Consider the following 93,851-nt stretch of genomic DNA (forward strand, 5'->3'; position numbering starts at 1 on the left):
AGCCCAAGGAGTGATTGGTCAGCCAGTTGCTCCTCTCATTGTAGCTTAGGCACGAGATGGAGGGAAAGCCGGACTGGCTGTCCGGCTTTCCTGTCCAAATTTATTGTAATAGGAGTGATACAGTGGGAAATAGAGTTTATGCCGGGGATGTCGGTATCGACCATGTTGGCCGGATGGTAGTCCCTGTTCGGGCAAGAAAGGCCCTGGGGATCCAGACGCAGGATACCCTTTTGGCATACGTTGATGCCCGAGCAAACGAAATTGTGCTAAAGGTGTCAAAGCGCCATTGCATGGCTTGCGGAGGAACAGAAGAATTGAGATCCTATAAAGACGTCATACTGTGTGCTCACTGTCTGATGGAGATGAAGAACGATGGATGATTTGAAGAACAGAATCATCCAGGCACTGCAACGACCCGCTCAGCAGAAAGAGGATGCCTTCCTTGTCTGCTCTGCAACAGAGCTGATGGAACAGCTGGGGTTTGAAAAGTGGCCGCTGCTCATCACAATGAAACATCTGCGGAACATTACCAGCGAGCCAGACCCTCAGCACCCATCACGGCATGGGGTCCCGGTGGAAGTCATTGCTGCCCTGCCAGAAGATTTGAACGATCCGACCCTCGCGTTTGCAGGCCACCATGGAGCCTATGCTTTTTTGGTCGATAAGTATGTGCAGAACGATCCGGTGGCTGTTATTGTGGATCCCCACGGAAAGGCAGTAATCAGTTCTCGAATTCAGCAAGCAAATTTTATCCTGTCAATCTATCCTCTGGAGCAGCTCGTCGATTGGATCGAACGGTTGCGGCCAGAGGATATTGTTTATGCCAATCGAACCCGCGCCAGAGCAATGCTGGCGGCCAGAGGGATACCATTCTCCCACCTGGCGGCCAAGCTCGTCGGCTCGGGCTATTATTTTGGCAGAATTGGCAGAAAATCGAAGGAGGGGAAGACGTATATGAGAAGTATCAGCGTTGGAGACCTGATTTACTCTGCGGTGAAAATCGACGATGTGGGCCGTCGCTTTCTGGTAATCGAAGTAGACGATGCACAGAATATCAAGGCAATACCCATTGATGTGGGCGATACGCCCTCCGCAGCAAGTGTGTTACTGCGGAAAATCAAAAACCTTAAAAGTTTGACTGCGGATCTCAGCACGGAAGTAACAATGTCCGCTGCATGGCCATGGATCAGACAGCCTGTTCATCTGTCCGATAGTGAACTGCGAGAGCTCGTACAAACAAAAGAGGAATATGGCAAAGATCATCCGCCCAAGGTGATACATGCCGACCAGCCGGTGGAGCCAATGCCGGATTTTGACCAGGGTATCGTGGACATGTATGAGAAGTTCCGGGAGGATCCTGAGATGCTGCAAGAGTATCTTGATTTTTCCTCCCGATTCTATACGTTTTCCCAGCGTAACAGGATGCTGATCTATCTGCAAAATAGATATGCAACCTTTGTGGCAAGCAAAGCTGGTTGGCAGGAGAAGGGCTATAAGATTTTGCCGGAACAACAGCGGCGAGGATTGCAGATCTTTCGTCCCATCGAAAAAGAGTATATCAACCGTGAGGGGAAATTTGTGCCGTTGTCTGCTGCAACTGCACAGGAACAGTATCAAATCGCCGCCAATGAGCTGGAAGTGGTGCGGCGAACGACATTCGTGCCGTATCCCGTCTACGACATAGCCCAAACGAACTGCCCGGTTGAAGACTACCCCAAGGTATACGATAAGGGAACCGCATCTGTGGACCACGATCTTCTGTATAAGGCGGTGGAACGTGTAGCGGTCCTGGAAGGAATAAGCGTGACAAAGGAACCGCTCATCTCCATATCTCTTGATGGGTATTATGATAAAGTCGAAAATTCCATCCACATAAACAACCTGGCAAAAGACACGGTCGCCGCATCGACAATATTACATGAGTATTCGCATGCGCTGCTGCACTGTACCTCTGCACCCGAACTGCCCAAAGAGGTAAAAGAATTTGAAGCCCAGGGAATGGCCGTGATGCTGCTAAAGCATTACGGCTTTTCTGTTTCTCAGCAGGACCAGAAATACCTGGTAGATTATCTCAGCCGGGCGACCATGTGTAAGGACTTCGACCTGGGAAAAAGCCTGACCAGGATGGGGCAGCAGTTTCGCCATGCGGTAGAGCGTATTGATGAACAGCGAGCTTATGCAACAGAACAGCAGAGGACTGTTCGGCCTGAACCAGCAAGAATGGAGCAGATCCAATCAAATTTTCTGAAAGATCTGTAAAGGGGGTGGGGATGCAGCCTCGGCTGTTCAAAAATCTGAAAGGTAGTGATGATGATTGAGAAGACGAAAAAACCTGCTTTTTCTCTTTGTTGTCGCAGTCGGAATAGCTGCGGTGATTGCAGTGCCGCCTCAGTATCGCGTTGCAGCATTGGGAGCAGCTTTGCTGGTTGCTGGCGTCGCATTTTTGATTTGGTCTTGGATCTATCAAAAACCAATCGACGTAAAGGATGTTGCGGCCGGCCATGGGCAGCACGGTAAGAGCCGGTGGATGAACGATACAGAAAAAAACAGTATTTTTCTTTCTGTACCGTCAGGACGAGAAACAGAACCAGGTTTTGTGATCGATTTCTCTGCCGGGCATTGGCGTGTGGATACAAGCGAGCATAACGTAATGCTTGTAGCGCCACCGGGCAGCGGCAAAACGACCCGCATAATAATACCGACGGTTCGTTACAATCTGGCTGTCAATAAGAATACAGGCGGCCACGGGGCCAGCATGGTGATACTGGACTGCAAAGGGGAACTGTACCGCCGGAACGCAGCGCAGCTGCAAGCAGCGGGTTATCGGACGCCGGCTCTCGATTTGCGCAACATAAGCAAATCAAGCCGGTACAACTTCATCGCCAATGTGAATGCCGCTATCGACGAGTACCGGGCAGCAACCGATAAGCTGTCAAAGGCCCGAGCGTATGGCCGTGCTGAGCGATATGCAAAGGTGGCGGCAAGCCTGCTGATTGACAGCGACAGCGCAGAAGTAAAATCGGAAAGCAGCGATTATTTTAACGAGACTGCCCGTGGCCTGATTACTGGCGTCATACTGCTGGTCAGTGAATATGCTCCTGCGCCGCAGCGCCATATCATCAGCGTTTTCAATCTCATTTTGGAAATGAATGGACAGATACAAGGCTCCGGCGGATTTGGCCAGCCGCAAAAAACCAAGATGGAGGCGCTGCTGGAGAAAATCAACGATCCACGGATCCGATATTACACTGGTCCGGCGACAAGCGCCGATATGCGCACGTCCATGAACGTGTTTTCTTCCGCGCTTGGCAAGCTGGTCAAATTCATCGATGCCGAGTTGGAACAGGTCCTGATTGCCCACGACAGCGATTTTGACGCCAAGACGTTCATCTCACAGCCTTCCGCTCTTTTTCTCATCAGCCCGGATGAGAATACGACCAGGCACTTCATCAGCAGCCTGATCGTGCGGAACCTGATGAACGATTTGATCGAAATCGCGGAAACAGAATATGGCGGTGTTTTGCCGCGAAAGGTGCTGCTGCTTCTGGACGAGTTTGGCCAACAGCCACCCATCCCGGATTATGACGCCCTCAGCGCCGCCATGCGAAGCCGCGGCGGCCGGCTTATGATCGCGCTCCAGGACTTTGCCCAGCTGCAAAAGCATTACAGCAAGACAAAAAGCGAGATCATCCGAGGGACGAATCAAACGATCATTACTTCTTTTGTTGCGCCTGCGGCGCTCTCCACTGCCGAGACCATCAGCAAGATCCTGGGCAATGAAACGATCCTGACAGGCTCCAGCAGCATCCAGCAGGGCAAGACGAGCAGCACGAAGTCGCTTGTCGGCCGGCCACTGATGTCGCCCAGCGATTTGATCGCCATGCCGGTGGGCGAATTTATTGTGATCCGGGGCACGGCCTACCCGTTGAAGGTGACGCCGCCTGGTTACTGGACGTATCTGGAAGACGCGCCGGAGCCGCAGCGGCCCGACCTGGAATATCGTGAGGTGCAGGTGGCGGACGCCGACCTGCTTTCCGCCCGTGCAGGTGCGCTGTCGTATGATTTGACACCAGGCATGTTTGACATCGAAGAAAACGAGGACCCGCTGCCGGCTTGACCGGCAGCGGGTCTAACTTTAGGACTTAGGAGAATGAATATGTTTTTGAAATTGCCGAATGCGCTGCTGGAAATGCAGCTGCCGCCCAATGCACTAAAAGTGCTGTGTGTGCTTATGAGCGCGGCCGACCATGAGAACAAAACCACAATGCGCACCTGTGTGATCGCTCGGAAGTGTGATGTGGCAGCCGGCACAGTCTGCGCTGCAATCAAACATTTGGAATCGATGGGGTTGGTGCGCCGTGAACACGTCTACAAAGAGGACGGTACATACGCCGCAAACAAGTATACGATCGCTCTGCCCGTGGGCGGGCGTTGGTTCGCCCTCAACCTGTCGGAGCAGGTCCTGCAACTGCCGGCGAGCAGTTTTAGCGTCTATGCGGCGATGCTGCGCTTTCGCGGGCGGAACCGCAAAGCGTTTCCTTCGCTTTTTCAATTGTCGTCTTTGCTGGGTCTGTGCAAAAACACACTGCTGCGGGCGATCCGCTGCCTGCAAGCCTCTGGTTTGCTGAAAAAAATGGCCAAATGGGCGGGCAAGCACAATTTGTATTTGATCCAGGACACAAAAGAAGAGCGCCTGGTTGAGCAAAAACCAGACGCCCGCACAAAACAGTTAGATAGCCCATCTAACACTTTTAGCTTAACATCCGTTTTGCATCGTGTCAAGAGGGCAGTGGTTCATTTTTTGAATAACATACCCATACCCACCCACTACGCTACAAAAAGAAGATAAACATAAGGCTAAAAGAGAGGTAGGGGATAGCTATACCTTTTTGTCGGCCCGTTTTTTGTTTGTACGGGTAAGGACAACTGTGATATACTAAAAGCACGGATAATGTGTATCGCATGGGCAACTCTCACTTTTGGCCGTGTCTGAAAAGCGTGCAATAAAGCCAAAATTAAGGTGCGACCGACGGTCGCACCTCAACAGGAAAGGAGGCGAATGTCCATGGAACAAACGATGCGGGCAACACTGATGAGCCGTGACGTGGAGATTGCAAGGATCGAGGGGCGGCAGCTGTATCCACTTCGGGAGGAGCTGATGCCACTGTATCTGCGTCGGACGGGGAATCTGGAGGAATGGCTGGCTCACAGAGCGATTGATCGTCACAGAACGCACTCGCGGCTGCTGAAAAAAGTGTTGAGGCTCTCGGAGAAAGACGACGCCTCAACGGCACTGGCCATGCAGGCGGCCACGATCACGGATACCTACTGGGTACGGCCGGCGGGCAGCGATTTAACTTGGGATAAAGTGCGGTTTCGGGAAAATTATTTTGACACTCTCGCGCTGCAAGGAGATCTCTCTGCATTTAGCCGCCCGCCCAGCCGCACCCCGGAACTGACCAACATTGGCAGCTTTGAAAAATGCTGGCGCTTGGAAGACGGCTGCTGGTGGATGTATAAGCAATGCAATGAGAACGAGATGTTTTCAGAGCTGTTTGTTTATGAACTGTGCAAGGCGCTTGGTTTTCCCACTGCCCGCTACGAAAAAGCGGGGCCTTTCATTCGCACACTTGACTTCACTGCCGGCAAGGCGAATTTCGAGCCGGCTTTCTCTCTTGTTGGAGAAGAGGAAGATTACGGACTGAATTACCGTATCTTCAAGGAAATATCTCCTGTAATGGCTGACGATTATCTGCAACTGCTGATGATGGACGCATTTTGCCTCAATGCCGACCGCCACACGGAGAACTACGGTGTGCTGCGGGACGTCGACACCGGGGAAATACTATTACTTGCGCCGAATTTCGACAACAACATATCTCTGCTTTACGATGGCTATAAACCGCAGCAAAGAATGCCGGATCTGCTTGGCAGGGAACTGAACGACCTGGAGCGTACAGAACATGCCCTCAGTGAATATGCAGCGCACCGCCCGTTGCCGATGATAACGCCGGAACTGATCGAAGAGTGCTGCCGCCGAACAGAGATGAAGGTCGATGTGCCGTATGTGCAGCAGTTTGTGATGGCGGGCTACCGGCAGACGCTCATTCCGCAGATGTTGCAAGAGCAGGCACACAGCCTGGAACCATGACAGGGTACGACCGACGGTCGTACCTGAAAAACCGCATAACAAAGCCAAAAGCGAGGTACGACCGACGACAGAAACGCCTGCAAAACAGAAGGCTGCAACTTTGTTAAAACCAACAATGGTAATTTGCATCCTGGCGTGCTATACTAAATAAACCGACAGGAGGAATGCACAATGCTGACCAACGAAGATCTACAGGCGATTTCCGGGCTGATCACTTCCGCTGTCACTGCCAGCGAAGGGCGTATGATGGCCCGGATGGATAAAATTGACGCCCGACTGGACAATATGGATGCCCGGCTGGACAATATGGATACCCGGCTGGACAATATGGACGCCCGGCTGGACAATATGGACGCCCGGCTGGGGCGCGTTGAACACGAGCTGGTCGAGGTGAAGGACCGGCTCTGTGCTGTTGAGGAAAACACCGAAGTCACCCGCGGCGCGGTGAACGCGCTTGTGGAATGGGCAGAGCAGGTGGCGGTGATCACCAAAGCGCCGTTCCCCGTGCAGCACCAGCCAGTGGTGGAACCGTGATAGGTACGACCGGCGGTCGCACCCCAAAAACCGCATAACCAGGCCAAAAAGCAGGTACGACCGTCGGTCGTACCTGCTTTTTTTGATTTAGGCCAGCCGAACAAGCTGGATCAGGCTGATTGCCGCGGCAAACAATGCCAGCAACTTGTCGATGTCCATAAATCTCACCCCTTTCTCGTTGCGAAGAAGTGAGATCTATGGTCGTTACTTTTCGGGGCAGCGCAACCGAAAACCGCTATTGCAAAATGTGGCAATCCATGGTATAATAAATTAAGACAAAAGAAAACCCCCACAGGTCGTTTCACGGTTACCCGCCGGAAACGACCATGCGCCACTCGTTGGTTAGGGCCCAGCGACTGACTTGTGAGAGCTTTTCTAAATCCATTATACAGGATTTAGAGAAAAAGTCAACACAAGAACGCCGCCGGACATCCTCAATGGGTGACGGGAGCGTTCTTTTTTGTTGCGCACTTTGAAAAAAAGTGGATGCAAGCTGAATTTCATTTGAGATACGGGTAATTCGGAGACTATAATGACTATCTGCTTGACGTGCAGAGGGTCAGGGATTCGAGTTCCTTACCGCCCACCAAACCCCTAAGACGCATCGCGTTTTCGGGGTTTTTGTTGTTTTCCTTGTGGAAAAGCCGCAAAAGTGATATAATAAAGGTGTTCCAAGAAAGACCCTCCGCGCCTCCGGGCGCGGGGCAACCGTTGAGCCGTGGATGACATCGTGCGTGTGTCGTCCCCGGCCTTTTTTGCGCGGATGCGCGAAAAACAGGAGGGAGCAGCATGAAAAAACGCAAACTGATCGCATTGGGGCTGGCGGCGGCGCTGGCCCTGGCCCTGACCGCCTGCGGCGCGAAGCTGACGGGCGTCGGCCTGCCGCAGGAGGAGCTGAAACTGACGGTGGGCGGCACCGCGGCGCTGGAGCCCGTCTTCGCCTGGGACGGCGAAGCGCCCGCCGAGGACCCGGCGGTGACCTACACCAGCGCCGACGAGGCGGTGGCCACCGTGGATGAGACCGGCACCGTGACCGGCGTGGCGGCGGGCGAGACCACCGTCACTGCGGCGGTGGGCGAGCTGAGCGCCACCCAGACGGTGGTGGTGAACATCGCCACCGAGACCCTGACGGTGGAGGAGATGAGCCTCCATCTGGCCGACGGCGCGGCCCAGGCCGTGGTGACCGTGGAGCCCGCGGAGCTGGCGGACCAGTTCACCTTCAAGACCGGCGATGAGGCCATCGCCGCCGTGGACGAAAGCGGCACCGTGACCCCGGTGAAGGAAGGCCACACCAGCCTGCTGGTGCTTGCGCCGGACGGCACCCGGGCCAAGGCGATGATCACCGTGTGGAGCGGCCCCAAGGAGCTGACCCTCACGGCGGGCAAGACCGAAGTGACCGTGGGCGGCACCACCACCGTCACCGCCGCCGATGAGACCGGCGCGGCGGTGGACGCCGCCACCCTGACCTGGTCCTCCAGCGACGAGGGCGTGGCCACCGTGGACGAGGCCGGCACCGTGACCGTGGTGAGCGCCGGCGAGGCGACCATCACCGCCGAGACCGCCTATGAGGTGGCGGGCAGCGTCACCCTCACCGGCAAGGAGGCCGCCAAGTCCTCGGGCAGCGGCTCCTCCGGTTCTTCCGCTTCGGCAGGCGGCAGCGGCTCCGGCAGCGTCGCCGCCCCCACCGAGGACGCCCCCGAGGGCTGGGGCACCCACGGCTGGTTCTATGTGGATGTGGACACCACCGCCTTTGATATGCAGAACCAGCTGCGGTCGGCGGCGGGCGCGGCGGCCCTTGCCTGGGACGACAGCCTCGCCTCCATCGCCCAGAGCCGCTGTGAGGACATCGCGGTGGACTTCAGCCACAACGGCGCCCAGACCACCGGCGAGAACATCGCCGTGGGCTACGCCGACGCGGCCTCGGTCATCGCCGCGTGGCAGGGCAGCACCGGCCACTACCAGAACATGATCAACACCGTCTACACCCGGGGCGCCATCGCCCACATGTACGACGGCGACGGCTGCCACTACTGGGTGGCAGTGTTCGAGTGAGCGCTGACAAAAAAGTGAACACACCGGCCCGGCGGCCTTCCGCGTGTTTTTGCGCGGGGCCGCCGGGCCTTCTTTTTGCCGCCTGCGTTTGCCCTCGGCGCGGTTTTGTGGTATACTATATCGGATATTGTGGAGAAGTGTGGCCGCAGGGCCAAAGAGGGAAGTGTCTATGCGCGTTTTGGGCATCGACCCCGGCTACGCCATCGTGGGCTGGGGGGTCGTGGAATACATCGGAAACCGGTTCACGCCGGTGGACTTCGGGGCGGTGACCACCCTGGCGGGTATGCCTTTCGAGCAGCGCCTTGCGGCGGTGTACGACGGCGTTTCGCGCATCATGCGGGACTATGCCCCCGAGGCGCTGAGCATCGAGCAGCTGTTCTATCAGCACAACCAGACCACCGTCATCGGCGTGGCCGAGGCCCGCGGGGTCATCCTGCTGGCCGCCGCCCAGTGCGGGGTGCCGGTGTTCGAATACACCCCCATGCAGGTCAAGCAGGCGGTCACCGGCTACGGTAAGGCGGTGAAAAAGCAGGTGCAGGAGATGACCCGGGTGCTGCTGCGCCTGGACAAGGTGCCGAAACCCGACGACACCGCCGACGCGCTGGCCATGGCCATCGCCCACTGCCATTGCAGCCGCAGCCGGCTGCAGAACATGCCCTTGCGCTGACAAAGGAGGCCTTTCGCCGTGATCTATTGCCTGAACGGAAAAATTCTGAAAAAGAGCCTGGACCAGGTGGTCATCAGCTGCGCCGGGGTGGGCTATCAGGTGCAGGTGCCCTCCAGCGTGGCGGGCGCGCTGCCCGCCGTGGGCCAGGAGGCCACCCTCTACACCTGCATGAACGTCACCGAGAGCGACGTGTCCCTCTTCGGTTTTGCCGACGAGGAGCAGCAGGCCTGCTTCAAGATGCTCACCGCCGTGAGCGGCGTGGGCCCCAAGGTGGGGCTGGCGATTTTGAGCGTGCTCAGCCCCCAGCGCATCGCGCTGGCCGCCTCGGCGGGGGACCACAAGGCCTTCACCGCCGCCAGCGGCGTGGGCCCGAAGCTTGCCCAGCGCATCACCCTGGAACTGAAGGACAAGGTGGGCAAGGGCCTGGCAGAGGGGCTTTCCCTCTCCGACCTGGGCCCGGCGGCCCCCGCCGCGGGCAGCAATCTGGCCCAGGCGGCCGCGGCCCTCACCAGCCTGGGCTACACCTCCGGCGAGGCGGCGGCAGCGCTGACCAAGCTGGACGACACCCTGCCGGTGGAAGAACTCATCAAGCTGGCGCTGCGCGGCATGGCAAGGAGGTAAACCGTGGAAGATTTTGACCGCAACGACCGTCTGGTCAGCCCCGAAGTGAACCGGGGCGAGACGGAGGAGATGAACCTCCGCCCCCGCACGCTGGAAGAGTATGTGGGCCAGGAGAAGGTCAAGGAGAACCTGCGCATCTATCTGGAAGCGGCCAAGCGCCGGGGCGAGCCCATGGACCACATCCTGCTCTACGGCCCTCCGGGCCTGGGCAAGACCACCCTGGCGGGCATCGTGGCCCAGGAGATGGGGGTGCAGATCCGCATCACCAGCGGCCCGGCCATCGAAAAGCCCGGCGACCTGGCCGCCCTGCTCACCAACCTCCAGGAGGGCGACGTGCTCTTCATCGACGAGATCCACCGCCTCTCCCGCCAGGTGGAGGAGGTGCTCTATCCCGCCCTGGAGGACTACGCCCTGGACATCATGATCGGCAAGGGCCCCAGCGCCCAGTCCATCCGCATCAACCTGCCCCGGTTCACCCTCATCGGCGCCACCACCCGGGCCGGCCAGCTCACCGGCCCGCTGCGCGACCGCTTCGGCGTGCTGCTGAAACTGGAGCTTTACAGCCCCGACGAGCTGGCCCGCATCATCCGGCGCAGCGCCGGCATCCTGGGCCAGCCCTGCACCGAGGAGGGGGCTCTCGAACTGGCAAAGTGCAGCCGGGGCACCCCCCGCGTGGCCAACCGCCTGCTCAAGCGGGTGCGGGACTTCGCGGTGGTGCTGGGGGACGGCACGGTGGACGGCGACGCCGCCCGGCTGGCCTTAAAGCGCATGGACATCGACGCGCTGGGCCTGGACGAGCTGGACCGCAGCCTGTTGCGGGCCATCATCGAGCTGTACGGCGGCGGGCCGGTGGGTCTGGACACCCTGGCCGCCGCCCTGGGCGAAGAGGCAGTGACGCTGGAGGACGTGTGCGAGCCCTATCTGATGCAGATGGGCTTCCTCACCCGCACCCCCCGGGGCCGGTGCGTCACCCGGCTGGCCTATGAGCATCTGGGCATGCGCGCCCCGAACCTTGCGGAGGAGAGCGGCCAGCAGAGCATGTTCTGACCGCGCCGCCGCGCAAACCAACAAGAAATATTCACAATTACAGGGTACAATATAGAATCCATGACCCCAGGGCCATGGCAGAGAAAAAGGAGAAGTGCCTATGCGAGCCGCCAGTTCCTGGCAGGATTATGAACTCATCGACGCCACCGGCGGCAGCCGGCTGGAGCGGTGGGGCGACGCGCTGCTGGTCCGCCCGGACCCGCAGGTGGTGTGGAGAAATGAGCGCACCAGCCCCCTGTGGGCCAAGGCGGACGCGGTGTATCACCGCAGCGACAAGGGCGGCGGCCAGTGGGAATACCGCCGCCGTCTGCCCGAAAAATGGCAGATCGGCTGGCAGGGCCTGCGGCTGGTGGTCAGCCCCACCGGCTTCAAACACACCGGCGTGTTCCCCGAGCAGGCGGTGAACTGGGCCTTTTATCAGAAGGCCATCGCCGCCGCCGGCCGGCCCATCCGGGTGCTGAACCTCTTCGGCTACACCGGCGGGGCCACCCTGGCCTGCGCCGCCGCGGGGGCCAGCGTCTGCCACGTGGACGCCTCCAAGGGCATCGTGGCCTGGGCGCGGGAGAACGCCGCCGAAAGCCGCCTGGCGGACAAGCCCATCCGCTGGATCGTGGACGACTGCACCAAGTTCGTGGCCCGGGAGGCCCGCCGGGGCAGCCGCTACGACGCCATCATCATGGACCCGCCCAGCTACGGCCGCGGCCCGGGGGGCGAGGTGTGGAAGCTGGAAAACTGCATCTATGACCTCATCGAGCAGTGCACCCAGGTGCTCAGCGACGAGCCCCTGTTCGTGGCGGTGAACAGCTACACCACCGGTCTGTCGCCGGCGGTGATGGAGTACATCCTGAAGACCCTTCTGTGCCCGGAAAAGGGCGGCACGACCAGCTGTGACGAGATCGGCCTGCCGGTGTCCAGCACCGGCGGCGTGGTGCCCTGCGGCGCCACCGCCTTCTGGCTGGCAGACGGCGTGCAGGCGGGGGAGAAAAAGAGCTCGATGAACGCGCCCATCGTTCTCAAACCCTTGGCGCAGGAAGCGCAGACGGGGGAGGAATGAACATGGAACACATGATAAACGCCGAGGGCATCCGCTTTCGCTATACGCCGGAAAGCCCCTGGGCCGTGGACGGCGCCTCTGTGTCGGTGGACAAGGGCGAGTTCGTGGCGGTGCTGGGGGCCAATGGCTGCGGCAAAAGCACCCTGGCCAAGCACTTCAACGCCATCCTGCTGCCCGAGGCCGGCACCGTGCTGGTGGAGGGCATGAACACCGCCGACGAGGAACATCTCTATGACATCCGCCAGAAGGTGGGCATGGTGTTCCAGAACCCGGACAACCAGATCGTCGCCACCGTGGTGGAAGAGGACGTGGCCTTCGCCCTGGAAAACCTGGGCGTGCCCCCCGCCGAGATACGCGCGCGCATCGACGACGCAATGAAGATGGCGGGCATCTACAAGCACCGGGAAAAAGCGCCCCACAAGCTGTCGGGCGGCCAGAAGCAGCGGGTGGCCATCGCCGGCGTCATCGCCATGCGGCCGGACTGCCTTGTGCTGGATGAATCCACCGCCATGCTGGACCCCCGGGGCCGGGAAAAGGTGATGGAGACCATCCGCCACCTCAACCGGGACTACGGCATCACCGTGGTGTCCATCACCCACTACATGGACGAGGCCGCCCAGGCCGACCGGGTGGTGGTGATGAGCGAGGGCAAGGTGGTCATGGAGGGCACCCCCCGCCAGGTGTTCAGCCAGGTGGACGAGCTGCACCGGCTGCGGCTGGACGTGCCCCAGGTCACCGAGCTGTGCTGCCGGTTGGCAGAGGCCGGGGTGGACATCCCCACCGACATCATCAACGAGGAAGAATGCGCCGCCGCGCTCTATGAGCTTTTGAAGTAAGCGCGGCGGTTTCGGGGCAAAGGCCCCGCAAGAGGGAGGGAAAGGCGGCCTATGGCAGCCATCATCGAAACAAAGGGCTTGACCCACATCTACAACGCCGGCATGCCCGACGCCACCGTGGCGCTGGACAAGGTGGACTTTGCCGTGGAAGAGGGCGACTTCGTGGGCATCATCGGCTCCACGGGGTCGGGCAAAAGCACCCTCATCACCCACTTCAACGGCATCCTGAAGCCCACCGAGGGCCAGGTGCTGGTGGACGGGCAGGACATCTGGGCAAAACCGGCGGACATCCGCAAGTTCCGCTTCATGGTGGGGCTGGTGTTCCAGTACCCCGAGTACCAGCTGTTCGAGGAGACGGTGTATAAGGACATCGCCTTCGGCCCCAAAAACATGGGCCTGGACGAGGCCGAGATCGACCGGCGGGTGAAGAGCGCCGCCCGGTTCGTGGGCCTGAAGGACGAATATCTCCAGCGCAGCCCCTTCGAGCTTTCCGGCGGGCAGAAGCGTCGGGTGGCCATCGCCGGCGTGATGGCCATGGAGCCGAAGATCCTGGTGCTGGACGAGCCCGCCGCGGGCCTGGACCCGGAGGGCCGGGAGATGATCCTCTCCCAGGTCAAGCGCTTCCACAAGGAGACCGGCACCACCGTCATTCTGGTGAGCCACTCCATGGAGGACATCGCCAAATACGCCGACAAGGTGCTGGTGATGGACCAGCGCCGCATCGCCATGTACGACACGGTAGAGCACGTCTTTGCCCGTGCGGACGAACTGCTGGAGCTGGGCCTCTCGGTGCCCCAGGTGACCAAGGTGTTCCTGCGGCTGCGGGCCATGGGGCTGGACCTGCCCCAGGACGTGTACACCGTGCCCTATGCGGTCAAGACCATCCAGGCGGCCCTGGCGAAGAAGAACGGGGGAGGTGAGGCGACGTGCTGAAAGACATCACCATCGGCCAGCACTTCCCCGGCAACTCCCCGGTGCACCGGTGCGACCCCCGGCTGAAAATCCTGCTGGTCATCGCCTACATCGTCATCCTGTTCACGGTGACCAACTTCCTGGGCCTTGCGCTGAGCATCCTGCTGCTGGCGGGGCTGTATCTCATGGCCCGCATTCCCCTGAAACTCATCCTCAAGAGCCTCAAGCCCATCATGCCCATCGTGGTGTTCACGGCGGTGCTGAACCTCTTCTTCATGGGCGGCGAAGGGGAACCGCTGGTCTCCTTCTGGGTCTTCCGCATTTATAAGGAAGGCGTGGCCTACGCCATCTTCATGGCGGTGCGCATCGTGGCCCTCATCGCGGGCACCAGCCTTCTGACCTACACCACCAGCCCCATCGTCCTCACCGACGCCATCGAGCGGCTGCTGCGTCCCTTCGCGAAGCTTCACATGCCGGTGCACGAGCTGGCCATGATGATGACCATCGCCCTGCGCTTCATCCCCACCCTCATCGAGGAGACGGATAAGATCATGAACGCCCAGAAGGCCCGGGGCGCCATGCTGGACAGCGGCTCCCTCTCCGACCGGGTAAAGGCCATGGTCCCCATCCTCATCCCGCTGTTCATTTCGGCTTTCCGACGGGCGGACGAACTGGCCATGGCCATGGAGTGCCGCTGCTACCGGGGCGGCGAGGGCCGCACCCGGCTGAAAGTCCTCCGCTTCGGCGCGCTGGACTGGGAGGCGCTGGTGCTCTGCACCCTGGCCTTCGCGGCGCTTTGGGCCACCCGCTTTCTGATGCCGGGGGTCTTGTGAGATGAACATCCTGCTGGACCTGAGCTATGACGGCACGAACTTCTGCGGCTTTCAGGTGCAGAAGAACGGCGTTTCCGTCTGCGAGACCGTGCAGAACGCCCTGGAGGCCCTCTTTGGGGCCCGGCCCGACGTGAAGGGCTGCGGCCGCACCGACGCGGGGGTGCACGCCTTGCACTACGCGCTGAACTTCTGGGCCGAAACCTCCATCCCGGTGGAAAAGCTGCCCCTGGCCCTCAACCGCCACCTGCCCGACACGGTGCGGGTGAACGCCGCGCGCGAGGTGCCCCAGGAGTTTCACGCCCGCTATTCCGCCCACACCAAGACCTACGTTTACCGCATCTGGAACAGCCCGGTGGAAAGCCCCTTCGAGGCGGCCTACCACCACCGCATCAGCGCCCCGCTAAACGCGGAGGCCATGGACAAGGCGGCGGCGAAGTTCGTGGGCAAACACGATTTTCTCAGCCTCTGCTCGGCGGGCAGCTCGGTGGCGGCCAAGGGCGACACCGTGCGCACCATCTCCGCCTGCAAGGTGGAGCGGCAGGGGCCCCTTGTCACCGTCACCGTCACCGCTGACGGCTACCTTTACAATATGGTGCGCATCCTGGCCGGCACCCTGGTGGAGGCCGGCCGGGGCGCCCTTGACCCCGACGCCGTGCCCGCCATCCTGGCCGGGCGCGACCGCAGCCTTGCCGGGCCCACCCTGCCGGCAAAGGGGCTGTTTTTGAAACAGGTGGACTATCCCCCCGAGGCCCTGGGCCTCTGATTTTTCCCTGAAAGGAGGCGCCGCCGTGAGCGAAGGACACAGTGGGTCCAACGTGACCCGTTTGCAGGAGGTGCGCCGGCGGCGGGCGCTGCGGCGGCTGCGCAGGCTTGTGCTTGTGCTGGCGGCGGCGGGGCTGGTGGCCCTCTACTTCACCGGGGCTTACAGTCAGCTGGCCCTGGCCGCCCGGGAGACCTTCGACTCGGTGCGCATCGCCCTGTCGCCCGGGGCGGGCTGGCCGGTCAAGACCGGCATCCCCGAGATACTGCAGGCCGAGCCCCTCTCCGGCGGCTTTGTGCTGCTGGGGCAGCAGGACGTGGGCGTCTGGTCCGGCGGCGGCACCGAGCTGCGCACCATCCAGCACGGCTACGCCCGCCCGGTCATCAGCGCGGGCAACACCCGCTTTTGCCTCTACGGCCGCTCCGGCTACGAGCTGCGGGTGGAGGGCCGCACCGACACCCTCTACAAGCGCACCTTTGAGCAGCCCATCCTGCTGGCCGAAATGAGCACCGGCGGCAGCGTGGCGGTGGTGACCCAGTCCGACCGCTTTGCCGCCGAGCTCACCGTGTGGGACTCCTCCATGGAGTTCCGCTACGGCTGGAACCCCACCGACACCGAGGGCACCCCGGTGCGGGTGGCCTTTGCGCGGGACAACAAGCGCCTTGCCGTTGCCTGCCTTGTGGCCCAGGGGGGCAGCTTGCAGACAAACCTCTATTTCCTGGACATCCGCAGCGACGAGGTCACCGCCTCGGCCACCGCCACCGGCCAGCCGCTGCAGCTGCACTGGCTGTCCAACGACCGGATGCTGGCCATCTATGACCGCACGGCCATCGTCTACGACGCGGCCACCGGCGAGCAGACGGCGGTGTACAGCTTTGAGGGCGAGAGCCTGGGCGCGGCCTCGGTGTCCGGCCAGAACTGTGCTTTGCTGTTCAGCCCCGACGCCAGCGATTCCCCCGCCCGGCTGGTGATCCTGGACCCGGAGATGCAGGTGCTGGGCGAGGCCAGTGTGCCCGCCCCCGCCGAGGGAGTGGTGTGCACCCGCACCGCCGCATACGTTTTAAGACAGGAGAGCGTTGCCGCCTACAGTCTGGCCGGAGAGGCCCTGTGGGAAGCGCCCACCGAAACGCGGCCCCTGGCCGTGCTGGACGCAAAGCAGCTGGTGGTGGTCACCGGCGGGCAGGCCGACCTGCTCACCCAGCCGGACGACGGGCAGACCGCCTGAGCGCCCCGGCAAAAAATCCAAACGCAAAAAGGAGTGATCGGATGAACGCGGCCATCGTGTTCGACCTTGTGATGCTGGCCCTGCTGCTGGTGGTGGCCTTCGCCTATGCCCGCCGCGGCTTTGCCGCCGGTCTGGTGCAGTTCGTGGGCAATCTGGCCAGCCTCATCGGGGCGCTGGTGCTCAGCCATCAGGCCTCGCCCCTGCTGTTCGAAAGGTTTTTCCAGAACGGCTTTGTGACCAGCATCCAGAACACCCTCACCGCCGAGGGCACGGTGAACATCCAGTCCACCATCGAAAAGTACGCGGGCTTTCTGCCCGAGAGCATCAAGGAGAGCCTCACCGCCTCCGCCGCCGGCCTGCTGGACAGCGGCGCGCCGGACATGGCGGTCAAGCTGGTGGACGAGGTCATCGCCCCGCTGCTCACCCCCATCATCGCCATCGTGCTGTTCTTTGTGGCCTTTGCCCTGTGCAGGCTGCTGGTGGGGCTGCTGGTGGCGGTGCTCACCAACGTGAACCGCATCCCGGTGATGGGCTCGGTGAACCGCTTCTTCGGCTTTTTGATGGGCCTGCTGGCCGGCGTGGTGGACCTGTATCTGGTGCTGTGCGCCGTGTGGGCGGTCATCGTCATCACCGGCGGCTCCATCGAATTTCTCAACGACCAGGCGCTGGCCGGCAGCATCACCTACAGCCTGTTCGGACGCTTCAATCCGTTTTATTAAGGGGCCGCGGGCCCCGTGACTCGGGGCCTTGGAAAAAGGCAGAGAGGGAGAGAGACCTATGCTTTGTGTCAAATGCAAAAAACGCACCGCCGTGGTGTTCATCCAGCGCATGGAGAACGGCCAGCCCAAGCAGGAGGGCTACTGCCTGACCTGCGCCCGGGCGCTGGGCATCAAGCCGGTGGACGATTTGATGAAACAGTTCGGCATGCGCGACGAGGACCTGGAGGCCATGGAGGAGCGCATGAACAGCTTCATGGAGGAAGCGGGGGAGAACGGCATGTCCGGCATGTTCCCCTTTGCCCCCATGGGCGAGGAAGAGGGCGACGGCAAGGAAAACAACTCGGACGAGGAGTTCACCCCCGGCGGCTCCGCCACTTTCCCCTTCGGCTTCGGCGCCAAGGGCGACAAGAAAAAGGAGAAGGAAAAGGGCCCCGGCAAGCTGAAATTCCTGGATAAATACTGCGAGAACCTCACCGCCCGGGCCGCCGCCGGCAAGCTGGACGAGATCGTGGGCCGCGACCAGGAAATTTACCGCACCATCCAGATTTTGGCCCGCCGCCAGAAGAACAACCCCTGCCTCATCGGCGAGGCCGGCGTGGGCAAGACCGCCATCGCCGAGGGCATCGCCCAGCGCATCGCCCGGGGCCAGGTGCCCGCCTGCCTCAAGGGCAAAAAGCTTTACCGGCTGGACCTCACCGCCCTGGTGGCCGGCACCCAGTTCCGCGGCCAGTTCGAGCAGCGGGTGAAGGGCCTCATCGACGAGGTCAAGCGCCTGGGCAACGTCATTTTGTTCATCGACGAGATCCACAGCATCACCGGCGCGGGCGACAGCGAGGGCGCCATGAACGCGGGCAACATCCTGAAGCCCGCTTTGTCCCGCGGCGAGATCCAGGTCATCGGCGCCACCACCTTCACCGAGTACCGCAAGTTCATCGAGAAGGACCAGGCCCTGGAGCGCCGCTTCCAGCCCGTGAAGGTGGGCGAGCCCAGCATCGCCGACGCCATCAATGTGCTGAACGGCATCAAGAAGTATTACGAGGCCCACCACGGCGTGGAGGTCACCTCCCAGATCGTGTCCGCGGCGGTGAACCTCTCCGAGCGGTACATCTCCGACCGCTTTTTGCCGGACAAGGCCATCGACCTTTTGGACGAGGCCTGCGCCTGCTGCAACCTGCGCCACCCCGAGATCAGCGAGCTGGCCGAGACCCAGAAGTCCCTGGCCGCGCTGGAAGCGGAGGAGCTGGCCCAGGAGCAGGCGGAGAACGGCCCGGACTACGAGCGCCTTGCCCAGATCAAGACCGAGATGGCCCAGCTGCGGGAAAAGCTGCCCGAGCTTCAGCTGAAGGCGGGCGGCATCAAGGTGGAGATGCAGGACGTGGCCAAGGTGGTGGAGCTGTGGACCGGCATCCCCGCCATGAAGGTGGAGCAGAGCGAGTTCGCAAAGCTTTTGAACCTGGAAAGCGAGCTGAAAAAGCGCATCATCGGCCAGGACGAGGCCGTGGAGGCGGTGGCCCGCGCCATGAAGCGCGCCCGGGCCGACCTTTCCGGCAAGCGGCGGCCCGCCAGCTTCATCTTTGTGGGCCCCACCGGCGTGGGCAAGACCGAGCTGGTGCGCCAGCTGGCGAACCAGCTGTTCGACACCCCCGACCCGCTCATCCGCATCGACATGAGCGAGTATATGGAAAAGCACACCGTCAGCCGGCTCATCGGCGCCCCTCCGGGCTATGTGGGCCATGACGAGGCGGGCCAGCTCACCGAGCAGGTGCGCCGCCGGCCCTACAGCGTGGTGCTGTTCGACGAGATCGAAAAGGCCCACCCGGACGTGATGAACATCCTCCTTCAGATCCTGGACGAGGGCCGCATCACCGACAGCCAGGGCCGCACGGTGAACTTTGAGAACACCGTCATCTGCATGACCAGCAACGCCGGCAGCACCGAAAAGACCGGCGAGACCGGCTTTGCCAAAACGGCCGAGCAGATCAGCGCCAACAAGGCCATGAAGGCCCTGGGCGAATTTTTGCGGCCGGAGTTTTTGGGCCGCGTGGACGAGGTCATCGCCTTCAAGCCCCTCGGGGAAGAGAGCCTGGAGCGCATCGCCGCCCTGGTGCTGGACGAGTATGTCCAGTCCCTTGCGGAAAAGGGCGTCACCTTCACCTACACCCCCGCGGCCTGCAGGGTGCTGGTGAAAGAGGCGGGCTCCAAGTTCGGCGCGCGGGACCTGCGGCGCACCATCCGCAAGCGGGTGGAGGACCCCCTGGCCGAGCGGTTCGTGGCGGGCACTCTCTCCGGAGCCGTCACGCTGGACGCGAAAGAGGACCGGCTGGAACTGGTCTGAAAGCGGCGTAACGGAGTTGTCTCCGAATTGTAACCAAAAGTTTACGAAAAACTGACATTGGCGGCGCAAAGTTGAAATATTTTCAGGGGGTCGGTCCGTTTGAGGGGTGAAAGCCTCTCGCGGCGGGCCGCCGCAGAGGAGCGTGAGGGAATGGTGGAGCAGCCGGTGTGCGAAAGCACCGAGATGGAACGGCTGGTGGATGTGTACGGCACCGGCATGCTGCGCATGTGCTGCATGTATCTGGGCGATGTGCACCTGGCCCAGGACGCCGTGCAGGATGCTTTCATCAAGATCTACCGCGCCTGGCGGCCCATCGAAAACCCATCGGCGGAAAAGGCCTGGGTCATGCGCATCACGGTGAACGTCTGCAAGGATTATCTGCGCAGCGCCTGGAAGTGCAAGGTCAATCTGGTGGAGCAGTATCCCGAGCTGCCCGGCACGGAGACCCCCAAGGACGGGCAGGGCCGCCTGTTCCAGGAGATCATGGCCCTGAAACCCAAATACAAAGAGGTCATTCTGCTGCACTATTACCAGCAGCTGAAGGTCAACGAGATCGCCGCGGTGCTGGGCGCGCCCCAGTCCACGGTGAGCATCCGGCTGCGCCGCGCCCGCGAGGCATTGAAAAAAAGATTGGAGGGAGGGCCAAATGAAGATCTGTGACGAAACGGTCCGGGCCGCTGTCGACAGCGGCCTGAGCAGCGTCCAGATGGACGCTGCTCAAAAGCAGGCTATCCTGGCCCAGTGCCGGCCCACCGTGGCCGTGGCGCCGCCGGCAAGGCGCCTGCGCCCGATGAAGCGCGTGCTGGCACTGGCGGCGGCCTTTGCCCTCGTTCTGTGCCTGGGCGGCGGCGTGCTGGCCGCGGCCCCCGAACTGCAGCAGAAACTGGCCGTTCTGGGCGAGGAGACGCTGCAGATGCTTCAGCCCATCAATCAGGTCAGCGAGGACGCGGGCATCCGCATGGAAGTGCTGGCCGCCATGAGCGACGGCCAGGTGGCAGCGGTCTACATCGGCCTGCAGGACACCACCGGCCAGGGACGCATCGGCCCGGACGCCGAGCTTTACACCCCGCAGGTCACCGGCACCATGTTCACCAACGTGGAAACGGTGGACTATGACGAGGCCACCGGCACCGCCATCCTGCGGCTCACCGCCAACGCCAGCCAGCAGCTGGCGGGCAAAAAGATCACCGTGGGCGCCACCAGCATCACCTCCGGGCTGTCCTTCAACGACCCGGTGGACCTGGGCTACACCATGGAGGAAGTCCGCAGCCTCACCGGCCACATCCCGGTGCAGTACAACCAGCAGATCGACTCCTGGGGCGCCACCGGCCCGGCCATGGAGTGCTACACCAAGCTGCTGGACGAGGGCAAGATCCCCGTGCTCGCCGGCTGGGAGCAGCCGCTGGCCCTGCCCGGCGTGGACTGGGCCAACGTGAACGCCGCCGGCGTGGTGGACGGCCAGCTGCACATCCAGGTGAACAACCTGGGCGGCATGGGCCGGGTGAACCGCCTGTCCTTCTCGCTGTGGAACGCCGGGGGCGAGCGGGTGCCCTGCACCGAGCTGGAACTGGACCTGGGCGAAGAACACAAGATGGGCACCTTCCAGAGCTACAACGATCTGGTGGAGTATGTGCTCATCCCGCCGGAGGGCGCCGACCAGAGCGAGCTGACCGTCCGGATGGAGACCATGACTTACGACTGGCTCATCGACGGCGATTGGGCCACCACCTTCCGGCTGGAGGAAGCCAGCGAATCGCTGGTCATCCCCTGCGGCAAGGACATGAACCCCTGGACGCTTGACGAAGTGCAGGTGTCGCCCATTTCCGTCACCGCCTTCGGCACCGGCGAGATGACCGCCGACAGCGAAGCCGCCGACCTGCGGGTCATCCTGACCGACGGCACCGAGGTGTCCAGCAGCAGCGCCAGCGTCAGCACCGGCGACGACACCGTCGTCTGCCGCAGCATCTTCGATCAGGTCATCGACCTGGAAAAGGTGGCAAAGGTCACCCTCAACGGCGAGGAGCTGCCGCTGCCCTGACAAAATCGAAAATCCCCCTGCCCGCATGGTCGGGGGTCATAAGAAAGCAAAATTAGTTTTCGCAGGAACGGCATGGCTTCGGTCATGCCGTTTCCTGTTTTATCAGCTCGTCCACGGGAATAAAGCCCACAAGGTCATAGGAGATACGGATGTTCTGTCGCCGTTTGCCGCTGCTCTTGTCCGGCGCTTCGATGTAGATCGCCTTTACAAGCTCCCGCAGAGCGTAAGGGGTCAATTCCTGTAAATCCGTGTACTTGTGTACCCGCTGGATGAACTGATCCAAGTTTTCAATCTGTCGTTCCTGTACTTCAATGTCCTGCTGTAAGGTCTGGATTACCACCTTGAGCTGTGCCTGCTCGTCCTCATAAGACTGGCTCATCATGGAAAACCGCTCATCCGTAATCTTCCCGGCTACATTGTCCTCATAGATGCGGATGAACAGCCGGTCAAGCTCGCCCATACGCCGCTGCGCCTGTTCCAGACGCTTGATGCTGGCGCAGATTTTTTCCTCGCTGGACAGCCGAAGCCGGTGTTCCATTGCGGCCCGGAAATGCTTCTCATACCGGGTCACATAGAAGATGACCGTTTTCATGTGCATCCAGACCAAATCTTCCAGCACAACCGCCCGGATGAAGTGCGCCGAACAGCTTCCCGTGTTGCTGCGGTAGTTGGCGCAGACAAAGTGATCCTGCCGCTTCTCAAAGTAGTTGGTGGTGCAGTACCGCATCTTTGCGCCGCAGTCGGCACAGTAGACCATGCCGGAAAACAGGCTGCTCTTGCCGGTTTTCGTCCGGCGGTGGCGCTGCTGGCGGATTTCCTGAACCTTATCAAAGATTTCCTGCTCAATGATCGCCGGATGGGTGTTGTAGAATACCGCCTGTTTTTCAAGGGGCGTGTCCCGCTGCTTCTTATCCCAGATGGAGTTGGTGTAGGTCTTGAAGTTGACCGTACAGCCGGTATATTCCCGGCGCTCTAAAATGTGGACAACGGTGTTGGTGTTCCAGTGATAGGGATCGGAAGTCTCCGGGCTGGGGGTCTTGATGCCCACCCTGCGCTTGTAGGCGGTGGGGTTGAGAACCTTTTCCTCCTGCAAGAGCTTGGCGATCTGCATCGGCCCGCGCCCTTCCATGCAAAGGTGGAAAATACGCTTGACCACCTGAGCTGCCGCCTCATCCACAATCCACTTTGTCTTGTCGTTCGGGTCTTTGAGATACCCAAACGGGACATTGGTGGTCAGCGGTACGCCGCGCTCGCCTTTTGCTTTCTGTACCGCCCGGATTTTGCGGCTGGTATCCTTCGCAAAAAACTCGTTGAACCAGTTCTTTATACCTGCCACATCGTTGTCGGTGCTGTTGGGGTCGATGGTGTCAAAGTGGTCGTTGATGGCAATATACCGTACTCCATACTTCGGAAACGTGAAGTTGATATACAACCCAGTCAGCGATGAATTTCTACCCAGTCTGGATAGGTCTTTGGTGCAGCAGACGGCCACATTCCCAGCCTCAATTTCGGACAGCATGGCCTGAAAGCCGGGGCGGTCGTAGTTGGTGCCGCTGTACCCATCGTCCACAAAGAAAGTCGGGTTGGGGAAACGATGCTCTTTTGCGTACTGGAGCAGGATCATTTTTTGATTCTGGATGGAATTCGATACATCCCCCTTGCCGCCGTTCTTGTCATCCTTCATATCTTCCACGGATAGACGGCAATAGAGAGCCGTAATTTTTTCAGTTGCCCGCTGCATTTCTGCGTCCTCCTTCAATGGGGCAACTGCCAGTACAGGATTGGCTGTTTCTATTGTACCAAGATTTCGGGTGTTTGTCATTCGCTATCCTCCGTCTTTTCTGTAAACTTTTCGGCCATGATGCGCTCCATCTTCCGGTTCAGTGGCTCCGTGCCGTCATAGCTGCCAGTGACGGTGTAAACCGTGCCGCCGATCTCCTTCTGCAAGGTGAATTCCGGCAACCAAAATGCCGAGAGATTTTTGACACGGATATGCCCGCATTCATCGATCCAGAAATTGCGCTTCGGTGGGTCGGTGGGGCCGGGATTGGAAAAATGATATTCTTCGGGTGTGTCCAGGCCGTCTATGATTTCGGGTGGGATTTTCAATTTGCTGTCCATAACTGCCTCCTGAAAATGTGTAAGGTTTAGTGTTCGATTTCGTGTTTTTTCTGCTGTGTAATGGCGTTCTGGCGCTCCTGCTCATGCTGCACCTGATAGATGCTGTAATGGATGGCCCAGAGCTTTTTTGTGTCGGCGTACAGCGGCGTAATCTTTTGCTGCAACGCCTGATATTCGGTTTCCAGCTTGGATTTCTCCTTCCGCCACGCATAGACGGGGAGTTTCCCGTCTACCCACTGATTTTTCAGCTTGCGATCGGCCATGTAAAATGTCCGCAGCACATTCTCATGTTCGGCCTTGTATTTCTGGCGGAAGGTATCAAAACGGATGGTTTTCAGCTTGTCGGCAACGGGTTTGCCCTGCTGGTAATAGTCCGCCATGCGGAGCAGCTCGTCCAGCTTCTTGATACGGGTCTGTTTCCCGGATGCGGATTCTTTCAGAGAGTTAATCTGTTCCTGCATAGCGTTCAGCAGCGCGTCCAAATCCTCGGTGGTGCGGAGCTGCTTGGATTCCAGATAGCTGACGGTTTCCGAAAACTTTTTCAGATTTCCGAGCTTGGCTTTGCCGCTGTATGCACCCTTATTGCGGGTGTCATAGTAGGCGGACAGCAGTTCCACCAGCGTAGGCGGCTGGGGCACGGAAAGCTCGGCTTTGACATCTTTCAGCCAGCCGATCAGGGATGCGATTTTTTGCTTTGCCTCCCGCAGCATGGCGTTAGTTTTCCTAATCCAGCGGTTGAGGTCGCCTTTGTCGGTACGGATACCCTTTTGCTCCATCGCCTTGACGGTAGGGCCTTCGTGGACGGTGGGTAACTGCTCCACACCCTGACGCTCATAGCTGCGATGGTCGATGCGGCAATCCAAACCTTTCTCCGCGAATTTGGCGTTGCACAGCTCCGCCCATGCCTGCCGCCAATGTTCCAAGGTGTCGGGGCTGCCCCAGTCGGTGGTGGGCACAGCGTTGAACACATAATCTCCAGCCTCGTCCCGGATGCGCTCGCCGTGTTCGTCCAGCACATATTCCCGGCGCTGCTTGCTGCCCCACCGGCCGTCCGGCAAGATGGGCCGGATGGGGCACAGCACATGGAAGTGCGGGTTCTGGATGCCGCCGTCATCTCTGTCTGGCTGGTGTACGGCGAAATCCACCACCATGCCCCGGCTCACAAACTGATCCAATAAAAACTGCCTTGCAAGGGCAATGTTCTCCTGCGTGGAGAATTCATTCTGCAAGGCAATGTCAAAACTGTATGCAAGCTGGGCTTTCTTCCCGTGCTCGGCCTTCTCTACGGCGTTCCAGAGGGTTTCCCGGTCTGCATATTCTTGCGGGGCGTGGGGCGGCAGCAGGATTTCAGAACAGACCACGCCGCCCTTGCGGGTGTAGTCGCTGTCCTCGCCGTAATATTCACTGTGCAGCTTCTCGCCGGAACGGTAGGCGGCGGACGCCACAACTGACTGCCCGGCGCTGCGTTTGATCTGTGTCACGTGAAAATGATATAGCGCGATCGATTATCCCTTCCCTTTCTGCTCGGCGGCGTTGTGGGCGCTGACGGCGGACATGAGCAAACTCTTGACTTCCGGCAACGAGAGAGCCTTTTCCGCAAAGGTGTAAAACTCGGTTTCAGTCAAAACCTTTACCAGCGGCTCTACGCTTTCGATGGCCGCGCCGCGAGTGATGAGGCGGTGTGCCCGCTTGCGGCGGTCGCCTTTTTCGTAGTAGCTGCGGCGGTTTTCAAGTTGCTGCTGTCTGTGTTGGAGCTGGGCAAGCTGTCGTTCCTTGGCGGAAATTTCAGTGTCCAGCTCCGAGATGATTTTCTGTTTGGGCATGGTGCACGACCTCCTAAAAAATTGGTGTGTAAAAACAAAAAGACCGCCTACCGAAAAACGATAAACGGTCTGGGGAACATATTCAAAACTTTGCGGGCGGTGCTGTTTGCGTCAGCAAATTGCACCGCCCACAAAGTGCGCAGGGATAGCCGCATAGCGGCGCAAGGGGTGCAGCCCCTTGTTCGGAACGAAGTGACGCAAAACAGCCCGGACATTTGCTGTCCGGGCTGTTCGCCTCGCAGAGCGCACGATACAGGGCTTGCCTCTGTATAGAAGTGCGCCCTTGTTACCAAGGGACTACTTGTCTGCTTTTTGAGCCTTACGCTTGCTAATATTTCTTATATAGCGACATCCCTTAGTTTTATAATTTGAACATCCGAAAAAGTCACCATAGGGACCGCTTCTGCGAACAAGGCGACCGCCGCACAAAGGGCAAGTATATTGTTCTTTGCGCATATCATCTCCATGAACTTCATCAACTTCTTTTATGAAAACCGACTCGTTCCCTTTGAGTGTGACAAGCCAGACCTTCTTTTTTGCTCTCGTTATCGCAACATAGAACAGCCGGCGTTCTTCTGCAAACGGATAATGATCACAGTTATCAAGAAGAAGCTGCAAAATAGGAGCATCAGCAATTTGGCTTGGGAAGCCCATGCCGTGTGCCTTATTATTCAGTAAGAACACATAATCAGCTTGTAGCCCCTTTGAGCTATGTATTGTCATGAAAGAAATTTGCAAGTCAGGGCGTCTAGCAAAAGTAACTTCTGTTCTCCCAAGCGCAGTGCTATACTGATATGAAAACTGGCGCTGCCCATCCAGAATTTTTATATCAAATCGGTATCTCCCAAGGAATAATACTGAACTTCCCTTTGGCAATTCTTTGAGCCTTTCAGCAAGGAACTCAACAGAATACGCATCTGTATATCCCGTGATTTTCTCCATTGAGAAACTGTGATCCGCTACGGCACTTTTTAATCGCTTCCTTTTTTGCTCGGGGTTCTTCATAATGAAACTACTGCTAACAGAGATCAAACTTTGAGGGAAACGGTAGGTTGTTTCGATACGACTTATTTCCGAAGCACCCCAATATTTTTCAAAATGGAGAATAAATCCAATATCACTGCCACTAAACCGGTAAATGCTTTGCCAGTCATCGCCCACGCAGAACAGGTGGTAATCTTTTTGCTGGCGCATTTCAGCAAGCAGACGATAGCGAGCCTGAGAAATATCCTGATATTCATCGACGATAACATAATTGTATGAGTGGATAAATTGCCCTCGCTGAACATAGTCAGAAGCCAAATTGATCATATCATTAAAATCAATTTCGTTGCGGGCCTGAAGCATGGTTTGATAATTGTTATAGATCGGCTCAATTAAATCTATAACAGCATCAATACTAGGGAAATTCCTAAGACTATGATTTCTACTGCGCACTTCGTCGAGTGAACAATTATTGCTTTTAGTCAAAGTAATGACTGTTCCAAACAATTCTGCGACTCGGTCAAGTTTTTGGTTTTCTGTGCCGCTGATTTCCGACCACATATCTTTGGGAGACATTGGTGTAAATACAACACCCGCCTTTTTAAGTCGTTCCTCTAATCTGGGCAAAAGCTGTTCTTCAAATTTTTCATAGGCGTAGACTTCGATCATTCGCGTACCATTTTTTCGATGTAACTCGCGTTTCCATTTGATCCCCTCCTGATATGCTTGAGCTGCTGACATTCCGTTTTTCCCAGAGAAATAGGCTGGAACCTCTCCTTGACGGTTAATACCGAAATATTCTATATATACGTCAAAGTTAGGAAGATAAAAATCAGGGTAGTATTGCCCAAACTCAGAAGTTCTCGTATCAATCGGGTATTCCTGCTCATACACATAAGTAATTCCATTTTGCGTCAGGAAATTGGCAATATCCAACTCGCCATAGCTTTTCACTGTTTCTTTTTTTAGTGTTATTGGTGGATTATATTTCAGATAAGAGCGGTATTCTTCCTCCGTTTCAAAATCAAACTCGGACTTCTGCTCTACTCCATTATAAGTCAGATACACGCACAATTTTCTCAAATAGCCCAAGTCTTGTGTCAGCATATCCAACTGCTTTCTGACAAATTGACGAATGTCAGAGGAATAAATTTTGGGCTTTTTCCCTTGCACAGACGCAATAATATCTAACCCCAATTTATGGAATGTCTGTGCATGAATCGGTCTGCCAATTTCTTTGTTTAATCGTTCACTCATTTCTGCGGCAGATGCGTTGGTAAATGACAGAACTAAAATGTCGTCCGGCATACAGATTTTCTTTTTCAGAAGATATTTGACATAGCCGATGATGGTAGTGGTTTTTCCAGTCCCTGCCCCGGCAAGAACAAGATGATTGTGGACTTCCTTTGTGATACATCGAAGTTGTTGTTCGTCAAGCATTTTCCCCTCTACGGGTAAAATCAGTTTCGCTGCATCCGCCGCTTTTTGACTTGCCAACTGGTTGTTATGTGCTTGCAATTTGGATGGGAGCTGCTCATAAATTTCAATAAACCGAGGAGCAACATTGCGAATTTTGCGGCCAGATAAACCAATAGAGAATAATAAGCCATGTGTTTTCTTTTCCGCAGTACAATATGCCGAATACCATTTTTCCTGAAAATTTTTAACTACGCAAGGATCTAGGAATTGTTGCTGCGAATGCCATAAACTCTTTTCTTCTTGCAGAGCCTCGTCCATTTGCATAAGAAGTGCGTCATCATCCAAATCTTTTGGAAGAACTGCATCTGCAATATTTGATAGCATCTTACTCCAAAAGTCCACGACAACGCCTCCTTCAATTTCTCTATTTTAAAAATAATTATATCACTTAAGAGCGAATATTTCTACCGATTATAATTTGTGGAAGCAATTATCTCCCATCCTTTCCGCGCTTTTCCCAAACAATATTATACCCCAGTACATCGGCCAGCTCCACCGCCTCGCCGTAGCGCAAGCTGCCGCGCTTCAGTTTGTCGGACAGATTCGGGACGCTGCTGCTCCAAACGTATTCATCGGCCAAAATTTCCACGGCCTCGCTCATGGTCATGCCCGCCCGGATGATGTACGATTTGATTTCGTTTCGGTAAATCTCTTTGCTTTTCACAGTTTTGCCCTCCTTTTTTCGTTTGCCCAATGATGAAGCCGGTGCGCTGATGAGCGTACTGGGTTCATCGCTGGGCAATGGATAATGGTATGCGACTAACTGTTTCCTCTGCCGTATGCGAAGCCCTGTTCACAACTGTCAGGCTTCGGTTTCACTGTTCCGCATGGATTTTCGCGGAGTAGGAAAGTTGTACGCCGAACAGCGTACTCGCATCGCTGCCTGGCGTATCGTTCTTTGATGGCGTTATCAATGTGAAAACGCCAGATTTTTCGCTGTTTTCACTTCATTTGAAAATATCGCTGCATTTTCGCCGTCCTTCCCGAATGCCGTTCCTGCCCCTGCCTTCTCAGCGGCGTATTCCGGCATTGGCACGCTCCCCCGTGCTTTCAAACACATGGGGTCATGGCGCTGCTTCCCCTGCCGGGGGTATCCCATTCGGACGGTCATATAATTTTCAAGGTACTGTTGTCTCCCGACAAGTACAGTTTAACGAAAAATCGGGCCTGTTCCCGTATATCCAAGAGGTTGGAAAATAGGTGCGAAAAGCGGAAATTTCCACGCTTATAGAAATCTGTGCTATAATGGGAAGCAGAACGAGAGGGGGCGTGGATATGAACATCAAGCTGACAATCCCGGAGCGGCTTAAAGATTTGCGGACAGAGCGCGGTCTAACGCTGGAGCAACTGTCCGAGGCAACGGGGATTTCCCGTGCTGCCCTCGGCAAATATGAGACAGACGATTTTAAGGACATTAGTCCGTTCAGCATCGCGGCGCTGGCAAAGTTCTATGGGGTATCCGCCGATTACTTAATGGGATTGACGGAAACAAAAAATCACCCAAACACAGAGCTGGAAGCCCTGCATTTGGGTGATGGTGCGATTGAGGTGTTGAAGAATGGACAGTTTAACCACCGGCTGCTGTCGGAGCTGATCTGCCACAAAGATTTTCAGCGTTTGATGCTGGATGCGGAAATCTATGTTGACCGCATTGCAGATATGCGGATCAACGACATGAACGCCGTGCTGGAAGCCGTGCGTCAAATGGTGCTGGCAAAGCGAGAGGATAGTGCGAACGATCTCTATCTCCGCACACTGGAATTGTCGCAGGTGTCGGAGGAAGAATACTTCGGTCATGTGGTTGCAGATAGCCTGACAGGGATACTCCGCGATATTCGGGAAGCCCACAAAACCGACAGCACAACAGCAGACGAGCCATCCGCCGCTGCACAAGCCCAGCAGCAGTTGCAGATCGCCATGAACTTTGAAGGCAGCAGCGACGAAAAGAAGGCGCGGGCGTTTCTGGCGACTTTCGGCATTGACTATGATGCCATCACAAAGGAGCAGTTTATCACGCTGATTGAGATACTGCGGTTATCAAAGCACATGAAAAGCCCCATAAGCCAGCGTGGCAGGGCCAGCATGACACACGGGAAAGGAAAAAGAAAGCGTAAATAGGCAAGAAAATACGCCGTATCCAGCAAAATCTGCTGAATACGGCGTATTTCTTCGTTGCCCAATCCTGCCTGACAGATGCCATAATCGTAATTCTTTCAAATCACTTTCTTATGAGCACCTGTCCCAAGGCAGGGGGATTTTTTGTCCCCAAAACCGCCTGTATACCGATGATTTTGTAGAATAATGGAGAAAATATACAAATAGTAAATCTAGCGAGGCGGCTTTTTCTCGCTCCACCTTTGTGCTACAATGAAAAAAACGCCGCGAAAGGGATGAAGCGAAGATGAAAATAGTGGTGATGGACGGCCATGCCCTCGACCCGGGGGACCTGGGCTGGCAGGGCTTTGAGGCGCTGGGCGAGTTCGAGTATTACGACCGCACCCCGCCCCAGCTCATCCTGCCCCGCATGGCGGGGGCCGGGGCGGTGCTGGTGAACAAGACCCCCATCACCGCCGCCACGCTGGCCGCCTGCCCGGACCTGCGCTACATCGGGGTGCTGGCCACCGGCTACAATGTGGTGGACACCGCCGCCGCGGCGGCAAGGGGCATCCCGGTGTGCAACGTGCCGGACTACGGCGCCGAGGCGGTGGCCCAGTTCACCTTTGCCCTGCTGCTGGAGCTGTGCCACCGGGTGGGAGACCACAGCCGGGGCGTGCACGACGGCGAGTGGTGCCAGAAGACGGATTTCTGCTATTGGAACACCCCCCAGCGGGAACTGGCGGGCCTTGTCTTCGGCGTGGTGGGCTACGGGCGCATCGGCCGGGCGGCGGCGCGCATCGCCCGGGCCTTCGGCATGAAGGTGCTGGCCTATGGGCCGCACCTGGCCCCCGGCCCCCTGGAGGACGGCGCCGAGGCGGTGACCCTGGAAGAGCTGTTTGCCGCGGCGGACGTGGTCAGCCTCCACTGCCCCCTCACCGCCCAGAATGCCGGCATGATCGACCGGCAGGCCATCACCGCCATGAAGCCGGGGGTGCTGCTGCTGAACACCGCCCGGGGCCCGCTGGTGAACGAGGCGGACCTGGCCGCCGCCCTCAAAAGCGGACGGGTGGCGGGGGCCGCGCTGGACGTGGTGAGCGCCGAGCCCATCCGGGCTGACAACCCCTTGCTGGGCGCGCCGAACTGCATCCTCACCCCCCACATGGCCTGGGGGGCAAAGGCCGCCCGCCAGCGCCTGATGGACACGGCGGTGGAAAACCTGCGCAGTTTTCTGGCGGGCAGGACCGTCAACGCCGTCAACCTGTGAAGCACCGAAAAAGCGCCCCCGCCGGTTTCCGGCGGGGGCCCTTTCCGCATTATCGTTCCTGCTCCAGCAGCGACTGGCGCAGCGAGAGCACTGCCGCCTTTTCGATGCGGCTGATGTAGCTGCGGCTGATGCCCAGAAGGTCGGCCACCTCCTGCTGGGTCATGGGCGGCTGGCCGGAGAGGCCGTAGCGCAGCAGCACCACCTGCCGCTGCCGCCCCGAAAGGCCGTCCACCAGCTGCCGCAGACGGGCGGTCTCGTCCCGGCGCTCGCAGTCCTCGTCCAAAAGAAAATCGTCCGGCACCACGTCGATCACCGTCAGGGCGCTGCCGTCCTTGCCCGCCTCGATGGGCTCGTTCATGCTCACGGTGGCGGGGGCCTTCTTCTGCTTGCGGAAGCTCATGCGCACCTCGTTGTCGATGCAGCGGGAAGCGTAGGTGGAAAAGCGGGCCTGCTTTGTGTTGTCGAAGCTGTTCACCGCCTTGATGAGCCCGATGGTGCCGATGCTGATGAGGTCCTCCGCGTCGCCGGGCAGGGAATAGTATTTCTTCACCACGTGGGCCACCAGCCGCAGGTTGTGGCGGATGATGCGGTCCCGGGCGGCCATGTCCCCCGCCTTGAAGGCGGCAAAGGCCTCCACCTCCTGCCGCGGCGTCAGCGGGCGGGGAAAGCTGCCCGTCTCCAGATGCAGCGCCAGATACAGAATGTGCGAAGCGATAAAGCTGAAAAATACCCCAAACATAAAACAACCCTCCCTGCCATAAAGGTATGGCGGGAGGGCGGTCCTGTATGCCGGGGCGCGGGGCTTATTTCAGCTGCAGCCCGTCGTGGAAGGCGCGGCCGGCGGTCTCGCCCAGCGTGCGGTAAAGGTTGTGGATGGGGTCGAAGGTGATGGGCCGCAGCTTGGCCGGGTCGATGCGGCCGGCCTCGTCCAGCACCGCCTCGTCGGCGCTCACGTTCACCACTTCGCCCACCAGGCGGCAGCTCTCCGGGTCGTAGCTCACCAGACGGCACTCCACTGCCATGGGCAGCTCGTCGATGAGGGGCGCGTCCACAAAGGGCGAGGGGGTGACGTGCCAGCCCGCCTTTGCCACCTTGTCCGGCACCTTGTTGCCCGACTCGATGCCCACATAGTCGCAGGCGGCCATCTGGTCCGCGGTGGCCATGCTCACGGTGAAGGCCTTCCGGGCCAGGATGTTGGCAGTGGTCTTGTGCCCGGCGCTGATGCAGAAGGAAAGCTCTTTGTCATCGCTCACGCCGCCCCAGGCGGCGTTCATGGCGTCGGCGGTGCCGTCCTCGTTCCAGCTGGCCAGAATGAACACCGGCTGGGGATAGGTCCAGGGTTTTGCTCCAAAATTTTTGCGCATGGGTCTCGTTCCTCCTTGTGGCCGGCGTCATTCCGCTGCGGAGCCGCCCTGCCGGCCGCGGCGCTGCTCCACCATCTCTACGAACCATTCTACCATATTCGGGTCCTGATGGGAGAAAAACGCGCTCTGTTTTTTGTCCAGCGCCGCGATGGCCTCCATCTCCTCCCGGCTGAGGAAAAAACCGAACACGTCCAGATTCTCCCGCATGCGCTCCACATGGGTGGACTTGGGGATGACCACCACCCCGCGCTGCAAATGCCAGCGCAGCATGACCTGGGCGGCGGTCCTGCCGTGGCGGCGGCCGATGTCCGTCAGCACCGGGTGGGTGAACAGGCCGCCCCGGCCCTCGCCGAAGGGGGCCCAGGCTTCCGGCTGCACGCCGTACTTTTCCATCCATTTCAAGGCCTCGGCCTGCTGGTGATAGGGATGGATCTCCACCTGGTTCACCATGGGGCGGATGCGGGCAAAGATGGCCAGGTCCACAAGCCGGTCCGGATAAAAGTTGGACACGCCGATGGCCCTCACCCGCCCTTCGTCATAAAGTTCTTCCAGCGCGCGCCACGCGCCGTAATAGTCGGCAAAGGGCTGGTGCAGCAGCACCAGGTCCAGATAGTCCACGCCCAGCTTCTCCATGGAATCCAGCACCGAGGCCCGGGCGGCCTGCTGGCCGTAGTGCTCCACCCACACCTTGGTGGTCAGAAAAATATCCTCCCGCGGCACGCCGGATCTGCGGATGGCGCTGCCCACCTGCGCCTCGTTGAAATAGCTTTGGGCGGTGTCCAGCGAGCGGTAGCCCGCGCCCAGCGCGTCCAGCACGCAGCGCTCGCACTCCTGCGGGCTCACCTGATAAACGCCGTAGCCCACCATGGGCATCTTCACCCCGTTGGAAAGAGTCGTGTATTCCATCGCATTTTCCTCCGTTTCTGCGCACATCTGCTCCCCCTTGCACCGCGCCGGGGGATGTGGTATCCTCAGTGTAGCACCCGGTAGTTACTACCGGTCAAGCCCCCGTTTGTGAAGAAAGTGCGAAAGGAGAGGGCCCCATGCTCTATTCCATGAAAGAGGTCTGCCAGCGGACCGGCCTGAACTACGAGACGCTGAAGTTCTACTGCAACCAGGGCCTTGTGCCCAACGTCAAGCGGGACGGCGGTAACCGCCGGGTGTTCGACGAGCGGGACCTGGCCTGGCTGGAGGGGCTGGGCTGCCTGCGCCGCTGCGGGCTGAGCATCAAGGAGATGCAGCACTATGTGCAGCTGTGCCTGCGGGGGGAGGCGTCCATCCCGGAGCGCAAGGTCATTCTGGCCGAGCGGCGCAAGGCGCTGGAAGAGGAGATGGCCCGGCTGCAAAGCGCGCTGGAATATCTGGACAGCAAACAGGCCTTCTACGACGAGGTGTTGGCAGGGCGCAGACCCTATGTGAGCAACCTTCTGCCCCAAAAATAAAAGGGACCCCCGCAGGCTTTCAGCCCGCGGGGGCCTCTTTATGAAAAAGCGCCTCACAGGCTCTCTTCCAGCCTTTTTAAAGCGGCGGCAAACGCGGGATGCTGCCACAGTTCCGGCTCGCCCGTCTCCCCCTGGAGGTCCTCCAGCATCTCCCGGCGCATGCCCTCCAGCAGCACGCGGCGCATCCCGGAGGGAAAAACGTCGCCGGGCTTTGCTTCGCAGTCCAGCGCCGGGGCGAAGAGGTCCGGGTCCGGCCGGGGCAGGGGAGAAAGAAGCTGGTCCACATAGCGGGAGAAATGCTCGGCGGCCTTGTCCCATTCGCCGGCCTTTCGGTGCGCCTCCACCAGAAAGCCCTCGCTCAGGTCGGCCAGTCCGAAGGTGCCCGCCAGCGCGCGGTAGACCCCCACCATCTTTTCCTGGCGGCGGGGCTCTTTTTCGCTGCCCAGCAGGAAGGAAAGGGTGGTCATCGCCTTGCTCACCGCCGCGTAAAGCTGCGTCTGAAGCAGCTTTTGGGCCTCTTGCTCCTGCCCGCGCTTGCGGTACAAAAGCGCCCGCACGGCGGTGGCGTCCCCCGGGTGCTCGGGCAACTCGTCCAGCAGGGCTTCGGCCCGGTCCGGATCGTCCTCCGCCAGCGCCAGACCAGCCAGCTGGATGGTGGCCGCCTGCCAGTAGGCCGCCGTGCCCGAGGCGCGCACCCGCTCCAGCAGTTCCCTCTTGAGGGCGCGCCAGCGGGCCTTCTGCTCCGGCTGCGCGTCGGGGAAGAACATCTCAAAGCCGTCGCACACCATGGCCGCGTTGAATTGCAGGGCGGTGCAGCCGGGCCAGCGGCACACCAGCCGCCGCAGCTCCTCCTCGCAGGCATCGGCCCCCTTTTGGGGCAGAGTTTCCATCAGCGCGTTGATCTGCCGCGCCACTTCCTCGTCGGTCAGGGCGGCCTCGAATTGCAAAAGGGCGTCCACGGTGGTGTTCAGCGCCCGCGCCAGGGGGCACAGCAGCGCCACGTCCGGGCAGGAGGCGTCGGTCTCCCACTTGCTCACCGCCGGGCCGCTCACTCCCACCAGCGCCGCCAGCTGCTCCTGGGTCAGCCCCCGGCTTTTGCGCAGAGCGGCGATGGTGGAGCCCATCTTCAAGGTGTTGGTCTGTTCCATAAAGCGTCGTCCTCTCTTTGTTCCGTTTGCGCGCGCTTTTTTCTGCCTTTATTGTACCCCACGGTGCGCTGTGCGCCAAGAGAGGCGGATTCAAGTGCCGGGCAGATTTTTCTGAACGGCGCTCAAGTTCTGAAAAAAGCGCCCGGCGTTCATTCGCCGGGCGCGGCCTGTTCCAGCTTGTCCAGTTCCCGGCCGATGAGCTCGCCGGCGAGGCAGAAAGCCTCGATGCGCCGCCGCGCCAGGGTGAGCTGGGATTTGCAGCGGGCCGGGTCGCCCTTGGCCTCCAGCGTGAGCACCGTCTGGCGCAGCTTGTGCACGGTGGAGTCGATCTGGCGGCGGGCCTCGGTCAGCTGTTCTTTGGAATAGTCCATTCCTTCTCCTTTCAAACGCGGCCCTGCCACACCCGGGCCAGAATGTTCCCGGGCGTCGGCAAAACGCCGGCATACGCATTGTTTCTTTGCCAGTATACCACCCCGGCGGAAAAAGGCCACCAACCAAACCTGCCAGTTCCGCCCGTTTTCTTGACGGCGAAAAGCGGAGGAAGTATAATCTCTCTATTAGACATATCGAGGAGGCCGCCATGGAGTATCTCATCCTGGGGCTGCTGCTTCTCGCGCCCATGACCGGCTACGAGCTGCAGCGGTTCATCAAGCAGAACCTGGCCCTCATCTGCTCTTCCAGCGCGGGCAGCGTGCAGACCGCCCTGACCAAGTTGGAAACGGAGGGCCGCATCGCCGCAGCCGAGACCGTGGAGGGCCGCCGGCGCAAAAAGACCTTTTCCATCACCCCGGCGGGGCGGCAGGCCTTTGAGGCCTGGGTGGCCCGGCCCATGCAGGCGGGAAAGGTGAAGAACATGGAGCTGGCCCGGCTGTTCTTCCTGGGGCTGGCCCAGCCCGCCCAGCGCGCCGCCGCCATCCGGGACTACATCCGCCAGATGGAGGAGACGCAGGCGGTGCTCGCCGCCATCCGGGAGCAGTTCCGCAAAGCCCAGGCCGGGCCGCTGCCCCCCGGGCAGAACTGGGACGAGGTCTTTCGCTTTCAGGGCTGCACCATCGAGTACGGCATCGCCGCCGCCGAATTTGAGCGGCAGTGGTACAGCCGCCTTTTAAAAGAATTGGAGGAAGAGGAATGAACATTCTCGTGCTGAACGGCAGCCCCAAGGGCAAGGCCTCCGCCACGCTGCACACGGCGCTGTATCTGGAGGCGCTGCACCCGGAGCACACCTTTGAATACCTGCCGGTGGGGGTGCGCATCAAAAGCTACGAAAAGGATTTTGCCCTCGCCCGCGCCGCGCTGGAAAAGGCGGACCTGGTGCTCTTCTGCTACCCGGTCTACACCTTCCTCGCGCCCTATCAGCTGCACCGCTTTGTGGAGCTGATGAAGGAGAGCGAGCCGGACCTTGCGGGCAAATTCGCCAGCCAGATCACCACCTCCAAACACTTCTACGACGTGACCGCCCACCGCTGGGTGGAGGAGAACTGCTTTGACCTGGGGATGAAGCCGGTGCGGGGCCTCTCGGCGGACATGGAGGACCTGCTGAGCGAAAAGGGCCGCCGGCAGGCTCGGGACTTCTTCGACCAGCTGGTTTTCGCCTGCGAGCACGGCCTCTTTGTCACGCCGCCGCCCGCCGCCTGCGCCCCGGCGCGGCCGGCTTACCGCGCCGCCCTGCCCGAAACGCCCAAAACAGGGGACAAAGACGTGGTCATCGTGACCGACTGCGCCCCCGAAAACGCGGGCCTTGCCGCCATGATCGCCGATTTCCGGGCCGCTCTGCCCCATGCCAGCCGGGTGATAAACCTGCGGGACTTCCCCTTCGCGGGCGGGTGCCTGGGGTGCATGAACTGCGCCGTCACCGGCAAGTGCGTCTATAAAGACGGCTTCGACGACTTCCTGCGGGGCACCGTCCAGACCGCCGACGCTTTTGTTTATGCATTTTCCGTTTCCGGCCACTCCGCCGGGTCGCTGTTCAAGTGCTACGACGACCGGCAGTTCTGCAACGGCCACCGGGCGGTGACCCAGGGCAGGCCGGTGGCCTATCTCGTGCAGGGCGACTATCGGAATGAGCCCAACCTGCGGATGGTGCTGGAAGCCCGGGCCGAGGTGGGCGGCAACTATCTTGCGGGTGTGGCCACCGACGAGGCCGACACGGCGGCGGACATCGCCGCGCTGGCGGCAAACCTCGCCTTCGCGCTGGAAAAGGGCCTCTCCCGCCCGGCCAACTTCTACGGCGTGGGCGGCAGCAAGATTTTCCGGGACCTCATCTATGTGATGCGGGGCATGATGAAGGCCGACCACAAATTCTACAAGGCCCACGGGGCTTATGATTTCCCCCAGAAGCAGAAAAAGCGCATTTTGCAGATGCAGCTGGTGGGGGCGCTGCTGGCGGTGCCCGCGGTGCAAAAGCAGGCGAAAGGAAAAATGACCGAGGCCATCGTGGGCCCCTACCGCAAGGTGGCGGAGGCGGCGAAGGCCGAAGCGGAAAAAGGAGCAAAACAATGAATTTCACACCCATCGACCTGGAATAGTGGCCCCGCCGGGAGCACTTTGAGCACTATCTCACCCGCGTGCCCTGCACCTACAGCGCCACCTTCACGCTGGACATCACCCGCCTGCGGGCAGGCGGCAAAAAGTTCTATCCCGCCATGCTGCACCACATCGCCGCGGTGGTGAACGCCCACCGGGAGTTCCGCATGGCGCTGGACGAAGCGGGCCGGCCGGGATTTTACGACGTTGTCCATCCCTGCTACACCGTGTTCCACGAGGACAGCCAGACCTTCTCCAACCTCTGGACCGGGTACGACCCCTCTTACGAGGCGTTCCTCGCGGCATGGCTGCGGGACAAGGAGGAATTCGGCGGCTGCCATGCCATGGAGGCAAAGCCCGGCACTCCGCCCAACACCTTCCCGGTGTCCATGCTGCCCTGGGCGTCCTTCGAGGGGTTCAACCTGAACCTGGAAAAGGGCTATGACTACCTCGCGCCCATCTTCACCATGGGCCGCTTTTACGAGCGGGAGGGCCGGGTGCTGATGCCGCTGGCGGTGCAGGTGCACCACGCCGTCTGCGACGGGTTCCATTTGTGCCGGCTGGTGAACGAGCTGCAGGCGCGGCTGGACCGGGAAGAGGCATAAAAAAGCCCCCGGCCGGTGAAAGGCCGGGGGAGAAGATCATTTCCTGTCCTGCCGGGGCAGCTGGGCGAAGAACCGCACCAGGAAGGGCACGCTGGTGATAAAGGTGAGCACGTCCGCCAGGGGCTGGGCGATCTGCACGCCCCGCAGCCCGATGACCAGCGGCAGCACCAGCATCAGCGGCAGGTAATAGAGCCCCTGCCGCAGGCTGGACAAAAAGGTGGCCGAGGTGCTCTGGCCGGTGCTCTGGAACAGCATGTTGGCGCAGGTGCCCAGCGGCACCAGCAGCATGGCGCAGCACTGCAGCCGGCAGGCCAGCACCCCGATCTCGATGACCTGCGGGTCGTTGCGGAAGGCCTGGATGAGCCAGGGCGCGGCCAAAAAGGTGCCCAGCGCCACCACGCAGATGCAGCCTTCGCCCAGCAGCAGGGTGAAGCGGAAGGCCTGCCGCAGGCGGTTGAATTTGCCCGCGCCGTAATTGTAGCCCGCCACCGGCTGGAAGCCCTGGCCGATGCCCAGCATCACCGCGAACACGAACATGAAGATGCGCCCCACAACGCTCATGGCGGCCACGGCGGCGTCGCCGCCGCACTGGCCCGCCTGCCAGTTCAGAAGAGCGGTGGCCACGCTGGCCAGCGCCTGACGGGCAAAGCTGGGCAGACCGCAGGCCAGGATGTTTTTGAGGCCGGGCAGGTCCCGCCCGATGAGCCGCACCGAAAGGCGCAGCTGGCTTTTGCCCACAAGGAACATCGCCAGCAGAAGGCAGAAGCTCACGCACTGGGAAAGAGCCGTGGCCAGCGCCGCGCCCGCGATGCCCATGTCGAACACAAAGATGAACAGCGGGTCCAGCAGGATGTTCAGAATGCCGCCGGTGGTCAGGCCGATCATGGCAAAGGCGGCCTTGCCCTCATAGCGCAGCATGTTGTTCATGGTGAAGCTGGCGCACATCAGCGGCGCGGCCGCCAGGATGTAGCGCCCGTAGTCGCAGGCGTAGGGCAGGATGGTGTCCGTCGCGCCCAGAAGGCGCATCAGCGGCTCCAGAAAGATGAGGCCCCCGACGCCCAGCAGCGCGCCGCAGCCCAGCGAGGTGAAAAAGCCCATGGAGGCGATGTGGCTGGCCTTCTGCCCCTCCTGCTGGCCCAGCAGGCGGCTGATGACGCTGCCCGAGCCCATGCCCACCATGAAGCCGAAGGCCTGGAGAATGGCCATCAGGCTGAACACAACGCCCACCGCGCCGGTGGCGCTGTTGCTTTTCAGCTGGCCCACGAAAAAGGTGTCCGCCAGGTTGTAGATGGAACTCACCAGCATGCTGGCCACCGTGGGGACGGCCAGGGTGACGATGAGCTTCGGAATGGGCGTCTGGGTCATCTTGATGAACTGAGCGCTGGACGCGCCGGCGGAATTCTGCATATTCGATTGCCCCCCTTGAAAAAATGTGCGGCGGGGGGCTTTGCGCCCGGCCCGCCGGCCCCGGCGGATACTGCGCGGCGCATCTGCGGCGCGCGTTCCGCCCCTCTTGTTTTCGTATCGTTCTTTTTTATCATAACATGCCCGTCAAATCACGGGACAAATTTTACATTTTGGGGCAGGAGTTTCCCGCCTTCTCAGATTGCCTTTTCAACCCAAAAAGACTATACTGTAATTTGCGTGCCAAGGGAGCGGCGCGCCCGTTCCCTTTTCAAAAGAAAGAGTGAGTCTATGTCGAAATACTGCGTCAAAAAACCCTACACCGTGGTGGTGGCGGTGGTGATGGTGATCGTTCTGGGCGTCATCAGCTTCATGAACATGGTCACCGACCTGCTGCCCGCCATGGAACTGCCCTATGTGGTGGTGGTCACCACCATGCCCGGCGCAAGCCCCGAGCAGGTGGAAAGCCAGATCACCGCGCCGCTGGAGGCGGGCCTGGGCACCGTGAACGGTGTGGCCAATGTCACCAGCACCTCCTCCGAGAACGTGAGCACCGTGGTGCTGGAGTTCGACGGCGGCACCAATATGGACAGCGCCATGGTCAACCTGTCCACCGCGGTGGACCAGGTGCGGGGCGCTCTGCCGGACACCGCCGGCAACCCCATGCTGCTGCAGATTTCGCCGGACATGCTGCCGGTGATGATCGCCGCGGTGGACATGGAGGGCATGGACGTTTACCAGCTCACCGATTTCGCCTCCGAGACGGTCATCCCCGCCTTCGAGCGGCAGGCGGGCGTGGCCAGCGTCAGCGGCACCGGCCTTGTGGAAAAGAGCGTGGAGATACGCCTCAACGAGGAGAAAATCGAGGCCATCAACACCAAGGTGCTGGCCAGCGTGGATGAGGAACTGGCGGACGCCAAAGCCGAGCTGGACGACGCGCAGAAAAAGGTGGAGGACGGCCGCGCCGAGCTGGAGAGCGGCAAGAACGCCCTGGAAAACCAGCAGGGCGACACCGCCGCCGAACTGGCCGACGCCAGCGCCCAGCTGGATTCCGCCATCGCCCAGGCCCAGGCCCTGGCCAGTCAGCAGACCGCCCTGGAGGCCAGCAAGGCCGCGCTGGAAGGGGAGCAGAAAGCCCTGGAAGGCTACAGCATGCTGAACGCGGCCTTCGCCGGGCTGGAGAGCACGCTGCTGGAGCAGATGGGCGGCCTGTTCGGCAGCTACGAAGAACTGTACGCCGCGTGGAGCGCGGCGCCGGATATGTTCCCGGGCCTGGACCTGCCCGCCAGCCTTCCGGCCAGCGTGCAAGAGGCGGCCGAAATGCCCGCCGCCGACTTTGAAAAAATGAAGACGCTGCTGAGCCAGGGCCCCATGGCCGGGCAGATGGCCGCCCTCACCCAGGACAGCCTGAAAAGCATGCTGGCCATGGTGGGCAGCAACGCGGAGGACCCGAGCGCCCGCCTTGACCAGATCGAAGCGGCTCTGGCCGACCTGAACACCGAGCTCATCGCCGCCAAGGCGATGGCCGAGCAGGCAAAGGCCGGGGTGGAAAAGGCCCAGGAGGCCTACAAGAAGCTGGAGGAGGGCAAGATCCTGGCCGCGGCGGGCTTCGGCAGCGCCTCGGCCCAGCTGGCCGCCGCCGAGAGCGCCCTCAAGGAGGGCGAGGCCCAGCTGGAGGACGCCCAGGAGCAGTTCGAGGACGCCCGGAAGGCGGCCCTGGAACAGGCGGACATGAGCCAGCTGCTCACCAAGGAGATGGTGGCCAATCTGGTCATGGCCCAGAACTTCGCCATGCCCGCCGGCTACCTCTACCAGGGCGAGGACCAGTACCTTTTGAAGGTGGGCGACGCTTTTTCCAGCGTGGAGGAAGTGGAGAACGCTCTGCTGCTGCACATGGACGCGGGGGACGTGGGCGATGTGCGCCTGTCCGACGTGGCCGATGTGACGGTCATCGACAACTCCGGCGAAAGCTACGCCCGCATGAACGGCAACCCGGCGGTGGCGGTGAGCATCCAGAAGGCATCCACCGCCTCCACCAGCGAAGTGTCCAAAACGGTGAACGAGGCCATTGAGGAGCTGGAAGCCAAATACCCCGGCCTGCGCATCACCCCGCTGATGGACCAGGGCGTTTACATCCAGATGACGGTGGACTCGGTGCTCTCCAACCTCGGCTGGGGCGCGGTGCTGGCGGTGCTGGTGCTGGCTCTCTTCCTCAAGGACCTGCGCCCCACCCTGGTGGTGGCCTTCAGCATCCCCATCAGCCTGATGTTCGCCGTGGTGCTGATGTACTTCTCCGGCGTCACCCTCAACATGATAAGCCTCTCGGGCCTTGCCCTGGGCGTCGGCATGCTGGTGGACAACTCCATCGTGGTGGTGGAGAACATCTACCGTCTGCGCAGCCAGGGCGTGCCCGCGGCCAAAGCCGCCGTGCGGGGCGCAAAGCAGGTGAGCGGGGCCATCGCGGCCTCCACCCTCACCACCGTCTGCGTGTTCCTGCCCATCGTCTTCACCGACGGCCTCACTCGCCAGCTCTTTGTGGACATGGGCCTCACCATCGCCTATTCGCTGCTGGCCAGCCTCATCGTGGCCCTCACCCTGGTGCCCACCCTCAGCGCCACCATGCTGCGCCAGAGCAGGGAAAAGCGCCATCCCTGGTTTGACAAGGCGCTGGAAGGCTATGAGCGGGCGTTGGACTTCTGCCTGCGGTTCAAGGCGGTGCCCCTGACGCTGGCCACCGCCCTGCTGGCGCTGTGCATCTGGCACACCACCCAGATGGGCATGGAGTTCATCCCCAGCATGAGCGCCAACCAGATCAGCGCCACCCTCACCCTGCCCGAAGACACCAAGCGCGCCGACGCCTACGCCCTCACCGATGAGGCCATGGCGCTGATGCAGCAGGTGGAGGGCGTGGAGACGGTGGGCGCCATGGACGGCGGCACCGGCATGAGCATGATGGGCATGGGCGGCGCGGCCGCCTCCGACACCGTGGAGAGCATGAGCTTCTATCTGGTGCTGGACGAAAACGCCGACAGCGAAAAGGCCGCCGACGACCTTGCCGCCCTTTCCGGCCAGCTGCCCGGCTGCGAGGTGAGCGTGACCACCTCCAGCATGGACATGTCGGTGCTGGGCGGCAGCGGCGTGGAGCTCATCGTCCGCGGCCCGGACGTGGACGAACTCAACCGCATCACCCACGATCTGATGGACATCCTCCGGGGCGTGGAAGGGCTGGAAGAGCCCACCAACGGCCAGGAGGAGGGCACGCCCCAGCTGCGGCTGGTGGTGGACAAGGACGCCGCCATGCGCTGCGGGCTCACGGTGGCGCAAATTTACAGCGAGCTGGCCTCCGCCCTGACCACCGAGACCACCTCCACCACCCTCACGGTGGGGGCCGAGGATTACGAGGTGGTGGTGGCGGACGAGCGGGGCCGCCTTGACCGGGACACCCTGATGAACTACGAGTTCGAGGTGGCCGGCACCGGCCCCGACGCGGAACCTGAGACCCACACCCTCTCCGAGTTCGCCAGCCTGAAAGACGACCTCAGCCTTGCGGCGGTGAACCGGGAGAACCAGCAGCGGTACATGACCGTGAGCGCGGCGGTGAAGGAGGGCTATAATGCCACCCTCATCAGCCGCGAGATCCAGCCCACGCTGGACAGCTACGATATGCCGGACGGCTACACCCTTGAGGTGGGCGGCGAGACCCAGTCGGTGGCGGACGCCATGCAGGATCTGGTGCTGATGATCCTGCTGGCGGTGGTGTTCATCTACATGATCATGGTGGCTCAGTTCCAGAGCCTGCTGGGCCCCTTCATCGTGATGCTCACCATGCCGCTGGCCTTCACCGGCGGCCTGGGCGCTTTGTGGATCGCCGGGCTGCCCCTCTCGGTCATCTCCATGCTGGGCTTCCTCATCCTGGCGGGCGTTGTGGTGAACAACGGCATCGTCTTTGTGGACTATGCCAACCAGCTGCGGCTGGAGGGCATGGAAAAGCGCGCCGCCCTCATCGAGACCGGCAAGACCCGCATGCGGCCCATCCTGATGACCGCCCTCACCACCATCCTGGCCATGAGCACCATGGCCTTCAGCACCGGCATGGGAGCCGAGCTGTCCAAACCCATGGCGCTGGTCACCATGGGCGGCCTTGGCTACGCCACCCTGCTCACCCTCTTCATCGTGCCGGTGTTCTATGACCTTCTGTTCCGCAAACCCATGAAAAAGATCGACGTGGACGACGAGGACTGACCCCCGCCGCCCAAAAGAAAGGATGTCAACAACAATGGCGATGCTTCTCAACTGCCTTGTGCTGGTGGTCGGCTTTGTGCTGCTGGTCAAAGGCGCGGACTTCTTTGTGGATGGTTCCTCCGGCGTGGCCCGCCGCCTGCGGGTGCCCGGTGTGGTCATCGGCCTCACCGTGGTGGCCATGGGCACCAGCCTGCCGGAGGCCTCGGTGTCCATCACCGCCGGCCTCACCGGCAACAACGGCCTGAGCCTGGGCAACGTCATCGGCTCCAACATCTTCAACCTGATGGTGGTGGCCTGCGTCTGTGCCCTGATGATGAGCTTTGTGCCCGACAAGGAGCTGATGGTGCGCGATTTCCCGGTGTGCATCGGCGCCAGCGCCCTGCTGGTGTTCTTCATGTGGGACGACACCCTCCAGCGCTGGGAGGGCATCGTGATGCTGGGCCTGATGGCCGCCTACATCGCCCTCACCGTGGTGCAGGCCCTGGCCTCCCGCACCCCGGAAAGCGAGGAGGAACCGGTCAGCCTGCTGCGGTGCATCGCCTTCATCCTGCTGGGCATGGCGGCCATCATCTGGGGCGGCGATCTGGTGGTGGACAGCGCCAGCAACATCGCCGCCGCGCTGGGCCTCTCCCAGACCCTCATCGGTCTGACCATCGTGGCGGTGGGCACCAGCCTGCCGGAGCTGGCCACCAGCATCGTGGCCGCCCGCAAGGGCGAAAGCGGCCTTGCCCTGGGCAACGCCGTGGGCTCCTGCATCTTCAACATCCTGTTCATCCTGGGCGCGTCCAGCGCCCTGACCCCCATCGAGAGCGCCCGGGGCGTTCTGGTGGACGGCATCATCATGACGGTGCTCACCGCGGCGCTGTTCATCTGGTGCCGCATCAAGGGCCGGATGACCAAGCCCATGGGCGCGGCGGGCCTGCTGGCCTATGTGGCCTACACCGCCTACCTCATCGTCAACGCATAAAAAGACCGGGCGGACACGTCAAAAACGTGTCTGCCCGGTTTTTGTTCAAATATTCAGCAGCAAGCACACCGCCATGCACACCGGCTGATGGATGAGATAAAGCCCCAGGCTGTGCCGCCCGACCCATTCCAGCGGCGGGCAGGCAAGGCGGGGAAGAAATCCGTCCAGCCGGGGACGGGCCAGCCGGCAGAGGAACCACCCGGCGAGGAACAGGAAAAACCAGGGCGCCAGCGGGAAGTAGTCGCTGCTGGTGAAGGTCGGCCCCGGCAGGCCCAGAAAGGCCAGGGCGTTCCAGCGGTAGAGCCCGGCGGGCAGTTCCAGCCGCCACAGCCCCAAAAGCCCCAGATACCCTTCCGGCAGATGGCGGGTGAGGGCAAAGAGAAAGAGACTTGCGCAAAGCCCCGCGGCGGCGGGCAGCTTTTCCAGCGCAGGGCGCAAAAGCCAGGCCAGAAGCACCGCGCAGCCCAGCAGGTTCAGGATGCCGAAGCGCACCGCCTCGCTGGGCAGGGCCAGCAGCGTCACCGCGCTCACCGCAAGGCCGCACAGGTTCAGGATGAGGCCGTGGCGCAGGGCCCGGCGGCCGAGATGAGCGGAGAACCCGGCGGTGAGGATGAAGGTGCAGCAGATGGCCTGCTGCCAAAGGCGGCTGGGCCAGAGGAAGTACCAGCCCGGCAGGCGGCCGAACACCTCGAACCAGTCATAGCAGAAATGGAAGGCCACCATGTTCACCACCGCCGCGCCGCGCAGGATGTCCAGCCAGCGGTAGCGGGTCTTTTGTGCAACAGCCATGGCTCACACTCCTTTTGGCGGGGTCAGGTCGATGGGCACCGGCGCGTCCAGCACCATGCTGTCCGGCGTGACCCGGCAGTCCATGGCCAGCAGCTGCACCCCGGCGGCCTGTGCCTCGGCCAGCGCCCGGCCAAAGGCGGGCTGGGTGGCCCAGTTGGGGCGGAACAGCCGCACCCCCTTTATCTGGATGACCACCAGCACGCAGCACTGCCAGCCCCCGGCGGCCAGCGCGGTCAGCTCCCGCACATGCTTCAGGCCCCGCAGGGTGGGCGCGTCGGGGAAGGCGGCCACGCCGTCCTCTTCCAGGGTGCAGCCCTTCACCTCCACCAGCAGCGGCGCGCCGCCGCGCGAAGCGTAGAAGTCGAAGCGGGAATCCCCCACGGTGTATTCCGCCCGCAGGCCCGAAAGCTCTCCCAGCCCCCCGGCGGCCAGCCACTCGCCGGCGGCCTTGTTGGGGGCGGCGGAGTCCATGTTGATGAGCAGCGGTCCCTTTTCCACTGCCACCAGGTCCCAGGCGGTCTTGCGGGCGGGATTCTCCGCCCCTGCCAGATACACCGTGGCGTTCGGCGTCAGCAGCTCGGCGCAGCGGCCGGTGTTCTTCACGTGCACCCGCACCGGCGCGCCGTCCAGAAGCACCTGGGCGGTGAAGCGGTTCTCCCGCAGAAGGAACTGTGCCGTTCGAATGCGCTCGTATGTCATAAAAAGACCCTTTCATGGTGCAGTTTGCGTCGCAAAACGGCATTTTAGGCCGTTTTGCTTGACGGATTTCGCTGTGGTGCTATAATAAAATGCAAGGTTTCCGAATGGGGGAAACATGTGAAAAGGAATGGAGGACATTCATATGAAAAAGACTGCTCAAACCGTGATCAGTGCTGATAAATATTATACCATCACCGCCGCCAATGGCAAGGTCGTGGAGGTCGCCGACTACAACACCGAGAACGGCGCCGCCATCCAGCTGTGGGACTACGCCGGCGAGGAGTGGCAGCAGTGGAGCTTCGTGCGCGCGGGCGACGGCGTCTACCGCATCTGCAACCGCTTCACCGGCAAGATGCTGGACCTGATCGCCGGCGGCGTGGTGGACGGCACCTGGGTCCACCAGTGGGAGGGCGCCAGCGGTTCCAGCCAGCTGTGGGTGCTGGAATCCACCGGCGACGGCCGGGTGAAGATCAAGTCCAACCTGTCCGGCAAGTGCCTGGACGTGGTGGGCATGAACCAGGAGAACGGCGCCCGCCTGCAGATCTGGCAGGACGTGGGCGGCGAGAACCAGACCTGGACCGTGGCCGAGGCCAAGGCCGCCAAGAAGCCCGCCGCGAAGAAGCCGGCTGCCAAGAAGCCCGCCGTCAAGAAGGCCGCTCCCGCCAAGAAGGCCGAGGCTGCGAAGCCCGCCGCCAAGGCCGAGCCTGCCAAGAAGGCCGAGGCCGCGAAGCCCGCCGCCAAGGCCGAGCCCGCCAAGAAGACCGCGGCCGCCAAGCCCGCCGCCAAGAAGGCCGGCAAATAAACCAAACCGCCGAACCAAAGCCCCCGGCAGCCTGCCTGCCGGGGGCTTTTCCGGCCCCGTCGGTGACTTTGCTACGGTGGCCGGGGCCGTTTTGTGGTATCATGCCCCCATACCCCCGCCGCAAAGGGGAAAGGAGTGTTTTGAATGGGATTTACCGTGGAGACAAGCGTTTCGGCGCTGGCAGTCTTTTTCCAGGGCCTTTTGAGCTTTTTCTCGCCCTGCGTGCTGCCGCTCATCCCGCTGTACCTGGGCTATCTGGCGGGCGGCGCCTCCGCCGAGGACCTCACCGACCGCCAGCGCCGCCGCCTGACGCTGCGCAACACCCTGTTTTTCATCCTGGGCATCAGCTTCGCCTTCTTCGTGCTGGGCCTGGGTTTCACCCAGCTGGGCCGCTTTTTCACCGGCAACCGGGCGCTGGCCGCCCGCATCGGCGGCATCCTGGTGGTGCTGCTGGGCCTTGTGCAGCTGGGCTTTCTGGAAAGCCGCTTCATGCAGCGGGAGTGGCGGCTGCCCTTTGACCCCAAAAAGTGGGGTACCAGCCCCCTGGCCGCGCTGGTGCTGGGCTTCACCTTCAGCTTCGCCTGGACGCCCTGCGTCGGCCCCGCCCTCACCAGCGTGCTGCTAATGGCCGCCAGCGCCGCCACCCGCGGCCTGGGCTTTGTGCTCATCGGGGTCTACACCCTGGGCTTCGTGCTGCCTTTCCTGGCGGTGGGCCTGTTCACCAGCCAGGTGCTGGTCTTCTTCAAGCGCCACACCGGCTGGCTCAAGTGGACCGCCCGGGCGGGCGGCGTGCTGCTCATCCTGATGGGCGTGATGATGTTCACCGGTTGGATGAACGGCTTCACCGCCTACCTCAGCGGCGTTTCCGGCACCGGCGGCCAGAGCACCGCCTCCGTGAGCCAGAGCGCCTCCCAGCCGGAAAGCGAGCCCGCCGCCGTGCCGGGCAGCGAGAGCCAGAGTATCGAAAGCCAGAGCGAGAGCGAGAGCAGCCAGAGTGCCGCGTCCTCCGCGCCGGAGAGCGGTTCCACCTCCGCCAGCGAGCTGCCCCCCGCGCCGGACTTCACCCTGGTGGACCAGAACGGCCAGGAGCACACCCTCTCCGACTACAAGGGCAAGGTGGTGTTTTTGAACTTCTGGGCCACCTGGTGCGGCCCCTGCCAGCGGGAGATGCCGGAGATCCAGCAGCTCTATGAGGATTGGGGCGAAAACACCGGCGAGGTGGTGGTGCTGGGTGTGGCGAACCCCATGGACCCCGACCGCCCCGGCAACGCCGACAGCCTCACCGCCGGGGAGATCGGCGACTGGCTGGAGGAAAAGGGCTACACCTATCCCACCGTGATGGACGAGACGGGGGAGATCTTCGCCCAGTACGGCATCAGCGCCTTCCCCACCACCTTCATGATCGACGCGGACGGCAACGTCTTCGGCTACATCACCGGCAGCCTCACCCGCGACATCATGGACAGCATCATCGAGCAGACCCGCACCGGCGTGCGCGCCGAGTGAACGAAACGGCCCCCGGAGGCAAAGCCTCCGGGGGCCGTTCTGTCTTGAAAATCAGGCCAGCACCTTTCCCTCGGGGAAGGCGGCGCGGAACACCCGGCGCACCAGCGGTCCGGCCAGCAGCAGCTGAAGGGGCAGCGCCATGATGAAGTTGCGGGGGATGTTCACCAGCCAGTTCCCCGGCACGCCCGTCCAGTTGCCGGTGTGGAACGCGCCTTCGCAGGCCCCGTAGAGGGACATGAGCACCACCATCACCACCACCATGCCGCAGGAGATGCACAGGATCTTTTTCAGCGCGCTGTCCTGAGGCTTGACCAGAAAGCGGAACGCCACGCCCTTGGCGATCTTGGAGGCCACGAACCAGTCGCAGCACATGCCCACCACGTAGGCGAAGGGGAAACCGAGCCAGCCGGCGGCCAGGGCCTCAAGGGTGAAGCGGCCCTGCTGCAGCGCCACGTTGTAAAAGCTCATCCACAGCACCATCACAAAACACATCATCACGGTGTAGATAAGGCTTTCGCGTTTGTTCTGAGGCATTTTTACAATCCTTCCTTGTTTGAAATGTTGCGGGAGTCATCATATCACACAAAGGCGGCGCCTCGTAATTGTGAGTGCCGACAAAGATGTGCCAACAAGGCGGTGGACCCATGCGCGTTTTCACCGGGGAAGGCGCGGGCGGCCGGGCGTGCTGCTTCGAAAGGAGAACGACAAAGAAAGCCCAGTCTTTCGGCTGGGCTTTTTGAATGGAGCGCAGTGTGCTGCCGCCCGGCAGGGCGGGGAAGCGAGGAGCAGCAGAATAAGCGCACGATGATTTTTTGCAAAAAAGTCGCCGCAAGCGATACACAGCTTGCACGTTTGCCGCCCGGCAGGGCGGCCGGGGCCCCCACGAAAATTTGCGCAGCAAAGTTTTGTGGGGAGAAGGAGGAATGACGGAGCGGTATGAGAAAAGCCCAGCCTTTCGGCTGGGCTTTTTGAATGGAGCGCAGTCCATTCCGACGTGGTGCCGGCGGTGGGACTTGAACCCACACGGTGTTGCCACCAACGGATTTTGAGTCCGCATCGTCTGCCATTCCGACACGCCGGCATTTTGCGGGGCAACGCATGTATTATACTATGCCTTTGGCGAAAAATCAAGCGAAGGCCGCCGAAGGGACGCGGCGGAGGCGTGAGGTGTGTGAATTCTACAAAGAAAACAGACCTTTTTTGTGAGATACTGGGCAAATCGCTATTGACAAACCGGGTGCCGTGGGATAAACTAAAGGAGATAAAAATTGACCCCGACTGGCCTCTGCGAAAGTCGCCTTTCGCGGAGGTTTTGTCTTATGATCCATCTCACGCCACAGACGCTGGCCCGCGCGCGGGCAGGGCAGGAGGCCGCGGTGGCCGCGGTGCTCACCCACATGATGCCGCTGCTGCGCCGTGCCGCCGCCCGGGCCGTCTGCCCGGGGCTGGAGTTTGACGATGCCCTGCAGGAAGGCATCATCGGCCTGTTCGGCGCCATCAAGACTTATCATCCCGGCGGCAGCGCCTCCTTCGAGACCTATGCCGCCGTGTGCATCCGCAACGCGGTCACAGCCGCCCGGCGGGCTGCCGGGCGCAAGAAAAACGCCCCCCTCAACCAAAGCCTGCCGCTGGAGGACGCCGCGCCCGCCCCCGGGCCGGAAGAGCTGGCCATCCGCCGCGAGCAGCTGCGCACCACCGTGGCGGACATCCAGACCCGCCTTTCCCCCTTCGAGCGGGAGGTGCTGGCGGCCCACCTGGCCGGCGGCAGCTACCGCCAGATCGCCCGGCAGCTGGGCTGCACCCCCAAGGCGGTGGAGAACGCCCTCGTCCGCCTGCGCCGCAAACTGCGCGGCAGCCACCCCACGCACTGAGCCTTCGGGCTTAGCATATATGCCCCTGTAGCTTAACACTTAGAGCATTGGTCCAAACCAAAGGTGACGGTTAAAATCCTTCCGCGGGCAAAAATCAAATCAGAGGAGAAATTCACCATGTACGAAGACAAGACCCTGGTATGCAAAGACTGCGGTAAGGAGTTCGTGTTCTCTGCCGGCGAGCAGGAGTTCTACGCCAGCCGCGGCTTCGAGAACGAGCCTCAGCGCTGCAAGGCCTGCCGTGACGCCCGCAAGAACGCCACCCGCGGCACCCGCGAGATGTTCGAGGCCACCTGCGCCGCCTGCGGCAAGGTCGCCCGCGTTCCCTTCCAGCCCCGCGAAGACCGCCCTGTGTACTGCAGCGAGTGCTTCGCCAAGATGAAGGAGCAGCAGTAATCGTCCGAAAGGGCGCGGCCATGGGCCGCGCCCTTTTTTTGCGCCCTGGCGGGCCCGAGTTGTTTTTCACCCCGCTTTGCGGTACAATAAAAACTGTTGAAAACCCGCTGCTTTCGCGGCGACGGAAAGGAGCCCGCCATGGAACGACTGGGCGCTTTTATCAAAAAACACCGCCTCTGGCTGGGCGGGCTGTGCTGCGCGCTGGCGGCGGCCTTCGCCCTTGCCTGGGCGGGCTACACCCTCCATCAGGCGGGCAAAAACCAGAGCGAATACAAGATCGTCCACGACGAATATGTGGAAAAGCAGGGCCTGTATCCCGCCGACCCCGCCGCCGGCCTTGTGCAGGGCCTGCCCGCCGGCGAAGGGGAGACCCTCTACGGCGTGCGGCTGATGTTCGTCACCGGCGGGCGGGTGGCTCAAGGCGCTTTCCGGGTGGCGCTGGAGAGCGCCGACGGCCAGACCCTCGCCGCCTGCGACGGCGACATGACCATGCTGCTGGACGGCGCTTTTGTGGATGTCATCTTCGCCTCGCCCGTCACGCTGGAAAAGGGGAGCGGCTACCAGCTGCACGTCACCTTCGCCCCCGCCACCGCCGAAGATAAGGCGGGCCTTGTTTACGGCGAAGGCGTGCAGGCCGACCCGGCCATGCCCCTCACCGACGCGGCCGAAGCTTCCGCGCCCGGGCGCACCGCGGCCTTGCAATACATCACCAACTACACCGGCGCCGGCTATGCCCTGCGGGCCTTCGCACCGCTGGCGGCGCTGGCGTTCGCCGCCGTGATGGGCGGCTGGTGGTTTGTTTTCGCCCGCCGTGCGAAGGCTCATGTGTGCTTTGCCTTCTTCGCGGCAGCGCTGGGGCTGGTGTTCGCCCTGGTCACCCCGCCTCTGGCCGGGCCGGACGAATACGGCCATCTGGCCACCGCCTACGCCCTGGCCAACCGCATCACCGGCCAGCCGGGCATCACCGAGGGGCCGGATGGCGAAAGCCTGCTGGCCATGCGGGAGTGCGACGCGGAATACATGCGCGATTCTTCCGGGCCCATCGGCATCCTGGCCTACAAGACCATGACCGACGAACTGTTCTCCACCGGCAACAGCGGCGAGCTCACCGCCAGCGCCCAGGTCAGCCCGCCCTACAGTGTGGTGGCGCTGCAGTATCTGCCCCAGGCGCTGGGCATCCTGCTGGCCCGGGCGCTGGGCCTTGGCTTCCACGCCATGCTGCTGCTGGCCCGGCTGGGCAGCGCTGCGGTGTTTGCCGCGCTGGGCGCGCTGGCGGTGCGCCTTGCCCCGGCCCGCAAGAACGTCTTTTTCGCGGCGGGCCTTCTGCCCATGGCCCTGAGCCTTGCGGGCAGCGTCTCCGCCGACACGCTGGTGAACGGGCTGGCGCTGGTGTTCACCGCCCTGTGCCTGCGGGGCCTGCTGTGCACCGAACAGCTGGGCCGCGCCGAGCAGGCGGGCCTGCTGGTGCTGGCGGCGCTGATCGGCCCCATGAAAGCGGTGTATCTGGTGCTGGTGGGGCTGTGCCTGCCCATCCCCGCCGCCGCCCTGGGCGGCAAAAAGCGCAGCCGGGCCTTCAAGGCGCTGGTGTGTCTGGCAGCCCTGGCGGGCTGGCTGTGGTTCAACGGCGCCACCGTGGGCTACATGCTCCGCAGTGTGGACACCTACCGCATCGTCTACATCCTGGTGCGCCTTGTGCCGCTGGCCGCCGCGGCCGCGTTGGTCTGGTGGCGCTGGGGCAAGCGTCCCTGGTTCAAAAAGGCGGCGCTGGCCGCCGCGGTGGTGCTGGCGCTGGTGCTGGCGCGGGGAGTGCTGTGGGTGGCCGCCAACAGCGGTGAGACCCTCACCCCCGAGGAATACGCCGCCTCCATCCAGCCCAACGGCGAATCCACCTATGTTTACAGCTTCGGCTACATCCTCAGCCACATCCCCCAGACCGTGAAGCTGCTGGTGAACACTCTGGGCAGCGAGCTGCCCCGGTACCTCCAGGGGTTGGTGGGCGCGCTGCCCGGCGAGCCCATCGTCTACGGGCTGGAGGTCAGCTGGCTGCTCACCATCGCCCTGCTGGCGCTGCTGGTGTGGGCCTGCCTGCAGCCGGTGGAGGCAAAGCCCCTGCTGGGCCGGAGCGCCCGGTGGACGCTGGCCCTTGTGACGCTGGCGGTGGCGGCGCTGAGTATGCTGGCCGCCCTCTGCTGGACGCCCATCAACCTGACCACCGTCTTCGGCATGCAGGGGCGGTATCTGCTGCCGGTGCTGCCGGCCATGCTGCTGCTGTTCAGCGAGGGCCGCACCCTCTGCCTGCGCCGCTCCACCGACGGGGAGCTGCGCTTTGCCGCCGGGGCGCTGGCGGCGGCGGTGGCGCTGCAAAGTCTGGTGCTTTTCGCCTCGGCGGCCTACAAGCCCTGACAGGCGTTGCAAACCGCATGAAAATCGGATATAGTAATAAACGGGGCAAAGCGCCCCGACTGGATTTTTTGAAAGGAAGGACCTTTTTATGACTATCACCCGTCAGACCGTCATCGGCGACATTCTGGATACCGACAATTCCGTGGCCCCGCTGTTCCTGGCCATCGGCATGCACTGCCTGGGCTGCCCCGCCAGCCGCGGCGAGACCATCGAGCAGGCCTGCGCCGTGCACGGCACCGACGCCGACGAGCTGGTGGCCAAGCTGAACGCCCACTTTGGCAACGCCTGAGGCGCCCCGGCTGGATGCGCGCCTTGCCGCCGCGGCCCAGCTGGTGAAGCCCGGCGCCGCCGTGGCGGACATCGGCTGTGACCACGGCAAGCTGGCCATCTTTCTGGCGGTGACCGGCCGCGCGAAGCGGGTCATCGCCGCCGACCTGCGCCCCGGCCCGCTGCAAACGGCGGCGGACAACTGCCGCCGCTGCGGCTGCGAGGGCGCGGTGGAACTGCGCCTGGGGGACGGGCTCTCGGTCCTCGCCCCCGGCGAGGCGGACACCATCGTGCTGGCGGGCGTGAGCGCCAAGACCACCGTCGACATCCTTGCCGCCGCGCCCTGGGTGAAGACCCCGGGGACGCGGCTGGTCTGCGTGCCCGCCACCAAGGCCCCGGTGCTGCGCCGGTGGCTGTGGGAGCAGGGCTTTGACATCGAAGAGGAGCGGCTCGCCTTGGCGGCGGGCCGCTGGTACGCCGCCATCGGCGCGGTGTACACCGGCGAAACGCGCCGGGCGGACTGGGCGGAGTGCATGTTCGGCCGCTGGCGGCAGCTGCCGGGGGCGGAGGACTACGAGGCCCAGCTGGCCCAAAAAGTGGAAAAGGTGCTGCGGGGCCTCGAACCCGGCAGCCCGGAATGGAAAGAGGCGGCAGCGCTGAACGAGCAGCTGCGCCGCCCGCAAGGAGCGGAACATGGCGAAAGTTGAGGAAGTACTCCAGTTCATGCAGCAGCTGGCCCCCCGGGAGCTGGCCGCCTCGTGGGACAACGTGGGCGTTCTGGTGGACTGCGGCGCGGACGTGACCAGCATCCTGGTGGCGCTGGACATCACCGACGAGGTGGTGGCCGAGGCGGAGATCCAGGGCTGCCAGCTCATCGTGGCCCACCACCCGGTGATCTTCCACCCGATGAAGCGCATCGGCAGGGGAGACGTGCCCTTCCGCATGATCAAAAAGAACATCTCGGGTCTGTGCGCCCACACCAACCTGGACGCGGCGGAGGGCGGCGTGAACGACATCCTCTGCAAGCTGTTCGGCGTCACCGGGGCCAAGGGCTTCGCCGAGGGCGGCATGGGCCGCATCGGCCAGATCCGCACCGTCAGCGCTGCCCAGCTGGCGGCCCAGTGCCAGTCCACCCTGAACGCGAAGGTGAAGTATGTGGACGCGGGCCGGCCCATCAACACCCTGGCGGTGCTGGGCGGCAGCGGCGACCACCTCATTGAGGAGGCGGTGGCCGCCGGGGCGGACGCCCTGCTCACCGGCGAGGCGGGCCACCACGACGCGCTGGACGCGAAGCGTCTGGGCCTGAGCCTCATCGTGGCCGGGCACTACGCCACCGAATTCCCGGTGGTGCCGGTGCTGGCGGACAAACTTTCCCGCCGGTTCGCCGGGGTGCGGGTGCTGTGCAGCCGCCGCAACCGGGAGCCCTTTACCTATTTATAAAGGAGAGGCCGTCATGTTGGAGGACGAAAACCGCAGTTCCGTGGGCTATAACGAAGAGATGTTCGAGGGGGACGCCCCCTCCGACGAGCCGCTCAGTGCGGCCCCGGCGCGCCCTGCGGGCCAGGACCCGGCGGCCCTGCTCCAGCGGCAGCTGGCCCCCGGCGAGCAGCTGGTCTGGTGGGGGCAGCCGAAAAAGCTGCACGGCCCCCGCGGCGGCATGCAGAAGCTGTTCGCGGTGGTGTTTCTGGCCTTTGCCTGCTTCTGGGAAGTGAGCGCGCTGCAGGCCCTCTTTGTGGGCGGCGTGTTCGGCGTCATCTTCCCGCTGTTCGGCATCCCCTTCATCGTGGTGGGGCTGAAGATGCTGTTCCCCGGCCTCGGGGCCTCCCGCCGCCTGAGCCAGACGGCCTACGGCGTGACCACCCGGAGAGCCATCGCCGTGAGCGGCGGCCGTGTCACCGCCTGGGACCTGGACGCGGTGACCAGCGTGGAGAAGTTCTACTACCCCGACGGCACCGGCGATCTGGTGCTGTCCAACGGGCAGGTGGAACACTACTGGCACAACGGCCACAGCCACACCCGCGGGGTGACGCTGACCTTCCACGGCCTTTCCGACGTGGACGCCGCCGAGGCGGCCCTGCGCGCCCGCTGAAACAAAAACAAGCCAGCCGTGCCCGCCCGGCACGGCCTTTTTTATGAGAGGTGAGACCCATGGCACTGGATGCCGCCCTGCTGGCCCTGACCGCCGGCGAACTGAAAAACACCCTTCTGGACGCGAAGATCGACAAAATTTTCGAGCCTACCCGGGACGAGGTGCTGCTCACCCTGCGCACCCGCACCGATACCTTCAAGCTGCTGCTCAGCGCCCGCAGCGGCTCCGCCCGCATCTGCCTGACCAAGGAGACCTTCGAGAACCCCCAGACGCCTCCCAGCTTCTGCATGCTGCTGCGCAAGCACCTCACCGGCGGGCGGCTCACCGCCCTGGAGGTGGAGCCGGGAGACCGGCTGGTGTTCCTGCGCTTTTTGTGCACCAACGAGATGGGCGACCTGGTGGAGAACGTGCTGGCCGTGGAGCTGATGGGCCGCTACTCCAATCTGGTGCTCACCCAGAACGGACGAATCATCGACGCCCTCAAGCGGGTGGACTTTGAGGATTCCGACATCCGCCAGCTGCTGCCGGGCCTGCCCTACACCCTGCCCGCCAAGCCCGCCAAGGCGGACTTCTGCTCCATGACCTCCGCCCAGCTGGTGGAGGCTGCCTGCAAGCTGGACCTGCCGCTGCATCAGGCGCTCATCAAGAGCTGCGCCGGTGTGGGGCCGGTGGTGCTGCGGGAGGCTGTGTTCCGCGCCTTCGGCGGCGAGACCGCCCTGCTGGCCAGCGAGCTGGACGAAGACCGGCGCGCCGCGCTGACAGCGGCCTTTGAGGCCATCCACGCCGACCGGCTGGCGGGGGGCAGGCCCTGCCTTGCCGCCGACGACGAGGGAAAGCCAGTGGAGTTCAGCTTCACCGCCCTTACCCAGTACGGCGAGGGCCGCCTGCAGTTTTACGACAATTTCAGCGAGCTGCTGGAGGCCTACTACTGCCGCAAGGACCGGGCCGAGCGCCTGCGCCAGAAGAGCCGCGACCTGCACAAGACGGTGAAGAACCTCCACGAGCGGGCGGTGCGCAAGCAGGCGGCCCGCAAGGAGGAACTGGCCCAGAGCGGCAAGGCCGACCAGCTGCGCCTCTTCGGCGAGCTGCTGCAGGCCAACCTCTGGGCGGTGGAGAAGGGCGCCAAGAGCGTCACCGTCACCAACTACTACGACGGCCAGCCGGTGACCATCCCCCTGGACGTGCGCCTCTCCGCCAGCGCCAACGCCCAGAAGTATTTCAAGGACTACAAGAAAAAGCAGACCGCCGCCAAGATGCTGGTCAAGCTGCTGGAGCAGGGCGAGCAGGAGATCGAGTATCTGGCCACCGTGCTCTACGAGGTGGAAACGGCCCCCGGCGAACAGGCCCTGGGGGAGATTCGCCAGGAGCTGAAGGGCCAGGGCTACCTCAAGTATTATAAGGTAAGAGACAAAAAGTCCAAGCCCGCCGACTTTTACCGCTACCGCTCTTCCGACGGCTTCCTCATTCTGGTGGGCCGCAACAACCTCCAGAACGAAAAGCTCACCCTCCACACCGCCCGGGGCAAGGACCTGTGGTTCCATGTGAAGAATGCCCCCGGCAGCCACACGGTGGTGATGAGCGAGGGAAAGGACATCCCCCTCACCACCCAGAACGAGGCGGCCCAGCTGGCGGTGCTCCACTCCAGTCTGGCGGGCGGCGTGAAGGTGCCGGTGGACTACACCTTCGTCAAGAACATTCGCAAGACCGGCGACCTGCGTCCCGGCATGGTGCTCTATGAAAGCTACGAGACCGCCTATGTCACCCCGGAGCCGGATCTGGCCCAGCGGCTGGCCCTGCCGCAAAACAGGTGACAATCGCCCGTTTGTCTGCTATACTGATAAAAAACACCGGCCCGGCCCTTTCGGGGGCGGGGCCGTCCCCGGAAGGAGTGACCCTTGATGTACTGCAAACAATGCGGAGCCTGCCTGCCCGACGGCACGGCCGCCTGCCCTGCCTGCGGCTGCCTGCTGGCCCCGGCCCCCGCGCCGGAAGCCCCCGCGGCGCAACCGAAGGAAAACGCCGCCCCGGCCCCTGAAGCCCCGGCGGCTCCCGATGCTGAAGCGCCCGCGGCTCCCGCGCCCGCGGCGCAGCCGCCCGTCTCCGGCCCTGTGCCCGGCAGCGTGCCGCCGCCCCGCTATCAGGTGCCCGCCTACGCCCGCCCCGCCGCCGGCGGTCCCGCCGGCCCCAACGGCCCGGTGAACGGCGCGCCCGCGCCCCAGCCCGGCCCCGCGCCTCAGCCTGGCAGCTATCCGCCGCCTCCCGCCGCGCCCCTGAGCCCCACCGTGGGCATGGGCGAGTGGCTGTGGAGCAGCATCGTGGCCGCCATTCCCGTCGTGGGCTTCATCGTGCTGCTGGTGTGGGCCTTCGGAGGCTCCACCAAGCTCTCCAAGCGCAACTGGGCCCGGGCCAACCTCATCCTCTACGCCGTCATGGCGGTGGTGTATGTGGTGCTTTTCGTGGTGGTGATGGCCGGCATCGGCGCAGCGCTGAACGGCCCCTATTACTATAATTACTATTATTAAAGGGGAACGGGGCTCGCGCCCCTCAAAAAGCCGCGGAAAAGCCCGCTTTTCCGCGGCTTTTTCCGCCCGGGAAGGGCGTTGAACAAAACAGAGAATTTTTTTTGAAAAATTCGATTTTTTTTACAAAAAGGTCTTGCAACGCCCGGCGGGGTGTGTTACAATAACACTCGGCTGCAAATGGCTTGTGTACCAAGCTGCGCAAGCCATGATATGCGTTGATGCGGGAGGTTGCCGTGGCAACACGGGTTTTTCCGCGGAGTATGTCCGATCTAGAACCGGGCGAAAGAATTACTGAGAGCAAAGGGATACGTACACGGTGCCGTCTGCGCGGTGTACCAATGTCCATCGCACTTTGCCACAGGTCTGTCCGGGGGAACTGCCTAGCGGTTCACCGGCTTTTCCCGTGCCAAAATGTGAAACACCCGGAGCAGTGTTCAGTGGTTTATCGGTCCGCCTAGGCACCAAATTTAACAGGAGGCGAACAAAATGGCAGTCAAGGAGAAAATCAGAATTCGTTTGCAGAGCTACGATCACCAGCTGATCGATGCCGCTGCGGAGAAGATCGTTGAGACCGCGAAGCGCACCGGCGCCCGCGTGTCCGGCCCGATCCCCCTCCCCACCGACAAGGAAGTGGTCACCATTCTGCGGGCTGTTCACAAGGACAAGGACAGCCGCGAGCAGTTTGAGAGCCGCACCCACAAGCGTCTGATCGACATTCTGAAGCCGTCCAACAAGACGGTCGAGGCTCTCACGAGCCTGCAGCTCCCCGCCGGCGTCGAGATCGAGATCAAACTGTGAGCCCATTCCAATCAGTAAGGGCGGCCTGAGAGCTGCCAACTGCTGAACGGCAAACAGCGAGACTTCGCTCAAGACTCAAAGCGGAGAGGTCATGTTGGCGCTGACAGTTACTCACGGCGTCAACCAATAACCTTACAGGAGGAAAAGGAAAATGCAAAAAGGTATCATCGGCAAGAAGCTGGGCATGACCCAGCTGTTCGACGAGAGCGGCAAGGTCGTTCCCGTGACCGTGATCGAGGCCGGCCCCTGCACCGTGGTGCAGAAGAAGACCGTCGAGAGCGACGGCTACCAGGCTGTGCAGCTGGGCTTCGGCGACATCGCCGCCCGCAAGGTCACGAAGCCCGCCAAGGGCCACTTTGACAAGGCGGACGTCGCCCCCAAAAAGACCCTGCGGGAGTTCCGTCTGGCCGACATCAGCGGCCTGAACGTGGGCGACATCCTGAAGGCCGACGTGTTCGCCGCCGGCGACCACATCGACGTCGTGGGCGTCAGCAAGGGCAAGGGCTACGCCGGCACCATCAAGCGCTGGAACGGCCATCGCCTGCGCGAGAGCCACGGCACCGGCCCCGTTTCCCGCCATGCCGGCTCCATGGGCCCCTGCTCCACCCCCAGCCGGGTGTTCAAGGGCAAGAAGCTGCCCGGTCATCTGGGCGCTGAGCGCGTCACCATCCAGAACCTCACGGTCGTCAAGGTGGACGCCGAGAATAATCTGATCGCCATCAAAGGCGCGGTCCCCGGCCCCAAGGGCGCTGTGGTCTGCATCAGCGATAGCGTGAAGGCGTAAGGAGGGAAAGCACAATGGCAAAATTTGACGTTTTGGATATGAACGGCAAGAAAGTTTCCACCGTAGAGCTTTCCGACGCCGTGTTTGGGATCACCCCCAACGAGAAGGCTGTTCACGCCGCCGTGGTCAACTTCCTGGCCAACCAGCGGCAGGGCACCCAGAGCACCAAGACCCGCAGCGAGGTTTCCGGCGGCGGCCGCAAGCCCTGGCGTCAGAAGGGCACCGGTCATGCCCGTCAGGGTTCCACCCGCAGCCCGCAGTGGACTCACGGCGGCGTTGCCCTGGGCCCCAAGCCCCGCGACTACAGCTATCGGCTGAACCGCAAGGTCAAGCGTCTGGCCATCCTGAGCGCCATCAGCGCCAAGGCTGCTGCCGGCGACATGATCCTGGTGGACAACCTGAGCGTGGCCGAGTACAAGACCAAGGCCGTGGTCAGCATGCTGAGCGCTGTGGGCGCCGGCAAGAAGAACCTGATCGTCACTCCCGCCGTGGAAGAGAAGCTGGTCAAGAGCGCCGCCAACATCCCCGGCGTCAAGACCACCGTCGCCACCAGCGTGAACACCTACGACGTCGTGAACGCCGACAAGTTCATCCTGAGCGTGGACGCGGCCAAGAAACTTGAGGAGGTTCTGGGCTGATGAAAACTGCACATGACATCATTCTGGCTCCCGTCATTACCGAGAACTCTATGATGGGCGTTGCCAACAAGAAGTACACCTTCAAAGTGGCCACCGATGCCAACAAGGTCGAGATCGCCGACGCGGTCGAGAAGCTGTTCGGCGTGAAGGTCGAGAAGGTCAACACCATCAACGTGCGGGGCCGCTGGCGCCGCCAGGGCCTGCACGGCGGTTACACCGCTGCCAGCAAGAAGGCCATTGTCACCCTGAAAGAGGGCAGCAAGGGCATCGACTTCTTCGAGAGCATGGTCTAAGCTGCTCTTCGAAGGCAGCTCCTTTGAGCCTGAGCAAGGCTCGCGTATGGGGATATGACCCCGATAACAATTCATAAGTCAAAAAGGAGAATACCGCAATGGCTATCAAAAAGTACAAGCCGACTACCCCGGGCCGCCGCGGCATGACTGTTACCGATTACAGCGTGCTGAGCAAGGTCGAGCCCGAGCGCAGCCTGCTGGAGCCCATGAAGAAGGCTTCCGGCCGCAACAACACCGGCCGCATCACCGTTCGCCATCATGGCGGCGGCAACCGCACCAAGTACCGCGTGATCGACTTCAAGCGCAACAAGTTTGACGTGCCCGCCACTGTCAAGACCCTGGAGTACGATCCCAACCGTTCTGCCCACATCGCTCTCATCGAGTACGCCGACGGCGGCAAGAGCTACATCCTGGCTCCTGAAGGCCTGAAGGTGGGCGACACCGTGATGGCCGGCCCCAGCGCCGACATCAAGCCCGGCAACGCCCTGCCCTTCGCCAACATCCCCGTTGGTACCATCATCCACAACATCGAGCTGTACCCCGGCAAGGGCGGCCAGCTGGTGCGCAGCGCCGGCAACATGGCCCAGCTGATGGCTAAGGAGAACGGCTACGCCCTGATCCGTCTGCCCAGCGGCGAGATGCGCAACGTGCCCCTGAACTGCATCGCCACCATCGGCCAGGTCGGCAACGTGGACCATGAGAACGTCAACCTCGGCAAGGCCGGCCGCAAGCGCCACATGGGCTGGCGGCCCACCGTCCGCGGTTCCGTCATGAACCCCTGCGACCACCCCCACGGCGGCGGCGAAGGCAAGAGCCCTGTTGGCCGTCCCGGCCCTGTCACCCCCTGGGGCAAGCCTGCGATGGGTTACAAGACCCGCAAGCATCATAACCGCTCTGACAAGTTCATTGTCAAGCGCGCCAACGGTTAAGAGAGGAGAACGAACATGGGTAGAAGTGTTAAGAAAGGACCTTACGTCCTGCCTGTTCTGCTGAAGCGCGTTCAGGAGATGAACGCCGCCGGCGAGAAGCGGGTCCTGAAGACCTGGAGCCGGTCCTCCACCATTTTCCCGGATTTCGTCGGTCACACCTTCGCGGTGCACGACGGCCGCAAGCATGTGCCCGTTTATGTGACGGAAGATATGGTTGGCCACAAGCTGGGCGAGTTCGCCCCCACCCGTACCTTCAAGGGCCATGCCGGTTCCAAGACCGGCAAGTAAGCAAAAGGAGGAGTAGAGCAATGGAAGCTAGGGCACATCTTAGATACGCCCGCATCAGCCCCCGGAAGGTTTCGGTCGTGCTGGATCTGATCCGCAACCAGCCTCTGGACAAGGCGCTGGCGATTCTGCAGTACACCCCGAAGGCCGCCTGCGAGCCCCTTCTGAAGCTGGTGAAATCTGCTGCCGCGAACGCGGAAAACAACCACAACATGGACAAGAACAGCCTGTACGTGGCCGAGTGCTTTGTCACCCCCGGCCCCACCCTGAAGCGCATCCGTCCCCGCGCCCAGGGCCGCGCGTTCCACGTGCTGAAGCGCACCAGCCATGTCACCGTGGTTCTGAAAGAGAAAGAGTAAGAAGGAGGTAAACACAATGGGCCAGAAAGTGAATCCCCACGGTCTTCGCGTGGGCGTCATCAAAGATTGGGACAGCCGCTGGTTTACTTCCAAAAAGGAATTCGGCGACACCCTGGTCGAGGATTACAAGATCCGCAAGACCCTGAAAAAGCAGCTCTTCGGCGCTGGCGTGCCCAAGATCGAGATCGAGCGCACCCTGGACGCCCAGTCCAACGACTACAAGCTGAAGGTGAGCATCTGGTGCGCCAAGCCCGGCATGGTCATCGGCAAGGGCGGCAGCGAGATCGTCAAGCTGCAGGACCAGCTCTCCAAGATGGTGGGCAAGCCCGTCAACGTGAACATCGTTGAGGTCAAGAACATGGACACCAACGCCCAGCTCGTGGCCGAGAACATCGCCGGCCAGCTGGAGCGCCGCATCGGCTTCCGCCGTGCCATGAAGCAGTGCATGGGCCGCGCCATGCAGCGGGGCGCCAAGGGCATCAAGACCCAGGTCGCCGGCCGTCTGGGCGGCGCCGACATCGCCCGCACCGAGACCTACCACGAGGGCACCATCCCCCTGCAGACCCTGCGCGCCGACATCGACTACGGCTTTGCGGAGGCTGCCACCACCTACGGCCGCATCGGCGTGAAGGTGTGGATCTACAAGGGTGAGGTCCTCAAGGGCGCCAAGCCCGCCGCCCGCAAGGAAGGAGGCAATAAGTAATGTTACTGCCTAAGCGCGTTAAATACCGCCGCGTCCACCGCGGCCGCATGACCGGCAAGGCCATGCGCGGCAACACTGTGAACCAGGGCCAGTACGGCCTGGTCGCTCTGGAGCCCGGCTGGATCGACAGCCGTCAGATCGAGGCCGCCCGTATCGCCATGACCCGTTACATCAAGCGTGGCGGTAAGGTCTGGATCAAGATCTTCCCCGACAAGCCCGTTACTGAGAAGCCCGCCGAGACCCGAATGGGTTCCGGTAAAGGCAGCCCCGAGTACTGGGTCGCTGTGGTCAAGCCCGGCCGCGTGCTCTTCGAGCTGGCTGACGTCAACGAGGAGACCGCCCGCGAGGCTCTGCGCCTTGCCATGCACAAGCTGCCTGTCAAGTGCAAATTTGCCAAGCGTGAAGACGAAGTGAAGGAGGTTGAGGGCTGATGAAAGCTGCAGAACTGCGCAACATGTCCGCCGCGGATCTGAATAAGAAGCTGGGCGAGCTGAAGGAAGAGCTGTTCAACCTGCGCTTTCAGCACGCCATCAACCAGCTGGAGAATCCCGGCCGCATCGACATCGTCAAGAAGGACATCGCCCGTGTGCTGACTGTCCTGGCAGAGAAAGCGTAAGGGAGGTTAAACGATGGAACGGAATTTGAGAAAGACCCGTGTGGGCACCGTTGTGTCCGACAAGATGGATAAGACCATCGTGGTCGCCGTGCGCGACAGCGTTCAGCACCCCCTTTACAAGAAGATCCTGAAGCGCACCGTGAAGTTCAAGGCCCACGACGAGAATAACGAGTGCGGCGTTGGCGACCGTGTGATGATCATGGAGACCCGGCCCCTGTCCAAGGACAAGTGCTGGCGCATGGTCAAGATCGTTGAGAAGGCGAAATAAGCCTGGTACTTTGAAAGGAGGATCTGGCAATGGTTCAGATGCAAACGTATCTCAAAGTGGCCGATAACACCGGTGCCAAAGAGTTAATGTGCATTCGTGTGCTGGGCGGCTCCCGCAAGAGATATGCGAACATCGGCGACGTCGTGGTGGCTTCCGTCAAGAAGGCGGCCCCCGGCGGCACCGTGAAGAAGGGCGACGTGGTCAAGGCTGTGATCGTTCGCAGCAAGCATGGCCTGCGCCGCGAGGACGGCAGCTACATCCGCTTCGACGAGAATGCGGCTGTCATCATCCGTGAAGACAAAAACCCGAGAGGCACCCGTATCTTTGGACCGGTCGCCCGCGAACTGCGCGAGAATGGCTACCTGAAGATCTTGAGCCTGGCTCCGGAATCGCTGTAAGGAGGTTTTAAGAATGAACAATCTTCATGTTAAAACCGGCGACAACGTTATGATCATCAGCGGTAAAGACAAAGGCAAGACCGGCAAGGTTCTGGCTGTCAGCCCCAAGGAGGGCAAGGTCATCATCGAGGGCCGCAACATGGTCACCAAGCACGTCAAGCCTCGCCGTCAGGGCGAGCAGGGCGGCATCGTGAAGGCCGAGGGCGCCATCTACGCCTGCAAGGTCATGCCGGTTTGCCCCAAGTGCGGCAAGGCCACCCGCGTGGCCCACACCGTGAAGGATGGCAAGAGTGTGCGCGTGTGCCGCAAGTGCGGCGCCGAGCTGTAAGGAGGGGGAACATCAATGGCACGTTTGAAAGATAAGTATGTCAGCGAGATCGCTCCCGCTCTGATGAGCAAGTTCGGCTACAAGAGCGTGATGCAGATCCCCAAGCTCGACAAGGTGGTCGTGAACGTGGGCTGCGGCGACGCCAAGGACAACCCCAAGATGATGGACGCCATCCTGGGCGACATCGCCACCGTGACCGGCCAGCGCCCTGTGGTTTGCCGCGCCAAGAAGAGCGTTGCGAACTTCAAGCTGCGCGAGGGCATGCCTATCGGCGTGAAGGTCACCCTGCGGGGCGAGCGTATGTATGAGTTCGTGGATCGTCTGTTCAGCGTGGCTCTGCCCCGCGTGCGTGACTTCCGCGGCATCAACGGCAACTCCTTCGACGGCCGCGGCAACTACGCCGTGGGCATCAAGGAGCAGCTGATCTTCCCTGAGATCGACTACGACAAGATCGACGCCGTGCGTGGCATGGACATCTGCTTTGTCACCACCGCGAACACCGACGAAGAGGCCAAGGAGCTGCTGAAGGCTCTGGGCGCTCCGTTCGCTAACTGAGGGAGGGTACGACTGTGGCAAAAACTTCTATGAAGATCAAGCAGCAGCGCGAGCCCAAGTTCTCTACCCGCGCCTACAACCGCTGCAAAATCTGCGGCCGTCCCCATGCTTACCTGCGTAAGTACGGCATCTGCCGCATCTGCTTCCGGGAACTGGCCTACAAGGGCGAGATCCCCGGTGTGAAGAAGGCCAGCTGGTAAATCCCGCTGCCTGCCGGCCGAACCGGCCGGCGGAGCGGGCGGGCGGCCCCGGGGCAAAAGCCCCGCCGCCCCGCCGCTTTTGAAGAACAACCCAAACGAAGAACCTTAAGGAGGTTAGTGGCATGCATATCACCGATCCCATCGCGGACCTGCTCACCCGCATCCGCAACGCCAGCTGTGCCAAACACCCTTCTGTAGACGTTCCCGCTTCCAACCTGAAGAAGGCGATCTGCCAGATCCTGGTTGACGAGGGCTACATCAAGAGTGTGCAGCTGATCGAAGACTCCAAGCAGGGCACCCTGCGCCTGACCCTGAAGTATCAGGAGAACGGCCAGCCCGTCATCGCCGGCCTGCGGCGCGTTTCCAAGCCCGGCCTGCGCATCTACACCAACTGCGAGGATATGCCCCGGGTCATGAAGGGCCTGGGCACCGCGATCATTTCCACTTCTAAGGGCGTTATGACCGACAAGGCTGCCAGAGCTGCCAACGTTGGCGGCGAAGTACTCGCCTTTGTGTGGTAAGAAAGGGGCATAAAGACAATGTCGAGAATTGGAAGAAAACCCATCGTCATTCCTGCGGGCGTCGAGGTCTGTGTCAACGGGCACGACGTTACCGTGAAGGGCCCCAAGGGCACCCTGAATTCCAAGATCCATCCGCTGATGACCGTGAAGGTCGAGAATGGTGAAATCCTGGTGACCCGCCCCAATGACGAGAAAGAGGCCCGCAGCCTGCACGGCCTCACCCGCACCAACATCTCCAACATGGTGGAGGGCGTTGTGAACGGCTTCGAGAAGAAGCTGGAAGTTCAGGGCGTCGGCTACCGTGTGGCCAAGCAGGGCAAGAGCCTGGTCATGAACCTGGGCTTCTCCCATCAGGTGATCGTGGACGAGACCGACGACATCAAGATCGAGGCTCCGGACGCCAACACCATCATCATCAAGGGCATCGACAAACAGAAGGTCGGCCAGTTTGCCGCGGAAGTGCGCGAGAAGCGCCCGCCGGAGCCTTACAAGGGCAAGGGCATCCGCTATGCCGGTGAGCACATCATCCGCAAAGAGGGCAAAGCCGGCAAAGGCAAATAAGGTAAGGAGTGAAAGACAATGGTTAATAAGCCTGACAAGAACGAAGCCCGGCTTCGTCGTCACCGCCGTGTGCGCGGTAAGATCAGCGGCACCGCTGAGCGCCCCCGTCTGGATGTATTCCGCTCCTCCAAGCACATCTATGCCCAGATCATTGATGACGTGGCCGGCGTGACCCTGGTCAGCGCCTCCACGATGGAGAAGGGTTTTGAGGGCTTCGGCGGCAACGTCGAGGCGGCGAACAAGGTCGGTAAGATGATCGCCGAGAAGGCTCTGGCCAAAGGCATCAAGACCGTCGTGTTCGATCGCGGTGGCTTTGTGTATCACGGCCGCGTGAAAGCTTTGGCCGAGGGCGCCCGTGAGGGCGGCCTGGAGCTGTAAGGAGGAGGATACAATGGAAAGAAGAAATCGTGAAGTTGACGACGGCATGCTGGAAAAAGTCGTTGCCATCAACCGCGTATCCAAAACCGTTAAAGGCGGCCGCGTGATGAAGTTCAGCGCTCTGGTTGTCGTTGGCGACGGCAAGGGCACCATCGGTTTTGGCATGGGCAAAGCCGGCGAAGTTCCCGAGGCCATCCGCAAGGGCCTCGAGGCTGCCAAGAAGAACATGCACAAGATCAACATGAAGGGCACCACCATCCCCCACGAGATCGTGGGCGAGTTCGGCGCCGGCCGCATCCTGATGCGTCCCGCCGCCCCCGGTACCGGCGTGATCGCCGGCGGCCCCGTTCGTGCGGTCCTGGAAGTGGCCGGCATCAAGGACATCCGTACCAAGTGCCTGCGCTCCAACAACCCCTGCAACGTGGTCACCGCCACCTTCAACGGCCTGTGCAACCTGGTCAGCGCTGAGGAAGTTGCTGCCAAGCGCGGCAAGACCGTGAAAGAGATTCTGGGTTAAGGAGGTAGCTTACAATGGCAGAAACCGAGAAGAAGGTAGCGGCCACCGAGGCTGCCGCCGAGAAGAAGCCCGCCGCCAAGAAGGCCACCGCGGCCAAGAAGCCCGCGGCCAAGAAGGCGGCTGACGGCGAGGCCAAGCCCGCCGCCAAGAAGACCACCAAGAAGGCGGCCGACGGCGAGGCCAAGCCCGCCGCCAAGAAGACCGCCGCCAAGAAGGCGGAAGTCAAGGCCGGTACCGTGACCGTGAAGCTGACCAAGAGCCTCTCCGGCCGTGGCGCCAAGCAGATCGCCACCGCCAAGAGCCTGGGCCTGAAGAAGATCGGCGACGTCACCGTTCAGCCCGACAACGCCCAGACCGCCGGCAAGATCGCCAAGATCAGCCATATGGTCGCGGTCACCAAAGCGTAACAGCAAGGAGGTGCAAGCAGATGAAGCTTCATGAATTAAAGCCCGCCGCCGGCTCCAATGTGGCAGCGAAGCGCAAGGGCCGCGGCCACGGCAGCGGCAACGGCAAGACTGCCGGCTACGGCCACAAGGGCCAGAAAGCCCGCTCCGGCGTCAAGAAGGCTGGTTTCGAAGGCGGCCAGATGCCGCTGCAGCGCCGCCTGCCCAAGCGCGGTTTCAACAACATTTTTGCCACCGAGTATGCTACCGTTAAGGTGAGCGACCTGGAGGCCAAGTTCGAAGCCGGTGCCGTGGTTGATACCAAGGCTCTGGTGGAAGCCGGTCTGATCAAGAAGAGCCTGGACGGCGTGAAGGTGCTGGGCAACGGCGAACTGACCAAAGCCCTCACTGTTCAGCTGGCGGCCTACACCGCCACTGCCAAAGAAAAGATCGAGAAGGCAGGCGGAAAGGCCGAGGTGATCTAAGGTGTTCGATACGTTCCGCAACGCGTGGAAGATCCCCGAACTGCGTAAAAAGATCCTGTTCACCTTGATGATCCTCGTGATCTTCCGGCTGGGCTGCGCCATCAGCGTGCCTTACGTCAACGTGGACGCGCTGGAGCTCTTCCGGGAGCTGGGCGGCAGCGGCAACATGCTGGATTACCTGAACATGATGAGCGGCGGCGCGCTGAGCCAGTGCGCGATCTTCGCTTTGAGCGTATCGCCCTATATCAACGCCTCCATCATCATTCAGCTGCTCACTGTGGCGATCCCCGCCCTGGAGCGGCTGAGCAAAGAGGGCGAGGAAGGCCGGCGCAAGCTGACCCGCATCACCCGCTACACCGGCGCCGGCATCGGCGTGGCCATGAGCATTGGCTACTACATGGTGCTGCGCAGCTGGGGCGTGCTGACCTACAACACCGGCTGGCAGGCCTGGTTCAGCGCCGTCGTTATCGTGCTGAGCTTCGCCGCCGGCAGCCAGCTGCTCACCTGGATGGGCGAGCAGATCGACGCCAAGGGCATCGGCAACGGCGTTTCGCTGCTGATCTTCGTCGGCATCATCTCCCGCTGGAGCGACGTCATCGGCAGCGTGCAGGCCCTGCTGGCCGAAGCCGCCGACGGCAAGCCCCAGTACTACGTCTACCTCCCCATCATCGCCATCCTGGCGATCGCCGCGGTGGTGTTCGTGGTCATCCTCACCAACGGCGAGCGCCGCATCCCGGTGCAGTACGCCAAGCGGGTGGTGGGCCGCAAGATGTACGGCGGACAGGCCAGCCACATTCCCATCAAGGTGAACATGAGCGGCGTTATGCCCGTCATCTTTGCCAGCACCCTGTGCAGCATCCCCAACATGATCGGCAGCCTCTTGCAGGTCGAGAGCTCCTTCTGGGTGGCGTTCTTCAATGTGTTCAACTACAACAGCCTCCTCTACGCTGTCATCTACCTGCTGCTGATCCTGGCCTTCAACTATTTCTATGTGGCCATTCAGTACAACCCGGTGGAGATCGCCAACAACCTGCGCAAGAACAACGGCGCGATCCCCGGCATCCGCCCGGGCAAGCCCACCAGCGACTTCATCACCAAGAGCCTGTCCAAGATCACCCTGATCGGCGCTGTGTTCCTTGGCATCGTCGCGGTGCTGCCCATCATCCTGGGCAACGTCACCGGCGTGAGCATCCAGCTGGGCGGCACCAGCCTGCTGATCGTCGTGGGCGTGGCTCTGGACACCGGCCGCAGCATGGAAAGCTACATGCTGATGCGCCATCACAAGGGCTTCCTCGAGTGAGGCCCTGACGCGAAACACAAAACAGAAAGGGGACAAACGAGCATGAACCTGATTCTTTTGGGCGCTCCGGGCGCCGGCAAAGGCACCCAGGCTGAGATCGTCTGCGACAAGCTGGGCATCCCGGCCATCAGTACCGGCAACATCCTGCGCGAGGCCGTGAAAAACGGCACAGAGATGGGGCTGAAAGCGAAATCCTTTATGGACAGCGGCGCGCTTGTCCCCGACGACGTCATCATCGGGATCATCAAAGAGCGCCTGGCCCAGCCCGACTGCTCCAAAGGCTTCATTCTGGACGGCGTGCCCCGCACGGTGGCCCAGGCCGAGGCGCTGGAGGAGATGGGCGTGGTCATCGACAAGGTGGTGGACCTGGAGGTGGCGGATGAAGTGATCATGCGGCGGCTTTCCGGGCGGCGGGTGTGCTCCGCCTGCGGGGCCTCCTATCACCTGGAGTTCAAGCCCAGCCGCGAGCCTGACCGGTGCGACCGGTGCAGCGGGCCTCTGATCGTCCGCAAGGACGACGAGCCCGCCACCGTGCGCGACCGGCTGGCCGCTTACCACGAGCAGACCGAGCCCCTGGTGGAGTTCTACCGCCAGCGGGGCAAGCTGGTGGTGGTGGAAGGGCAGGACACCATTGCCGACACCACCGCTCTTCTGCTGAAAGCACTGGAGGCGTAACGCGTGATCCAGCTTAAAAACGCCAAAGAACTTGCCGTCATGCGCCGGGCCTGCGAGATCAGCGCTCTGGCGCTGCGGCGCGGCGGCGAAGCGATCGAGGCAGGCATCACCACCGCCGAGATCGACAAGATCATCTTCGACTTTATCAAACGGCAGGGCGCCAAGCCCAACTTCAAGGGCCTGTACGGCTTTCCGGGCACCGCGTGCATCAGCGTCAACGACGAAGTGATCCACGGCATCCCCAGCCATGCAAAGGTGATCCGGCCGGGCGATATCGTCAGCATCGACACAGGGGCTGCCTTCGGCGGCTTCAACGGGGACAACGCCTGCACCTTCGGGTGCGGCAAACTGGACCTGGAGGCCCAGCGCCTGCTGGACGTCACACGTGAGTCGCTGCACCGCGGCATTGCCGCCGCGGTGTTCGGCGCGCGGGTGGGCGACATCAGCAACGCGGTGCAGACCTATGTGGAAGAAAACGGCTTCTCGGTCGTCCGCAGTTTTGTGGGCCACGGTGTGGGCAAAGAGCTCCACGAGGACCCGGAGGTGCCCAATTTCGGGCCCGCCGGCCGGGGTCCCCGCCTTGTGGCGGGCATGACCCTCGCCATTGAACCCATGGTCAACCAGAAGCATTACTCCGTGGTGACGGGGGCCGATGGATGGACGGTGAAAACGGCGGACGGCGGCCTTTCCGCTCACTTTGAGCACACGGTCGCCATCACCGCCGCGGGGCCGGAAGTCCTGACCAAAGCGTGGGAGGGGCCTGAATGGACTTTGTAAAAGGCCAGCTGGTCCGCTCAAAAGCCGGCCGGGACAAAAACCGGACTTTTGCGGTGATCGGCATACAAGGCCAGATGCTTTTTCTCGCGGACGGAAGTCTGCGCAAACTGGATCGGCCCAAGGCCAAAAAGATAAGGCATGTGGCCCCCACCGCAACCGTTCTGCGGGGCGAAAGCCTTGCAACCGACAAACAGCTCGCAGCGGCGGTGAAGGCGTTCGACGCCCAGCACCCCGCAAAGCCATGAGGAGGGAAGAGCTTGTCTAAAGAAGACGTCATCGAAGTTGAGGGCACTGTCGTCGAGGCACTGCCCAACGCCACCTTCCGGGTGGAGCTGGCAAACGGCCATCGGTTGCTGGCGCACATCTCCGGCAAACTGCGGACCAATTTCATCCGCATCCTGCCCGGAGACAAGGTTACACTGGAAATGTCGCCCTACGATCTGACCAAGGGGCGCATCACCTGGCGCTCTAAGTAAAGCGCCCAAGTCACAAAGGAGGTTATCAGCATGAAGGTTAAGCCTTCCGTGAAACCCATCTGCGAAAAATGCAAGGTCATCAAGCGCAAAGGTCGCGTGATGGTCATTTGCGAAAACCCCAAGCATAAGCAGCGCCAGGGCTAAGGCCCCCCAGCGCTTGGGGGGCAAGTGCGTAGATTCCCGGCGCAGCCCCCGACACGGACATGGGATGTTATTTTAGGAGGTTTTTGAAACTATGGCACGTATTGCCGGCGTTGACCTGCCCCGCGAAAAGCGGGTCGAAGTAGGCCTGACTTACATCTATGGCATTGGCCCCAGCACCGCCAAGAAGATCCTGGCGGCTACCAACATCGATCCCGACACCCGCGTGAAGGACCTGACCGCTGAGCAGGAAGGTCTGATCCGTGAGTACCTGGACAAGAACAACGTCATCGTGGAAGGCGACCTGCGCCGCAACGTGGCGCTGGACATCAAGCGCCTGGTCGAAGTCCAGTGCTACCGCGGTGTTCGCCATCGCAAGGGGCTGCCCGTTCGCGGCCAGCGCACCAAGACCAACGCTCGCACCCGCAAGGGCCCGAAGCGCACCGTCGCGAACAAGAAGAAGTAAGGAGGAGCAAGAGAAATGGCAACTAAAGCTGCTGCTAAAAAGGGCGCCGTGCGCACCAAGCGGCGCGAGCGCAAGAACATCGAGCGCGGCGCTGCGCACATCCAGAGCACCTTCAACAATACCATCGTTACCATTACCGATACGCAGGGCAACACCGTTTCCTGGGCCAGCTCCGGCGGTCTGAACTTCCGCGGTTCCCGCAAGAGCACTCCCTTCGCCGCTCAGTCTGCGGCGGAGGCCGCCGCCAAGGTGGCCATGGAGCACGGCATGAAGACCGTTGAGGTCTACGTCAAGGGCCCCGGCGCCGGCCGCGAAGCCGCCATCCGCGCGCTGCAGGCCACCGGCCTTGAGGTCAACATGATCAAGGACGTGACCCCCATCCCCCACAATGGCTGCCGCCCGCCCAAGCGTCGCCGCATCTGATTTTTAAGGAGGAACAAGAATGGCAAGATATACAGGCGCAGTGTGCCGTCAGTGCCGCCGCGAAGGTCAGAAACTGTTTTTGAAAGGCGAGCGCTGCTATTCCGACAAGTGCGCGTTCGCGCGCCGCAGCTTTGTGCCCGGCCAGCATGGCACCGGCCAGATGCGCAAGAAGGTCAGTGAGTATGGCCTGCAGCTGCGCGCCAAGCAGAAGGCGAAGCGTTACTACGGCGTTCTGGAGAGCCAGTTCGCCCACTACTTTGACATGGCCGAGCGCAAGAGCGGCATGACCGGTGAGAACCTGCTGCGCATCCTGGAGAGCCGCCTGGACAACGTTGTCTACCGCGCCGGCTTCGCCATGAGCCGCAAGGAAGCCCGTCAGCTGGTCCTGCATCGTCACTTTACCGTGAACGGCAAGATCGTCAACATCCCCTCCTACCTCCTCTCTGCCGGCGACAAGGTGGAAGTCAAGACCACCGACAGCGCCAAGCTGAAGGAGTGCGCTGAGAAGAATGCCTCCCGCCCTGTGCCCGGCTGGATGACCAAGGACCTCGAGAAGATGAGCGTTGTGGTCGACAAGCTGCCGGACCGCGCCGACATCGACTTCGATGTGGCCGAGCACCTGATCGTTGAGTTGTACTCCAAGTAACAAACTCACCCAAGGGAAAGCGAACACTACTGGCCGGCCTTCCGGGGCCGGCCGCCAAGGGAGGATTTAACTATGATGGAGATCGAACGCCCCAGAATCGATACCGCGAGCCTGTCGCCCGACGGACGCTACGGCAAGTTTGTCGTGGAACCGCTGGAGCGTGGCTTCGGTACCACCTTGGGCAACAGCTTACGGCGTGTCCTGCTCTCGTCGCTTCCCGGTGTAGCCGTCACCAGCGTTAAGATCGACGGCGTTGTTCACGAGTTCAGCACCATCCCCGGCGTCAAGGAAGACGTGACCGAGATCGTTCTGAACCTCAAAGGCATTGCCGCCAAACTCTACGCCGACGGCCCTGTCACCGTGCGCATCGAGGCGTCCGGTGAGTGTGAAGTTACTGCTGGCAGCATCAAACCCAGCGATGAGATCGAGGTGCTGAACCCCGAATGGCACATCGCCACCCTGGACGAAGGCGGCAAGCTCGTGATGGAGCTCACCTTCGACAAGGGCCGGGGCTATGTGCCCGCTGAGCGCAACAAGCAGCTGGTGATGGAGAAGAACGATCTGAACGTTCTGCCCGTCGACAGCATCTACACCCCTGTCCTGAAGGTCAACTACACCGTGGACAACACCCGCGTTGGCCAGATCACCGACTACGACAAACTCACCATCGAGGTTTGGACCGACGGCACCATCAACGCCAAAGAGGCGGTGAGCCTGGCGGCCCGGGTGCTCACCGAGCACCTGAACCTCTTCGTGAACCTGTCCGAGGAGGCCATCGGCGCCGAGATCATGGTGGAGAAGGACGACAAGGGCAAGGAGAAGGCTCTGGAGATGACCATCGAAGAGCTGGATCTGTCGGTGCGTTCCTTCAACTGCCTCAAGCGCGCGGGCATCAACACCGTGGAAGATTTGATCAACAAGTCCGAGGACGAGATGATGAAGGTCCGCAACCTCGGCCGCAAGAGCCTGGAAGAGGTCATGGCCAAGCTTGATTCTCTGGGCTTTACCCTTACCAAAGACGACGAGTAATTACAGCAAAGGAGTGAAACGGGATGCCCGGTACCAGAAAACTCGGCAGAACCAGCGAGCACCGCAACGCCATGCTGCGTGCCATGGTCACCTACCTGTTTGAGAACGGCAAGATCGAGACCACCGTCACCCGTGCCAAGGAAGTTCGTTCCATGGCCGAGAAGATGGTGACCCTGGGGAAGAAGGAAGAGCTGCACGCCAAGCGTCAGGTCTACTCCTACATCACCAAGGAGACCGTGGCCAAGAAGGTCATCGACGAGTACGGCCCCAAGTATGCTGACCGCAACGGCGGCTACACCCGCATCGTCAAGATCGGCCCCCGCCGCGGCGACGCCGCCGAGATGGCCATCATCGAGCTGGTCTGATCGCAGCGCCAAAAGGCTTTTTGCCGCCCCTGTTCCTGCGGGAACAGGGGCGGATTCTTTGTCCCTTAAAGGGGACAGCACCGCCGCTTTTGGGCAAAATCTCCAAATTTTTGCCCCATCGCGGTCGTACAGAATGGCCCGGACGCAGAAAATGCCGAAAAATGCGCGGGGTGCTGTTCCTTTGGTAAAAAGTATGTTAATATGTTGGTGTAATCATGTACGACCCGGCTTTGCCGGGGCAGGAATCGAAAAAAAGAACAGGAGTTGTTTCTTGTGATGGAGCAGCAGCACAGCGGCGCTGAGTTTTTCATTGACGGCAACGGCGTTGCAGACCTTGGCCTGATCGCCACCCCCGGCGCCCACGAACTGACCGCGCTGATCGACAGCCACCTGGTCCGTTGGGCCAACCGCAAAGGCCTCAACAAGGAGACCTTCATCATCCCCAGCGAGTGCCCCCGTTTTTCTTCCGGCGACGGCAAGGGCGTGATCAAGAACACCGTTCGCGGTGACGACCTCTACTTCGTGGTGGATGTGGGCAACTACAGCTGCAAGTACCGGCTGTTCGGCTCGGAAAACAGCATGAGCCCCGACGACCACTACCAGGACCTGAAGCGCCTGATCCAGGCCGCCAGCGGCAAGGCTCACCGCATCACCGTCATCATGCCGCTGCTCTACGGCAGCCGCCAGCACCGCCGCACCTACCGCGAGAGCCTGGACTGCGCTTACGCGTTGCAGGAGCTGCAGGGCATGGGCGTGGCCAACATCATCACCTTTGACGCCCACGACCCCCGCGTGTCCAACGCGGTGCCCCTGATGGGCATGGACAACGTGATGCCCACCTATCAGGTGATGAAGGCCATGTTCAAGCACATCCCCGACTTCAAGCCCACCCCGGACAGCTTCATGGTCATCAGCCCCGACGAGGGCGCCATCAACCGCAACATGTACTACGCCAGCGTGCTGGGCGTGAACCTGGGCATGTTCTACAAGCGCCGCGACTACAGCCGCGTTGTGAACGGCCGCAACCCCATCGTTGCCCATGAGTATCTGGGCGAGAGCGTGGAAGGCAAGGACGTGTTCATCGCCGACGACATCATCTCCTCCGGCGAGAGCATGCTGGACATCGGCTACGAGCTGAAAAAGCGGGGCGCCAAGCGCATCTTCTGCAACGCCACCTACGCCATCTTCACCGCCGGTCTGGCCGAGTTCGACAAGGCCTATGCCGACGGCATCATCAGCGGTGTGTTCGGCACCAACCTGACCTACCGCACCCCCGAGCTGCTGAGCCGCGAGTGGTTCCACGAGGTGGATGTGTCCAAGTACATCGCCTACTTTGTGGCCGCCATCAACCACGACATGAGCGTGAGCAGCATCATCGACCCCCACGCCAAGATCGAAGCCCTGCTGCAGCGCTACGGTGTGAAATGATTTGTCGATTTAATACAAACCGTAAAACAAATTGACACAAAAAAGCCCTGACCGATGCCGGTCAGGGCTTTTTCGTTTTGTAAAGCAGACTCAGCCGCCGCAGGTGTGCTCGGCGCTGCCGCAGTCGTGGCCGTGGCTGCCGCAGTCATGGCCCTCGCCGTGGCCCTCGTGGTGGGCGCAGACGGCGTCCGGGTCAAAGGTCAGACGGCCCTCGGCCAGCGCGGCGGCCGCCGCATCGGCGCTGCCGGTGACCCCGGCATACACCGCGATGCCCGCCGCTGCCAGAGCGGTGCGTGCGCCGCCGCCGATGCCGCCGCAGATCAGGGCGTTCACCTTGTTCGCCGCCAGCAGGCCCGCCAGCGCGCCGTGGCCGCTGCCGTTGGTGGGCAGCAGGGTGCTGCTCACCACCTTGCCGGCCTCGATCTCGTAGACCATGAAGGCGGCGCTGTGGCCGAAGTGCCCGAAGACCTGACCGGCCTCGTAGGGAATAGCAACTTTCATTTGTTCCATGCTCCTTTTGAAAGGGCGGCCGAATCTTCGGCCGCCCGGTTTGTTTGGTCTAATTATCCCCCCGGCGGGCGGAAAAGTCAAGGCAGGGGAGCCTTCACCGCCCGCAGCAGCGGGGTGTGGTCGTCCGGCGGCAGAAAGCCCAGCACCTCCACCGCAGCGAATCCCCCCGCCCGCAGGGCTTCCAGCTCGTGCTCCAGGGTGAGGGGCGTGTCAAAGTGGACAAAGACCTCCTCCGGCACACCGTCCCGCGCCCGGCGGCGGGCGGCCTCGGCAAAGGCCATTTCCTCCATCTCCGGGGTGGAGGCGATGTAGTCGCACTCCAGAAAGACCCCGCCGGGCCGCAGCCAGCGGTGCACCTTTGCAAAGAGCTCCGTCTTTTTGGCCGCGGTCACATGGTGCAGGGTCTCAAAGGCCACCACAGCGTCGAAGGGGCCGCCTTCCGGCTCCCAGGCGAAATAGTCCGCCTGCACCAGCGTCAGGGCCCTGCCGGGGTGCTTGCGCCGGAGCAGGTCCAGCATGCCCCCCGCCAGGTCCACGCCGGTGACTTCCAGAGCAGGAAAACGGCGGAAGATGCAGTCCAGTTCCAGCCCGGTGCCGCAGCCCAGGTCCAGAAGGCGCTTCGTGCCGGCGGGCAGTTCCCGGGCCATCCATTGGTACTGGGCCGCCCAGGGGGCCATGTGGGCCTCGTACTCCCCGGTGCGGGCGTCGAAAAAGGCCGCCATGCCTTCCAAAGGCTCGTCCCGGGTGGCGGCCAGCCAGCGGCGGAATTCTTCGGTGTTCTTCTCCATGTCGCTCCCTCACAGTTCTTTGCGCAGCACCAGCGCGCTGCTGGTCTTTTCGCCCCAGGTCAGGGCCACCCGCTCGCTGCCCTCGTAGCCCAGCCGCCGCCAGAAGGGCAGGGGATTGCCGGGGTGGTCGTCCACCACGTCGATGCGCACCCGGCGGCTGCCGCCGGCGCGCAGGTGGTCTTCCAGCAGGGCCGCGCACCGCCGGCCCATGCCGCGGCCCTGGGCGGTGCGGTGCAGGATGAGCAGGGAGAGATAGGCCTCCTCGCCGCCCCGCACGTCAGCGGCGGCCACCGCCGGGCCGCCCTCGCCCTGGGTGATGAGATAGGAGGCAAAGCCCGCCCCGGCCATCTCCTCCAGTTCCGATAAAAGAAAGGCCTCGTCCACCCGCTCCCGGCCCAGATGATGGGCGAGAAAGCCGGGATTTGAATTGTAGATGGCGGCAAGCGCCGCCGCGTCCCGCCGCCCGGCGGGGCGAAGAAACAGCTCCATGGCCCGTTCCCCCTCTCTGGCAAAGAGCATACCACAGCGGCGGCCAAAAGGCAACGCAGGGCTGAAGAGCGGGGGAAAGGGGAAGTTTTGCCGCATTTTGCGCTTGCGACGGACTGCGGCAAAAAGTGAAGGGGAGGGGGCATATACTTGGGACGAATGCCGGCGGCGGATGGCTGCCGGTGGTACCACAGCAGTCGCGGCGGCCCGCCGTTACATAAGGCCCGGGCCGCCGCCGCGCTGACAACCAAGGAAGAAAAACGAGGTGGAGGAAGATGAACGAACATTTGCGCGCTCTGCGCCTGCGCCGCCGGCTGGAAGAGGCGGGCCCCGTTCTGTGGCAGATGGCGGCGGGCTTCGGCGGATTCTCCCTGGCGGCGGGAGGCGTTTTCGGCGGGCTGCATCCCTTCGGCCTGTCGCTGGTGCTGGGGGTGGGGCAGAGCTGGGTCCAGAGCGCCGCCGCGGGCGCGGCGCTGGGCTATCTCGCCCTGCTGGACCCGGTGGACAGCCTGCGCTGGCTGGCGGCCCTGGCCTCGGCGCTGGCGGGGCGCTGGCTCTTCCGCACCACCTTCTGGCCCGCCGCCGCGGCGGGCTGCGGCACTTTACTGCTGGTGCAGCTGATGCTCTCGATGGCGGGCCTGTCCACCCCGGCGGCGGCCTTCACCACCCTGGGGTCCGCCGTGCTGGCGGCGGCGGGAGGCTTCGCGCTGGCAAAGACCGCCAAGGCCCGGCCCCGTCCCTCTGCCCCGCTGGCGGGACAAGCCTTCCCCCTGGCGATGCTGGCCCTGCCCGCCCTCTGCGCCCTGCCCGCCGGCCCGCTGCAGCCTGCCGCTGCGGTGCTGGCGGCGGCGGGCCTGTGGCTGGCCTACCGGGGCCGCGTGCGGGACTGCGCCGCCCTCTGTGCTGCGGGGGCGGTGATGCTCACCGCCGCCGACCCGGACCTGGCCTTCGCGGGCCTGGGGGTGACGGCGGGCTGTCTTGCCGCCGCATTCCTCACCCCCGGCGAGCGGATGGGCAGCGCCGCGGTGTTTCTGGGCACCTCGGTGCTGTGCAGTCTGGCCGCATCCTCCCCGGAGGCCCTGCTGGGCTTTCTGGCCAGCGCGGCGCTGGCGGAGGCCGCCTTCTTCGCATTGCCCCGACGCTGGCTGGCGGCCCTGCCCGGCCAGGCGGAGCCGGTGACCGAGAGCGCCGCCCGCCCCCGGGTGGCCAGCGCCGTGGGCCAGCTGGAGCATGTGGCCCAGGCTCTCACCGGCATCGCGGACACGGTGGACAGCGTCTACAAGACCCTGCCCAAAAAGGGGGAGAGCTACAACTGGGTGATGGACCACGTGGCGGAAGAGCTCTGCCGCAGCTGCGGCCAGCGGGAGCGCTGCTGGGTGGAGCACTACTCCGACACGGTGGACGGCTTTCTGCGCCTCAAGCCCATTCTGGAACAGCAGGGCCGGGCGGCGCTGGAGCAGCTGCCGGGGCAGTTCTGCCGCTGTGTGCACCCGGTGGAGCTGTGCAGTGCGGCAGGGCGGGCCTACACCCTCTACCGCAGCCGGCGGGAGAGCCGGGTTCGGGCCCAGGCCATGCGCAACGCCCTCACCGAGCAGTACACCGCCATGGCCCAGGCGCTGGGCCAGATGGCGGGCCAGCTGGGGCAGACGGTGGCCCCCGACGAGGGCAAGACCGCCCGCCTTTCGGCGCTGCTGGCCTCCCTGGGGCTGGAGCCGCTGGAGGCCCAGCTGGGCTACGACGCCTCCGGGCGGCTGCGGGGCACCGTGAGCGTGAGCCGCACCACCTTCTCCGATGAGGAGCTGACGGAATTGAGCAAGGAGGCCTCGGCCATCTGCCACCGGGCGCTGGCCCCCTTTGTGGTGGACCACACCGGCCCCGTCACTACCCTCACCCTCACCGAGAAGGCGGTGTATGACCCGGTGTTCGGGCTGGCGGCCCACCCGGCCAAGGAGGATGCCTGCGGCGACGCGGTGCAGCAGTTCTGCGACGCGTTCGGCAGCGCCCACCTTCTGCTCTGCGACGGCATGGGGGTGGGGCGGCCCGCCGCCATCGACGGCACCCTGGCCTGCACCCTGGCGGCAAAACTGCTGAAAGCGGGCTTTGCCGCCGAGAGCGCGGCCCGGCTGGTGAACGTGGCGCTGGCCCTCAAGAGCGACGAGGAGAGCGCCGCCACCCTGGATCTGGTGAGCGTGGACCTCTACACCGGGAGGGCCAGTCTCTACAAAGCCGGGGCCTGCCCCACCTTTGTGGTGCGGGGCGGCAAGGCCGAGCCGGTGGAGGCCGCCGGCCTGCCGGTGGGCATCCTGAGCAGCGTGGTGGGGGAGGGCCGCACCCTGACCCTCCACGAGAAGGAGCTGGTGGTGCTGGTGAGCGACGGCGCGCTGGTGGACGGCCCCGGCTGGATCTGCCAGCAGCTGGAACTCTGCGCCGCCATGGGCAGCACCCCCGCCGAAATCGCCCACATCCTGGCGGACATGGCCAAAGGCCGGGCCAGCCGCAGCGCCCGCCCGGACGACATCACCGTGGCGGTGCTGGCGCTGGAAAAAGCGGTGTGACAAAAAGCAAAGCGCCCTTCCGGGGTCCCTGCGGGCCCGGAGGGGCGTTTTTTGCGTCTGCGGCCATGGAGAAGGCGGCAGGGTCCGCCGCGCCGCGCAGAATGACCGCCCTGCCGCCGCGGTGGGCAGCTTTCCGCCCTGCCTTTGAAAAAATTGTGAAAAGGGGCGCACAGGGGTTGCAATTATCTTCTACATCGTGTAGTATTAAATCGTCGACAAGATGTAGAATATGGAGGCGAAAGAAATGAAACTCTCCGACGCGGAACTGGAGATCATGGAAAAGGTCTGGGAGCTGGGCGCGCCGGTCACGGCGGCGCAGCTCACCGAGCGGATGGCGGAAAAGGGCTGGAAGCCCTCCACGCTGCTCACCTTTCTGGCCCGCATGGTGAACAAGGGGGCCCTGGCGGTGGAAAAGCAGGGCAAGCAGAACCTTTACCGCGCCCTGGTGAGCGCGGAGGATTACCGGGCCCAGGCCGCCCGGGAGCTGCTGGGCCGCTATTACAGCGGCAGCGTCAAGAGCATGGTGGCCGCCCTGTACGATGGAAAGGGCCTCTCCGACGGGGAACTGGCGGAACTGCGGGCCTGGCTGGACGAGGAGGTGAAAGGCCGTGAATGAACTGTTCTACTCTCTGGTGCTGCCCCTTTCGGCGGCGGGCGGGCTGGCGGTGCTGGCCTGTCTGGCTCTCTCGCCGCTGCTGAACAAGCTGCGGCCCGCCGCCCGGGCCCGGGCGCTGGCGGCGGCATTCCCCCTCTTTTTGGTGCCGGCGGGGCCGGTGCTGGCGCTGCTCTTCGCGGCAAAGCCCGCCCCGGTGGCCGCGCCCCTGGCTCCGGTGGGCCGGGCGCTGGATGCGGCGGCCCGCGCCGCTCAAAGCGCCGCCCCGGCGGTGCTGCCCACCCAAACCGCGGCTCCAGCTGCCACGCCGGACCCGGCGGCCCTGGTGCTGGCGGCGCTGCCCTGGGTCTGGGCCGCAGGAGCGCTGGCCTGCACCCTGTGGCAGATGGGCCGGTATCTGCGTTTCTGCCGTGGGCTGCAAAGGCTCTCCGCCCCGGTGGGAGGGGAGCGGGACGCCCTGTGGCAGGAAGTGTGCGCCCAGGCGAGCGTGGCCCGTGCACCCCGACTGCGGGTCTGCCCCGGCCTTGCGGGCCCGGTGATGACCGGCCTTGTGCGCCCGGTGCTCTATCTGCCGGAAGGAATGACGCTGGCCCGGCTGGAACTGGCCCTGCGCCACGAGGCGGCCCATCTGAGCCGGGGCGACCTGTGGGCCAAGGCGCTGGTGCGCTGGTGCTGCCGGCTGCACTGGTTCAACCCCCTGTGCGCGCTGCAGGAGGGGCGCTGGAGCCGGGCCTGTGAATACGCCTGTGACGAAAAGGCTGCCGCAGGGCTGGGCGAAGCCGACCGCCTCACTTACGGTCTTCTGCTGCTGGACGCGGCCCAAAGCCGCCCCCTGCCCGCCGGCGCGGCGGGCCTGGGCGGCAGCAAAAAGGAACTGCAGGCCCGTCTTGCCGCCCTGCTGCACCCGGCGGCCCCCAGCCGCCGCCTCACCGTGGCCGTGGCCGCTGCGCTGATCGCCACCCTCTGCCTTACCGTTTGCGTGGCGGCGGGCTTCTCCGCCTCCGACGCGCCGGTGAGTGCCCCGGTGAGCAGCGCCTCGCCCCAGCCGCTGGCGGGCGCGTCCGCCTCCCAGAGCGGGGCTGAAGCAGACAGTATGCCGCCCGCCTCTCAGGCGCAGGATGCGCCGGACTCTGCCTCGCAGCCGTCCGCCTCCCAGAGCGGGACCGAAGCAGACAGTGTGCCGCCCGCCTCCCAAAGCACTGCAAAGGCAGACGACGCACTGCAAGCAGATGGCTTTATCTGGCCGGTGCCGGCGTATGAGACGGTCAGCCGCTGGAAGAGCGACTACCACAAGGGGGCTGACTTGAAAGCGCCCTACGGCAGCGAAGTGCTGGCCATGGCGGCGGGCACCGTGTCCATGGCCCAGTGGCATTACGCCTATGGCAACGTGGTGATGATCGACCACGGCAACGGCCTTTCCACGCTTTACAGCCATATGAGCAGCATTGATGTGGCGGTGGGGGACGAGGTGGCCCAGGGCCAGCAGATCGGCGCGGTGGGTTCCACCGGCAACAGCACCGGGAACCACTGCCATGTGGAGGTCCGCCAGGACGGCGCGCTGCGGGACCTGCACGACTACTTCCCCGATGCCTGACCGCGAAAACGCAAAAAAAGACCGCCCCCGGTGGGGCGGTCTTTTTGGTTCAATGGGAAGAGAGGCTTACGCCTTGTTCACGCTGCCGAACAGCTCCATCTTCTCCTTGACGGTGGCCTTGATGGCCTCAAAGCCGGGCAGCAGCAGCTTGCGGGGGTCATAGCCCTTGCCCTGCTGGTCCTTGCCGGCCTCGATGTACTCGCGGGTGGCGGCGGCGAAGCTCAGCTGGCACTCGGTGTTCACGTTGATCTTGGACACGCCCAGGCTGATGGCCTTCTGGATCATGTCGGCGGGGATGCCGGTGCCGCCGTGCAGCACCAGGGGGATGCCGCCGGTGGCCTCGTGGATCTTGTCCAGAGCGTCAAAGTCCAGGCCCTTCCAGTTGGCGGGGTACTTGCCGTGGATGTTGCCGATGCCGGCGGCCAGGAAGTCGATGCCCAGGTCCGCGATGCGCTTGCACTCGGCGGGGTCGGCCACTTCGCCGGCGCCCACAACGCCGTCTTCCTCGCCGCCGATGGAGCCCACCTCGGCCTCCACGGAAACGCCCATCTCATGGGCCAGTTTCACCAGCTCGGTGGTCTTGGCCACGTTCTCGTCGATGGGGTAGTGGCTGCCGTCGAACATGATGCTGGAGAAGCCGGCCTCCAGGCAGGCCTTGGCGCCTTCGTAGCTGCCGTGGTCCAGGTGCAGGGCCACAGGCACGGTGATGTTCAGGGTCTCCACCATGGCCTTCACCATGGCGGCCACGGTCTTGTAGCCGGTCATGTATTTGCCCGCGCCCTCGGACACGCCCAGGATCACCGGGCTGTTCAGTTCCTGCGCGGTGAGCAGAACGGCCTTGGTCCACTCCAGGTTGTTGATGTTGAACTGACCCACAGCATAGTGGCCGTCACGGGCCTTTTTCAGCATTTCAGTAGCGGAAACTAACATATTTATGACCTCCGATCGTTTGGATGGGATGCAATCCTAAAACAGTATACCCCATCGGACGGACAAAATCAATCGCCGCGGCGCGGTTTTGCGCTTTTTTTGTCATTTGCGCCCCGGGGAAGGCTGGCCCTGGCATAATCGAAGATGAACTGCTGGGCAATGCCCTGATAGGGACGGCAGCACACCGGCGCGCCCCGGGGGAAAAGCCGCGCCATCGCCCGCTTCATCCACACGTCCATGGGCACCACGCTCCAGCGGGAGAGACTGTAGAGCAGCACGCAGTCCGCCACCTTGGGCCCCACCCCCTTCACGGTCATCAGAAGGGCCCGGGCCTCGGCGTCGGGCAGGGCGGCCAGCGCCGCCTCGCTCACCTGGCCCGAGGCCACCTTCCGGGCCGCGTCGATGAGATACTCCGCCCGCCAGCCCGCCCGCAGAAAGGCAAGGTCCTCCGGCTCCCGCCCGGCCAGCACCTCCGGCGCGGGGAAGGAATAAAGCCCCTCGCCCAGCTTTTCCCCCAGCCCTTCGCACAGCCGCCCGGTGATGGCCGCGATGCGGGGGATGTTGTTGTTCTGGCTGATGATGAAGCAGCACAGCGTCTCGAAAAAGGGCTGGCGCAGCACCCGGATGCCCGGGCTGTGCTCCACGCACACCGCAAGCCGCTTGCTGCCCGCGCAAAAGCGCTCCAGCAGGGCGGGGTAGTCCATGTCCAGCGCAAAGTAGTTCGCCCAGAAGGCCCGGTCCTCTTCCTGTGCGCCTTTCAGAACAAGGACTGTGCCCTCCATGCGGGCGGTCACCGCCCGCCCGGCGGTCACACCGGCCCATCCGCCGCCCTCCAGCGGCCGCCACAAAAAGGTCTGCCCGCAGCCAAGGGTGGCGTCCAGGTCCAGCCCGCGGGTGTTTTCAAGCAGCAGCATGGCGTCTCCTTTCAATAAAGATGCGTTCCTGCTTTGTACGATAGCGGCCAAAGGGCCCAAAGTCAAGGCCGCGGGGACAGACCGGCGGGAGGTAAATTAAGAGAAAAAAGGGGCAAAATCCCTGTAAAAACCGTCGAAATTCCAATATTGACAGGCCGTTTATAACCCCTTGTTTACGGAAAAACTTTCAACAACGCTGTGGAAAACCGGGTTGAAAACCCGGAAGGCTGTGGAAAAAGTGCCCCGGACAGGCCGTTTTTTAACATTTTCCACAGAGTTTTCAACATGTGGAAAGTTAAAAACAGAATTACGGTGTGTATAACGGTCTTTACAAAGGGGGCGGCGCGGTTTCTACCGCCAAAGATTCTGCATAAATTTTTGCAAGAATGTCCAAAATCCCGCCGGGGCATGCCCGCCGCCGGGCGGCGGCGTCGAAAGGGGCCGAAACTTTGTGCCAAACACTGGCAAAACCCGCGGCGGGGTGGTATACTTTTTTTGTATGCATAACGGTGAGAAAAACGGCGGCTTCTGCCGCTTTTGACAAAAAAGGAGTAATCATGCGCAACAGCCCTGAAAAACACGACAGCGGCGCTCTGGAGCAGAGCCTCGTCTACGGCAAGAACCCGGTGACCGAACTGCTGAAAAGCGGCGCCGGGGTGGACACTGTGCTGCTCAGCGAAGGCCTGCCCGACGCGGTGGCCTCCTACTACACCGCCCTTGCCAAGCAGGCGGGCGCGGTGGTCAAGCGGGTGCATCCCAACAAGCTGCGGCTGAGCTGCGGCACCGACAGCCACCAGGGCGTGGCGGCCTATGCCTCTTCCATCACCTACGCCAGCCTGGAGGACCTGCTGGCCGCCGCCCGCGCAAAGGGCGAAGCGCCCTTCCTGGTGCTGGCCGACGGGGTGGAGGACCCCCACAACCTGGGCGCGGTCATCCGCTCGGCGCTGCTGTGCGGGGCCCACGGCGTGGTCATCCCCAAGCGGGGCGGCGCGGCGGTCACCCCCACGGTGCTGAAAAGCAGCGCCGGGGCGGCGGCCCGCCTGCCGGTGGCCCGGGTGGCCAACATCGGCGAGAGCATCCGCCGCCTCAAGGAACAGGGCGTGTTCGTCTACTGCGCCGACATGGACGGCCAGCCCCTGGAAAAAGCCGACCTCACCGGCCCGGTGGCGCTGGTGCTGGGCAGCGAGGGCAGAGGCGTCAGCCCGCTGGTGCGCAAACTGTGCGACGGCGCGGTGAGCCTTTCCATGGCCGGGCGCGGCACCGGGGTGGACAGCTTCAACGTCTCGGTGGCGGCGGGCATCATCCTCTACGAGATCGCGCGGCAGCGCCGCTGAACACATACGCCCCACAAGGCATGGAGGGATCGACAAGTGCCAGACAATAAATTTTCCAGCTCGGTGGACGAGATCCTGGAAACATTGAAACAACAGCAGGCGGCGGCCCTCGCCAGCGACCGGGCGGTGGACGAGATCCTGGCCGACCTGGGCCTCGGGGACGGCCTGCCCCTGCCGCCGGTGCAGCAAGCGCCGGCCCCCCAGGCGGACGATGCGCCCAAGGCCCGGCCCGCCGCGAAAATAGCGGAAGAAAAACCGGCTCCGGCCCGGCCCGCCCCGCAGCAGCAGGCGCGCCCGGCCCAGCCCGCGAAGGCCCAGCCCGCCCGCAAGGCCGAGGCTGCCCGCCCCGCTCCCAAGGCGCAGCCCGCTCAAAAGCAGGAGGCGCCCCGCCAGGAGGCCTCGGCGGAAAAGCCCGCCCGGCGCACGGTGCAGCGCCCGGCGGCAAAGCCTGCCGAGGCAAAGGCACCCGCGGCGGAAAGTGAGGCCGACGAGGTCATCCGTCAGGTGCAGCAGACGGTGACCGGCCCGGCGGCCCCCTCGCCGGACGCGATGCAGCAGCTCACCGGCACCATCAGCGAGACGATGCAGTTCGACGCGGAGTTCCAGAAGTTCTTCAGCGAGAGCGTGGCGGTCATCCCCGACGAGGAGCCGGAGCAGCACCCGGGCTTTTTCGCCCGTTTTCTGCGCCACAAGGACGACGGCGCCGGCTTTGAGGAGGACGACGAGCTGAGCGAGACCGGGGAGGTCAAGGTGGACGAGCCCACCCTGATGATCCCCAACCCCGCCCGTGCGCCCCAGCCCCAGGAGGAGCCGGTGGCGCTGCCCATGAGCGGCGAGCCCACCCGGCCGGTGGAGCCGGAGGAGGAGCCTGCGCCCGAAGAAGGGGACACCGGCGTCATCGAGCTGGAAGGGCTGGACGACGACGCCACCCGGACGCTGGACGATCTGGAGGAGGCTGCGGGCAGCATCCGCTTTGAGGACGAGCCCGCCGAAGAGCCCGAAGAAGAGCCGGAGGAGGAGCCCGCCCGAAAGCGGGGCTTCCTGCCCCGGATGTTCGGCGGCGAAGCGCCCGCCGAGGCTGTGTTCGACGAGCCGGAGCAGCCGGAATACATCGACGATTACGAGGACCCCGCCGACGCAGGCGCGGTGCAGGCGGACCTGGACGGCATGCGCCGGATGCTGGCGCTGCGCACGGTGCTCACCGGCATCCTGACGGCGCTGCTGCTCTATCTGGGTCTGGCGGTGGGCACAAGCCCCCTGCCGCCCATCGGCCCCATCGACCCGGCCACCGCCCCCGCCGCCTACCTGGCGGTGCATCTGATCGCCCTGCTGGCGGCCTGCGGCGTGAACTGGCGGGTGTTCGCAAGCGGCGTGCCCGGCATCTGGGGCCGCCCCAGCGCCGACACCATCCCCGCCCTGGCGGCTGCGGCCGCGCTGGTGCAGCTGGTGGTGCAGTTGGTGGGCGCCGACAAGTTCGAGGCCGACAAGCTCACCCTCTTCGCCGCCCCCGCGGCGCTGCTGCTGACCCTTGACGCCTTCGGGCGCTTTGTGATGCAGGGCGTGGTGGTGCGCAACTTCCGCATGGCCAGCGCCGGCAGCGACCACACCGCGTCGGTGCCTCTGGCCGACGCCGAGCTCACCGCCCGGCTGGCCCAGGGCCTGGGCGAGCCGGAGCCCTGCCTGCTTTTGAACCGGCCCACCTCTCTGGTCAAGGGTTTTTTGCGCCAGAGCTTTTCCGAGCGCGCCAGCGACGGTCTGGACCAGAAACTGAGCTGGGGCCTGCTGGGCGCCGCCCTCATCAGCGCGCTGGTCAGCCTCTTCGCCGGCCACGGCGGCGTGGCCGCCGTGAACGCGCTGGCGGGCGCTCTGTGTCTGGGCGGGCCGCTGGCCGCCACCCTGCTGAGCGCCGTGCCCAGCCTGTTGGCCCAGAAGAGCGCCGCCCAGGTGGGCGCGGTCATCCCCGGCGCTGCCGCCATGGAGCAGCTGGGCCGGGCCAACATCGCGGTGGTGGGCGCGAGGGACCTGGTTCCCGGCGCCAGCGTGCGGCTGCACGGCATCAAGACCTTCGACAAGCAGCGCATCGATCTGGCCATCCTCTACGCGGCCTCGGTGCTCATCGAGGGCTGCGACACCCTGCGGGACGTGTTCATGACCATCATCCAGGGCAAGACCGAGATGCTCTTCAAGGTGGAGAACCTGGAAAACCTGCCCGGCTACGGCTTCACCGCCTGGGTGAACAACAACCGGGTCATCGTGGGCAACCGGGCCTTCATGCAGCAGCAGGGCCTGGAGATCCCCAGCCTGGACTATGAGAACCGCTACACCAAGGGCAAGCGCCTGCCCATCTATCTGGCGGTGAGCGGGCGGCTGTTTGCCATGTTCCTGGTGAGCTACAAGGCCAACGTCCAGGTGGCGGCCACCCTGTCCGACCTGCGCAGCCAGGGCGTGTCCCTGCTGGTGCAGAGCGACGATTTCAACCTCACCGGCGAAGGGCTGGAGGTGCTCTACGGTCTGCCCGCGGGCAGCGTGAAGGTGCTCTCCGGCGCCGAGCGGCGGATGCTGGCCCCCCACACCGCCTATGCCGAGACCAGCGAGGGCTGCATGACCCACATGGGCAGCTTCGCCTCCTTCGTGGGCGGCCTGCGGGCCGCCGCCGGGGCGGCCTGGGGCGAAAAGGTGGCCAGCCTTGTGCAGGCCGCGGGCGTGGGCATCAGCTGCCTGCTGGCGCTGGTGATGGCCTTCACCGGCGGCATCGGCGCGCTGGGCCTGCCGGCTCTGGTGCTGTATCAGGCGGCCTGGGCGGTGCTCACCCTGGCCATGCCTCTCCTCAAAAAATATTGAGCCAAAACCCCCGCCGGGCCGCGCCCGGCGGGATTTTTTTGTGCCTTTGGGGCAAATTTCCGGCCCGTCAATAGGCAAATTCCACAAAGGTTTCGGCGGATTTTGTGCGGCGCATTCCCCCGTTTTACAGGGAATTGTTCTTTAAAAATCATACAAACTGTGCTAAAATTTTGTATAGGTTGCTACCGCCGCATTTCCTTTGCAAAACACGCGGTAGAAGAGAGGGTTATTTAGAATGAAGAACTACGCCAACACAAACATCCGAAACATCCTCGTCGCCGGCCACGCCGGCTGCGGCAAGACCACTCTGGTGGAGGCTCTGCTGTACACCACCGGCGCGCTGGAGCGCATGGGCCGCGTGGAAGACGGCAACACCGTCAGCGACTTTGACCCTGAAGAGGCAAAGCGCCGCGCCTCCCTGAATCTGGCAGTGGTTCCCGTGGAGTACGAGGACGTAAAGCTGAATTTCCTGGACACGCCGGGCCTGTTCGACTTTGAGCTGGGCCAGTATGAGGGCATCCAGGCCGCCGGCAGCGTGCTCATCACCGTTTCGGCACGTTCGGGTGTGACCGTTGGCGCGGAGAAGGCCTACCGCCTGGCCGAAAAGCTGGGCCGCAGCCGCATGGTGTTCGTCAGCAAGATGGACCTGGAGAACGCCAACTTTTACAAGATTTTGGAAGAACTCAAGACCAAGTTCGGCCCCTCGGTGTGCCCCTGCGTGGTGCCCACCCGCCAGGAGGACGGCACGGTGGTGTATGTGAACCTGTTCAGCCAGAAGGCCTTCAAGTACGAGGGCGGCAAGCAGGTGCAGGTGGCCCTGCCCGAGATGGGCCACCGGCTGGACGGCCTGGTGGAAGCCATGAGCGAAGCCGTGGCCGAGACCGACGACGCTTTGATGGAGAAGTTCTTCTCCGGCGAGGCCTTCACCACCGAGGAGATCGTGGAAGGTCTGGCCAAGGGCTGCAAGAGCGGCATGATCACCCCTGTGTTCTGCGGCAGCGCCGTGAACCTGCAGGCGCTGGACATGCTGCTGTATAACCTCAAGGTCCTGCTGCCCAGCCCCGCCGAGGTGCCCGCCCCCACGGCCGTCACCGCCGGCGGCGATGAGGTCAGGCTGGAATGCGACCCCGCGGCCCCCGTGGCGGCCTATGTGTTCCGCACCGTGGCTGACCCCTTCGTGGGCAAGCTGAGCTACGTCAAGGTGTTCAGCGGCACCCTCACCACCGCCACCAGTCTGGTGAACGCCCGCACCGGCGAGGCCGAGCGCTTCGGCAAGCTGCTGAACATGCGCGGCAAAAAGCAGACCGATGTGGATTCCATCACCGCCGGCGACATCGGCGCGGTGACCAAGCTCTCCGCCGCCCAGACCGGCGACACCCTGTGCGACCCCGCCCGGGTGGCCGCCCTGCCCGCCGCCGCCTTCCCCAACCCCACCCTGTCCATGGCCATCCGCGTGACCAAGAAGGGCGACGAGGGCAAGATCGGCGCGGCGCTGGCCCGCCTGATGGAAGAGGACCGCACCCTGGCCTACCGTGTGGACGCGGAGACCGGCCAGCAGATCATCTCCGGCCTGGGCGAGCAGCATCTGGACGCCGTGGTGGCCAAACTGAAGGCCAAGTTCGGCGTGGATGTGGAGCTCACCGCCCCCCGTGTGGCCTACCGTGAGTCGGTGCGCAAAAAGTGCAAGGCTCAGGGCCGCCACAAGAAGCAGACCGGCGGCCACGGCCAGTTCGGCGACGTGTGGATCGAGTTCGAGCCCTGCGACAGCGAAGAGCTGGTGTTCGAGGAGAAGGTGTTCGGCGGCAGCGTGCCCAAGAACTACTTCCCCGCGGTGGAAAAGGGCCTGCGTCAGGCCGCCAAGCACGGCGTGCTGGCAGGCTACCCCGTGGTGGGCCTGAAAGCCACCCTGCTGGACGGCAGCTATCACCCCGTTGACTCCAGCGAAATGGCCTTCATCATGGCCGCCAAACTGGCCTACAAGGCCGCCCTGCCCGAGGCTGGCCCCGTCATTCTGGAGCCCTTCGGCACCCTGCGCGCCCACGTTCCCGGCGACAACACCGGCGACATCATGGGCGACGTGACCAAGCGCCGCGGCCGCGTTCTGGGCATGAGCCCCGACGAGGACGGCCTGCAGGTGGTGGAGGCGGAGGTGCCTCTGGCCGAAATGCAGGATTTCACCACCTTCATGCGCCAGCTGACCCAGGGCCGGGGCCACTTCACCCTGGACTTCGTGCGCTACGAGCCGCTGCCCTCCAACCTGGAAGGCAAGGTCATCGAGGAAGCCAAGAAGCTGGGCAACGGCGCCGAGGACGAAGAGTAAGACCACGCCTTGCGGCGGAGGGGCATAAACCGCTCCCCCGCTGCATACAATGAACAAAGCAAGCGCAAACGACCCACCGGTGGCCGGACGGCTGGCGGTGGGTCGCTTTTTTGCGGCACAAAAAAAGAAGCCGGTTTTTGGCGAAATAGCTGAAAGTTATCTCGTAATATTGACAGTGGCAGTTAAATCGGCTATACTGTCACAATTGGGAAAACATATGGGTCGCTGTTTCGGCCCGGGCACCCAACGGCGCGCGCCGCGCGCAGAACAAAGTCAAAAACACGCACACGGAGTGCGAATCATTATCGTTAGGGAGCATTCAAAGCAATGAGCACAAAGGAACTTGTCATGACTCGCGCCGGTCTGGAGGCGCTGGAAAAGGAGCTGGAGGAGCTCAAGACCGTCCGCCGCAAGGACGTGGCCGAGAAGATCAAGGTGGCCCGCGGCTTCGGCGACCTGTCGGAGAACAGCGAATACGACGAGGCCAAGAACGAGCAGGGCTTCATCGAGAGCCGCATCGCCCAGCTGGAGGCCATGCTCAAGCACGCCCGCGTCATCGACAACGACGACCTGAGCCTGGAGCATGTGTCGGTGGGCACCCATGTGAAGATCGAGGACGAGGACGGCGAAGTGGAGGAGTACGACATCACCGGCTCCACCGAGGCCGACCCCCTGAACGGCAAGATCAGCGACGAGAGCCCTGTGGGCGCCGGCCTGCTGGGCAAAAAGGTGGGCGAGACCGCCGAGATCACCCTGCCCAACGGGGCCACCGTGGCCTTCAAGGTGGTGGAGATCACCCGTTCGGCGCTGTAAGGGCCTTTTTGGCTGCAAAACACAAGGAAATTCTGCAAAAACAGGTGCCACGGCACCTGTTTTTGTGTTATAATAAGGCTTACTGTAGACAAGGGCCGCGCCGCGGCCGTTTTGCACCGCAAAGGAGAGAATAGAATGGCACAGATGAACCAGACCCCGGACAACAGGGAGATGACCCAGCAGGAGTACAGCGAGCTGGTGGCCATCCGCCGCCAGAAGCTGGCCGATCTGCAGCAGGCAGGCAAGGACCCCTTCCACATCACCAAGTGGCCCCAGGCGGACTTTGCCGCCGAGGTGAAGGAGAGCTTCCAGGACCTGCCCGAGGACGCCGCTCCCGAAGACCACCGCCAGGTGTGCATGGCGGGCCGGATGATGAGCAAGCGGGTGATGGGCAAGGCCAGCTTTGCCGACCTGCGGGACACCACCGGCGACATCCAGATGTACGTCAAGCGGGACGACGTGGGCGCGGACGTGTATCAGGAGTTCAAGAAGTTCGACATCGGCGACATCGTGGGCGTGCGGGGCTATGTGTTCCGCACCAAGATGGGCGAGATCAGCGTGCACGTGACCGAAGTGGTGCTGCTGTCCAAGAGCCTGCTGCCCCTGCCCGAGAAGTTCCACGGCCTCAAGGACCAGGAGACCCGCTACCGCCAGCGGTATGTGGACCTCATCGTCAACCCCGAAGTGCGCCGCGCCTTTGAGGTGCGCAGCCGCTTCATCCGCTATATGCGCCGCTATCTGGACGAGCGGGACTACATGGAAGTGGAGACCCCCGTGCTGAACACCATCGCCGGCGGCGCGGCGGCCCGGCCCTTCATCACCCATCACAACACCCTGGACATCGACATGTACATGCGCATCGCCACCGAGCTGCCCCTGAAGCGGCTCATCATCGGCGGCATCGACCGGGTGTATGAGATCGGCCGCATCTTCCGCAACGAGGGCATGGACCCCAAGCACAACCCCGAGTTCACCACCGTGGAGCTGTATCAGGCCTACGCTGACTTCCACACCATGATGGACATCGCCGAGGGCATCCTCTCCGGCGCGGCCAAGGAAATTCTCGGCACCTACCAGGTGGAGTGGCAGGGCGAGCAGGTGGACCTGACCCCCGGCTGGCGCCGCCTGACCATGGTGGACGCGGTGCGTGAGTACGCCGGCGTGGACTTTGCCGCCATCACCGACGACGCCGAGGCGGTGGCCGCCGCCAAGGCCATCGGCGTGGAGCTGGCGGACGCCGCCGAAAAGACCTGGGGCAACGCCCTCTACGCCTGCTTCGACCAGAAGGTGGAGGAGAAGCTGGTGCAGCCCACCTTCATCACCATGTACCCCGTGGAGGTCTCTCCGCTGACCAAGCGCAGCCCGGAGGACCCCCGCCTCACCGAGCGCTTCGAGCTGTTCATCTGCCACAGCGAGCTGGCCAACGCCTACTCCGAGCTGAACGACCCCATCGACCAGCGCCAGCGCTTCGAGAAGCAGGTGGAGCAGCGGGAGCGCGGCGACGAGGAGACCGAGATGATGGACGAGGATTTCCTCACCGCCATGGAGTACGGCATGCCTCCCACGGGCGGCATGGGCATGGGCATCGACCGGTGCGTCATGCTGCTCACCGGCAGCACCTCCATCCGGGACGTCATCCTGTTCCCCACAATGAAGCCTCTGGACAAATAATCCACAATATATTGTGGATGACGGAGCGGGACGGCACAAGATGTAGCAAAAAGGGCTTACAACTACAACTTTTCTACAACTTTTGCTTGAAATCAGACGGCATCAGACGGGCCAAAATGAAGGGCAAATCCGTGTTTTTTATGCGGATTTGCCCTTTTTTGCAATT

Annotated in this window: 99 protein-coding genes, 1 tRNA gene and 1 pseudogene; 79 read left to right on the plus strand and 22 right to left on the minus strand. The window is 62.6% G+C overall.

Going from position 1 to position 93,851, the window contains the following annotated elements:
- Positions 1–372 precede the first annotated feature (372 nt).
- The 19 genes from ACMI1Q_RS08995 to ACMI1Q_RS09085 all read left to right on the plus strand — a co-directional run bounded on the left by ACMI1Q_RS08995 (position 373) and on the right by ACMI1Q_RS09085 (position 21,784).
- A complete protein-coding gene (locus tag ACMI1Q_RS08995) occupies positions 373–2,259 on the plus strand; it encodes a hypothetical protein (RefSeq protein WP_394980998.1) in 1,887 nt (628 codons plus the stop codon).
- A gap of 55 nt (positions 2,260–2,314) precedes the next feature.
- Positions 2,315–4,117 (plus strand): type IV secretory system conjugative DNA transfer family protein, encoded by a 1,803-nt coding sequence (locus tag ACMI1Q_RS09000; RefSeq protein WP_394963745.1) that lies wholly within the window; start codon positions 2,315–2,317, stop codon positions 4,115–4,117.
- 39 nt (positions 4,118–4,156) lie between these two features.
- Positions 4,157–4,849 (plus strand): helix-turn-helix domain-containing protein, encoded by a 693-nt coding sequence (locus ACMI1Q_RS09005; protein ID WP_394963743.1) that lies wholly within the window; start codon positions 4,157–4,159, stop codon positions 4,847–4,849.
- Between the two features lie 216 nt (positions 4,850–5,065).
- On the plus strand, positions 5,066–6,151 hold the full coding sequence (locus ACMI1Q_RS09010) for a hypothetical protein (RefSeq protein ID WP_394981000.1): 1,086 nt from the start codon (positions 5,066–5,068) through the stop codon (positions 6,149–6,151).
- 171 nt (positions 6,152–6,322) lie between these two features.
- Positions 6,323–6,685: a hypothetical protein gene (locus tag ACMI1Q_RS09015; protein WP_394962219.1), complete on the plus strand. Its 363-nt coding sequence runs from the start codon at positions 6,323–6,325 to the stop codon at positions 6,683–6,685.
- Between the two features lie 789 nt (positions 6,686–7,474).
- The gene (locus ACMI1Q_RS09020; protein WP_394981002.1) at positions 7,475–8,737 is read left to right on the plus strand and encodes an Ig-like domain-containing protein; all 1,263 of its coding nucleotides are present in this window, start codon (positions 7,475–7,477) and stop codon (positions 8,735–8,737) included.
- Positions 8,738–8,906: 169 nt separating this feature from the next.
- Positions 8,907–9,404 (plus strand): crossover junction endodeoxyribonuclease RuvC, encoded by a 498-nt coding sequence (ruvC, locus tag ACMI1Q_RS09025; protein ID WP_419503542.1) that lies wholly within the window; start codon positions 8,907–8,909, stop codon positions 9,402–9,404.
- Between the two features lie 18 nt (positions 9,405–9,422).
- Positions 9,423–10,025 (plus strand): Holliday junction branch migration protein RuvA, encoded by a 603-nt coding sequence (gene ruvA / locus ACMI1Q_RS09030; protein WP_394981006.1) that lies wholly within the window; start codon positions 9,423–9,425, stop codon positions 10,023–10,025.
- A gap of 3 nt (positions 10,026–10,028) precedes the next feature.
- Positions 10,029–11,072, plus strand: coding sequence for a Holliday junction branch migration DNA helicase RuvB (ruvB, locus tag ACMI1Q_RS09035; protein ID WP_394981008.1), 1,044 nt, complete (start codon positions 10,029–10,031; stop codon positions 11,070–11,072).
- Between the two features lie 100 nt (positions 11,073–11,172).
- Entirely contained in the window at positions 11,173–12,126 is a 954-nt protein-coding gene (locus tag ACMI1Q_RS09040) for a class I SAM-dependent methyltransferase (RefSeq protein ID WP_419503543.1), read from the plus strand.
- Between the two features lie 2 nt (positions 12,127–12,128).
- Entirely contained in the window at positions 12,129–12,962 is an 834-nt protein-coding gene (locus ACMI1Q_RS09045) for an energy-coupling factor transporter ATPase (protein WP_419068035.1), read from the plus strand.
- 51 nt (positions 12,963–13,013) lie between these two features.
- Positions 13,014–13,895, plus strand: coding sequence for an energy-coupling factor transporter ATPase (locus ACMI1Q_RS09050; protein WP_419503544.1), 882 nt, complete (start codon positions 13,014–13,016; stop codon positions 13,893–13,895).
- Positions 13,889–14,707, plus strand: a complete 819-nt coding sequence (locus tag ACMI1Q_RS09055) for an energy-coupling factor transporter transmembrane component T family protein (protein WP_419503545.1) — start codon at positions 13,889–13,891, stop codon at positions 14,705–14,707. The genes ACMI1Q_RS09050 and ACMI1Q_RS09055 overlap by 7 nt, the downstream gene beginning before the upstream one ends.
- 1 nt (position 14,708) lies before the next feature.
- On the plus strand, positions 14,709–15,470 hold the full coding sequence (truA, locus tag ACMI1Q_RS09060; protein WP_419503546.1) for a tRNA pseudouridine(38-40) synthase TruA: 762 nt from the start codon (positions 14,709–14,711) through the stop codon (positions 15,468–15,470).
- A 25-nt stretch (positions 15,471–15,495) separates the two neighbouring features.
- The gene (locus ACMI1Q_RS09065) at positions 15,496–16,692 is read left to right on the plus strand and encodes a DUF5711 family protein (protein ID WP_419503547.1); all 1,197 of its coding nucleotides are present in this window, start codon (positions 15,496–15,498) and stop codon (positions 16,690–16,692) included.
- A gap of 41 nt (positions 16,693–16,733) precedes the next feature.
- Positions 16,734–17,411: a hypothetical protein gene (locus ACMI1Q_RS09070; RefSeq protein WP_419503548.1), complete on the plus strand. Its 678-nt coding sequence runs from the start codon at positions 16,734–16,736 to the stop codon at positions 17,409–17,411.
- A gap of 58 nt (positions 17,412–17,469) precedes the next feature.
- On the plus strand, positions 17,470–19,746 hold the full coding sequence (locus tag ACMI1Q_RS09075; protein ID WP_419503549.1) for an AAA family ATPase: 2,277 nt from the start codon (positions 17,470–17,472) through the stop codon (positions 19,744–19,746).
- Between the two features lie 150 nt (positions 19,747–19,896).
- Positions 19,897–20,406: a sigma-70 family RNA polymerase sigma factor gene (locus tag ACMI1Q_RS09080; RefSeq protein ID WP_330056771.1), complete on the plus strand. Its 510-nt coding sequence runs from the start codon at positions 19,897–19,899 to the stop codon at positions 20,404–20,406.
- Positions 20,393–21,784, plus strand: a complete 1,392-nt coding sequence (locus ACMI1Q_RS09085; protein ID WP_419503550.1) for a hypothetical protein — start codon at positions 20,393–20,395, stop codon at positions 21,782–21,784. Before ACMI1Q_RS09080 ends, ACMI1Q_RS09085 begins: the two co-directional genes overlap by 14 nt.
- An 82-nt stretch (positions 21,785–21,866) precedes the next feature.
- Here ACMI1Q_RS09085 and ACMI1Q_RS09090 read toward each other — a convergent pair whose 3' ends face one another.
- The 6 genes from ACMI1Q_RS09090 to ACMI1Q_RS09115 all read right to left on the minus strand — a co-directional run bounded on the left by ACMI1Q_RS09090 (position 21,867) and on the right by ACMI1Q_RS09115 (position 28,798).
- Positions 21,867–23,606, minus strand: a complete 1,740-nt coding sequence (locus ACMI1Q_RS09090; RefSeq protein ID WP_419503551.1) for a recombinase family protein — start codon at positions 23,604–23,606, stop codon at positions 21,867–21,869.
- Entirely contained in the window at positions 23,603–23,905 is a 303-nt protein-coding gene (locus tag ACMI1Q_RS09095) for a hypothetical protein (RefSeq protein WP_270912822.1), read from the minus strand. Before ACMI1Q_RS09095 ends, ACMI1Q_RS09090 begins: the two co-directional genes overlap by 4 nt.
- Positions 23,906–23,931: 26 nt before the next feature.
- Positions 23,932–25,407 (minus strand): MobQ family relaxase, encoded by a 1,476-nt coding sequence (gene mobQ, locus ACMI1Q_RS09100; protein WP_270912914.1) that lies wholly within the window; start codon positions 25,405–25,407, stop codon positions 23,932–23,934.
- 3 nt (positions 25,408–25,410) lie between these two features.
- The gene (locus ACMI1Q_RS09105; protein WP_270912821.1) at positions 25,411–25,728 is read right to left on the minus strand and encodes a DUF3847 domain-containing protein; all 318 of its coding nucleotides are present in this window, start codon (positions 25,726–25,728) and stop codon (positions 25,411–25,413) included.
- Positions 25,729–26,025: 297 nt separating this feature from the next.
- On the minus strand, positions 26,026–28,533 hold the full coding sequence (locus tag ACMI1Q_RS09110) for a UvrD-helicase domain-containing protein (RefSeq protein WP_419503552.1): 2,508 nt from the start codon (positions 28,531–28,533) through the stop codon (positions 26,026–26,028).
- A gap of 88 nt (positions 28,534–28,621) precedes the next feature.
- Positions 28,622–28,798, minus strand: coding sequence for an LLM class flavin-dependent oxidoreductase (locus ACMI1Q_RS09115; protein WP_270912913.1), 177 nt, complete (start codon positions 28,796–28,798; stop codon positions 28,622–28,624).
- Positions 28,799–29,466: 668 nt separating this feature from the next.
- Here ACMI1Q_RS09115 and ACMI1Q_RS09120 point away from each other — a divergent pair.
- Together ACMI1Q_RS09120 and ACMI1Q_RS09125 are read left to right on the plus strand one after the other, a co-directional pair.
- On the plus strand, positions 29,467–30,309 hold the full coding sequence (locus ACMI1Q_RS09120) for a helix-turn-helix domain-containing protein (RefSeq protein ID WP_270912812.1): 843 nt from the start codon (positions 29,467–29,469) through the stop codon (positions 30,307–30,309).
- A 283-nt stretch (positions 30,310–30,592) separates the two neighbouring features.
- Complete coding sequence (locus ACMI1Q_RS09125) at positions 30,593–31,552, plus strand: D-2-hydroxyacid dehydrogenase (RefSeq protein WP_419503553.1); 960 nt, start codon at positions 30,593–30,595, stop codon at positions 31,550–31,552.
- Positions 31,553–31,601: 49 nt separating this feature from the next.
- On the opposite strand, the gene ACMI1Q_RS09130 is transcribed toward ACMI1Q_RS09125, so the two are convergent.
- The 3 genes from ACMI1Q_RS09130 to ACMI1Q_RS09140 all read right to left on the minus strand — a co-directional run bounded on the left by ACMI1Q_RS09130 (position 31,602) and on the right by ACMI1Q_RS09140 (position 33,822).
- A complete protein-coding gene (locus ACMI1Q_RS09130) occupies positions 31,602–32,291 on the minus strand; it encodes a sigma-70 family RNA polymerase sigma factor (RefSeq protein ID WP_330056956.1) in 690 nt (229 codons plus the stop codon).
- Positions 32,292–32,355: 64 nt separating this feature from the next.
- A complete protein-coding gene (locus ACMI1Q_RS09135) occupies positions 32,356–32,916 on the minus strand; it encodes a flavin reductase family protein (RefSeq protein ID WP_419503554.1) in 561 nt (186 codons plus the stop codon).
- Between the two features lie 27 nt (positions 32,917–32,943).
- The gene (locus ACMI1Q_RS09140) at positions 32,944–33,822 is read right to left on the minus strand and encodes an aldo/keto reductase (RefSeq protein WP_419503555.1); all 879 of its coding nucleotides are present in this window, start codon (positions 33,820–33,822) and stop codon (positions 32,944–32,946) included.
- Between the two features lie 137 nt (positions 33,823–33,959).
- Between ACMI1Q_RS09140 and ACMI1Q_RS09145 the strand changes: the two genes are divergently transcribed.
- A complete protein-coding gene (locus ACMI1Q_RS09145; protein ID WP_394981046.1) occupies positions 33,960–34,358 on the plus strand; it encodes a MerR family transcriptional regulator in 399 nt (132 codons plus the stop codon).
- 53 nt (positions 34,359–34,411) lie between these two features.
- On the opposite strand, the gene ACMI1Q_RS09150 is transcribed toward ACMI1Q_RS09145, so the two are convergent.
- Both ACMI1Q_RS09150 and ACMI1Q_RS09155 read right to left on the minus strand, forming a co-directional pair.
- On the minus strand, positions 34,412–35,506 hold the full coding sequence (locus ACMI1Q_RS09150) for a helix-turn-helix domain-containing protein (RefSeq protein WP_419503556.1): 1,095 nt from the start codon (positions 35,504–35,506) through the stop codon (positions 34,412–34,414).
- Positions 35,507–35,655: 149 nt separating this feature from the next.
- Complete coding sequence (locus ACMI1Q_RS09155; protein WP_419503557.1) at positions 35,656–35,877, minus strand: hypothetical protein; 222 nt, start codon at positions 35,875–35,877, stop codon at positions 35,656–35,658.
- 209 nt (positions 35,878–36,086) lie between these two features.
- Between ACMI1Q_RS09155 and ACMI1Q_RS09160 the strand changes: the two genes are divergently transcribed.
- The 3 genes and pseudogenes from ACMI1Q_RS09160 to catA all read left to right on the plus strand — a co-directional run bounded on the left by ACMI1Q_RS09160 (position 36,087) and on the right by catA (position 38,634).
- The gene (locus ACMI1Q_RS09160; protein ID WP_419503558.1) at positions 36,087–36,638 is read left to right on the plus strand and encodes a helix-turn-helix transcriptional regulator; all 552 of its coding nucleotides are present in this window, start codon (positions 36,087–36,089) and stop codon (positions 36,636–36,638) included.
- Positions 36,635–38,005: an NAD(P)H-dependent oxidoreductase gene (locus tag ACMI1Q_RS09165; RefSeq protein ID WP_419503559.1), complete on the plus strand. Its 1,371-nt coding sequence runs from the start codon at positions 36,635–36,637 to the stop codon at positions 38,003–38,005. Before ACMI1Q_RS09160 ends, ACMI1Q_RS09165 begins: the two co-directional genes overlap by 4 nt.
- Positions 38,002–38,634, plus strand: a pseudogene (gene catA, locus ACMI1Q_RS09170) (type A chloramphenicol O-acetyltransferase). The gene ACMI1Q_RS09165 and the pseudogene catA overlap by 4 nt, the downstream one beginning before the upstream one ends.
- Positions 38,635–38,670: 36 nt before the next feature.
- On the opposite strand, the gene ACMI1Q_RS09175 reads toward catA, so the two are convergent.
- Positions 38,671–40,041: an MATE family efflux transporter gene (locus ACMI1Q_RS09175; protein ID WP_419503560.1), complete on the minus strand. Its 1,371-nt coding sequence runs from the start codon at positions 40,039–40,041 to the stop codon at positions 38,671–38,673.
- 288 nt (positions 40,042–40,329) lie between these two features.
- Here ACMI1Q_RS09175 and ACMI1Q_RS09180 point away from each other — a divergent pair, with 288 nt between their 5' ends.
- Positions 40,330–44,280 (plus strand): efflux RND transporter permease subunit, encoded by a 3,951-nt coding sequence (locus ACMI1Q_RS09180; RefSeq protein ID WP_419503561.1) that lies wholly within the window; start codon positions 40,330–40,332, stop codon positions 44,278–44,280.
- 34 nt (positions 44,281–44,314) lie between these two features.
- Positions 44,315–45,247 (plus strand): calcium/sodium antiporter, encoded by a 933-nt coding sequence (locus ACMI1Q_RS09185; RefSeq protein ID WP_419503562.1) that lies wholly within the window; start codon positions 44,315–44,317, stop codon positions 45,245–45,247.
- 45 nt (positions 45,248–45,292) lie between these two features.
- Here the strand turns inward: ACMI1Q_RS09185 and ACMI1Q_RS09190 are convergent, their stop codons facing one another.
- Entirely contained in the window at positions 45,293–46,036 is a 744-nt protein-coding gene (locus ACMI1Q_RS09190; protein ID WP_419503563.1) for a heparan-alpha-glucosaminide N-acetyltransferase, read from the minus strand.
- Positions 46,037–46,039: 3 nt separating this feature from the next.
- On the minus strand, positions 46,040–46,735 hold the full coding sequence (sfsA, locus tag ACMI1Q_RS09195) for a DNA/RNA nuclease SfsA (protein ID WP_419503564.1): 696 nt from the start codon (positions 46,733–46,735) through the stop codon (positions 46,040–46,042).
- Positions 46,736–46,877: 142 nt separating this feature from the next.
- Here sfsA and ACMI1Q_RS09200 point away from each other — a divergent pair, with 142 nt between their 5' ends.
- Both ACMI1Q_RS09200 and ACMI1Q_RS09205 read left to right on the plus strand, forming a co-directional pair.
- Positions 46,878–47,537, plus strand: a complete 660-nt coding sequence (locus ACMI1Q_RS09200; protein ID WP_419503565.1) for an RICIN domain-containing protein — start codon at positions 46,878–46,880, stop codon at positions 47,535–47,537.
- Between the two features lie 144 nt (positions 47,538–47,681).
- Entirely contained in the window at positions 47,682–49,043 is a 1,362-nt protein-coding gene (locus ACMI1Q_RS09205) for a cytochrome c biogenesis protein CcdA (RefSeq protein ID WP_419503566.1), read from the plus strand.
- 51 nt (positions 49,044–49,094) lie between these two features.
- Here ACMI1Q_RS09205 and ACMI1Q_RS09210 read toward each other — a convergent pair whose 3' ends face one another.
- Together ACMI1Q_RS09210 and ACMI1Q_RS09215 are read right to left on the minus strand one after the other, a co-directional pair.
- Positions 49,095–49,577, minus strand: a complete 483-nt coding sequence (locus ACMI1Q_RS09210; protein WP_419503567.1) for a DUF2798 domain-containing protein — start codon at positions 49,575–49,577, stop codon at positions 49,095–49,097.
- Between the two features lie 461 nt (positions 49,578–50,038).
- Positions 50,039–50,124: transfer RNA gene (locus tag ACMI1Q_RS09215), tRNA-Leu, on the minus strand.
- 238 nt (positions 50,125–50,362) lie between these two features.
- Between ACMI1Q_RS09215 and ACMI1Q_RS09220 the strand changes: the two genes are divergently transcribed.
- The 42 genes from ACMI1Q_RS09220 (at position 50,363) to ACMI1Q_RS09425 (ending at position 76,316) form a co-directional block, all read left to right on the plus strand.
- Entirely contained in the window at positions 50,363–50,914 is a 552-nt protein-coding gene (locus tag ACMI1Q_RS09220) for a sigma-70 family RNA polymerase sigma factor (RefSeq protein ID WP_330056359.1), read from the plus strand.
- A 117-nt stretch (positions 50,915–51,031) separates the two neighbouring features.
- Complete coding sequence (locus ACMI1Q_RS09225; RefSeq protein ID WP_330056356.1) at positions 51,032–51,310, plus strand: zinc-ribbon domain containing protein; 279 nt, start codon at positions 51,032–51,034, stop codon at positions 51,308–51,310.
- Positions 51,311–51,448: 138 nt separating this feature from the next.
- On the plus strand, positions 51,449–53,713 hold the full coding sequence (locus ACMI1Q_RS09230) for a DUF2142 domain-containing protein (RefSeq protein WP_419503568.1): 2,265 nt from the start codon (positions 51,449–51,451) through the stop codon (positions 53,711–53,713).
- A gap of 88 nt (positions 53,714–53,801) precedes the next feature.
- Positions 53,802–54,002 (plus strand): DUF1858 domain-containing protein, encoded by a 201-nt coding sequence (locus ACMI1Q_RS09235; protein ID WP_177521652.1) that lies wholly within the window; start codon positions 53,802–53,804, stop codon positions 54,000–54,002.
- Positions 53,989–54,687, plus strand: coding sequence for a class I SAM-dependent methyltransferase (locus ACMI1Q_RS09240; protein WP_419503569.1), 699 nt, complete (start codon positions 53,989–53,991; stop codon positions 54,685–54,687). The genes ACMI1Q_RS09235 and ACMI1Q_RS09240 overlap by 14 nt, the downstream gene beginning before the upstream one ends.
- Positions 54,674–55,420 carry a Nif3-like dinuclear metal center hexameric protein gene (locus ACMI1Q_RS09245; protein ID WP_177522303.1) on the plus strand — a complete coding sequence of 249 codons (747 nt, stop codon included), beginning with the start codon at positions 54,674–54,676 and terminating at the stop codon, positions 55,418–55,420. The genes ACMI1Q_RS09240 and ACMI1Q_RS09245 overlap by 14 nt, the downstream gene beginning before the upstream one ends.
- Before the next feature lie 13 nt (positions 55,421–55,433).
- A complete protein-coding gene (locus ACMI1Q_RS09250) occupies positions 55,434–56,069 on the plus strand; it encodes a hypothetical protein (RefSeq protein ID WP_418441538.1) in 636 nt (211 codons plus the stop codon).
- Positions 56,070–56,128: 59 nt separating this feature from the next.
- Entirely contained in the window at positions 56,129–57,880 is a 1,752-nt protein-coding gene (locus ACMI1Q_RS09255; protein WP_419503570.1) for an Rqc2 family fibronectin-binding protein, read from the plus strand.
- 87 nt (positions 57,881–57,967) lie between these two features.
- Complete coding sequence (locus ACMI1Q_RS09260; RefSeq protein WP_419503571.1) at positions 57,968–58,591, plus strand: hypothetical protein; 624 nt, start codon at positions 57,968–57,970, stop codon at positions 58,589–58,591.
- A 486-nt stretch (positions 58,592–59,077) separates the two neighbouring features.
- Entirely contained in the window at positions 59,078–59,389 is a 312-nt protein-coding gene (gene rpsJ / locus ACMI1Q_RS09265) for a 30S ribosomal protein S10 (protein WP_419503572.1), read from the plus strand.
- A 151-nt stretch (positions 59,390–59,540) separates the two neighbouring features.
- Positions 59,541–60,173 (plus strand): 50S ribosomal protein L3, encoded by a 633-nt coding sequence (gene rplC / locus ACMI1Q_RS09270; protein ID WP_394960469.1) that lies wholly within the window; start codon positions 59,541–59,543, stop codon positions 60,171–60,173.
- 14 nt (positions 60,174–60,187) lie between these two features.
- On the plus strand, positions 60,188–60,811 hold the full coding sequence (rplD, locus tag ACMI1Q_RS09275; protein ID WP_417025030.1) for a 50S ribosomal protein L4: 624 nt from the start codon (positions 60,188–60,190) through the stop codon (positions 60,809–60,811).
- A complete protein-coding gene (rplW, locus tag ACMI1Q_RS09280; RefSeq protein WP_394979339.1) occupies positions 60,811–61,104 on the plus strand; it encodes a 50S ribosomal protein L23 in 294 nt (97 codons plus the stop codon). Before rplD ends, rplW begins: the two co-directional genes overlap by 1 nt.
- 98 nt (positions 61,105–61,202) lie before the next feature.
- Positions 61,203–62,033 (plus strand): 50S ribosomal protein L2, encoded by an 831-nt coding sequence (gene rplB, locus ACMI1Q_RS09285; RefSeq protein ID WP_419503573.1) that lies wholly within the window; start codon positions 61,203–61,205, stop codon positions 62,031–62,033.
- A 15-nt stretch (positions 62,034–62,048) separates the two neighbouring features.
- Positions 62,049–62,321, plus strand: coding sequence for a 30S ribosomal protein S19 (gene rpsS / locus ACMI1Q_RS09290; RefSeq protein ID WP_058965300.1), 273 nt, complete (start codon positions 62,049–62,051; stop codon positions 62,319–62,321).
- Between the two features lie 20 nt (positions 62,322–62,341).
- Positions 62,342–62,677: a 50S ribosomal protein L22 gene (gene rplV, locus ACMI1Q_RS09295; protein WP_394960465.1), complete on the plus strand. Its 336-nt coding sequence runs from the start codon at positions 62,342–62,344 to the stop codon at positions 62,675–62,677.
- Positions 62,678–62,693: 16 nt separating this feature from the next.
- On the plus strand, positions 62,694–63,380 hold the full coding sequence (gene rpsC, locus ACMI1Q_RS09300) for a 30S ribosomal protein S3 (protein ID WP_417025032.1): 687 nt from the start codon (positions 62,694–62,696) through the stop codon (positions 63,378–63,380).
- The gene (gene rplP / locus ACMI1Q_RS09305) at positions 63,380–63,811 is read left to right on the plus strand and encodes a 50S ribosomal protein L16 (protein ID WP_394964953.1); all 432 of its coding nucleotides are present in this window, start codon (positions 63,380–63,382) and stop codon (positions 63,809–63,811) included. Before rpsC ends, rplP begins: the two co-directional genes overlap by 1 nt.
- Positions 63,811–63,996, plus strand: coding sequence for a 50S ribosomal protein L29 (rpmC, locus tag ACMI1Q_RS09310; protein ID WP_394964951.1), 186 nt, complete (start codon positions 63,811–63,813; stop codon positions 63,994–63,996). The genes rplP and rpmC overlap by 1 nt, the downstream gene beginning before the upstream one ends.
- 13 nt (positions 63,997–64,009) lie before the next feature.
- Positions 64,010–64,264: a 30S ribosomal protein S17 gene (gene rpsQ, locus ACMI1Q_RS09315; RefSeq protein WP_394979336.1), complete on the plus strand. Its 255-nt coding sequence runs from the start codon at positions 64,010–64,012 to the stop codon at positions 64,262–64,264.
- 29 nt (positions 64,265–64,293) lie between these two features.
- Positions 64,294–64,662 (plus strand): 50S ribosomal protein L14, encoded by a 369-nt coding sequence (gene rplN, locus ACMI1Q_RS09320; RefSeq protein ID WP_370827648.1) that lies wholly within the window; start codon positions 64,294–64,296, stop codon positions 64,660–64,662.
- Positions 64,663–64,675: 13 nt separating this feature from the next.
- The gene (rplX, locus tag ACMI1Q_RS09325; RefSeq protein WP_419068139.1) at positions 64,676–64,990 is read left to right on the plus strand and encodes a 50S ribosomal protein L24; all 315 of its coding nucleotides are present in this window, start codon (positions 64,676–64,678) and stop codon (positions 64,988–64,990) included.
- 15 nt (positions 64,991–65,005) lie between these two features.
- Positions 65,006–65,545 carry a 50S ribosomal protein L5 gene (gene rplE / locus ACMI1Q_RS09330; protein ID WP_394976969.1) on the plus strand — a complete coding sequence of 180 codons (540 nt, stop codon included), beginning with the start codon at positions 65,006–65,008 and terminating at the stop codon, positions 65,543–65,545.
- Positions 65,546–65,559: 14 nt separating this feature from the next.
- A complete protein-coding gene (locus tag ACMI1Q_RS09335) occupies positions 65,560–65,745 on the plus strand; it encodes a type Z 30S ribosomal protein S14 (protein WP_087172340.1) in 186 nt (61 codons plus the stop codon).
- A 122-nt stretch (positions 65,746–65,867) separates the two neighbouring features.
- Positions 65,868–66,266, plus strand: a complete 399-nt coding sequence (gene rpsH, locus ACMI1Q_RS09340) for a 30S ribosomal protein S8 (protein WP_177522298.1) — start codon at positions 65,868–65,870, stop codon at positions 66,264–66,266.
- Positions 66,267–66,284: 18 nt separating this feature from the next.
- Entirely contained in the window at positions 66,285–66,827 is a 543-nt protein-coding gene (rplF, locus tag ACMI1Q_RS09345) for a 50S ribosomal protein L6 (protein ID WP_394979332.1), read from the plus strand.
- 18 nt (positions 66,828–66,845) lie between these two features.
- Complete coding sequence (gene rplR, locus ACMI1Q_RS09350) at positions 66,846–67,205, plus strand: 50S ribosomal protein L18 (RefSeq protein WP_177522296.1); 360 nt, start codon at positions 66,846–66,848, stop codon at positions 67,203–67,205.
- 13 nt (positions 67,206–67,218) lie between these two features.
- Complete coding sequence (rpsE, locus tag ACMI1Q_RS09355; RefSeq protein ID WP_177522295.1) at positions 67,219–67,722, plus strand: 30S ribosomal protein S5; 504 nt, start codon at positions 67,219–67,221, stop codon at positions 67,720–67,722.
- Positions 67,723–67,958: 236 nt separating this feature from the next.
- Complete coding sequence (rpmD, locus tag ACMI1Q_RS09360) at positions 67,959–68,129, plus strand: 50S ribosomal protein L30 (protein WP_419503587.1); 171 nt, start codon at positions 67,959–67,961, stop codon at positions 68,127–68,129.
- Between the two features lie 20 nt (positions 68,130–68,149).
- Positions 68,150–68,590, plus strand: a complete 441-nt coding sequence (gene rplO, locus ACMI1Q_RS09365; RefSeq protein WP_330058963.1) for a 50S ribosomal protein L15 — start codon at positions 68,150–68,152, stop codon at positions 68,588–68,590.
- A gap of 1 nt (position 68,591) precedes the next feature.
- The gene (secY, locus tag ACMI1Q_RS09370) at positions 68,592–69,890 is read left to right on the plus strand and encodes a preprotein translocase subunit SecY (RefSeq protein WP_419503574.1); all 1,299 of its coding nucleotides are present in this window, start codon (positions 68,592–68,594) and stop codon (positions 69,888–69,890) included.
- A gap of 42 nt (positions 69,891–69,932) precedes the next feature.
- Positions 69,933–70,565, plus strand: a complete 633-nt coding sequence (locus tag ACMI1Q_RS09375; RefSeq protein WP_419503575.1) for an adenylate kinase — start codon at positions 69,933–69,935, stop codon at positions 70,563–70,565.
- Between the two features lie 3 nt (positions 70,566–70,568).
- On the plus strand, positions 70,569–71,342 hold the full coding sequence (gene map / locus ACMI1Q_RS09380; RefSeq protein ID WP_177522291.1) for a type I methionyl aminopeptidase: 774 nt from the start codon (positions 70,569–70,571) through the stop codon (positions 71,340–71,342).
- Positions 71,330–71,587, plus strand: coding sequence for a KOW domain-containing RNA-binding protein (locus ACMI1Q_RS09385; RefSeq protein WP_177522290.1), 258 nt, complete (start codon positions 71,330–71,332; stop codon positions 71,585–71,587). The genes map and ACMI1Q_RS09385 overlap by 13 nt, the downstream gene beginning before the upstream one ends.
- 12 nt (positions 71,588–71,599) lie before the next feature.
- Positions 71,600–71,818 carry a translation initiation factor IF-1 gene (gene infA, locus ACMI1Q_RS09390; RefSeq protein WP_058965282.1) on the plus strand — a complete coding sequence of 73 codons (219 nt, stop codon included), beginning with the start codon at positions 71,600–71,602 and terminating at the stop codon, positions 71,816–71,818.
- A 30-nt stretch (positions 71,819–71,848) separates the two neighbouring features.
- A complete protein-coding gene (gene rpmJ / locus ACMI1Q_RS09395; protein WP_058965281.1) occupies positions 71,849–71,962 on the plus strand; it encodes a 50S ribosomal protein L36 in 114 nt (37 codons plus the stop codon).
- 91 nt (positions 71,963–72,053) lie between these two features.
- Entirely contained in the window at positions 72,054–72,425 is a 372-nt protein-coding gene (rpsM, locus tag ACMI1Q_RS09400) for a 30S ribosomal protein S13 (RefSeq protein WP_177522289.1), read from the plus strand.
- A 15-nt stretch (positions 72,426–72,440) separates the two neighbouring features.
- Entirely contained in the window at positions 72,441–72,848 is a 408-nt protein-coding gene (gene rpsK / locus ACMI1Q_RS09405) for a 30S ribosomal protein S11 (RefSeq protein ID WP_177522288.1), read from the plus strand.
- Positions 72,849–72,867: 19 nt separating this feature from the next.
- Complete coding sequence (rpsD, locus tag ACMI1Q_RS09410) at positions 72,868–73,494, plus strand: 30S ribosomal protein S4 (protein WP_419503576.1); 627 nt, start codon at positions 72,868–72,870, stop codon at positions 73,492–73,494.
- A gap of 72 nt (positions 73,495–73,566) precedes the next feature.
- Positions 73,567–74,523, plus strand: coding sequence for a DNA-directed RNA polymerase subunit alpha (locus ACMI1Q_RS09415; RefSeq protein ID WP_177522286.1), 957 nt, complete (start codon positions 73,567–73,569; stop codon positions 74,521–74,523).
- A 23-nt stretch (positions 74,524–74,546) separates the two neighbouring features.
- A complete protein-coding gene (gene rplQ, locus ACMI1Q_RS09420; protein WP_177522285.1) occupies positions 74,547–74,888 on the plus strand; it encodes a 50S ribosomal protein L17 in 342 nt (113 codons plus the stop codon).
- Between the two features lie 276 nt (positions 74,889–75,164).
- Entirely contained in the window at positions 75,165–76,316 is a 1,152-nt protein-coding gene (locus ACMI1Q_RS09425; protein ID WP_330058969.1) for a ribose-phosphate pyrophosphokinase, read from the plus strand.
- Between the two features lie 90 nt (positions 76,317–76,406).
- Here ACMI1Q_RS09425 and ACMI1Q_RS09430 read toward each other — a convergent pair whose 3' ends face one another.
- The 3 genes from ACMI1Q_RS09430 to ACMI1Q_RS09440 form a co-directional block, all read right to left on the minus strand.
- On the minus strand, positions 76,407–76,817 hold the full coding sequence (locus ACMI1Q_RS09430) for a NifB/NifX family molybdenum-iron cluster-binding protein (RefSeq protein WP_419503577.1): 411 nt from the start codon (positions 76,815–76,817) through the stop codon (positions 76,407–76,409).
- A gap of 86 nt (positions 76,818–76,903) precedes the next feature.
- Entirely contained in the window at positions 76,904–77,614 is a 711-nt protein-coding gene (locus ACMI1Q_RS09435; RefSeq protein ID WP_419068128.1) for a class I SAM-dependent methyltransferase, read from the minus strand.
- A gap of 9 nt (positions 77,615–77,623) precedes the next feature.
- Entirely contained in the window at positions 77,624–78,103 is a 480-nt protein-coding gene (locus tag ACMI1Q_RS09440) for a GNAT family N-acetyltransferase (RefSeq protein WP_419503578.1), read from the minus strand.
- 272 nt (positions 78,104–78,375) lie between these two features.
- Between ACMI1Q_RS09440 and ACMI1Q_RS09445 the strand changes: the two genes are divergently transcribed.
- From ACMI1Q_RS09445 to ACMI1Q_RS09455, 3 genes are all read left to right on the plus strand, one after another.
- Entirely contained in the window at positions 78,376–80,655 is a 2,280-nt protein-coding gene (locus ACMI1Q_RS09445) for a SpoIIE family protein phosphatase (protein ID WP_419503579.1), read from the plus strand.
- Positions 80,656–80,899: 244 nt separating this feature from the next.
- Positions 80,900–81,271: a BlaI/MecI/CopY family transcriptional regulator gene (locus ACMI1Q_RS09450; protein ID WP_330058578.1), complete on the plus strand. Its 372-nt coding sequence runs from the start codon at positions 80,900–80,902 to the stop codon at positions 81,269–81,271.
- Complete coding sequence (locus tag ACMI1Q_RS09455; RefSeq protein WP_419503580.1) at positions 81,264–82,862, plus strand: M56 family metallopeptidase; 1,599 nt, start codon at positions 81,264–81,266, stop codon at positions 82,860–82,862. Before ACMI1Q_RS09450 ends, ACMI1Q_RS09455 begins: the two co-directional genes overlap by 8 nt.
- Positions 82,863–82,928: 66 nt before the next feature.
- Here ACMI1Q_RS09455 and fba read toward each other — a convergent pair whose 3' ends face one another.
- The 3 genes from fba to ACMI1Q_RS09470 all read right to left on the minus strand — a co-directional run bounded on the left by fba (position 82,929) and on the right by ACMI1Q_RS09470 (position 85,271).
- Entirely contained in the window at positions 82,929–83,792 is an 864-nt protein-coding gene (gene fba / locus ACMI1Q_RS09460; protein ID WP_417026349.1) for a class II fructose-1,6-bisphosphate aldolase, read from the minus strand.
- A 68-nt stretch (positions 83,793–83,860) separates the two neighbouring features.
- Positions 83,861–84,706 (minus strand): DNA-3-methyladenine glycosylase family protein, encoded by an 846-nt coding sequence (locus ACMI1Q_RS09465; RefSeq protein ID WP_419503581.1) that lies wholly within the window; start codon positions 84,704–84,706, stop codon positions 83,861–83,863.
- Positions 84,707–85,034: 328 nt separating this feature from the next.
- Positions 85,035–85,271, minus strand: a complete 237-nt coding sequence (locus ACMI1Q_RS09470; protein ID WP_419503582.1) for a hypothetical protein — start codon at positions 85,269–85,271, stop codon at positions 85,035–85,037.
- Here ACMI1Q_RS09470 and rlmB point away from each other — a divergent pair.
- The 5 genes from rlmB to lysS all read left to right on the plus strand — a co-directional run bounded on the left by rlmB (position 85,264) and on the right by lysS (position 93,685).
- Complete coding sequence (rlmB, locus tag ACMI1Q_RS09475) at positions 85,264–86,040, plus strand: 23S rRNA (guanosine(2251)-2'-O)-methyltransferase RlmB (RefSeq protein ID WP_419503583.1); 777 nt, start codon at positions 85,264–85,266, stop codon at positions 86,038–86,040. The genes ACMI1Q_RS09470 and rlmB overlap by 8 nt on opposite strands.
- Before the next feature lie 36 nt (positions 86,041–86,076).
- Complete coding sequence (locus tag ACMI1Q_RS09480; RefSeq protein ID WP_419503584.1) at positions 86,077–88,881, plus strand: hypothetical protein; 2,805 nt, start codon at positions 86,077–86,079, stop codon at positions 88,879–88,881.
- Between the two features lie 235 nt (positions 88,882–89,116).
- A complete protein-coding gene (gene fusA, locus ACMI1Q_RS09485; RefSeq protein WP_419503585.1) occupies positions 89,117–91,201 on the plus strand; it encodes an elongation factor G in 2,085 nt (694 codons plus the stop codon).
- Between the two features lie 327 nt (positions 91,202–91,528).
- Positions 91,529–92,014, plus strand: a complete 486-nt coding sequence (gene greA / locus ACMI1Q_RS09490) for a transcription elongation factor GreA (protein ID WP_177522668.1) — start codon at positions 91,529–91,531, stop codon at positions 92,012–92,014.
- Positions 92,015–92,149: 135 nt separating this feature from the next.
- On the plus strand, positions 92,150–93,685 hold the full coding sequence (gene lysS, locus ACMI1Q_RS09495; RefSeq protein WP_419503586.1) for a lysine--tRNA ligase: 1,536 nt from the start codon (positions 92,150–92,152) through the stop codon (positions 93,683–93,685).
- Positions 93,686–93,851: the final 166 nt, after the last annotated feature.

The organism is Candidatus Allofournierella excrementavium (assembly GCF_048526665.1).
Lineage (GTDB): Bacteria > Bacillota > Clostridia > Oscillospirales > Ruminococcaceae > Allofournierella_A > Allofournierella_A excrementavium.

Coding starts and splice junctions, on each gene's coding strand:
- ACMI1Q_RS08995 (WP_394980998.1), top strand. CDS start 373: ATGGATGATTTGAAGAACAGAATCATCCAGGCACTGCAACGACCCGCT.
- ACMI1Q_RS09005 (WP_394963743.1), top strand. CDS start 4,157: ATGTTTTTGAAATTGCCGAATGCGCTGCTGGAAATGCAGCTGCCGCCC.
- ACMI1Q_RS09010 (WP_394981000.1), top strand. CDS start 5,066: ATGGAACAAACGATGCGGGCAACACTGATGAGCCGTGACGTGGAGATT.
- ACMI1Q_RS09015 (WP_394962219.1), top strand. CDS start 6,323: ATGCTGACCAACGAAGATCTACAGGCGATTTCCGGGCTGATCACTTCC.
- ACMI1Q_RS09020 (WP_394981002.1), top strand. CDS start 7,475: ATGAAAAAACGCAAACTGATCGCATTGGGGCTGGCGGCGGCGCTGGCC.
- ruvC (WP_419503542.1), top strand. CDS start 8,907: ATGCGCGTTTTGGGCATCGACCCCGGCTACGCCATCGTGGGCTGGGGG.
- ACMI1Q_RS09040 (WP_419503543.1), top strand. CDS start 11,173: ATGCGAGCCGCCAGTTCCTGGCAGGATTATGAACTCATCGACGCCACC.
- ACMI1Q_RS09045 (WP_419068035.1), top strand. CDS start 12,129: ATGGAACACATGATAAACGCCGAGGGCATCCGCTTTCGCTATACGCCG.
- ACMI1Q_RS09050 (WP_419503544.1), top strand. CDS start 13,014: ATGGCAGCCATCATCGAAACAAAGGGCTTGACCCACATCTACAACGCC.
- truA (WP_419503546.1), top strand. CDS start 14,709: ATGAACATCCTGCTGGACCTGAGCTATGACGGCACGAACTTCTGCGGC.
- ACMI1Q_RS09070 (WP_419503548.1), top strand. CDS start 16,734: ATGAACGCGGCCATCGTGTTCGACCTTGTGATGCTGGCCCTGCTGCTG.
- ACMI1Q_RS09075 (WP_419503549.1), top strand. CDS start 17,470: ATGCTTTGTGTCAAATGCAAAAAACGCACCGCCGTGGTGTTCATCCAG.
- ACMI1Q_RS09080 (WP_330056771.1), top strand. CDS start 19,897: ATGGTGGAGCAGCCGGTGTGCGAAAGCACCGAGATGGAACGGCTGGTG.
- ACMI1Q_RS09085 (WP_419503550.1), top strand. CDS start 20,393: ATGAAGATCTGTGACGAAACGGTCCGGGCCGCTGTCGACAGCGGCCTG.
- ACMI1Q_RS09090 (WP_419503551.1), bottom strand. CDS start 23,606: ATGACAAACACCCGAAATCTTGGTACAATAGAAACAGCCAATCCTGTA.
- ACMI1Q_RS09095 (WP_270912822.1), bottom strand. CDS start 23,905: ATGGACAGCAAATTGAAAATCCCACCCGAAATCATAGACGGCCTGGAC.
- ACMI1Q_RS09105 (WP_270912821.1), bottom strand. CDS start 25,728: ATGCCCAAACAGAAAATCATCTCGGAGCTGGACACTGAAATTTCCGCC.
- ACMI1Q_RS09115 (WP_270912913.1), bottom strand. CDS start 28,798: ATGACCATGAGCGAGGCCGTGGAAATTTTGGCCGATGAATACGTTTGG.
- ACMI1Q_RS09120 (WP_270912812.1), top strand. CDS start 29,467: ATGAACATCAAGCTGACAATCCCGGAGCGGCTTAAAGATTTGCGGACA.
- ACMI1Q_RS09125 (WP_419503553.1), top strand. CDS start 30,593: ATGAAAATAGTGGTGATGGACGGCCATGCCCTCGACCCGGGGGACCTG.
- ACMI1Q_RS09130 (WP_330056956.1), bottom strand. CDS start 32,291: ATGTTTGGGGTATTTTTCAGCTTTATCGCTTCGCACATTCTGTATCTG.
- ACMI1Q_RS09135 (WP_419503554.1), bottom strand. CDS start 32,916: ATGCGCAAAAATTTTGGAGCAAAACCCTGGACCTATCCCCAGCCGGTG.
- ACMI1Q_RS09140 (WP_419503555.1), bottom strand. CDS start 33,822: ATGGAATACACGACTCTTTCCAACGGGGTGAAGATGCCCATGGTGGGC.
- ACMI1Q_RS09145 (WP_394981046.1), top strand. CDS start 33,960: ATGCTCTATTCCATGAAAGAGGTCTGCCAGCGGACCGGCCTGAACTAC.
- ACMI1Q_RS09150 (WP_419503556.1), bottom strand. CDS start 35,506: ATGGAACAGACCAACACCTTGAAGATGGGCTCCACCATCGCCGCTCTG.
- ACMI1Q_RS09155 (WP_419503557.1), bottom strand. CDS start 35,877: ATGGACTATTCCAAAGAACAGCTGACCGAGGCCCGCCGCCAGATCGAC.
- ACMI1Q_RS09160 (WP_419503558.1), top strand. CDS start 36,087: ATGGAGTATCTCATCCTGGGGCTGCTGCTTCTCGCGCCCATGACCGGC.
- ACMI1Q_RS09165 (WP_419503559.1), top strand. CDS start 36,635: ATGAACATTCTCGTGCTGAACGGCAGCCCCAAGGGCAAGGCCTCCGCC.
- ACMI1Q_RS09175 (WP_419503560.1), bottom strand. CDS start 40,041: ATGCAGAATTCCGCCGGCGCGTCCAGCGCTCAGTTCATCAAGATGACC.
- ACMI1Q_RS09180 (WP_419503561.1), top strand. CDS start 40,330: ATGTCGAAATACTGCGTCAAAAAACCCTACACCGTGGTGGTGGCGGTG.
- ACMI1Q_RS09185 (WP_419503562.1), top strand. CDS start 44,315: ATGGCGATGCTTCTCAACTGCCTTGTGCTGGTGGTCGGCTTTGTGCTG.
- ACMI1Q_RS09190 (WP_419503563.1), bottom strand. CDS start 46,036: ATGGCTGTTGCACAAAAGACCCGCTACCGCTGGCTGGACATCCTGCGC.
- sfsA (WP_419503564.1), bottom strand. CDS start 46,735: ATGACATACGAGCGCATTCGAACGGCACAGTTCCTTCTGCGGGAGAAC.
- ACMI1Q_RS09200 (WP_419503565.1), top strand. CDS start 46,878: ATGAAAAAGACTGCTCAAACCGTGATCAGTGCTGATAAATATTATACC.
- ACMI1Q_RS09205 (WP_419503566.1), top strand. CDS start 47,682: ATGGGATTTACCGTGGAGACAAGCGTTTCGGCGCTGGCAGTCTTTTTC.
- ACMI1Q_RS09210 (WP_419503567.1), bottom strand. CDS start 49,577: ATGCCTCAGAACAAACGCGAAAGCCTTATCTACACCGTGATGATGTGT.
- ACMI1Q_RS09220 (WP_330056359.1), top strand. CDS start 50,363: ATGATCCATCTCACGCCACAGACGCTGGCCCGCGCGCGGGCAGGGCAG.
- ACMI1Q_RS09225 (WP_330056356.1), top strand. CDS start 51,032: ATGTACGAAGACAAGACCCTGGTATGCAAAGACTGCGGTAAGGAGTTC.
- ACMI1Q_RS09230 (WP_419503568.1), top strand. CDS start 51,449: ATGGAACGACTGGGCGCTTTTATCAAAAAACACCGCCTCTGGCTGGGC.
- ACMI1Q_RS09235 (WP_177521652.1), top strand. CDS start 53,802: ATGACTATCACCCGTCAGACCGTCATCGGCGACATTCTGGATACCGAC.
- ACMI1Q_RS09245 (WP_177522303.1), top strand. CDS start 54,674: ATGGCGAAAGTTGAGGAAGTACTCCAGTTCATGCAGCAGCTGGCCCCC.
- ACMI1Q_RS09250 (WP_418441538.1), top strand. CDS start 55,434: ATGTTGGAGGACGAAAACCGCAGTTCCGTGGGCTATAACGAAGAGATG.
- ACMI1Q_RS09255 (WP_419503570.1), top strand. CDS start 56,129: ATGGCACTGGATGCCGCCCTGCTGGCCCTGACCGCCGGCGAACTGAAA.
- ACMI1Q_RS09260 (WP_419503571.1), top strand. CDS start 57,968: ATGTACTGCAAACAATGCGGAGCCTGCCTGCCCGACGGCACGGCCGCC.
- rpsJ (WP_419503572.1), top strand. CDS start 59,078: ATGGCAGTCAAGGAGAAAATCAGAATTCGTTTGCAGAGCTACGATCAC.
- rplC (WP_394960469.1), top strand. CDS start 59,541: ATGCAAAAAGGTATCATCGGCAAGAAGCTGGGCATGACCCAGCTGTTC.
- rplD (WP_417025030.1), top strand. CDS start 60,188: ATGGCAAAATTTGACGTTTTGGATATGAACGGCAAGAAAGTTTCCACC.
- rplW (WP_394979339.1), top strand. CDS start 60,811: ATGAAAACTGCACATGACATCATTCTGGCTCCCGTCATTACCGAGAAC.
- rplB (WP_419503573.1), top strand. CDS start 61,203: ATGGCTATCAAAAAGTACAAGCCGACTACCCCGGGCCGCCGCGGCATG.
- rpsS (WP_058965300.1), top strand. CDS start 62,049: ATGGGTAGAAGTGTTAAGAAAGGACCTTACGTCCTGCCTGTTCTGCTG.
- rplV (WP_394960465.1), top strand. CDS start 62,342: ATGGAAGCTAGGGCACATCTTAGATACGCCCGCATCAGCCCCCGGAAG.
- rpsC (WP_417025032.1), top strand. CDS start 62,694: ATGGGCCAGAAAGTGAATCCCCACGGTCTTCGCGTGGGCGTCATCAAA.
- rplP (WP_394964953.1), top strand. CDS start 63,380: ATGTTACTGCCTAAGCGCGTTAAATACCGCCGCGTCCACCGCGGCCGC.
- rpmC (WP_394964951.1), top strand. CDS start 63,811: ATGAAAGCTGCAGAACTGCGCAACATGTCCGCCGCGGATCTGAATAAG.
- rpsQ (WP_394979336.1), top strand. CDS start 64,010: ATGGAACGGAATTTGAGAAAGACCCGTGTGGGCACCGTTGTGTCCGAC.
- rplN (WP_370827648.1), top strand. CDS start 64,294: ATGGTTCAGATGCAAACGTATCTCAAAGTGGCCGATAACACCGGTGCC.
- rplX (WP_419068139.1), top strand. CDS start 64,676: ATGAACAATCTTCATGTTAAAACCGGCGACAACGTTATGATCATCAGC.
- rplE (WP_394976969.1), top strand. CDS start 65,006: ATGGCACGTTTGAAAGATAAGTATGTCAGCGAGATCGCTCCCGCTCTG.
- rpsH (WP_177522298.1), top strand. CDS start 65,868: ATGCATATCACCGATCCCATCGCGGACCTGCTCACCCGCATCCGCAAC.
- rplF (WP_394979332.1), top strand. CDS start 66,285: ATGTCGAGAATTGGAAGAAAACCCATCGTCATTCCTGCGGGCGTCGAG.
- rplR (WP_177522296.1), top strand. CDS start 66,846: ATGGTTAATAAGCCTGACAAGAACGAAGCCCGGCTTCGTCGTCACCGC.
- rpsE (WP_177522295.1), top strand. CDS start 67,219: ATGGAAAGAAGAAATCGTGAAGTTGACGACGGCATGCTGGAAAAAGTC.
- rplO (WP_330058963.1), top strand. CDS start 68,150: ATGAAGCTTCATGAATTAAAGCCCGCCGCCGGCTCCAATGTGGCAGCG.
- ACMI1Q_RS09375 (WP_419503575.1), top strand. CDS start 69,933: ATGAACCTGATTCTTTTGGGCGCTCCGGGCGCCGGCAAAGGCACCCAG.
- ACMI1Q_RS09385 (WP_177522290.1), top strand. CDS start 71,330: ATGGACTTTGTAAAAGGCCAGCTGGTCCGCTCAAAAGCCGGCCGGGAC.
- rpmJ (WP_058965281.1), top strand. CDS start 71,849: ATGAAGGTTAAGCCTTCCGTGAAACCCATCTGCGAAAAATGCAAGGTC.
- rpsM (WP_177522289.1), top strand. CDS start 72,054: ATGGCACGTATTGCCGGCGTTGACCTGCCCCGCGAAAAGCGGGTCGAA.
- rpsK (WP_177522288.1), top strand. CDS start 72,441: ATGGCAACTAAAGCTGCTGCTAAAAAGGGCGCCGTGCGCACCAAGCGG.
- rpsD (WP_419503576.1), top strand. CDS start 72,868: ATGGCAAGATATACAGGCGCAGTGTGCCGTCAGTGCCGCCGCGAAGGT.
- ACMI1Q_RS09415 (WP_177522286.1), top strand. CDS start 73,567: ATGATGGAGATCGAACGCCCCAGAATCGATACCGCGAGCCTGTCGCCC.
- rplQ (WP_177522285.1), top strand. CDS start 74,547: ATGCCCGGTACCAGAAAACTCGGCAGAACCAGCGAGCACCGCAACGCC.
- ACMI1Q_RS09425 (WP_330058969.1), top strand. CDS start 75,165: ATGGAGCAGCAGCACAGCGGCGCTGAGTTTTTCATTGACGGCAACGGC.
- ACMI1Q_RS09430 (WP_419503577.1), bottom strand. CDS start 76,817: ATGAAAGTTGCTATTCCCTACGAGGCCGGTCAGGTCTTCGGGCACTTC.
- ACMI1Q_RS09435 (WP_419068128.1), bottom strand. CDS start 77,614: ATGGAGAAGAACACCGAAGAATTCCGCCGCTGGCTGGCCGCCACCCGG.
- ACMI1Q_RS09440 (WP_419503578.1), bottom strand. CDS start 78,103: ATGGAGCTGTTTCTTCGCCCCGCCGGGCGGCGGGACGCGGCGGCGCTT.
- ACMI1Q_RS09445 (WP_419503579.1), top strand. CDS start 78,376: ATGAACGAACATTTGCGCGCTCTGCGCCTGCGCCGCCGGCTGGAAGAG.
- ACMI1Q_RS09450 (WP_330058578.1), top strand. CDS start 80,900: ATGAAACTCTCCGACGCGGAACTGGAGATCATGGAAAAGGTCTGGGAG.
- fba (WP_417026349.1), bottom strand. CDS start 83,792: ATGTTAGTTTCCGCTACTGAAATGCTGAAAAAGGCCCGTGACGGCCAC.
- ACMI1Q_RS09465 (WP_419503581.1), bottom strand. CDS start 84,706: ATGCTGCTGCTTGAAAACACCCGCGGGCTGGACCTGGACGCCACCCTT.
- rlmB (WP_419503583.1), top strand. CDS start 85,264: ATGCGCAACAGCCCTGAAAAACACGACAGCGGCGCTCTGGAGCAGAGC.
- fusA (WP_419503585.1), top strand. CDS start 89,117: ATGAAGAACTACGCCAACACAAACATCCGAAACATCCTCGTCGCCGGC.
- greA (WP_177522668.1), top strand. CDS start 91,529: ATGAGCACAAAGGAACTTGTCATGACTCGCGCCGGTCTGGAGGCGCTG.
- lysS (WP_419503586.1), top strand. CDS start 92,150: ATGGCACAGATGAACCAGACCCCGGACAACAGGGAGATGACCCAGCAG.